This window comes from Nonomuraea sp. NPDC049419, assembly GCF_040676995.1.
Taxonomy (GTDB): domain Bacteria; phylum Actinomycetota; class Actinomycetes; order Streptosporangiales; family Streptosporangiaceae; genus Nonomuraea; species Nonomuraea salmonea.
Map to the genome: position 1 here is coordinate 53,906 of NZ_JBFAQB010000023.1, position 90,240 is coordinate 144,145.

The following is a 90,240-nucleotide window of genomic DNA, read 5'->3' on the forward strand; positions in this document are numbered from 1 at the left end:
ACAGCGAGAGGATCTCGCGCGGGTTGCCGTCGGTCATCTGCACCAGCGCCTCGGCGACCGGCCCGCCCACCTCGTCGCCGCGCTTGCCGACGAGCTCGATCGCCTCCTCGCGGTCGAACGGCGAGGGCGTGATGACCCGGGTGCGCTGCAGCGTGCCCCGGCTGACCAGCGGCAGGCTGTCGGTGGGCCCGCAGTAGACCAGCAGCCCCCTGGCGTCGATGAACACCTTGACCAGCTCTTCGAGTGAGTTGACCGCGTCCTCCCTGGCCTGGCCCTCGCCCCCGAGCAGCTTCTCGAACTCGTCGATCACCAGGACCATGCGGCGGCGCATCCGGCCGCCGAGATAGACCAGCACCGACAGCGTGTGGTAGGCGTCGGCGGAGGTGACGAGCTGGCGGTGTACGCCCCTGGCCCGCAGCTCGGGGCTCGGCGGCGCGCCGCCGAGCCACTCCCACACCGCGTCGGTCAGCTCGTCCATCACCATGAGCGCCAGCGCCGTCGCCCACACCGAGTGCTCGGTCAGGTGCCGCAGCATGCGGCGCAGCTCCTCCTGCAGCGCCCGCTTGGCCAGATGGAAGTGCTCGACCACCTTGCGCGGGTCGAGCGTGCCGTCGCGCAGCCGCGACCTGATCTCACCGGCCAGCTCAGGGCCCGCCTGCTCCTCGCCGATCTGCTCGGCGGTCACCCGGCCGTAGTAGTCGATGACCAGGTCGTGCAGCCGCTCGCGGCCGAACTGCTCCAGCAGGATGTTGCGGAACAGGTAGCCGAACTCGGAGTGGGGCGTGTCGAGCTTGAGTATGACGGCGTCCTCGTGGCTGCGCGCGATGCGGTGCAGCACCGACGTGGCCAGATGGGTCTTGCCCGACCCCAGGTCGCCGATCAGGGCCAGGGCCCGGCCCGACTCGCCGAGCTCGCCGGCGCCCGTCGACAGGTAGCCGTCGACGAACCGGTGGGCGCTGTCGAAGGCCGGGGTGACCACGGTGATCGCGGTGGGGTCGGCGTCGTCGCCAAGGCGCAGCGTGTAGGTGACGGGGACCTCGGGCTCGTGCGGTCCTTGGCTGCCCTTCATGACTTCTTGTCTTTCTCCAGCCGGGTGAGAAGGCGCATCACGATCTTCTCGCCGAACGCCTTGAGCTTCGCGGGAGTTATGTCCCTATGGCCATAATCCTCGAAGAAAAGGGCCAGCTGTTCGAGCGCCTGACTGGGTGTCTTGAAGGGGCGTACCGCTTCGGAGAGCTCGTGCATTTCCGCGTCCCCCAGGGAGACTCGACGTTTGACCAGAATTTCGCGGATGTCGCATCCCCCGCCGTCCAAAAGGCCGACCGGCAGGAAAATTGTATGGCAGGTGGGGTGCCTGCCGAACTGACCGGCGAGCTTGCCGGGGTCGTCCGTCAAGGACTCGGCGAAGAAGACCATCCGCCTGCGCGCCAGCTCCTGGAAGTTGCGCACCCACTTGAGCTGCAAGTGCTGCGGGAGGAGGACGACGGCCACGCCGCCGCGTTCGTTCAGGACGTCCCTGATTCGGCCGAACGCCACATACGGATCATCGGTCGCCTGCCGCAGCGATTCCACATCCTCGTGGAGGGTCCATTCCTCCTCCTCCAGGAGTACGGTCATCTGCCGGGCCAGCCACAGCGCCATCTCGGAGAATTCGGTGCAGTCCTCGTGGCCGGTCGACTGGCTGTAGTCGGCGACGCAGACCCGCTCGATCTCGCGCTCGCGGGCCAGCAGGTGGGCGCAGCGCTGGATGAACGTGCTCTTGCCGACCCCGCGCGGGCCGTGCACCAGGATCAGGTGGCCGCGGGCGGCGACCCGGTCCTTGGTGACGGCGGTGTCGAAGCGCTCGTACAGCAGGTCGTGCATGCCGTCGATGAACGCGAACAGCGGCAGGTGGTCCACCCGCTCGTCGAAGAAGAGCAGCGGCCCCGTGTAGGGGGAGCCGTCGGGGCTCGGCGGGTGGATGGGGTTGGTCATGCGCGCCGCACCCCCGGATGGGGCCGCCACGGCCGGCGCAGCGCCCTGTCGAAGCCCGCCAGCCGCTCCGACAGGGTGGTCAGGGCCGGCTCGATGTCGCCGTCGTGGGCCTGCTCGCGGGTGAGCCGCTCGGTGAGCAGGCGCCGGGCCTCGGGCACCTGGCGCCAGCCGGGACGGAACCTGCTCACCCTCGCGAGCTGGGCGGCGAGCTTGTCGTACGCCTCCTCGTACGGCCCGGCCTGCGGCGTCCTGCCCGCCTGCCGGGAGGCCCGGTATTCGCGCGCCGCCACGAGGAAGGCGTCGGCGGCGTCGCCCAGGTCGTCGGCGTGCTTGACGGCCACCGTCGAGGCGTTGCGCCACTCCGTGGAGACGAGCGCCACCAGCCCGCCGGCCAGCACCGGCAGCAGGATGGACACCACGGTCGGTAACGGGCCGTCGGCCGGTTTGGGCGGGGCGACGTACGTCATCGCCTGGCAGGCCCGGGTGAACGCGGCGCGGTTCTCCTTCGCCCACCGGCCCGGGTCGAGGGTGGCGGTGGGGGTGACGATGCGGCCCTGGGCGGCGCTCAGCCGGTCGTCGAGCGCCGCCGCCGCGGCGGCCAGCTCGGGCTGCCGGGAGGGGGAAAGGCACTGGACGATCTGGTCGTCACGCAACGGCGGGGCGGAATGCGAACATGCGGCCAGTGCTAGGGGTGCGCCGAGGAGGAGTAACCAGCCGAACACCCACAAACGTCGCATATCAGGATTCCTCGCCTCGCCGGTAATTGCCACGATAACCGGCCCCTCCAGCGTTAGTGCGCGATGGTCACAAGCTCGTCATTTGACATCCTCCCCCTAGCAAACGAGGGGGATTCCCACGGTCGCCCGTAAGGGTTCCTGCTTCACCGCCGGTCGCCCGTCCGAGAGGACCCTCGTTGAGGTCTTACACCCGCTCCACAGGCGTTTCAGCTCTCCGCCAGCTCGGCGGCGAGCACGTTCCTGGCCGCGTTGGCTTCGCGGTCGTGGACCGCGCCGCAGGCACACATCCACTCCCGGACGTTCAGTGGCATCTTCTTTTGCAGGGCCCCGCACTGCGAGCACAGCTGTTGGCCAGCCTGCGCCGGTCGGCGCGCTCATGCTTGGGGTTGACGATCTTCTCGCCGGTCGAGAGTGCCGCCAGCGCGGAGATGCCCGCATCCACGCCGACGCTCCGCCCGGCAGGCGAAAGCGGGCTGATCTTCTCCTCGACCAGGAGGGACACGAACCAGCGTCCCGCGCCGTCGCGGGAGACGGTGACCGTGGACGGCTGCGCCCCTTCCGGCGGGGGACGCGACCACACGATGTCGAGCGGCCTGTCCATCTTGGCCAGCGTCAAGGTTCCCTGGCGCCGGCGGAACGCCGAGCGGGTGTACTCCGTCGGCGCCCGGGACTTCTTCTTGCTCTTGAACGTGGGGTACTGGGCGCGCTTGGCGAAGAGGTTCGCGAATGCCGCCTGGAGATGCCGCAGCGCCTGCTGCAGAGGGACCGACGACACTTCGAACAGGAAGTCGTAGTCTTCGCTGCGCTTCCACTCCGTCAGGCGCGCGGAGGACTCCACGTAGGAGACGCGGCGGCCTTGCAGGGTGTAGGCGCGGGTGCGTTCTTCGAGTGCCTTGTTGTAGACGAGGCGGACGCAGCCGAAGGTCCGGGCCAGCTCGCAGGCTTGCTCGGGGGTCGGGTGGAAGCGGTACTTGTAGGCCCGCTTCACGATCTGCGCCACGCCGCACATGTTCCCACGATCGGCTAAGGGCCGCGTGTGTGTTCGGTACGCCGGTTCGCCTGACGGCGCATCGGCTGCCCCTGTCCTGCTCCGCAGGGGTTCGATTCCTCCCCCGCCTGAAGGCGGGGGTTTCCACGGAGGTATCTGATGACAGCACAGGAAACCCGCCCGCCGGAAGGCGGAATACGGACGAGGGGCCGGTGACCGCGACTTTTCGTACGCGGCGGAAGGCGTGAGCGGGAAATGGCGCCTTTCCCGGCGGTCAGGACGCGGTGGCGCGGGCCGGTTCCCTGTCGTCCTCGGTGGCCTCGGGCCGCTGGGGGCCGCGCGCGAGCACGTACACGAACAGCACGGCCATCACCGCGACGCCCGCCCACATCGCCTGCTGCCAGCCCGCCACGAACGACTCCCTGGCCGCCAGGACCACTGTGTCCGCGTACGGCCCCGCCGTGTCGATCGCGGTCGCGACGCCCTCGCGCGCCCGCCCGGCCACCCCCTCGGGGACACCGGACAGCCGCGCGCCGACCGCGTCGCGGTAGCCGGCCGACAGCAGCGCGCCGAGCAGCGCGATCCCGAGCGCGGTGCCGAACTCGCGGGTCACGTCGTTGAGCGCGGACGCGACACCCTGCCGCTCCCGTGGCAGCGCGGCGGTGATGGCCTCGGTGGCGGGCGTCATCGACAGCCCCATGCCGGCGCCCATGGCCACCATGCCGGGCAGCACGGACAGGTAGCCGCCGGACACGGAGACGATCGCGGCCATCAGCGCCAGGCCGGCCCCGGCCAGCAGGATCCCGGTCGCCATGGTCGCCCGCGGCCCCACCCGCGCGGCCAGGCGCGCCGCCAGCCCCGAGCTGAGCATCATCAGCACCGCCATGGGCATCAGCGCCATCGTGGACAGCAGCGCCGTCCAGCCGAGCACCGCCTGCAGGAACGGGAAGAGCACCACGAAGATCCCCGCCTGGACGCCGAACACCGCCAGCAGCGTGACCGATCCTCCCGCCAGGCCGCGCTCCCTGAACAGCCGCACGTCCAGCAGCGCCGCCTCCCGCCGGCGCAGCTCCCACGCGACGAACCCGCCCGCCGCCACGAGACCGGTGGCGAGCGCGGCCAGGATCTCGGGCGCCGCCCAGCCGCGTACGGGACCCTCCTGGAGCGCGAAGATCAGCCCCGCCACGGCCACGACGGAGGCCACCGCGCCCACCCCGTCGAAGCGGTGCCCGTGGCGCTCGCGCGAGTCGGGCACCGACCGCACGGTCAAGACCAGCGCCACCACGACCAGGGCCAGCGGCAGGACGAACGACCACCGCCAGGTCGCGACGTCCACCAGGGCGGCCGACAGGAACATGCCGAGGATGCCGCCGCCGCCCGCGACGCCCGTCCACACGCCGATCGCCCGGCCGCGCTCCTCGGCGGGGAAGGTGGAGGTGATGACGGCGAGCGTGATCGGCATGATCATCGCGGCGCCGACGCCGCTCGCCAGCCGGGCGGCCAGCAGCAGCCCCGCAGTCGGGGCCAGCGCCGCCGCCGCGCTCGCCACTCCGAAGACGGCCAGCCCGGCGATCAGCATGCGCCTGCGGCCCCAGCGGTCGCCGATCGCGCCGAGCGGCAGCAGCAGCGCGGCCAGGGTGAGGGTGTAGACGTTGATGATCCACAGGATCGTGCTCTGTGCGGCGTCCAGCTCGACGGCCAGCTCGGGCTGGGCGACGTTCAGGCCGGACACCGAGGCGATCACCGCCATCAGCGCGACGCAGACGGCCACGAGGATCGCGCGCAACCGGCGCGGCTCGTACGTGCTCATGAAAGATCCTTTCGCAGGTGGTCCTGCGAACGTAGCCGCGGCTTGCCGCTCACGCATAAGCTGTTGCTCATGACGCAAGACGATGACGACCTCGACAGCCTCGTACGCAAGAGGATCCGCGCCCTGCGCGTGGCCCAGGGCTGGTCGCTGGAGGAGCTGGCCGCCCGCGCCAAGCTCAGCCAGTCCACCCTCAGCCGCATCGAGAACGGTCAGCGCCGCCTCGCGCTCGACAGCCTCGTCACCCTCGCCCGTGCCCTCGACACCTCGCTCGACCAGCTCGTCGAGACCGCCGGCGACGACGTCATCAGCCACCCCATGATCGACACTCACCACCAGCTGATGCGCTGGCCGGTCAAGGCCGACCCCGGCCTGAGCGTCGTACGCCAGCGCATCACCGAGCCGCCCCCCGCCAACCCGGCGCGCATGCGCGCCCACCCGGGCCGCGAATGGCTGGTCGTCCTGTCCGGCACCGCCGTGCTCCTGCTCGGCAACCGGCGGCTGCGCGTCGAGACGAACCAGGCGGCCGAGTTCCCCACGATGCTCCCGCACGCCATCGGCGCCGAGGGGCGGCCCTGCGAGATCCTCGGCATCTTCGACCGCGACGCGCGCCGCGGCCACCGCCCAGGCCAGGAGGCCTGAGCCCTACGAGGCGGGCGCGAGGCGGTAGCGGATCGGCAGGCGCTTCAGGCCGCCGACGAACGTCGTCGCCGTCCACGCCGGCTCGCCGTCCAGCTCGACGCTCTCCAGCCGGGGCAGCAGCTCGGCGAACAGCGCCGCCACCTCCATCCTGGCCAGCGCCGCACCCAGGCAGTAGTGCACGCCGGTGCCGAAGGCCAGGTGCCGGTTAGGGTCGCGGGCGACGTCGAAGCGGAACGGCTCGTCGAAGACGTCCTCGTCCCTGTTGGCCGACGGGTACGACAGCAGCACCGACTCGCCCGCCGCGATCGGGACGCCGCGTACGCGGGTGTCGGCGCGGGCCGTGCGCATGAACGACGTGACCGGGCTCACCCAGCGGATCATCTCCTCCACGGCCGTGGGCAGCAGGCCGGGGTCGCGGCGCAGCAGGCCGAGCTGATCGGGGTGGCGGACGAGCGCCTCCAGCCCGCCCACGACGGTGGAGCTGGTGGTGTCGTGGCCGGCGGTGGCGATGAGGATGTAGTAGGAGGCGATCGTGGTGTCGTCGAGCAGGCGGCCGTCGATGCGCGCGCCCGCGATGCAGGAGGCCAGGTCGCCGGTCGGCCGGGCGCGGCGGGCCGCGGTCAGGTCGTGGAAGTACGCGAACAGCTCCTCCAGGGCGCCCGTGTGCGCGCTCGGCGTGCCCGCCGCCGTGCTCCCCTTGTCGCGGTCGTCGTGGCCGAACAGCTGCTGGGTGAGCCGCAGCATCAGCGGATAGTCGGACTCGGGCAGGCCGAGCAGCGCGAGGATCGCGTACAGGGGGTAGGGCGCGGCGATCTGCCGGGCGAAGTCGCAGGTGGAGCCGTGCTCGGCCATGAGATCGACGTGCCTGCGGGCCAGCTCCCGCACCCGGTCCCGCAACGCCCGCATGGCCTTCGGGCGGAACCAGTCGGCGGCGATCGCCCGCAGCGGCCGGTGCTCGGGCTCGTCGAGGTGCACGAGACTGGCCAGCGCCTTGCCCTGCGCCCGCCGCTCCTGCAGGGCCGCGTCGAGCGCGGCACTGCGCAGCACGGGACGCGGCGCGTTGAGCCAGAGCGTGTGGTCACGCTCGACGGCATGCACGTCGTCATGCCTGGTGACCGCCCAGAACGGGTTATAACCGTCAGCCCGCACATGGTGGACGGGCGCCTCCCGCCGCAGCAGCGCGAGCGCCGCGTGCAGCAGCCCCTCATCGGCGTACGCGGCGGGCGTCGCCAGCACCCGCCCCGCCTCGGCGACGGTCAAACCGTGGACGCGTTCGTGCGTGAGCGGGTCGGTGGGTGATGGCGATGGTGATGGCATGGTGGCGGGCTCCTGGTCGGCGGGTGTGCGGACGGTGGTGCGCCGCCTGCTGGGGAGGACGCTCCCGAGCCGCGGTGGAGCCCGTCCTCCCGGCGGACCGGCCCCCGCCTGCATTATGACCCCCAAGAGCGCCGGCGCGCCGGAGCCGGAAGGCCCCGGGAGCGCCGGAGCCCGAGGGCCCCGGCGCGCGCTTTCCCGCTGCCGACTCAGCGGTTGGAGACCTCGGCCACCAGGCGGGCCAGCTCCAGGCGGTCCACGTTCGGGCCCGGGGCGGTGGCGTTGCCGATGGTCAGTGCTCCGTCACCCGTCTTGAGGGTGAGCGGGGTGGCCTGGGGCCAGAACTCGTCCCAGGCGTAGTTGTGGCGGAACACGCCGCGCGCCGTCGTGCCTCCTGCTTCCGTGATGTCGAGGTGCCGGCTGATCACATCCGTGTTGTAGGGGTGTCCGGTGTTCCTGTCGGCGTTGGCGTAGCGGACGACCAGCACGTACTCGCCGGGGCCGAAGCCGTCGGGGCGGGCCAGGGTGAGGGTGCCGGCGGAGGTGCCGCCCAGGTCGGTGACGTACGCGCCGCCCGAGGCGTTGGACGCGCTCGTGCCGGGGACGGTCACCGCCTTCGCGGCCCCGCCGAGCGGCGCCCGCTCGGCCTCCACCCGGTGCACGGTCCCGTCCGACGCGGTGGCCCTGACCGTGGTCAGCGCGCGCAGCTCCAGCCCGGCCGGGCCGCCCACCTCGACCTTGGAGATCCCGGCAGGCAGGTAGACCCGCGCCCGCGACGCGCCCTCACCGGGCCGCGTCGCGCGCAGGCCGGGGATCTCCCGCCCGTCCACGGAGACCCGCAGGTCACCACGCCCGCCGGCGTGGTAGGAGAAGGTCAGGTCGTGGTAGCCGTCGTCACGCGCGGCCACGAAGTACGTCGCCCGCGCCTTGCCGCCCAGCACCACGGCCGGCCCCTTGCCGCCCCTGGTGATCCGCGCGCCGCCGGACAGCCGCGCCTCGTCGGCCCCGTGGACCGCCCGATGCGGCCCGCGCACCTCGGTCAGGTCGAACTTGTCGAGCGTCACGTCGCTGCCCGGCAGCCGCGTCCCGTCATCGGTGCTCGTGCGCAGCGACAGCTCGTGCGTGCCCGCCTTCAGCTCGATCTCGACGTCGGTCCTGCCCCGGTAGGTCCACCCGAGGTCCGCCGAATACTGGACGATCCGGTCGAGCTTGCCGTCCACGAAGAGCGCGTGCCGTCCGGGCGCCTTGTTCGTGCCCTGGTAGACGCCCAGCCGGTAGCGCCCGTCGCGAGGCACGGTGACCGGGAACGTCACCGCGGAATCGTCCTGGTTCATGCCGCCGACGTCGCGCTTGCCGGACGTGGCGTACAGCTGCGGGTCGGCCGTCGTGTCCTGGTCGAAGACGCGGGCGGCGGTGAGGGTGGCCGACTCGGCCTCGATCGACACCGACCATGGCGCGTCCGCGGCGGGCGCGGGGCCGCTCGACGGCACGACCGTCACCCGGTACGCCGCCATCACGTCACCGCCCGGCACGTCCACCGTGATCGCGCCGCCCGACACCTTGGCCCGCGCCGCGGCGACGACCGGCGGCTCGGCCGCGTCGCCCTCGTACCCGGTCCAGGCCGTCTTCGACACCACGACGTCCACCCGGTCGCCGAAGACGCGGCGGTCGAGCCCGGACACGTCCAGCCTGACGGGCGCGGCGCCGCCGCCGACCAGGATCGTGCCGCGCCGCGCGGACTCGTCGAGCGCCGCGACCGCCTGCACGGTGTCGGCGGCGTTCAGGCGCGGCGGGGTCACCTTGACGGTCTGGCCGGTCAGGTCCGCGTACCACTTGAGCAGCCACCAGCCGCCGTTCGCCTGCCGGGTGCGCACCGCGTGGTCGCCGAGGTTGCCGGCGTACGTCCAGTACGCCATGTCGGCGTCCACCTTGGTGTCCTCGAACAGGGAGATCCACTGGATCATCTGGCCGGGCACCGACATGTCGCGGCGGTTGCCGTACTCGTCGATGTTGATGGGCAGCGGGCCGATGCCGAGCTCGCGCTCCATCGCGCGGTAGTGCTCGTAGTGCGAGCGGTAGTCGGCGAGCCGCTCGCGCTGCAGCTCGTGCCAGGCCATGATGTCCGGCAGGCAGTCGTCCTGCCCGGCGCAGGGCGTCTCCTTGGCCCAGGTGAGGAAGTCGCGCAGCCGTTCCGGACGGTAGAACGCCTCGTTGGGGCCGACGATGCGGGCATCCGGGTCGATCGAGCGGATGCGCTCGAACACCGCCTTCCAGTCGGAGAAGAAGCGCTCCTTCTGACTGGCCCAGTCCTCGTACCAGATCCAGTCGGGCTCGTTGAACGGCACCCAGACGAACCTGTCCTTGTCGCGGGGCCGCTCGCGGACGACCTTGCGCACCATCGTCTCGACCTTGGCCAGGTAGTCCTCGATGCCGAGGTCCTGGTACGGCCAGCGGCTGTAGACGTCCTGCATGTAGATGACGACCTCGTCGCCGCCGGCGGCGAAGAAACCGTCGGCTACGGCCAGCGCGTCGCCGTTGGGGTGCTGCTCGCCGTCCGGGGCCTTCTGCGCGACCGTACGCGGACGCGCGCCGGCCACCAGGCTGTCGCCCGGCACGCCGGGGTCGGACAGCGCGTAGAGACCGCCGGTCGCGCCGCCGTGCACGGGGCCGGTGCGCTGCGCGAAGTCCACGGCGACCACGTCAGGTGCTGCTGCGGTGGCCGGCGCCGACGTCAATGCGGCGAGTGTCACGACCGCGACGGCGGAGGCGAGGGCGTGCCGTCCTAACCGGTGTCTGGGCATGGAACAACCTCCTGATGAGCGGGGGGCTACTTGACGGCACCGCCGGTGATGCCGGAGATGATCCTGCGCTGGGCGACGGCGAACACGACCAGCAGCGGCAGGCTCATGAGGATGATGTAGGCGAAGATCAGGTGCCAGTTGCTGAGGTACAGCCCGGCGTTGGCCACCTGGAACAGGTTGAGCGGCAGCGTGTCCAGCCGGCCGCCGATGACGAAGAAGGCGTAGAAGACGTCGTTCCAGACGTACAGGCAGATGAGGATGGTCGCGGTGGCGAGCACCGGGCGCAGCAGCGGCAGGATGACGGAGAAGAACACCCGCAGCGGGCCCGCGCCGTCCATGCGGGCGGCCTCCTCCAGCGACAGCGGCACCGTACGCACGAAGCCCGTCACGAAGAAGATCACCGTGGACAGGTAGATGCCGACGTAGACCCCGACCATCCCGACCAGGCTGCCCGCCAGGCCGAGCTGGCGCAGCAGCAGCACGATCGTCACCACCGCGGGCGGCAGCACGATGCCGCTGATGGCCAGCGCGTACAGCACGGCGACGAGCCGCGAGGCGCGGCGGGCGAGGATCCACGACGCCATCGACCCCAGCGCCAGCACCAGCGCCACCGACGGCGCCACCACCAGCACGCTGCCGAGGAACGCCTTCGGCACCTCGCCCTGCTCCCAGACCTGGGTAAGGTTCTCCCACAGGTGCCAGCTCGACGGCAGGGACAGGTCCGGCGAGAGCGCCTCGGCCTGCGACTTGCCCGCCGTCACCACGACCAGCCACAGCGGCACGCCCATCACGAGCAGGACGAGCACGACGACCGCGACGGGACGCAGCCGGGCGGCCAGGCCCCGCGAGTGCGGCGGGCGGGCGGCACGCGCGCGGCCGGGACCGCCGAAGACAGGCGCCGTCACAGGATCTCCTCCCTCTTGCGCAGAATGCGGATCACCGGGAAGGCCAGCAGCGTCACCATCAGGAACAACACCAGGCTCATGGTCGTGGCCTGCGCGAACAGGCCCTGACCGAAGGTGCGGTAGATGAAGATGTTGAGGATCTCGGTGCTGCGGGCCGGGCCGCCGCCGGTGAGCGCCTGCACGATGTCGAAGCCGTTCATCGAGCCGAGGAGCGAGGTGGCCACGTTGAACGTGATCGCCGGCGCCAGCAGCGGGAAGCGCACCGCCCAGAACGCCTGCCACGGCGAGGCCCCGTCCATGCGGGCCGCCTCCGCGACGTCCTCGGGCACCGACTTCAGCCCGGCCAGGTAGATGAGCATCGACAGGCCCATCCACTTCCACGCGTGGATGACGGCGGCCAGCGCCAGCGTCCACGTGGTGCTGCCCAGCCAGGCGACCTCCACCTGCTGCCCGGTCAGCGCCGACAGCAGCCCGTTGAGGCTGCCGTCGGGCTTGAGCAGGGCCTGGAAGAGGTAGCCGACCGCCAGCGCCGACATCAGCACCGGGATGACGAACACCACCCTGGCCGCCCTGTTGAGCCAGGTGTCCCGCTCCAGCAGCACCGCCAGGCCGAAGCCGAACAGGTTCTGGAACACCGCCACCAGCACCGCGTAGATCAGGGTGACGCGCAGCGCGCCGAACAGCGTGCCGTCCGACAGCAGCGCGGCGAAGTTGTCCAGGCCCACGGGACGGATCTCGCTCTTGAAGCTCGACCAGTCGGTGAACGCGTAGATGAAGTTGAACAGGGTCGGCAGGAAGAAGAAGACGAACAGGATCGCGAAGGCCGGGACGAGGAACCACATCGGGTGCGTGCGGTTCCTGCCCGCCCCGGCGGGCGGGCGGCGCGTCTCCTGGGCGGACCGCTCTCTGGTCATGAGCACTGCTGCTCCCCGGTCAGAAACCGGGCGCGCCGGCGGCCTTGGCGAGCTGCGCGAACTGCTTCTGGGTGGCGGCGGCCACCTGCTCGGGCGTCAGGCTGCCGGTGATCATGTCGGCCAGGTTGAGATACAGGTCGGGGTTCGCGACCGCGAGCGACTGCATCGACCCGACCGACGCGCCGAGCGAGGCGTGCACGTCCTTCAGCGCCTGCGGCACCCCGTCGGGCGTCGGCACGTCAGGACGCAGCGACACGGTCTTGCGGTCGGCGACGAACGTGCCGTAGCCCGGCCCCATCCAGTACGCCAGCAGCTGCCGCGCCGCCGCCTCCCGCTTCTCGTCACCGGTGCGGAAGGCCACCAGCGCGTTCGACTGGTCGGGGATCGACGTGCCCACGTTGCCGGACGGCGAGATCGGGAAGAAGCCGATCTTCTCGTCCAGCTCGGCCGTGTCGGCCTTGGCCTGGAGCTGCCCGAAGAACGAGTTGACCTGCACCGCCATCGCCGCCTTGCCCGACAGCAGCGCCTCGCCCTGGTCCTCGAACGTCGCCGTCTTGATGTCGGCGTTGAACAGCCCCTCGTCGATCAGCCCCTTGTAGGTCTTGATCGCGTCCAGGACCGTCTTGTCCTCGAACGTCTCCTTGCCGGTGTTGATCCGCTCCCACAGGCCGTCCCTGGCGGCGTCGGCGAGCTGGACCTGCACCCACCACTGGGTGGCCCACTTGTCGCCGGCCATCTCGAAGAACGGGGTGACGCCCTTGCCCTTGAGCGTGCGGGCCAGCTCCACCATCTCGTCGAACGTCTTCGGCGGCTCCTTCACGCCGTTGGCCGCGAAGACCTCCTTGTTGTAGTAGACGCCCTCGACGGCGGGGCTGGTGATGAGCGCCGCGTACCGCGTGCTGTCCAGGATCCCGGTGATGTCGCGCAGCTCGGGCGAGAGCTTCTCGATCCACGGGGCGCCGTCCAGCGGCTGCAGGTTGGCGCGGGCGTTCAGCGCGGTCAGCATCGACGCCGTCGGCTGCCAGAACGCCAGGTCCGGCTTGTCGCCCGTGGCGACCTTGGTCTGCACGCCCTGCTCGTACGGGTCGGGGACGGTGACGACCTCCACCTTGGCCCCGGTGGCCTGGGAGAAGGCGTCGGTGACCGCCTTGGGGACGGTGGTGCTGTTCTGGGCCGCCCAGATGGTGAGCGTCACCCCGTCCAGGCGGGCACTCGGGTCGGGCCAGGTGGCCGGGGCGGCCCCGGCGGTGGCCGCCGGTCCGGCGGCGGGATCGCTGCAGGCGGTCAGCGCCAGGAGGGCGCCTGCCGCGACCATGATCGCGGTACGGGGGGCGGTTCGCACGATAACGTCCTTCGGTCTCGTCACGCTGTCGGCCGGTTCTGGGGGACTAGCGGGGGCGGAGGTGCAGGATGCGGGCGGTGGGCGGCGGTACGTCCGCCGTGACGGTCAGCTCGGCGGCCCCCGGATCCCAGGCGAGCCGCCAGCCCTCGGCCGCCTCCGGGTAGGCGACCGTGGTCTCCAGGTCGCGTCCGCGCAGGTGGGGGAGGGAGAGCACGGTGCCGTCCGGCGCCCCTGGCCGCCGCCAGACGGTCAGGTAAAGGTCGTCAACCGAGGAGCCGGCGGTCGGGGCGGCGTCGGTCCGGTTGGCGCCAGTCGGGGTGGCGCCGGTCGGGGTAGTGGCGCTTGAGGCGGCGCCGGTCGAGCGGGCGTTGTCTGGATGGGCCGTGTCGCGGAGGCCGAAGGCGAGCCAGGGATCGTCCCAGCCGGGCAGGCCGAGCGGCCAGCACGCGGTGGCGCGCGGCAGCACAGGGCGCAGCCGGCCGTGCACCGCCACGCCCTCCCTGACCAGGGCGAGCCGGCGCTCGTCCATGAGGTGCAGGTTGCCCGACAGGTAGAGGCGGCCGAGAATCCCGGTGCACATCGCGAACACCACCTCCTCCTCGGTCATGTCCGGCTGCGGGTACGCCCAGTTGGCGGCCTGCTCGGGCAGCACCGACAGGGGAGCGGCGGCCGCGATCGGCGGATAGCGCAGGAAGTCCTGCTGGTCGCTGGTCGACTGCAGCTGCAGGCGCGAGAGCATCGCGTAGTCCATCCGCATCGCGCCGGACGCGCAGTTCTCCAGCACCAGGTGCGGATGGCGGTCGAGGACCGACTCCAGCCAGGCCAGGTGGGCCCGGTTGTGCGCGAGCAGCCCGGCACCGGCGCTGGGCGCGTCCACGTCGGTGCCCGCGCCCGGGTTGATGTTGTAGTCGAGCTTGAAGTAGCCCACTCCCAGCTCCGTGACCAGCCGGTCCACCACCTGGTCCAGGTGCGCGACGGCGGCGGGATGGCGCAGGTCGAGGTGGTAGCGGCCGTGCTCGGCCACCCGTACGCCGCCGCGCCGCAGGAACGCCTCGTCCGGCAGCTTCCCGGCCATCGGGCTGCGCACTCCGATCACCTCGGGCTCCAGCCACAACCCGGCCGTCATGCCGCGCTCGCCGATGCGGGCCAGCACCTCCTCGATGCCGCCGGGGAACCGGGTGCTCGACGGACGCCACTCGCCGACGCTGTCCCACCAGTCGCCGCCGTCGTCGTACCAGCCGGCGTCCACGCAGAACACCTCGGCGCCCGCCGCGGCGGCGGCGTCCACGAGCGGGAGCAGCTTGTCCGTCGTCGGGTCGCCCATCAGCGTGTTCATGTAGTCGTTGAACACGACCGGCAGCCGCTCCCGGTCCGGGTGGGGCCGCCGCGACGCGCGCCGGTGCGCGGTCAGCGCCGCCGCCGCGCCCGTCAGGCCGTCGGCCGACACCGCCACCGAGACCGGCACCGTGGTGAACGACTCGCCGGGCGCGAGCGGGTGACTCCACTGGTGGTCGAGGTCGGTGGGGCCGGACAGGGCGGCGTAGACGCCGTCCAGCCGGTCGCCGACCTCCCAGCGCCAGGGGCCGTTGTGCTCGATCTGCCACAGCCACGTACGTCCTGAGCCGCGCTCGGACAGGCCGCCCATCGGGACGTACCGGCCGCTCGACCACGTGCCCGAACTGGTCAGCGCGAACGCGCCCCGGCCGTGGCCGTGCCCCTCCAGGCCCAGGTCGGGCAGGTGGCCGGCGAGCGGGCGCCGGGTCCAGCGGCTCTCGCCCAGCCAGGCGCTGTCGGCGTACAGGACGTCGAGGTCGCTCGCCGGACCGTCGTGGAAGCCGGCCGCGAACGAGGTCACCGCCAGCAGCGGCACCGGGGTCGTGCCCAGGTTCGTCACCCGGACCGACGCCCGCATCGCGGGCACGCCGTCGTAGGACTCCAGCAGCAGCTCGGCGCCCAGCTCCGACGCCTCGTCCCGCAGCCGCACCCGCAGCTCGTGTCGGCCGTCGTGCGACGAGCGGTCCGCGCCCGCGTACCGCAACCTGAGGCCCACCGCCGTCTCCGACAGCCGCTGCGAGGCGCGCGCCCGGCCCTCGGCCGGCACCAGCACCTCCACGACGGGCTGGGACGTCCGCGTGGGCGCCGCCGCCTGGCCAGGCGACAGCTCGCGCAGCGTCACCGGGCGATCCGGATGGATTTCCAGCGCGAGCGCGAGCCCCGAATGGCCCCAGCGCAGGGTCTCCACGACGTCAGCAGGCATGCAAGCTCTCTCTTTCGGGCATTCCACGGATCCGGCCGGCATGTGACCGGTCACATGCTCGCCAGTGTGAACGGTCACATGCCTCCGGCGAAAGCCTTCTTCGCCGGATCGTTACATGGGTGTTTCGAGCAAGCCCCGCCTCAGACGGCCGGGGGGCGGGCGTGTTTCGGGGGAGGCCGCGTCAGGCGGGCGGGGGTGGGGCGGTGGACTCGCGGATCATCAGGGCCGGAGGGACCAGGCGAGGGGCCGGCTGGGGGTGGCCGGAGAGCTCGGCCATGGCGGCGTCGAAGCAGGCGCGGCCCAGCCCTGGGAAGTCCATGCGTACGGTGGTCAGCGCGGGCGTCCAGTAGGCGGCGCCGGGGATGTCGTCGAAGCCGACGACGCTGACGTGGCCTGGCACGTCCTTGCCCGCGTCGTACAGCGCCCGCCGCACCCCCTGCGCGATGTCGTCGTTGCCGCACAGGATGGCCGTGACCCGCGGGTCGGCGGCGAGCTCGCGCCCGGCCGCGTACGCGGAGGCGATGTCCCACCCGCAGCCCAGCACCTCGGGGACGGCGGCCCCCGCCGCGTGCAGCGCGTCGCGCCAACCGGCCAGGCGGCCGCCCTGCCCGCCCTCGGACGGGATCGCCACGTGGTGCACCGTGCGGTGGCCCAGGTCGAGCAGGTGCCGGGTGGCGTCGGCCGCGGCGCCCCGCTCGTCCAGCGCGATCGCGACCCTGCCACGGTCGGGCGCGGCCGGCTCGGCCACCGCCACCGCCGGTACGTGGGCCGGCAGCGCCTCCAGCACCGCGACGCCGGTCGTGTCGAAGGCGATCACCACCACGGCTCCGGCGCTGGCGTCACTGACGTATTCGACGGCCTGCCGCACCTCGGCCGGCTCCGCCGACTCCACGACCCGCACGCCCACGGACATCCCGGCCGCGCGGGCCGCCTCCTCGATGCCCTGGAGGGTGGCGGCGTAGCCGTAGAGGACGGTGTCGGAGGTGACCACGGTGATGCCGCGCGCCCGGCCGAGGCTCAGCGCGCGCGCCGTGCGGCTGGGACGGAAGCCGAGCTGCTCGATGGCGGCGAGGACGGTGGCGCGGGTCTCGGGGCGCACCCTGGGCGAGTCGTTGAGCACCCGTGAGACCGTCTGGTACGACACTCCCGCCGCTGCGGCGACGTCCCTGATGCTGGGTACGGCCGCGTCACGGGACGCGCGCGGGGAAGTCGGAGCCACCTCCCCATCGTATGACCCGATCATCCGCCCCCGGCCCGGCCCGGTCCCGCACAAAAGCCTTTTCCGCACGGCAGACGTCTCGACGGAGAACGCGCTCTCCCGCAACGCGAGAGGGAATTGGTTGCGGCCGGTGAGGACCAACGCCCGTCGGGACGGTGTTTCGGCGGGCGGAAGGAATGGCAGGCGGCGGCTCGGGTGGGCGTGCGGCGGCTGGTCGATGCGGGAGCCCGCACGGGGGTACGCGTGCGGGCTCCCGCGGGTCAGGGTGAGAGGTCAGGGTGAAGGGCCAGGGTGAAGGTCAGGTGCGGGTCCAGCGTTGGTTGGTGCCGCCGGAGCAGTCCCAGATCTGCAGGCGGGTGCCGTTCGCGGAGCTGACGTCGGTGGCGTCGAGGCACCTGCCCGACTGCGGGTTGACGATCTGGCCGGTGCCGGAGTTGTAGGTCCAGCGTTGCGCGCCGGTGCCGTTGCAGTCGTAGAGCTGCACCTTCGCGCCGTTCGCGGTGGAGCCGGCGGTCACGTCCATGCACTTGCCGAGCGCGCGGACCGAGCCGTCGCTGTTCCAGCTCCAGCTCTGGGCGCCGGTGCCGTTGCAGTCCCAGAGCTGGACAGGGGTGCCGTTGGCGGTGGCGGCGCCGGCCACGTCGACGCACTTGCCGCCGATGCCGCTGATCTGGCCGCCGCCTGTGGCCGGCGGGGCGTAGACGCGGACGTAGTCCACGGTCAGGGTCTGCGGGAACGTGGTGCTGCCGTCGGGGTAGCCGGGCCAGTTGCCGCCGACCGCCACGTTCATGATCATGAAGAACGGGTGGTCGAAGACCCAGCGGTTGCCGCCCAGGTCGGCGGGGGTGCGGCGCTGGTATTCGACGCCGTCTACATACCAGACGATGAGGTTCGGCGACCAGTCGACGGCGAAGGTGTGGAAGGCGTCGGCGAACGGGGCGCCGATCGTGTAGCCGGCGCCGATGCCGCCGCCCCCGCTGTAGCCGGGGCCGTGGATGGTGCCGTGGACGGTGTTCGGCTCGCGGCCGATGTTCTCCATGATGTCGATCTCGCCGTTGTCCGGCCAGCCCGACGTGCCGCCGAGCATCCAGAAGGCCGGCCAGATGCCCTGCCCGCGCGGCAGTTTCATGCGCGCCTCGAACCGCCCGTACGTGCGGGTGAAGGTGGCGGCGGTGAGCAGGCGGGCGGAGGTGTACTGGCAGGTGCCGTAGTGGCACTGGTAGTTGGCCGGGTTCTCGCGGCGGGCGGTGATCACCAGGTTGCCGTTGCCGTCCTTGGCGGCGTTGCGGGTGCTGTCGGTGTAGTACTGGTGCTCGTTGTTGCCCCAGCCGCCACCGCCGATGTCGAAGCGCCACTTCGAGGAGTCGACGGCGCTGCCGGCGGGGCCGTCGAACTCGTCGGACCAGACGAGCGGGCCTGGGGCGGGTGCGGCGCTCGCGGTGCCGGTCATGGGAGCGACCAGAGCGGCGATCGCGGCGAGGGCGGTACCGATGGCGAGCAGCATTCTGGAACGGGGGGTGCGTGCCATCAGACTCTCCTGAGGGGGTCGTCGCCTTTAGGCGAGGGGGGTATCGGGAGCGGGAGGGCCGTTAAGGCCTGGGCGTGCAGTGACCTGCCCGGTCTGCACATGAGAGTTCTCCGTTTCGTCGCGCGTGTACGTGGCCGGCCGGATCAAAAGCTTCACCTTCCACCAGCTGCGTGCCGAGTTCGGCCATGTGCGTTCCCGTTGCCCATGCTGTGGTCGCGGTCCTGCTTCGTGGCCCCGGCCGGCGCGGTGTCGGCCGGGACGGTGCAGCAGGGCGTGCGGGCATGCCGCGCACGCCCGACGTGAACGCGGCGGGCAACATTCTGAGGGCAGGGCTTGCCCTTCGCCAGGCTGCGGAAGCGGCTTAGCGAGAAGCCGCTCCCTTCAGGGGGGCGGAGGAGTCACGTGGGTTACCTCATCGGATCCACGGGGGTGGGTTTACGGAAACCTTCCGGCAAGGTGAGTGCTCCTGTCAAGAGAGCGCTCTCTCACTTTTCCCCGGTGGATTTCTGCCGCTGGTAATGGCGGGCGACGCGCACCCGGTTGCCGCAGCGGGCGGCGGCGCACCAGCGCCGGCGGGGGTGTGCGGGCAGGAACAGCGTCACGCAGTCGTCCGCCTCGCACGCGCGGACGGTGGTGACCGCCGGGTCGGTCAGCAACTCGGCCGCCGCCTCGGCGAGCCAGGCCGCCAGCCGGTCGGCCGCCGAGCCGTCTCGCCGCCGGGCGGCGGTCACCGCGCCGCCGTCCCAGGCCAGCTCGGTGATGGCGGGCGCGGCGCGCTGGGCGCGGTTGAGCGCGTCGAGGGCCTCCTGGGGCGGTTGCTCGCCCCGCCGTGCACACTCCAGCGCCCGAGCCGTGTGCTCGCGCACCTCGCGAACGGCGGCGAGGTCGGCGTCGGAGACCGCGAGGTTCCGGACGCCGGGGAATCGGGCGGCCTCCAGGTCCAGCCACCTGCGCAGGTCCTGCGGCGTGGTCAGGTGGTCGCCGTCGGCGTTGCGGGTGTTGACGAGGTCGAGCGCGAGGGGCTCGCCGACCAGGGGACCGGGATCGCTCATGCCCCTAATGCTACTCGACGGATTTGACACATTAGGAAGCGCCCAGGTTGTATCTAATGCATCGAGCACGAAGGAAGGCATTAGAAATGACTGCACCAGCCCGCACCGCCCACCGCCACGTCGACGTCGACGGAGTCCGCGTCTTCTACCGCGAGTCCCTGCCGGACCGCGCCGACGCGCCCGTCCTGCTGCTGTTGCACGGCTTCCCGTCGGCCTCGCACCAGTACCGCGGCCTGTTCGACCGGCTCGCCTCCCGCTACCGGCTCATCGCCCCCGACCACCCGGGCTCCGGCCACACCGAGGCCCCGGCCGGCTACACGTACACCTTCGACCGGCTCGCCGACCTCACCGAGGGCTTCGTCCGCGCGCTCGGCCTGACCCGCTTCGCCCTGTACGTCTTCGACTTCGGCGCCCCGGTCGGTTTCCGCGTCGCCGAGCGCAATCCCGAGTGGATCGCCGGCCTGATCGTCCAGAACGGCAACGCCTACGTGGACGGCCTGTCGGCCGCCGCGATCGAGCTGCTCTCACAGCGCCCGGACACGCCGGGCGGCGAGCAGCGCGTGCGCGCCGAGCTGACCCTGGACGCCGTCCGCGCCCAGTACGTCACCGGCGTCCCCGACCAGGCCCTGGTGGCTCCGGACGGCTGGACGCTCGACCACCACTTCCTGGAGCGGCCGGGCCGCGGGGACGCCCAGGCGGCGCTGCTGTTCGACTACCACACCAACGTCGAGAGCTACGACCGCTGGCAAACGTGGCTGCGCAGGCACACGCCGCCCGCCCTCATCGTGTGGGGCGAGCACGACCCGTTCTTCACCGAGGCGGGCGCCCGCGCGTACCTGCGCGACCTGCCCGATGCCGAGCTGCACCTGTTCGACACCGGGCACTTCGCGCTGGAGACACACGTCGCGGAGATCGCCCCGCTCGTGGCGGCCTTCCTGGACCGCACTCAGTGAAGGGTGGCGGTGAACGTCCGGCCGTAGGCGTGCCGGGTCGTCGCCCGGACGAGGGTGCCGCCCGGCACGCGGCGTACGGTGACGCCCTCGCCGGCCTCCGACACCCGCAGCGGCCGGCCGGGCACGAGCACCGAGACGTGGTCGCGCTGCATCGTCGGGTCGGACAGGGCGACCTCGGTGCGCTTGCCCGACTCCCGCACGATGAGCGCGGCCGGGCCGTCCACGAGCAGGCGGCCGGCCAGGCGCGGCCCCTTCGCGAAGACGGTGCAGGCGGTGATGCCGAGCCCCTCGTGCCGGACGGCCTGCACGTCGCGGGTGTTGGCCACGACGCTGACCGGGCCGCGGGCGTAGCGGCGCAGCGCGGCCTCGGTGGCGTGGGGGACCAGCGCGTACGCCAGCGCGTCGTCGCCCGCGACGGTGGCGGTGAACACGTTCTTGGTGACGGCCGTGTCGGGGTTGCCGGTCCTGACGACCCTGCGGCTGCGGGTGACCGTCTCCAGCCCCGCCGCGACCGGCCGCCTGGCGAGGAAGGCGTAGCCGACGGCGGTGCCCCGGGTGCCGTTGGCGTACCGCAGCCACCGCAGGGGCGTGGCCGCGCCGCCGGCCTGCCAGGCGCGCCCGTCCCAGCGTTCGCCGGTGAGCGCGACCGCGTCGCCCGGCGCGGCGATGCGGCTGTCGACGGTGGTCACCACGTCGCGCCCGTCCTGCCCTGAGATGCCGGCCGCCAGCACCACGATCTCGTCGTCGAACATGAACCACGACTTGGTGGCGCGCGCGTTGCGGTAGGCCACGAAGTCGTCGGGCAGCAGGCCCTCCTGCTTGGCGGTGTAGGCCACGTCGTCGGACTGCACCATGCCCGCCACGCCGTACGCGCCGAGCGTGGCCCCGCCGGAGAAGGCGTTCTCGCCGCGCGGGAAGTACACGTAGGTGTTCTGCGACTCCGACGAGGACGTGAAGTTCAGCGGGTGGCCGGGGTTCTCGTACCACAGGCGCCCGTACAGCTCGGGGATCGTCCGCCGCTCCTCCGCCGGCGCGGTGATCCCGGCCAGCCGGTACGGCGACACGGTCGTGTAGTAGTCGACCCCGTAGACCTCCCGCTGGTCCTCGCCCGACAGGTAGAGGTAGTAGGCGCCGTCGCCCTGGAACCAGGGCATGAGGTTCTCGCCGCTCATGTACTCGTACTTGCTGATCCGCTCCGAGCTGCGCGCCAGCGCGAACGCGTAGCCGGGGCGGCGGTGCACGGTGCGGTCCATCGCGTTGAACGCCACCGACCGCGCGGCCGGGTTGAGGTCGGCGGCGGGGACGGACGCGTCGGCGCGGACGGCGGCGTAGCGGGCGATGCCGCCCGGCGAGACGAACGCCGAGGTGTCGGCGGCCGGCAGGAACCGCAGGTACTTCTTCAGCGGCAGCGGGTCATCGACGTGCTCGGCCAGGTCGGCGATGGCCTCCACGATCACGTTGAGGTCGGTGTAGCCGCTGGTGGTGCGCGAGACCGCGCGCCCCTTGACGATCTCCATCATCCAGCCCTCGAAGATCAGCGGGGCGAAGCCGTCGCTGATCCACCGGTACACCACGGCCGGCAGGTCGGCGAACCCGGTCGTGGCGCCCTGGAGCATGTTGAGCGTCTGGACCACGCGGGTCAGCAGGGCGCGGCCGTACGAGCCGGTGTAGGCGACCGAGTGGTGCTGGATGAAGGAGCCGTCGGCGTAGTAGCCGTCGGTGTTCCCGTGCCGCAGGTCGTACGGGTCGATCGTGGCGAAGACCGTCGACTGGTCGCTGATCGCCTTGGCGACCCGGGCGTCGTCGCCGGTGAGCGCGCCCTGCAGGATGCGGTTGGCGGTGATGTCGGCCAGGTTCGCGCCGGTGTGGAAGCGGGAGTCGAGATCGACGTCGCCGTCCTTGCCGTTGCGCAGGTAGGCGTCCATCGAGGCGAGGTAGGGCGGGGTGAGGTCGCCGCGCAGCTCGTCGGGCAGCAGGGCGAGGGTCCTGCTGACGTGGGTGGGGATGGCGATCTCCCAGTTGTGCCAGTTGCCGTAGTAGCCGGCCGACTGGTCGCCGAAGTACCGCTCGTGCAGCCAGGCCAGGCCGTCGGCGGCGCGCCGCGCGGCGGTGGCGTCGCCCTCCAGCGCGCTGCCGGGGGTGCGGGTGGCCAGGGTGATCTCGTACAGGTACTGGTAGGCCAGGCGGAGGTTGACGTCGTCGGCGCCGAGCGCCAGACCGGCGAACAGCTCGCCGTCGCCCGCCTGGTCCATGGCGGTCAGCCGTTGCCTGGCGGCGTTGACGATGGCGGTGAGCTTGCCCGCCACCTCCGGCCGGGCGTTGACCTCGGGGGTGCCGGCGAGGATGGCGACGGTGTTGGCGAGCAGGCGTCCGTGATCGACGGCCTGCACGGCTCCTGACGCGGCTTCTGCCACGGCTCCTGACACGGCGGCTGGACCGGCTGCGGCGGCGCGGGCCGGGGCGGCCACGGCCAGCAGGCCGGCGGCGGGGACGAGGGAGAGCACCTGACGGCGGGACATGTGCGGCACTGCTGACTCCAGGCCGTTTGGGGGGATACGGCTGGGGCTCACCGTACATGATCGCCGATCGGCTTCACAGGAAGAGCCTCGCCCGTCACCACCAGTGCTGGAGGCCGAAGGCCGTCACGACGATCGCGAGCACCGCCATGAAGGTGATCACGATCGCGGCCGCCACGACCGACGCCCGGCGCAGCGCCCTGTTCACCCGCCGCTTGTGCCGGAGGGCGCGATGGACCGCTCGCTCAGCTCTCATCCGGGAGATGTCCGTACGATCCACAACGCCACTCTCTCGCCGGGCACCGGTCGTGGGCAAGCCTAGGCCGAGGGGCTCATGGCCTGGCGGAAGAACTCCTCCGCGCCGGTCGGGCGGACGCCCGGGTAGCGGTGGTTGTCGAGCGGGTCGAGCTTGCCCTTCCCGCTCACCATGGCCCAGGTGTACTGCAGCAGCAGCCACGCGAACGGGTCGGCCCCGTCGGCCTGGAGGCGGTCGATCTCGGCCTTCAGCTCGCCGACCCCGCCGAGCCTGCGGGCCTGGAGCCGCCGGCCCGAGCCGCGCTCCATCGCCTGGTGCAGCTCCTTCAGCGTCAGCACGTCTCCCGCGACCCGCACCGTGCGGCCGGCGGCGGCCGGGTCGAGCGCCGCCTCGGCCGTCCACTCGGCGGTGTCGGTCATGGTGGAGAAGTCGACCGGCTGGTCGCCGTCGCCCCAGTAGCTGAAAGTGCCGGAGCGCCAGTCCACCCAGTTGTAGAAGGGCTGGTTGAGCACCTCCAGGAAGGCGCCGCAGAGCACCGACGTGGTCGCCACGGGGCTGCCCGCGAACGACTCGGCGGCCTTCTTGCGCAGGTCGGCGAAGTCGTTGTCGCCGTGGTCGAGCCGGTCGATGGCCAGCGAGAAGTCGGACGGGATCAGCCGGGGGACCCCGGCCCGCTCGGCCGCGCTCAGGAGGTTGGCCTGGCCGTCGATGATGACGTCGGCGCCGCCCTGGACGGCGGAGACGATCACGTCGGAGCCCTCCAGCGCGCGGGCGAGCCGGTCGGCGGGGTCGCGGATGTCGCCTTCGACGACCTCGACGTCCTGGCCGAGCGCCCTGCGGCCCTCGGTGTTGCCCGGCCTGACGAGGGCGCGGACCCTGGCGCCGCGCCGCTGGAGGCTGCCGATGACGAGGCGGCCGAGCGTGCCGGTCGCGCCTGCCACGAAAACGGTGGACATGAGTGTCTCTCCTTCCCGGCCGGCGGCTCGGTCGCCACCGGCCGTGTACGTCGCCGAACAACATGGTTGCGCAGGCAACTATTCCACGTAATTGCTTGCGCAGCTAAATTTATGGGATTGATACGAGCCCGCGCGGCGACTGATACACGATGGAGGGGCGGGCCGCCCAGGATGTCCCGTGTGCGCCGCACGGCGTGCCCCGCGTGCCGGGCGGCGCGCGGGCGGCACCACGGAAAGACACGACGATGCCCAGCACCAGAAACCTCGCCCACGCCGCGCTGGCGGGGGCGGCGGTCGCCTGCCTCACCGCCCCACCGGCGGCCGCCGCGGCCGATCAGGCCGTGGAGACGGTCACCTGGCGGCCGTGTGCCACGACGGCCAAGGACTGGCCGGCGCCGGAGGACACCAAGTCGGAATGTGCGCTGGTGACCGTTCCGATGGACTACGCGAAGCCGGACGGGCGGAAGATCAGGATCGCGGTGAGCCGGCTGAAGGCCGCAGACCCCGCGAAGCGGCGGGGCGTGCTCGTCATCAGCCCCGGCGGCCCCGGCATCTCCAACATCACCGCCCCGTCGAGCTACGCCGCCAACGGCCTCGCCCCGCTGGCCACCGACCACGACCTGATCGGGTTCGACCCGCGCGGCGTCGGCTACAGCGACAGGATCGACTGCGACGAGGGCACGTTCGAGCCGCCGGCCAAGGCGTCGGCCAAGGCGCGGGCGAAGGCGCTCTTCGACCACATGGCCGCCGCCAACAAGCGGTGCACCGCCCTCGACCCGGCCTTCGCCAGGCAGCTCACCACCAGGAACATCGCCCGGGACGTCGACGCGATCAGGGCGGCGCTCGGCGTACCGAAGATCAGCTTCTACGGCGTCTCGTACGGCACCGCGGTGGGGCTCAACTACCGCTCGCTGTTCGACACCCGCGTCGAGCGGATGTGGCTGGACTCGGTGATGCCGCCGGTCATGGACCTCGCCGCGATGGACGCCGCCGTGGACGCGGTCGCCGAGCGCAACTTCGACGGCTTCGTCACCTGGCTGGCCGGGCACGACCCCGAATACCACTTCGGCGCCACTCCGCAGCAGGCCCGCGAAGCCGTCTTCGCCCTGCGCGACAAGCTGGCCAGGAAGCCGCGCCCGGCGGGCAAGGGCGCCAGGCTGGACGGCGAGTGGGTCAGGAGCCTGCTCGGCCTCGACGCGACCGGCTGGGCCACCGCCGCCAGGGACCTGGCGACCGCTCGCGACGGCGGCGTCCCCCGCTCGGCACGCCCTAGCTCCGGCACCGCCCCGGTGTACGGCTTCGATGACGCGCCGCTCGGCCTGAACTCCACCCAGTACAACGGGGTCTTCTGCAACGAGGGCGCCGGCGGGCGCGACTTCGACCGGCTGTGGGCCGACGCGGAGGCCAGGCGGCGCACGTACCCGGCGACCGGGGGCGGCATCCAGTTCGGCAGCTGGTGCGCCGGCTGGCCGTGGCCCGCGCAGCCGTGGCGGCCGGTCAGGGGCGCGAGCCCGCTGCAGGTGTCGGGCCACGTCGACGAGGCCACCACGCCGTACGCGTGGGCGGTGGACACGGTCAAGGTGGCCGGCGGCGCCCTGCTCACCGTCCAGGACGACGCGCACGCCTCGCTGGCCAAGCTGCCGTGCGCGGACAAGGCCGTCGAGTTCTTCCGCACCGGCCACACCGCCACGGGCACCTGCCCCGGCATGCAGTGACCCCTCTCAAAGAACGGACTCCCAGATGCGCATCCTCATGCTCCTCGCCGCCCTCCTCTCGCCGGTGTCGGGCCTGGCCGGCACCGCCGAGGTGAACGGCTGCTCGGGCGCCCTCGTACGCACCCAGGCCAGCACCCCCGACGACCCCGCACTCGTCCTGACGAACGGGCACTGCTACGAAGGCGCCTGGCCGGTGCCCGGCGAAGTGCTGGTGGACCGGCCATCCCACCGCCTCATCCGGCTGCTCGACGACGCCGGGCGACCGGCCGCCGCCGTGCACGCGGAAAGGGCCGCGTACGTCACGATGACCGGCACCGACGTCGCCCTCTACCGGCTCGGCACCACGTACCGGCGGCTGGAGCGCGACCACCAGGTCCGCCCGCTCACCCTCGCGGCCGCCCGCCCCGCGCCGGGCACCCGGATCAAGGTGCTCTCCGGCGGCCTGAAGAAGGTCTTCACCTGCGCGATCGACCGGCTCGCCTACCGGGTGCTGGAGTCGGGCTACGTCACCGAGGACGTGCTGCGCTACACCAAGGCGTGCCAGACCGGGCCGGGCAGCTCCGGCTCGCCGGTCGTGGACGTCAAGAGCGGCCAGGTCGTCGGCATCAACAACACCAGCAACCGCGACGGTGGCGCCTGCACCCAGGACAACCCGTGCGAGATGGACCGCGACGGCGTCATCACCAAGCACAAGTCCATCGCGTACGGCACGCAGACGTACTGGCTGACCACCTGCCTCGCCACCGGCAACCGGCTCGACCTCGACCGGCCGGGCTGCCTGCTGCCGAGGCCCGATCCGCGGCGCGCCTGAGGCGGTCAGGCGATGGAGCAGGCGTCGCCGTCGGGCGGCCCGAGGCTGGCCAGCAGCAGGAGGGCGGTGTCCTTGCCGAAGGCGGCGATCGCCGCCTCGCCCACCCGCTCAAGGCCGGGGGTGGGCGGGCTGCCCGGCTCGAACGTCGACGCGTCACGGATCAGCGCCTCGGCCTCGTCCAGCACGCCGCGCTGCTCCGCCGTCAGCTCGGCGTTGTCGGCGCGGAAACGGAGCAGCTGCTCGAGCCAGAGGTCGCTGCGCTCCTGCGCGGACAGGCCCTGGTAGAGCCGCCGCCTCTCGGCCACAGGGCGGGCGATGAACGCGTCGTACGTCTCGTCCATGGGGCTCCTGCCGCTGCGGGACGGGTGGACTCTCCCCCCGGGGGAGACCTCATGCTACTCCTCAGCCCCACCACGCTCTGAGGAGATTCGAGGATGACCATCGTGACCGGCGTCGAGCCCCGCGGCCTGCACCACTGCGAGACCACCGCGCTCGGGGTGCTGCTCCGCCACGAAGGGCTCGACCTGCCGGAGCCGCTGCTGTTCGGGCTCGGCGCCGGCCTGTCGTTCGTCTACTGGGACGGCAGGGCGATGCCGGTGCCGTTCGTCGGGGGCCGGGTCAAACCGTTCGAGCTGACCAGGAACCTGGCCGCCAGGCTGGACCTGACGCTGACCGTCCAGGAGACCGCCTCACCGCGCCGGGCCTGGGCGAACGTGGCCGCGGCCCTTGACGCGGGCCGTCCCGTCGGCCTGCAGCTCGACTGCTACCACCTCGACTACTTCCGCTCGAAGGTGCACTTCGGCGGGCACGTCGTCGCCGTGTACGGCTACGACGACCACGACGCCTACCTGGTGGACACCGCGCAGCAGGGCGGCGACGTGCGTACCGGGCTCGCCGGCCTCGCCCGCGCCCGCGCGGAACGCGGCCCCATGACCGCCAGGAACCGCTCCTTCACCCTCGCCCTGCCCGCGCACCCGGTCCGCTGGCAGGAGCACCTGGTTCCCGCGGTCAGGGACTGCGCCGCCGCCTTCCTCGCCGCGCCCATCGCGAACCTCGGCCACCGCGGCATCGCCAAGGCCGCCGCGAAGGTGCCTGCCTGGTGGGACCGCGCCGAGGACCCGCGCCGCGACCTGCCGCAGGCCGCTCACCTCATGGAGCGGGGCGGTACCGGCGGCGGCCTGTTCCGCGCGCTCTACCGGGACTTCCTCGCCGCCTGCGCCGAGCTGGTGGGGGGTGCGGAGCTGCGTACAGGTCACCGGCTGTACGCCGAGGCCGCCGGCCTGTGGACCGACGTGTCGGCGCTGATCGCCAAGGCGGGGGAGAGCGCTGACCCCGGCCACCTCGCCCAGGCCGCGGCGCTCCTGCGCGACCTGTCCCGCATCGAACGCGAGGCCATGGAGGCCCTGGTCACCCTTTCCTAGGGGCGTTAGGTATAACCTAGTGCAGTAAGGTTTTGCCTAGGAAGGGTCGGTGACCTATGGCGCGTGCCGGGCTGACCGTGGAACGCGTGACGCTCACCGCCGCGGACCTGGCCGACGAGGTCGGGCTCGACCACGTCACCATGTCGGCGGTGGCGCGCCGGCTCGGCGTCAAGGACGCCAGCCTCTACGCGCACGTACGCAACTTGGAGGACCTGCGGGGGCGGATCGCGCTGCTGGGCGCGGACGAGAAGACCATCCGCATCGCCGAGGCCACCGCGGGGCGGGCCGGCAAGGACGCGCTCGTCGCGTACGCCGACGCCTGGCGGGCCTACGCCCACGACCATCCGGGCCGCTACACCGCGACCCAGGTCCCGATCCCCATCGACCCCGAGCTGGCCGCCAAGGCGGCGGGGCCGCGGCGGGCGGTCGAGCTGACGTACAGCATGCTGCGGGCGTACCGGCTGGAGGAGCCGGACCTGACCGACGCCGTCCGCCTGATCCGCAGCGCCCTGCACGGCTTCGTCAGCATCGAGGCGGCCGGCGGCTTCGCCCACAGCCGCCCAGCCACCGACTCATGGCCCCGCTGTATCGAAGCCCTGCACAACGCCCTCGAACACTGGCCAACCCGCGAAGAGGAAACCCCCACATGACCACCCCACCCACCGGCCGACCGCGGGGAGAAGGCGCAACCCCGCCCCCATCACGACACCGCGCGGACAGTGCCACGCCGACGACCGGACGGCTGCCCGTGGACAGCACCACGCCGACGACCGGACGGCCGGCCGTGAACGGCCTCGCACCGACGTCGGGGCGGTTGCGCGTGGACGGCGCCACCCTGCACTACGAGGTGCGCGGCAGCGGGCCGCTCGTGTTGCTGATCCCCGGCGGGACGGGCGGCGCCGCCTCCTTCGACGCCGTCGCCGACCGGCTCGCCGCCGACTACACGGTCGCCTCCTACGACCCGCGCGGCCTGACCCGCAGCCCGCTCGACGACCCCGACGCGCCCCAGCGGGTCGAGCAGCACGCCGAGGACGCATACCGGCTACTGGAGCTGCTCTCGCCGGACGCCCCCGCCCGCGTGGCAGGCTGCAGCTCCGGCGCGATCACCGCCCTCCACCTGCTCGCCGCCCACCCCGACCGCGTGCAAAAGGTGGTGGCCCACGAACCCCCGCTGGTAGAGGTCCTCTCAGACGCCCCCGAGCACCGAGCCCTCCTCATCAGGGTCCAGGACACCCTGCAAAGGGAGGGCCTGATGCCCGCGGCAGCCATCTTCGCCGCCGGCCTCCAAGCGGAGCCCACCTCACCCGAGCCACCCGCCGGCCTCCAAGCGAAGCCCACCTCACCCGAGCCACTCGCCGACACCAACGCGAGCCGCACCACACCTACGCCGGCGCCTGCCGAAGGTCCGCGGGCGGGCTCTGCCTCGCCTGCGCCGGAGCCCGGCGCCGGTGCCCGGGCCGGCCGTCCCGCCCCTTCCACTCCCTCCGCCGCACCGGTGGAGGCGGGTGGGTTGCCGGCGGAGGCCGCCGCGAGGGTGGAGCGGACGATGGGGGATATGCCGTACTTTCTCGGGCGAATCGTGCCGAGTTTCATGGGCTATGTGCCCGACCTCGACCGGCTTCAGGCCCTGTCCGAGCGGCTGGTGCTTGCAGGTGGCGTCGAGTCGCGGGGAGAGGTGCCCTACCGGCCGGCGGCGGTCATGGCGGAGCGGTTCGGCACGGAGCTGGTGCACTTTCCCGGTGGCCATACCGGGCTCAGCACGCACCCCGACGAGTTCGGTGCGCTGCTGGCCGAATTACTGCGGTGACCGACGCTAGCTCGCGCTGAGCAGGTCGGTGAAGCGTTGTGCGTCGACGTTGCCGCCTGAGGCGATGAGGCCCACGCGGCCAGGTGCGGCGTCGAGGCGGCCGGAGAGCAGGGCGGCGAGCGGGGTGGCGCCGCTGGGCTCGATGACGACCTTCAGGTACTCGAACGCGAACCGCATCGCCTCCACGATCTCCGCGTCGCTCACCAGCACGACCCCGTCGGCCAGCCGCCGGTTGATCGCGAACGTCAGCTCGCCCGGCGTGGGCAACGCCTGCCCGTCGGCGATCGTCCTGGGCACGGGGATGGTGACGCGCTCCCCGGCCTCCAGCGAGCGCTTGGTGTCGTCGCCGCTCTCCGGCTCGACGCCGATGACCCGGATGGCCGGGTGCACTGAAGTGGCGGCGATCGCGGTGCCGGCCAGCAGCCCGCCGCCGCCGACGGGCACGAGCAGGGCGTCCAGCTCGCCGGTCTCGGCCAGCAGCTCAAGGGCGGCGGTGCCCTGACCGGCGATGACGTCGGGATGGTCGTAGGGAGGGATGAGGGCGAGGCCGCGCTCGTCGGCCAGGGCGCGCGCGAGCGCGGTGCGGTCGTCGGTGTAGCGGTCGTAGGTGACGACCTCGGCGCCGTAACCGGCGGCGGCCGCGCGCTTGGAGCGGGGCGCGTCCTCGGGCATGAGGATGACGGCCGAGGTGCCGAGCTCGCGCGCGGCCAGCGCGACGGCCTGGGCGTGGTTCCCCGAGGAGTAGGCGGCGACGCCCCGCGCCCGCTGCTCAGGGGAGAGCAGCGCGATGGCGTTGTACGCGCCGCGGAACTTGAACGCCCCGACGCGCTGGAGGTTCTCGCACTTGACGAACACCTCGGCGCCGGCGCGCTCGTTGAGCATGCGGGAGGTGAGCACGGGCGTGCGGTGCGCGATGCCGTCGAGCCGGGCGGCGGCGGCACGGACGTCGTCGATCGTGACGGACGTGGCGGTGTCCATGATTTCCCTCGGGCGCGTAGGGATCAGCTGATCTCCGATCTTAGGCGGCGGGCGCGATCGCGGCGCTGTGCCGGACGAAGGCGGTGATCTGGAGCGCCCAGATGAGCGCGGCGGTCGCGATCATGGCGCCCCATAGCCCGGCCAGCCCCCAGGCCGTGGCCGCCGGGACCATGGCGAGCGCGAGCAGGCCGTAACCGGTGCCGACCGCGGCCAGCTGCCAGGTCGAGCGCTTGAGCCCGACCAGCCCGTACGCGGTGACGATCGCGCAGTTGCTCACCAGCGAGAACGCCACGAGCAGCGGCACCAGCCCAAGAGCGAGGGAGTGCACGGCGGCGTCCTGCGTGAACAGCCGCAGCACCACGTCACCGGCGACGAGCACCACCACCCCGCCTGCGAGAACCCCGCCCGCCGCGACCGTGACGGCGGCGAGGATCAGCCGCCTGGCCTCGCGAGGGGACGACGCCCGCGCGACCTCCGGCGTCACCGCCTGTGCGGCGGCGAAGGCGGCGAGCCCCAGGAGTCCGTCCAGGGACAGCAGGATCGCGTGCGCGGCGGCCTGGTGCACGCCGGTGCGCGCGGCGGCGTACGCGACCCCGCCCATCACCGTGAACTTGACGATCAGCGTGGCGGACAGGGGCAGGCCGACCCTGGCCATGCGCAGAATCCGCCGCCCGCGCGGCCGTCCCGGCCACCACGATTGCCCGGCCAGCTCGGGCAGCCGCAGCAGCAGCACGTTCGAGACCACGACTTGGACAGCAGTGGCGGTGACCATCGCGACGCCTGTGCCCTGGACGCCGTACGCGGGCACGAGCGTGAGCAGCAGGACGACCTGTGCCGCCGTACCGGAGAGGCCGGACCACAGCACCTTTCTGCTGTGCCGCAGCGCGATCAGCATGCCGCCCGCGCCGCTGCCCGCCGCCGACAGCAGCACCTGCCCGGCGAGGAGCGCGGGCAAGGCGCCCAGCTCGGCGATCGCCGCCTCGGGCGCCCCGCCGGCCCGCGCGATGAGAGGCACGGCCAGCACCACGCCGGCGCCCGCCGTCCCGAGCGCGAGCGTGAGCCAGCGGGCGTCCTTCAGGACGGCGAGCGCCTCGGCGGGACGGTCACGGCAGGCGGCGACGAACGGCGACATCCCGCGCAGACCGCCCGCCACGGCGGCCGTCACCGGGCTGAGCACGGCGCTCGCCAGCGTGAACGCGGCCAGCTCGGCGGTCGCCTGGCGGCCGAGCAGGGAGGTGCCGAGAAGCTGCGCGACGACGCCGGCGCTCATGGACAGCAGCAACGGCAGCGCCGCGCTCAGGACGACGCGAAGAGAAGAGGACATGAAAAGCAAAATCCCGGGCGGACGACCGCTCGGGACCTGATCATTCTATCGCATCCGCGCCTCACACCACGTGGTTGCGCAGGCGGAGGTCCTCTGGGTAGGGCTGGAAGTACGTCTGTTCCGCCACGTACGTGGCCGCCGCCCCTCGTGCGTGGTGGAGCAGGAGGGCGAGCGGCACGCTCAGCGCCACCCGGCGTGCCTGGTAGGAGGCGATGACCTCGGCCACGTCGGCGCGGCGCACCGGGTCGAGCGCGTCGCCGATCATGCCGAGGCAGTGCTGCAGCACGTTGACGTGCCGCCCGACCGTCGTCGGCGCCGCCATCGCGGTGCGGAACGCGATGCTGTAGGCGGCGGCCACCTCGTCGCGCGACCGGGTGCCCGCCTGGGCGGCCAGGCGGCCGGTCTCGCGGTAGCCCTCGGTGGTGTGGGCGAGCAGCTGCATCTTGTGCCGGGCCTGGAAGGCCATCAGGTCGCGGGGCTTCCATGGGCTCTCCAGCAGCTCGCGCAGCCGGGCGTGGGCGAAGATCCGCTCGGTGAACGCCTCCCGACGTACGGCGTCGTTGAGCCGGCCGTCGTCCTCCACGGGCAGCAGCGGGTGCGCCTCGATCACCGCGTCGGCGAACATGCCGCGCTGCTGCCTGGTCACCGCGTTCTCGCCGGCGTAGAGCGGGATGCCGTGGATGCCGCAGCTCGGGCTCTTGGCCTTGAACACGTACCCGTCGGCGGCCAGCTCCGCGGTGCGCTCGGCGGCCAGCACCGCCATGGCGGGGGTGAGGTCGCGGCGGCTGCGGCGGGTCATCAGCCGGGGGCCTTCGGGGGAGCGTTCGAGGCGCAGCGCCTCGCGGGGCGCGCCGAGGCCGATCGCCATCTCGGGGCAGAGCGGCAGCCAGTCCACGAACGGCGCGAGCTCGTCGGTGAGGTAGCGGCTGCGGCTGTGGCCACCGTTGTGCCGTACCGGCTCGCCCAGCAGGCAGCTCGACACCGCCACCCGGGGTCTGCCGCATCCCTGACCTTCCTCCATGCTGGTCAGCTGCCCAGGAGCGCAGGCCGCACGCCTGCCCTTCGTAACCTGAAGGTCGGCCTTTCGGGGTTACACTGGAGGAATGCCCGCCGTTCCCGTCCTCGACGTGAGACACGTGGTCGCGTTCGTCAACGAGTACGCCGACCCGCCGCGTGAGACCGCGGGAGAGCAGGAGACACCGTATCCCGACGCGCACGATCTCCTGGCCTGGCCCCCCGGGCTCGCGCTGCCCACGACCGGCGGCCTCGTCGCGGCGGCGAACGCCGTCTTCCCCGTCTTCGCCGCGGCGCGCGACGGCCGGGCCCTGGAGGAGCTGAACGCCCTGCTCCGCGCCGTCCGCCCGCTGCCCGTGGCCGCCCCCGGCGGCCTGCACTGGACGGTCGGCGACGCCGCCGACCTGCTGCCCGCCGCGCTGGCCACCTGCCTGCTGGCCTGGCTCATGACGCACGAGCAGGCCCGGCTGGGCACCTGCCACGCCTCCCGGTGCGTCGACGTCTACACCGACGCGTCCCCGGCGGGCCAGCGCCGTTTCTGCTCCGCCACCTGCCTCAACCGGCACAAGGTGGCCGCCTACAGGCAGCGCGCGTCCGCCCGCAAGGTCACCTGACCTTGAGCGCCGAGCGGCCGGCGTAGCGGGCTTCCGCGCCGAGCTCCTCCTCGATGCGGATGAGCTGGTTGTACTTGGCGGTCCGCTCGGAGCGCGACAGGGAGCCGGTCTTGATCTGGCCGCAGCCGGTGGAGACGGCGAGGTCGGCGATCGTGGTGTCCTCGGTCTCGCCGGAGCGGTGCGACATGACGACGCCGTAGCCGGCCTCCTCGGCGGTCCGTACGGTGGTCAGCATCTCGGTCAGCGTGCCGATCTGGTTGACCTTGACCAGGATGGAGTTCGCGACGCCGGCGTCGATGCCCGCCCGCAGGAGGGCGGCGTTGGTGCAGAAGACGTCGTCGCCGACGAGCTGGCAGGTCGCGCCCAGGCGCTCGGTGACGAGCCGCCAGCCCGCGGCGTCGTCCTGGGCCATGGGGTCCTCGATGGACACGATGGGGTAGGCGGCGACGAGCCCGGCCAGGTAGGCGGCGTGCTCCTCGACGTCGCGCCGGACGCCCTCGCCGGCGTAGTGGTAGGCGCCGTCGCGGTAGAACTCCGAGGCGGCGGGGTCGAGCAGGACGGCGATGTGCGTGCCGGGGGAGTAGCCGGCGTCGGAGATCGCGGTGCCGATCAGGTCGAGCGCCTCTTCCGCGGTGCGCAGGTCGGGGGCGAAGCCGCCCTCGTCGCCGACGCCGGTGTGGTGGCCGGCCTTCTTGAGCGTGGCGCGCAGGGTGTGGAAGACCTCCGAGCCCATCCGTACGGCGTCCGCGAAGGTCGTCGCCCCGATCGGCGCGATCATGAACTCCTGGAAGTCGAGCGGGTTGTCGGCGTGCGCGCCGCCGTTGATGACGTTCATCATCGGTAGCGGCAGGAACGCGGCGTCCGGGCCGAGATAGCGGTAGAGCGGCAGCCGGTGCGAGGCGGCGGCGGCCTTCGCCGTGGCCAGCGAGACGCCGAGCACCGCGTTCGCCCCCAACCTGGCCTTGCCCGGCGTGCCGTCGAGCGCGATCATCGCCTCGTCCACGGCCGCCTGGTCCTCGGCGTCCATCCCGGTGACGGCCGCGGCGATCTCGCCGGTGACGGCCTCGATCGCCTGGCGCACGCCCTTGCCGTGGAAGCGGCGCGGGTCGCCGTCGCGCCGCTCCACCGCCTCGTTGGTGCCCGTCGACGCGCCCGACGGTACGGCCGCGCGGCCCAGGGAGCCGTCCTCCAGGACGACGTCCACCTCCACGGTCGGATTGCCGCGGCTGTCGAGGATCTCCCTGCCCGCCACCCGGACGATTGCTGTCATGTCTGCCTTCCCCGTACGAATTCCACATCGGAACTCACTAAGTTCCAGGATGGAACTTACACTGGTCCGGGACGCGGGCGCCATCCCGCGAGCGAGGAGAAGCGTGGTGACCCGAGAGCTGCGGGAGCAGGACGCCGGTTGCGCGATCGCGCAGGCCGCCGCGGTGGTGGGGGAGTGGTGGAGCCTGCTGATCGTGCGCGAGGTGACCCGCGGCCGCTACCGCTTCGACGACCTGCACGCCGAGCTGGGCATCTCGCGCCGGGTGCTGGCCGAACGGCTCAAGCACCTGCTCGACCACGGCGTCCTGGAACGGCGCCCGTACCAGCAGCGGCCCACCCGCTACGAATACCGGCTGACCGCCGCAGGGCACGCCCTGGCCCCGCTGCTGGCCGGCCTCCAGGACTGGGGCGAACGCTTCCTCCTCGGCGACGGCACCCCGACCACCGCCCCCACCGGGACGGAGACCGCCCGCCTCCACGCGCTGCCCGGCACTCCCATCCCGCATCCCCTGCTCCTCCGGGCGGCGAACGGCGACGAGGTGGACGTCGTCGCCCCCGACGCGCGCGTCACCGTCATCCTCGCCGGCGACGCCTTCGCCGGCGGTGACCTGGGCGCGCTCGCCGAAGCCGGGGTGGCGTTGCGGGGCGTCACCACGCGGGAGCCGGGCGAGCTGGCGTTGCGGGGCGTCACCACGCGGGAGCCGGGCGAGCTGGCGTTCCCGGTGCTGTCGGACGCCGAGCTGACGCTGTGCGCCGCCCTCGGGTTGCCGACCTTCCGCACCGGGCACACGCTGCACCTCAAGCCCGTCGTCATCGTCGCCGACGCCCACCGGACGATCCGCCACGTGCTCTACCCGGTCACCGACGCCACCGCCGCGCTCAAGGAGGCGCTCCGGCTGGCGGCCGGCGTGACCAGCCGCTTCGTCCGCTGAGCCGTTCGCCGGAATGCGATCAGGATGCGGCGTGTTGCGCGATGCGTCCCCGAAGGACGCACCGGATGAGAGGTCACCGATGAGCCGTCAGCAGCGCCAGGACCTGGACGACATGCTGCGCAACGCCCCCAAGGCGGCGGGCGACACCGTCGAGCAGGCCCGTACGGACTTCGCCACGCTGTTCGACCTGCCTGCCCCCGACGGCGTCACCGTCCGCGACACCACGCTCGGCGGCCGCCCCGCCCTGGAGCTCACGCCCGACGGCGCGGACGGGGACACGGTGGTGCTGTTCCTGCACGGCGGCGGATACATCGTCGGCTCCCCGCGTACGCACGCCGCCCTGGCCGGCGAACTCGCCCGCCGCGCCCGGACCAGAATCGTCTCGCTCGACTACCGGCTCGCCCCCGAGCACCGGTTCCCCGCGGCGGTCGACGACGGCCTGGCCGCCTACCGCGAGCTGCTGGAACGAGGCACGAGCCCGGCCGCGATCGCGCTGGCCGGCGACTCGGCGGGCGGCGGGCTGTCGGTCGCCACGCTGCTCGCGGCCCGCGAGGCGGGGTTGCCGATGCCGGCGGGCGCCGTGCTGTTCTCGCCGTGGGCCGACCTGACGCTCACCGGGGCCAGCATGGAGGGCAAGCTGGGCGCCGACCCGATCTTCGTCCGGGCCGACATCGAGGGCTACCGCACGCACTACCTCGGCGGCGGCGACCCGGCCGCGCCGCTGGCCAGCCCCGCGCTCGCCGACCTCACCGGCCTGCCGCCGCTGCTCGTCCAGGCCGGGTCGAACGAGCTGCTGCTGGACGACTCGGTACGCCTGGCCGCCGGGGCGGGCGCGGCCGGCGTGGACGTCACGCTGCGCGTCTGGGGCGGACTCCCGCACGTCTTCCAGCACCACACGGCGCTGGTGGAGGAGGCGGGACAGGCGCTCGACGACGCGGCGCTCTTCCTCGCCCACGCCTACCGCACGGCCGGCGCGGAACCGGCGACCGCCTGAGCCGGGCGGGTGCGTCAGCGGCAGCCGACGCCGATGACGTCGCGGCGGCCGCCAGCCGCAGGCCGAACACCATCGAGGTCTGCTGCAACCGGAACAACACGCTCTCGGGCTCGCTGCCGAGCCGGCGCAGACACCAGGCCGGCAACCAGTCCGGCAGATCGTCCATGAACACGGGGAAGGCTCTGCCGACAGCGCTGTCCCCCATGCGAGCTACCCCCGAATGTCCTCCGTACGGTGACGATCGCCGCCCCCTCGATCTCTAGCGTTTTCCTCGTGGCCACAGCGGCCGCTCGGATCTCGTCAGGGAGTCATCATGCGACTGGTCAAGCAGCTCGTGGCCGTGGCGGCCGTGGCCTTCGCGGGCAACGCGCTCGTGGGAGCGGTGTCGGGGAACGCGTTCTTCACGCTGCTCTTCGGGCTGGGCACGGCGGTGCTCGCCGTGTACGTGTACGGCCGGGTGGTGCGCTGGACCGAGATGCGGGAGCCGGTCGAGGTCGCGCCGGAGGGCGCCGGAGCCGGGCTCGGCCGGGGGCTGCTGATCGGCGTCGCGATGTTCGTGGCCGTCATCCTCAACCTCGCCTTCCTCGGCGCCTACCGCCTCGACGGGTTCGGCTCGGTGCCGGGCGCCCTGACGATCTTCGGGTTCATGGCCGCGGCGGCGGTGACCGAGGAGCTGCTGTTCAGGGGAGTGCTGTTCAGAATCGTTGAGCAACGCACCGGTACGGTGACCGCGCTCGTCGTCACCGGGCTGCTGTTCGGGCTGACCCACCTGTTCAACGAGCACGCCAGCCTCTGGGGCGCGATCGCCATCGCCATCGAGGCGGGCGGCATGCTGGCCGCCGCGTACGCCGCCACCCGCACCCTGTGGCTGCCCATCGGGCTGCACTTCGGCTGGAACTTCGCCGCCGCCGGCATCTTCAGCACCGAGGTCTCCGGCAACGGCGCCTCCGAGGGGCTGCTGCAAGGTGTGACGTCCGGCTCGGCCCTGCTCACCGGCGGCGAGTTCGGTCCCGAGGGGAGCCCGTACGCGGTGGTGTTCGGGCTGCTGCTGACCGGCGTGTTCCTGCACGTGGCGCGCAAGCGCGGCAACCTGGTCCCGCGCCGCCGGCGTACCGACGCGACCCTGGTGCGGACCCCGTGAACGAGGTCCGGCGCAGTCGCTCACCGTGGCGCGAGAAGGAGATCGTGGTGCTCTGCCTGATGCTGGCCGGCGCGTGGGGGCTCAGGGGCTGGCTCCGCCCCCACCGGCCCACCAACGACAGGCCCTCCAATGACAAGCCCGCCAACGACAGGCCCGCCAACGACAGACCCACCGGCGACCGCCCCACCGTCCCCGCCCAGCACCGCCCTGACACCGAGCAGCACACCGGGAACGTTCGGCGCGCCGGCTCCGACGCACTCCGGCCCGCCGAAGGGGCCGCATCCGTCGGCGAGGGGGACCCCGAGGCCGTTCCCGCTGCCGAGCTGGCCCGCATCGTCCGCGACCTGCACGACGTCGTGACCCACAACGTGGCGGCGATGATCGTGCAGGCGGAGGCGGCCCGCTACCTGACCGGCGCCCCCGACCGCCTCGACGCCACCCTGACCACCGTCACCGACACCGGCAGGCGCGCCATCGCCGACCTCCGCCACCTGCTCCACCTCCTCACCCCCGTCCCCGGCGACCCCCTGGACGCCGCCAGGCCCGCCGCCACGGAGACGCCCTGCTCCGGTGACCTGCACGCGCTGGTCGAGGAGATGCGGCGGGCGGGGCAGCCGGTGGAGTTCGCCGAGGCGGGACAGGCGGAGCCGGCGTCCAGGGCCGCCGAGATCGTCGCGTACCGGGTCGTCCAGGCGGCTTTGACCGACGCACTGCGCCATGCGCCGGGCAGCCGGACCGTGGTCGAGGTGCGGCACGCCGAGAGCGGGGTCACCGTGCAGGTGCGCACCGACGGCGCGGTCTTCCACGCCGCCACCGGCCGCGACCTCGCGGAGGTGCGGGCGCGGGTGGAGGCGCTGGGCGGCGAGTTCCACCAGGAACGCCACCAGGACGGCACCTTCCTCATCCGCACCCTCATCCCGGCCGGCGCCCTTCGCGCCCTTCGCGACCGGAGCGACCCGGCCGGCGAGTGACGCGAATGCGGCGGTGCGGGAGTGCGGCCCGCACCGCGTGGCGGTTCATCGGACGGTCACGCGATGGTGCCCGTCTGATACCGCACGTAAACGAAGTCGACATTGAGCGGGTTGGGCCCGCGCTTGTCGAGAATGACGAAACGGTAGTCGCCCCTCGGCAGCCTGCCGTGCCAGAAGTCGTCGGTCGTATTGAGGCACCACATGATTTCCTCGACCACGATCCGGCCCGTGCTCACGTTCTGGATGCCGACGCGCGGATTGCTGGTGCAGCCCCTGAACTGGATGAGGCCGTCGGTGTTGTCGTCGTTCAGATCGGTCCAGGTACGGGACGCGAACCCGTTGTTGGCGCCCGTGATGTAGCTGGTGAAACCGCCGGCCCGGGCGCCTGCTGCGGTGCTCGCGGCCGCCGCGCCCGTACCGCCGCCCAGGCCGAGCGCGAGCAGCAGCGCCCCCAGGACGGCCGCCGTCAATCGTCGTGTCATGCCGGATCTCCTTTTTCCGTTCAAGGCTGGTTTCCGGTGCTTATTCCTGCGCACCGGAGTGGACATTTCGCAGCGTAAAGAAGATCGCCTTCGCAAATCTTTCGCGTTTCTTGAAGGCGGTGCGACGGCTGTGGTTCGATGGCTTTTACCGCTGGACTTACCGGGCGTTGCGCCCCGACGGGGGACGGACAGTGGAATTTCTGTTGCTGGGTGCGTTCGAGTTGGTGAGCGGGGGACGCAGCCTCGATCCCGGGCCGGCCAAACAGCGGATCCTGTTCGCGTCCCTGGCCGTCGACGCCGGGCGGCCGGTGGCCACCGAGACGCTCATCGACCGGATCTGGGACGCCGACCCGCCCCGCGAGCCCCGCAAGGTGCTGCACACCTACGTCGCGCGCTCCCGCCGCGTGCTGGAGCGGTCACGGCACCTCGGCGGCGGGCCCATCGTGCTGGAACGCCGCGCGGACGGCTACCAGCTGTCCGTGGACCCCGACCGCATCGACCTGCACCGGTTCCGCCGGCTGGTCGAGCTGGCCCGAGCCCGGCGCAGAGGCTGCCAGGAGCGGGCCGCCCTGCTGGGTGAGGCCGTCGGCCTGTGGCGGGCGTCCCCGCTGGACGGGATGGCCGGCGGGTGGGCGGCGCGGGTCCGCGAGGGGCTCGGGCAGCAGCGGCTGAGCGCGCTGACCGACTGGGCCGAGGCCGAGCTCGATCTGGGCAGGCCCGCGCCGGTGATCGAACGCCTCCAGGAGCTGATCGTCCACTACCCGCTCGCGGAGCCCCTGGCGGCCCGCCTCATCCACGCGCTCACCCTGGCCGGCCGCGCCGCCGAGGCTCTGGACGTCTACGCCAAGGTGTGCCGCAGGCTGGACGCGGAACTGGGCGCCCAGCCCGGCCCCGACCTCCGAGCCGGCCACGCCGCCGCCCTCCGCGGCACACCACCGCCCCCCGGCACACCACGTCACCCAGAGCAGATCACGCTCGCCGCCGACGCACCGGAGCCGTCCAAGCCGCCGGAGGGGGCAGGGGCGCGGCGGCCCCGGCCGGCGCAGTTGCCTGGGGAGGCGCCGGGGTTCGCCGGGCGGGGCGGTGCGGTCAAGCGGCTGGATGAGCTGCTGGACTGCGACGCGGGGAGGATCGCCGTGGTCACCGGGATCGCCGGCGTCGGGAAGACGGCGCTGGCCCTGCACTGGGCACATCGGGTGCGGCACCGGTTCGACGACGGTCAGCTGTATGTGAACCTGCGCGGCTTCGATCCGGCCGGGTCACGGATGAGCCCCGGGGAGGCGCTGACCGGGTTCCTCGACGCGCTGGGCGTACCGCCGGAGCGCGTGCCGCCCGACCAGGACGGGCAGGCCGCCCTCTACCGCAGCCTGCTGGCGGACCGGCGGACACTGGTGGTGCTGGACAACGCCCGCGACGCCGCCCAGGTCAGACCTCTGCTGCCCGGCGCGCCCGGCTGCCGGGTCGTGGTGACCAGCCGTGACCAGCTCTCCGGCCTGGTCGCCGCCGAGGCCGCCCGCCCGCTGCGGCTGGACCCGCTGCCCGACGCCGAGGCGCGTGAGCTGCTGGCTCACCGGCTCGGGCCAGAGCGGCCGGCCGCCGAGCCGCGTACGGTGGCGGAGATCGTCGCCCGGTGCGCGGGCCTGCCGCTGGCGCTGGTCATCGTGGCCGCCCGCGCCGCCACCCACCCCGGCTTCCCGCTGAGCGCGCTGGCCGGTGAGCTGCGCGACGCGGGCGACCGGCTCGACGCCCTGGCGGTGCGGGACCCGGCGACGGATCCGCGTGCGGTGTTCTCCTGGTCGTACGACGCGCTGAGCGCCCCTGCCGCCCGGCTGTTCCGGCTGCTGGGGCTGGTCGCGGGCCCCGATCTCGCCGCTCCCGCCGCCGCGAGTCTGGCCGGGACGGCCGGGCACGAGGTACGCCCGCTGCTGGCCGAGCTGGCCACCGCGCACCTGGTCATCGAGCACGTGCCCGGCCGCTACACGCTCCACGACCTGCTCCGCGCGTACGCGGCCGAGCTGGCCCGCACCCACGACGGCGAGCACGACCGGCGGGCGGCGGTGCGCCGCTCGCTCGACCACCACCGGCACACCGCGCACACCGCGACCCTGCTGCTGGCCCCGCGCCGCTGCCCGATCCCCCGCACCGAGGCCGCGCAGGGGGTGTCGCCCGAGCCGATCACCGCAGCCGGGCAGGCGCTGGCCTGGTTCACCGCCGAGCACCCCGTGCTGCTCGCCCACGTGGCGCAGGCCGCCGAGCACGGGGACGACGAGGAGGTCAGGCACCTGGCGTGGGCGATGAGCGCGTACCTGCGATGGCGGGGCCTGCTGCTCGACTGGGCCACCGTCGAGCGGGCCGCGCTCGACGCCTCGGGCCGGCTGGGCGACGTCCGCGGCCAGGCGCACGCCCACCGCCACCTCAGCCGCGCCTGCACCCTGCTCGCCCGCTTCGACCAGGCGTCCGCGCACGCCGTACGGGCCCTCGACCTGGCCGCCGAGCAGGGCGACGGGCCGGGGCAGGCGCACGCGCACCACGAGCTGACCTGGGCGCTGTCGCGGCAGGGCCGTTACCAGGAGGCGCTCGGCCACGCCGAGCAGGCGCTCGACCTGTTCAGCGCCGCCGGCCACCGGCCCGGCCAGGCCAAGGCGCTCAACGGGGTCGGCAACTGCCACGCCCTGCTGGGGCGGCACGACCGGGCGCTCGGGTACTGCCGCCGCGCCCTCACCCTGTTCCGCGAGCTGGGCGACCGCAACGGGCAGGCCGCGTCCTTCGACGGGCTCGGCTACGCCTTCCACCACCTCGGCCGGTACGCCTCCGCCCGCCGCTGCCACCTCCAGGCGCTCGGGCTGTACGTGGGGCTGGGCGACCGCATCGGCGAGGTGGAGGCGCTGATCCGGCTGGGCAACGCCCATCACGCCGGTGGCGAGCCCGCCTCCGCGCGCGACCGCTGGCGGCAGGCCCTCGTCATCCTGGACGACCTCGCCCACCCGGACGCCGGCCACGTCCGAGCCCAGCTGGCCGCCACCGCGCCGGGCGGGTTGTACTGGCCGCACCGGTGACCGGGGCCGCCCTGGAGTGACGGCCCCGGTCATCGGGTCAGCAGGGGCTCTCGTAGAAGTCGATGTAGCCGCTGCGGACGCCCCACATGTCCACGGCTCCGTTGCAGTCCTCGTACTTCTCCCCGACCACGGTGGTGCGGGTGGAGTCGCTGTAGTAGATGGTGGCGCACGCGTGGTTGATCTTGCAGGCGCGGGCTTCGGCGGGGCTCACGGTGACGACGGTGACGGCGGCCACGGCGAGCACGGTGGCGGGCAGCAGACGGCGGATCATGATGCCTCCGGAGGGGTGGGGGGGAACGCTGCTTCGATGGTCGGCTCCCACAGCCGCTCGATCAAGAGCCCCCGCCCCCGACAAGCCCCGCCCCGACAAGCCCCGCCCCGCTCGACCCCGGCCCGGCGAGGTGGCGGGGTGGGTGAGCCGCCCGGCCCGCTAAGACCGGGCGGCTTCTCCGGTCACGTAATCGGTTGGATCCAGATGTTGCGGAAGCGGGGGTTTTCGCCCGGGTCGCCGTGGTCCTGGAGGCGGATGCCGGCGGTGGCCGCGTTCTCCGGGATGCTGTCGCCGGTGCCGCCGTCGACGGCGACGTCGTCGTGCACCACCGTGCCGTTCCAGACGACCGTCACCCGCGCGTCGTCCACCTTGACGCCCGCGCTGGTGAACCGGGCCGCGCGGAACGTGATGTCGTACGTCTGCCACGTCCCTGGCGCGGTCGCCATGTTGCGGTCGGGCGCCCGCTTGGAGTAAATCGAGCCGGCTCCGTCGGCGGCCGGCGTGGTGTCGCCGTACGACTCCAGCACCTGCACCTCGTACCGCTCCTGGAGGTAGACGCCGCTGTTGCCGCGCTGCTGCCCGGTCACCTCGGGCGGATAGTCCGGCTCGTACCACTCGACGTGCAGCGTGAAGTCGCCGAACGCGCGCCGGGTGCGGATGTCGCCTCCGTACGACTCCATCGACCCGCCGGCGACCGGCCACGTCGCAGCGCCACCTGACCGGCGCTCCCACGCCGCCAGGCTCGACCCGTCGAACAGCGTGATCCGCTCGGCCTTCGCGACCGTGACGTGGTCAAGACCGAAACCGCCGCCGTCGCCGGCGTCGTAGCGGTAGGTGACCGTGTTCGCGCCGCGCCGCAGGGGCAGCGCGTCGGTCTGCACCTCCCAGGCGTCCCGTCCGCCGGTGGCCGCCAGCCGTACCTGACGGATCTTCTTGCCGTTGACGTGCACGCTCACCGACGTGCCCGACTCGGCCGCATAGCGCAGCCCGACGTTGTACGTGCCCGCCGCCTCGGCCCGCACGGAGAACGACGTGCTCGCGCCGGGTGCGGTGTACCCGTCGACGTAGCCGGTGCCGGTGAAGCCCTGGTGGGCGGTGCCGACGGTGGCGCCGCCGCGCAGGGTGGCCCCCTCCGCCTCCAGCACCGGCCGGGCGGCCACGGTGATCGCGTCCAGGTTGACGTTGCCGAGGTCGCCGGAGTCGTACCGGTAGGCGATGGTGTTGACGCCCGCCTTGAGCGCCAGCGGCTCCACCCGGGTCGCCCACAGGTCCCACGTGCCCGTGGACGGCAGCGGCACCTGCCTGACCCTGGTCCCGTTGACGTACACGCTGAGCGACTTGGCGCCGGGCGCGGGATCGGGGCCGTTGGAGTAGCGCAGCCCCACGTGGTACGTGCCCGCCGCGCCCACCTGCACCGCGAAGCGCGTCGTGGCGCCCTGGGTCCAGTAGCCGTCCACGAACCCGGCCCCCGAGGAGGAGGGGTGGTCGGTGTTCAGCTTCGCGCCGCCGCTCTGGGCCGCGCTCTCCGCCTCGTACACCGTCTCGGAGGAGGCGCCGCCGGGCAGCGAGTTGAGCGTGTACCAGGCTTCGGTGCTCCACAAAGGCTCTCCTGACGCCGAGGCGAACGGGCGTGGCGAGCGCAGGTGCACCACCCGTCCCGGCTTCAGCCCCGCGACCTTCAGCGTGACCTTCCTGCCCTTCACCGTGGCCGAGGTGACACTCAGCGGCTCCTCGTCCACCTTGGGCCCGCCGTAGGTGACGGCAGGGACGTAACGCCACTGGGTGAGCTGGTAGCGGCCCTCAAGGGAGCCGGCCGGCAGCGGCTGGGTGTACTCCAGCTCGAAGCCGCCCTCGATCGCCTTCATCTTGAGGAGGTCGAACGTCTTCTCCGCGCCCGGCGTCAGCTTCTGCAGCCCGTACGTGAGCTTGCCCGGCTGCCCCCAGTTACCGCCCGCGCCCAGACCGCCGGCGTAGATGGCCCCGTCAGGCCCGAGGCTGATCCGGTTGACCCCCGCCTCAAGCCCCTGCGTGAACCGGAACACCGCGCCCTGGTAGGCCCCGTTCACCTTCTCCAGGTACGCCCGCTGGATCCCGCCGTACGTGACGTCGCCGAACAGCAGCTGCCCCGCGTACCTGCCGCGCTTCATCAGCAGCGGCGTGCTGGGAGAGTTGGCGATCTCGTTGTGCGGCAGCCACAGCACCGGCGGGCTCACCACGCCCGCGTCGAACGGCCCCTCCGGCGTCGTGTAGTGGTTGAAGAAGCGGCCCTTCTCGACGTGCACCAGCTTCGAGGCGGGCAGCCAGCCGCCCTGGTTGTCCAGCACGAACAGGTCGTCGCCCGGCCCCCACCCGATGCCGTTCGGGGTGCGCAGGCCGCCCGCGAGATATTCGAGTTTCCCCGTCCTCTTGTCGATCTTGACGGTGACGCCACGGCCGGGGGCCGGCTGCGGCACGGTGGTGGCGCCGCCGTAGTCGATGGCCACCGACAGGTTGAGGTAGAAGTGGCCGCCCCGGTAGAGCAGGCCGAAGGCGAACTCGTGGAAGTTCCCGCCGAACGGCCAGGTCGCCACCGTCCTGAGACTGTCGGCGACGTCGTCCCCGTTCGTGTCGTTCAGCTCCACCAGGCGGGACTTCTCCGACACGTACAGCTTGCCGTCCGCGTACGCGATGCCCATGGGCTCCTGCAGCCCCTCGGCGATCTTCTTGTAGGTCACCCGCGCCGGCGAGGTCGCGCCGGTCACGCCGCTCAGCAGGTACACCTCGCCGAGCCTGGTCTCCGAGCCGCCCCACGTGGTGATCGCCAGCCGGTCATCGGGCAGCCACGCCATCGCGGTCACCTGCGGCTCGAACCCGGCGGGGCGCAGGTCGGTGAGCGTGTGGTCGGGGTGCACGTCCTGCAGCGGCAGCCCGTCGCCGGGCGAGTCGGCGCCGCTCTCGCACTCCTTGCGGCCGGGCGAGGTGACCCGGACGACGTCGGCGTCCGTGCTCAGCGCCTCGGCCGGCACCAGCGTGAACGCCTGCGCGCCCGGCGGCTTCCACTCCAGCCTGAGCTGCTGGCCGTACAGGTGCTCGAAGTGGTCGATGCGCAGCGGGTGGTGCCCGGCGGTCAGCGTGATCGTGCCGTCCACCGACGTGGGCGCGTGCCGGCCGTCGTTGACGATCACGACGGTGTCGCCGATGCGCAGCCGGGAGCCGTCGTCGCTGGTCAGCCGGAACTCGTACGTGCCCGCGGCGGGGGCCGACAGGTTGCCGGTGACCTCGGTGACGAACATGTCGGTGAGCCCGAAGTCGGCGTCGGACGTCCAGTCGACGGTCGGCATCAGCTTGTCCACGTTGGGCGTCTGGCCGGGCTTGAGCGTGCACAGCTTCGACAGCTCGATCTGGACGTCGTACGTGCGCAGCGTGACGCCGGGCACCTGCGGCGGCAGGTCGGCCCGCGCGCCCGCGGGGACGGCCAGGAAGGAGAGCGCGATGATCAGGACAGCGGATAAGAGGGGTAACCTCCGCATGACTCATCCCATCTCGAGAGGGCGCGCCCTGGTGCGGCGCTGGTGGGGGTGCGGCACCGCCGGGCCGGCCGTCGGCGGATGCCGGGTCTCGTGAGCTGGTAAGTGCAGGGGGATAACGCTGTTCTGCGCCGTAATATAAGGCGAGATTTTCGACTTGCCCATACTCTTTCGCCGAAAATCGATAGAAGTCGGCACACGGGTCGTTCGAACGGCTAGACCCCCGCCTCGCTCGGCCGTCGCGCCCGCGCCCCCAGGCCCGGGGTGATCAGGGCCAGGCCGGCGGCGAGCAGGCAGGCGCCCGCCGCCCCCGCGAAGGACAGCGCGCCGAGCCCGGCCCCGATGAGCGCGAGCCCCGCCACCCCGGCCAGCGACTCCGACACCCCCCACACGAAGGTGAGCACCCCCATGGCGTGCGCGGGCCGGCCGGCCAGGCGGACCGCGATGCTCTGGTAGAGCGGCCCGTACACCATCTCGCCCAGCGTCACCAGGAACACCGCCGTCACCGCGGCCACCGGCCCGGTCACGGCGAGCGGCAGCAGCGCGGTCCCCGCGGCGGTGACCAGGTTGGCGGCGCTCACCAGCGTGCGCTCGCCGAACCTGGCGCAGACCCAGGTGAGCGGCAGCTGGCAGACGACGATGACGAGGCTGCTCAGCGCGAGCAGCCGCCCCACGCCCGTCGTGCCGATCTCCGGCTCGGCGTGCGCGGGGAACACGCCGTGCAGCTGGGCGTAGGCGAGCAGGGTGAGGAAGTTCAGCACGAGGAAGACCGGCCAGGTACGCGAACCGGCCCCGGCCTCCTTCTCCTCCTCGCCGGCGGCGGAGGCCGGCCGGTCGCGGGGCAGCAGCGCGGCCAGCGCGGCCGTCAGCACGGCGAACGGGACGGGCGCGAGCGCGTACCAGGAGGGCGAGGCCGCGATCACCATCGACGACAGCAGCGGCGCGATGCCCGCCCCGATGTTGAGCGCCACGTTCTCCCAGGAGAACGCCCGCGTGGTGGCGCTCGGCGGCACCTGGTTGGCGATGAAGCTGACCTGCGCCAGCGTGGCCACCGAGTTGGCCAGCCCGAACAGCGCGCCGGCGGCGGCCCAGAGCACGACGTTCGCCGGCCCGGCGCCGCCGAGCAGGTGCAGCACGCCCGCCATGGCGATCACCGCGGCCTGGCTGACGATGATCACGTCGCGCTTGTGGTGGCGGTGCACCAGGGGAGCCCACAGCAGCGCGCCCACCCGGTTGGCGATCACCGCGGCGCCGGCCACCACGCCGACGCCGGCCTCGTCGAGCGCGCCGAGCCGCAGCAGCCAGACCGCGAGGAACGGATACAGCACGCCCCAGGAGCACCAGCTCGTGAGCCGGATCGCGTAGATCAGCACGGCCGGCAAAAGGCGGGACGATCGCCCTCGTCGGTGTGGACGACGACCTGCTCGATGGCCCGCTCGGCGTCGGCGGTCAGGCCGGTGAGCATGCCGACCCAGGCGTAGTCCGACTCCCCGACGGGCGGCACCCGCTGCCCGGCCACGGCGAACTGGGTGTGCAGGGCGTCCGGGGGAGCGGTGACCGCGCGGACCACGCCGCCGTCGCGCAGGCCGTACCAGAAGCTGGTGGTCTCCCGCGTCTCGCCGGCCGGCCGGTATGGCGGCGCCTCATCGGCGGCGCCGAGCGACAGCAGCAGCGCGTGCGCCGCCACCGCGCCGGGCTCGACCTGGTGGGCGAGCGCGATCTGCTCGACGACGGCCGCACCCCCGAGGCGGCCTGCGTTGGCGTCGATCAGATGCGCTCGCCCTGCTCCGGCCAGGAACTCGGCGTGCACGTAGCCGTCCCGCAGCCCGCCGCGCTCCGCCAGCTCGCGCACGGCCCGCACGCACTGCTCGCGTACGGCGGGCTCAAGGGTGTGCGCGGCCGGGAACAAGTTGCTCACCTCGGTCGCCCCGATCCGCGTGCGCCGGGAGAACCCGATCACGGTCAGCCCGCCCGCGCGCAGGAACCCCTCCAGGCTGATCAGGTCGCCCTCGACGATCTGCTGCAGCAGCCACGGCTGGTCGAGCGCGCCGGGCACGCCCGAGCCTGCGACGGCGGCGGCCACCTCCTCGGTCGAGGCCGCCGCGCGCACCCCGAGCGCGCCCGTGCACAGGGACGGCTTGACCAGCACCGGCCCAGGAGCGCGCTCGGCCAGGCCGGGCGGCAGCTCGCGGGGCCGGAACACCGCCGTCCACGGGCTGTGCTCCGGCACCAGGGCCGCCACCCGCGACTTGTCGGCCAGTGCGGCGAAGGTCGGCGGCGGGCAGGCCAGGCCCAGCTTGCCCGCCACCCGCCGCACGACGGGGAACGTCTCGTCGAACGGGCTGGTGATCGCCTCGGCCCCGTCGAGCACCCCGGGCTGATCGGTCAGGGCGCGCAGCACGTCCTCGGCGTCGGCGATGTCGGCGGGCAGGCAGACGCACGTCTCCAGCGCCCGCCGCGACGGGCCGGTGTAGGCGGCCGGGTCGGCCACGAACACCGGCTCGTGCCCCGCCGCGCGCAGCGCGCCGGGCAGGTACTTGGCCGCGACGCATCCGACGCCGACCACGATGATCTTCATGTCAGGACCTTTCCCGGGTTCATGATCCCGGCCGGGTCCAGCGCCTGCTTGATCGCGCGCATCACGCCGAGCGCGTCGCCGTGCTCGACCGGCATCATGGCGGCCTTGCCCTGGCCGATGCCGTGCTCGCCGGTGCAGGTGCCGCCCATGCCGATGGCGCGCAGGTGCAGCCGCTCGGTCAGCGCCGCGGCCCGTGCGGTCATGTCCGCGTCGTCGGGATCCACCATGATCAGCAGGTGGAAGTTGCCGTCGCCGACGTGCCCGACGATGGGGGCGTCCACGCCGCTGTCCGCGATGTCGCGCTCGGTCGCGGTGACGCACTCGGCCAGCCGCGAGATGGGCACGCACACGTCCGTCGGGATGCCGCGCCTGCCGGGGTGGAGGGCGTGGATGGCCCACCAGGCGTCGTGCCTGGCCCGCCACAGCCTGGCCCGCTCGCCGGCGTCGGTGCTCCAGGCGTAGCCGGTGCCGCCGTGCTCCTTGACCAGGTCGCCGAACGCCCGCGCCCGGCCGCTCACCTCGTCCTCGCCGCCGTGCAGCTCGACGAACAGGTGCACGGTCTCCGGCAGGCCGAGCCCCGAGTAGGCGTTGCAGGCGCGCACCGTGACCGGGTTGAGCAGCTCGATGCGGGCCGGCTCCAGCCCCAGCCGGATCGCCGCCGTCACCGTGTGCACCGCGCCGGCCAGGTCGTCGAACGCGCACACCCCGCTCGCCACGCGCTCCGGCACGGGATGCAGCCGCACGGTCAGCTCGGTGATCACGCCCAGCGTGCCCTCCGCGCCGACGAACAGCCGGGCCAGGTCGTAGCCCGCCGCCGACTTCGCCGCGCGGGCGCCCGCCCTGATCACCCGGCCGTCGGCCAGCACGACCTCCAGGTTCCGTACGTTCTCCCGCATCGTGCCGTAGCGCACGGTGGTGGTGCCTGAGGCCCGGGTGGAGGCCATGCCGCCGAGGCTGGCGTCCGCGCCCGGGTCCACGCTGAAGAACACGCCGTGCTCGCGCAGCCGCCTGTTGAGCGCCTCCCTGGTCACGCCCGGCTGCACGGTCGCGGTCAGGTCGTCCGCGTCGATGGCCACGATCTCGTTCATGCCGGACAGGTCCAGGCAGACGCCGCCGTACGGGGCGTTGACCTGGCCTTCGAGCGAGGTGCCCGCGCCGTACGGGATGAGCGGCGTCCCGTGCTCGGCGCACAGGCGCACCGCCGCGACCACGTCGTCGCGGGAGCGCGCGAAGACCACCGCGTCGGGCGGCTGGGCCGGCAACCAGGTCAGCGAGCCGCAGTGCTGCTCCCGTACGCTCGCGGCGGTGCCCACCCGGTCACCGAACAGCTCGCGCAGCCCGTCGATGACCGGGCTCACCGGCCGGCCACGAGGACCTGCGGGCCGATCAGGTCGGCGGCCAGCGCCTCGATGTAGTCGGTGATCGTCTCGTCCCTGTCGAGGAACGGCACGATCTGCCTGACCCGCTCGTACAGCGGGCGGGTGGCCGAGGCCAGCCCGCCGGCGCCCCTGATGTCGGCCGCCTGGCAGGCGCACAGCAGCTCGAAGGCCACCACGTACGCGGCGTTCGTCAGCACCTCGCGGGCCCGGCGCGCGGCCACGAAGCCGAAGGAGACGATGTCCTGGAAGTCGGCGGTGCTCGACAGCGACTGCACCGACATCGGCACCGACAGCGTCCTGGTCTCGGCCGTGAGGGAGGCCGTCATGAACTGGCCGCCCATCAGGCCGAGCCGCAGCCCCGGGTCGCGGTCGCAGAGGAACGCGGGCAGGCCGTTGCTGTTGCTCTTGTCCAGGAACCGGTCCACGCGGCGATTGGCCAGGTTCGTCAGCGTGGTGAGCGCGATGATCAGCTGGTCCATGGCCATGGCGACGTACTGGCCGTGGAAGTGGCCGTTGTGGAAGACCTCGTGCTCGTCGGGCAGCACGATCGGGTTGTCGTTGGAGGAGTTCAGCTCGTTCTCCAGCGTCTTCCCGACGGTGTCCAGGCAGTCGACGACCGGGCCGAGGATCTGCGGGGTGCAGCGGATGGAGTAGGCGTCCTCGATCGGCATCGAGCCGGCCTTGGCGGTGCCGTCCATCTCGCCGGCCAGCGTCAGCTCGGTGTCGCGCTCGTTGACCGCGAGCCGCGAGTCGGCCAGCGCCTCCCACAGCCGGGCCGCCACCGCCGCCTGGCCCCGGTGCGGCTTGACGCCGTGCACGCGCGGGTCGAACGGCTTGGTCATGCCCGCGAGCCCCTCGACCGACAGCGCCGACGCCAGCTGGTACGTCTCCACCAGCCGCCTGGCCCGCTCGTACACCAGGGCGCCCAGGCCCACCATGCCGGAGGTGCCGTTGACCAGCGCCAGCCCCTCCTTGAAGCTGAGCGCCATCGGCTCGATCCCGGCCCGCGCCAGCGCCTCGGCGCCCGGCAGCCGCTCGCCGCCGTAGAACGCCTTCCACTGCCCGGCGCAGACCAGCGCGATGGCCGCCAGCGGCCCGAGATCGCCGCTGGTGCCCAGCGAGCCCTTCTCCGGCACGCACGGCACGATGCCGGCGTTGCAGACCTGGATGAGCTTGTCGAGGTTGGCGGGGGAGATGGCCGAGTTGCCGCGCGCCAGCGAGACGATCCGGGCCAGCATGATGGCACGGACGGTCGTCGCGTCGAGGTAGGAGCCGACGTTGGTGGCGACGGCGTTGAGCAGGTTCTCCTGGAGCCTGCGGGCCATCGAGACCGGCACGAGGTGGTCGACGAAGCCGCCCACGCTGGTGTTGACGCCGTAGATGACGCGCTCGTCGGCGACGAACTTCTCCAGCACGCTCCTGGAGGCGTGCACGCGGGCGCGGACCGCCTGGGACAGCTCGACGGGCTCGCCGCCGGCCGCGACGCGGGCGAGCTGGTCGAGCCGGACGGGTACGTCCTGCTGCAGCACGAAGGTCACTGTGCCTCCCCGTGGCCGTTCTGGGCGGCCTGCTCGGGCCGATCGGCGAGGGCGACGAGGATGCGGCGCTCGCCCTGGAACGCGGTGCGCCCGTGGGCCACCAGCAGGTTGTCGATCAGCAGCAGGTCGGTGGCCTGCAGCGCGACGCCGCGTTCGAGCTCGCGCAGCACCCGGTAGACGTGCAGCGCGTCGTCGTCGCCGACGGGGTCGCCGTTGCCGAGGTACATGCGGTCGAGCAGCTCGGGGTTCTCGCGCGCGGCGCGTTCCTGCTCGGCCCGCTCGGGCTCCCTGCCGTCCTCGGCGGCCCAGCGCATCATGCAGGACGGGTTGAAGAAGTGGGCCTGGTTGCACCACACGGAGACCCCGGTGACCGGGTGCTCGCGCACGGCGGGCACGACCTCCTGGTAGAGCCGGACCGCGTCGTCGCGGATCCACTCCGTCTCCCAGCCGCGCTCGGCCGCGACGCGGTCCACCTCGGCGCGGTCGGTGGTGCCGAACACCTCCGTCCACGGCTTCTTCACGCCCGGCTTGAGATGCACGGTCTCGGGCGCCAGCAGCGTGCGGCCGAGCCGCAGGCCGTGCCGGTCGAGGCGTTCGCGCACGCCGCGATCGACGCGGTCGAGCGCGGCGCGCATGTCGCCCCAGGTGGACAGCCCGCCGTGGTCGGCCGGACGCTCGCAGTAGAAGGCGAGGTAGGCGGGCAGCGTCCGGGTGTAGGCCATCTCCTGGTGCAGGATGATCGACCAGTCGGGCGGCACGTACGTCGCCGTCATGATCTTGCCGTGCACCTGTTCGCGCGGCGAGGTGCCGCCCACGTAGTCGCGCAACGCGGGCAGCACCTCCGCGACCACGGCGTTGAAGTCCTTCGCGGCGCGCACGGACCTCAGCCCGCGCACGCGCAGCGCGCCGTCACGGTGCAGGTGGTCGAGGACGGCGCCGGCGTTCTCCTTGACCAGCTCCCGCGCCTGCTCGGTCGTGGCGGCCGCGGCTGGGTCGACGGTCCAGGTGGCTAAGCCGTCTTCGACGGTGATGGGCAGGTCGGACACACGAGTGGTCATGCGTGATCCCCTCTTGGCGATTGGCCCCCTCCGAGGGAATGTAAAACCGCCAGAAGAAAAAATCAACGCCCAGAAGAATCGCGCCCGTCGTACTCCTGCCTGCCCGAGAACGTCACCGAGAAGAAGTAGGGGGTGGCGCTGGGGTTGTCGAGCTGCCCGCCCGCCCTGGAGGCCACCTCGACCTCGGTGAGCAGATCGGTCAGCCGCCGCTGCACGCGGTCGAGCGCCTCCTCGGGCAGCGCCACCATGGCCGAGTAGCAGAACGTGCCGCCCGGCGGGAACATCTCGCCCGACCCCTGCCGCTCCACCGACCGCGCCACCTCGTGCAGCTGGAAGCGGTTCTTCAGCGCGATGCCGTTCTCGTCGCGCGGCATGCGCAGCACGGGGGCGCGGCGGCGGTAGCAGAGCTTGCCGTCGCTCTCGTGAACGTCGGAGATGCGGGCCAGGAACTCCTTCACGCGCGGGCCATAGCCCACGCCGAGCCGCTCGCAGACCCGCGTGACCTGCGCCTCGCTGGCCTCGCTCACCATGTAGACGAAGGTCATCACCGGCAGCAGGTCGAAGTCGCGCTGGAAGGAGTCGGTGACGGCCGAGTCGGCGACGAACTCCCGCTCGAACCGCGCCAGCGCCAGCGCGCGCCGGCCCATCTCGGCCTGGTCGGCGTTGCGCCGGTTGATCTCCGCGAGGCTGCCCTCGGCCACCCGGGTGCGCCGCCCGAAGAGCAGCTCGTGGATCTCGGCCGGCAGCACGTCGCGGAAGTAGTGCCAGAAGTAGTCGGCCGTCTCGACCGGGCCGAGGCCGAGCGCGGCGTGCAGGGTGATCGCGGCCTCCATGCTGAGCAGCTTGCGGCCGGCCTCGACGTCCCTGTAGTAGTTCGCGGTGAAGGGGATCACCAGGTCGCGCAGGAAGTCCGCGACCGTGTCGCTGCCTCGTTCGATCCGCAGCCGGTAGAGGTACGAGCCGAACGTCGTGCCGTTGTCAGCCATGGGCGAGCCCGAACGAGACCAGGGTCTTGCCGCGCTTGATCCGCATGCTCGCCGTGATGTCGCCGACCTCGGAGGAGTCGCGCGGGTGCAGCCCGCCGCAGGCCACGGTGTCGCCGGCGCAGTGCCACGAGCGCATGCCGGGGCCGCGCTCCTCGTCGGCCCTGGTGACGATCGGGTGGCCCTGCGCGGTGTGCGCGTTGGCCGCCTTGACCGCGCGCTCCAGATGGTCGGGGCCGAAGCGGTCGGCGAAGGCGTAGTGGCACTCGCCGCCGCTCTCCGACAGCGGGGCCCGCACGGGGTAGGGCAGGCTCGCACCCAGCTCGCGCTCCAGCGCCACGTGCAGGAAGTGCGCCGCCGAGTGCAGCCGCATCTGGTGGTAGCGGAACGGCCAGTCGAGCTCCTGGCGCACCGGGCCCGGCTCCGGCGGCTCGTGGCCGGCGGCGAGGTAGTGGCGGATCTCGTCGTCGGCCTTACGCGTGTCGACGACGGTGAGCACGTGGCCGCCGGCGAGGCGCAGCAGGCCGCGGTCGCCCTTCTGGCCGCCGCCCTGGGGGTAGAAGAGCGGGCCGGTGAGCACGACGTAGACCCCACGGTCGTCCACGCCGGACCGCACCGCGGAGGTGTCGGCCTCCGTGCGGTACGGATCTTCGAAATACAACATCACCCGAGTATAGGGGTCTGGCAGTGTTATTTCTCTTTCACGGGAAGAATCGGCGTCACTCAGCGTCCGGATTCGGCAGGTCGTGCTGGGTGAACATGTCGATGAGCAGGCGCACCGGCAGGCCGGCCTCCGTCGGGTAGCGGAAGTGCGCGTCGAGGTTGAGCTTGTACTGGTTGCGCCGGCCCACGCGCTCGATGGTGACGTATCCGGCCTGGTGCAGGTCGGAGACGATGCCCTGCACGGCGCGCTCGGTGATGCCGATCCCGGACGCGATGTCGCGTACCCGGGCCTGGGGGTCGCGGGCGATCTCCAGCAGCACGCGGGCATGATGGGTCAGGAAGGTCCACTGGCGGTTGGACGTGGTCAAGAAAGCTTCCCTTCTGCCGGCGCGAGCCGCTCGCGGCGCGGTGTGGCCGAGAGTCTCCATACATGATCACACGAAAGATGCTTCCGGTATTCAATTTCGGGCAATATACTTCAGAGAAGAGGATGCGAACCAGCCCCCATCCATGTCCCTGAGGAAGCCATGCGCGTACACATCGCTTGCCAGCCTGGCGGCGGCCGGGAGTCCGCCGCATCACCCCTGACCTTGGGATACCACACATTGGATGACGGCGTGCTGATCACCGCGAGTGGCGAGGTGGACATCACCAATGCCGCCCGCCTCGAGACCTATGTGCGCCGCCGGATGCTCTCGGGCCGGCCGGTGGTGCTCGACCTGACCCTGCTGACGTTCATGGACAGCAACGGCGTGCGCGTCATCGAGCGCCTGCACGCCGCCTGCGCCGCGACGGGCTCCACCTTCCACCTCGCGGGCGTGCGCGGCATCCCGGCCCGGTTGCTGCAGATCACCGGCCTGTGGGACGTGCTCGACATCCACGCCGGCGCCGCTGACGCCGTCTCCGCCGCGCAGGCAGGCCCGCTGGTCGCGCAGCCCTGGGCCTCCGGGGCGGCCAACTGATCTTCGTCGCACTCTTCCCGGCCGCTCCATGGTCGTCCGCCTAACGCGGATGCGCCGGTGACGCTTACACCGTTACGGTGAAGGCCGCGGTATCGAGGGACCCGCGCGCACACGGGCACCGCGGAAGAGGAGACGACGATGACGAGCACGACCAGACCGGCCACCCTGGCCACCGTCGCCGCCGCGGCAGGTGTGTCCGTGGCGACGGTGTCGAAGGTGCTCAACGACCGCGGCGACGTCGCCCCGGCCACCCGCGCCATGGTGCGGCGGCTGCTGGCCGAGCACGGCTACGTGCCGCGCCAGACCCGCGCCCGGCGGGGCGCCACGGTGGAGCTGCAGCTCGAAGGCGCGTTGTGCGCGTACTCCGCCGAGATCGTCATGGGGGCCATGCAGGAGGCCGCCGCGTCCGGCGTGGCGCTCGTCGTGACCAGCACCGACCACATGGCCGACGGCCTGTCCTGGGCCCGCGGCCTGGTCGACGCCGGCCGGCACGCCGTCATCACCCTCGTCGCCGAGCCCAGCCCCGCCCAGCTCGACGTGCTGCTGCGAGCCGGGCTGCCGGTCATCGTGATCGACCCGATGAACGTGCCCGCCAGCCCCGTCACCAGCATCGGCCCGACCAACTTCGCCGGCGGCATGTCCGCCACCCAGCACCTGCTCTCCCTCGGTCACCGCCGCATCGCCTACCTCGGCGGGCCCGCGGGCGCCGCGTCCAACCAGGCCCGCATGCACGGCTACCGTGCCGCCATGGAGGCCGCCGGCGTGCCCGTGCCGCCCGACTACGTGCGCACGGCCGGCTTCTGCTACGCCGACGGGCTGCGCGAGGGCGCCGCGCTGCTCGACCTGCCCGAGCCGCCCACCGCCGTGTTCGCCGCCAGCGACGAGAGCGCGCTCGGCGCCATCCAGGTCGCCAGGGGCAGGGGGCTGCGCATCCCCGAAGACCTGAGCGTGGTCGGCTTCGACGACACGCAGATCGCCGCCATGCACGCGCCGGCGCTGACCACCGTACGCCAGCCGCTGCGCGAGATGGGCGCCGTCGCGCTGCGCACGGCCCTGCGCCTGGCGGCCGGCGAGCGCATCGAGTCCCGCCACCTCGAACTCGCCACCGAACTGGTCATCCGCGACTCCAGCCGCGCCGCCTGACCCGTCGCGTTCAGCCGCCCTTGACCGAGCAGGCCGCGGCGCCGATCACCGTGGCGACCGCCTCCGGGTGGGAGATGAGGGTCAGGTGCGAGCCGCCGGAGAACGTGGTCACCTTCGACTTGGCCCGCTCGGCCATGGCCTGCTGCGACTGCGGGGTGATGATCTTGTCGCCGGTGCTGACGAAGTACCAGGACGGGATCTTCTTCCACGCCGCCGCCTTCGACGGGCTCTGGAAGGCGTTCGTCGAGGCGGCCCGCTGGGTGGCCCACAGCCGCGTCGCGATGTCCTGGGGCAGGTCGGAGGCGAACGAGCGGACGAACACGTCCTGCTTCAGATACAGGTCATGCGCTCCCTGGGGCGCACCCGGGTAGGCCGCCATGTCGTAGAGCGACCCGGGAGCGGCGCCGAGCGCGGAACCCGCCCCGCTGAGCTGCGCGGTCGTCTCGCCGACGTCGGGCATGGCGGCGTCCACGTACACGAGGGCCTTGACGTTCGGCGCCGACGCGGCGGCGTTCGTGATGACCGAGCCGCCGTAGGAGTGGCCCACCAGCACGACCGGGCCGCGCACGGTCTTCAGGAAGTCCGCGACGGTGGCGGCGTCCCCGTCGAGGCCGCGCAGCGGGTTGGCGATCGCGCGGGCGACATGTCCGGCCTCGCGCAGCGCGTCCACCTCGCCGCTCCAGCTTGAGGTGTCGGCCCACGCGCCGTGCACGAGGACGACGGTCGGCTTGGGTCCTGCCTGGGACGGGCAGGGCGCGGGAGAGCCTGCCCGCGCCTCGACCGGCTGGAGCACGGTCGCGGCCAGCGCCGCCAGGACCGCGGCCCGGATGGTCGTAGCGTTCATCGTCCGTCCCCCCTGACCTCGTCGTACGCAGTGTCGTACGCAGTGCCGTACGCAGCGGGGGAGTCCTCCACAGCTACCTCCGACGCGCCGCCGCTAACCTCGGGACCATGACACGTTCGGTGTACGTCGCGGCGGGCGAGGCGGAGAGCAACAAGGGGACCGTCGCCCTGGGCCTGGTCGAGCTGCTGTCGCGGCAGGTGGGCACCGTGGGGGTGTTCAGGCCGGTGGTGCGGGCGGGCCGCGAGGACGGCCTGATCGCGACCGTGCGCAGCAGGTTCCAGCTCGCGATCCCGTACGAGGCGTGCGCCGGCGTCACCTACGACGAGGTGCACGCCGACGCCGAGCGCGCGGCCGGCGACATCGTGGCCCGCTACCGCGCGCTCGCCGGGCAGTGCGACGCGATCGTGGTGATCGGCACCGACTACACCGACGTGGGGGCGCCGACGGAGTTCGGGTTCAACGCCCGGCTGGCCGCCGACCTCGGCACGCCGGTGATCAACGTGGTGAGCGGCAGAGGCCGTACGGCCGCGCAGCTCTCGGCCGCCGTCGAGCTGTCGTCCAGGGAGCTCGCCCACCACCACGCGGGCGAGCTGGCCGTCGTGGTCACCCGCGCCGAGCCGGGAGCGCTCGCACCGGCGCACCCGACACCGCTGGGAGCGCCCGCCCCGCCGACGGCGGCGGAGGGGCTCGTGCCGGCCCACCCCACGCCGGTGTTCGTGCTGCCCGAAGAGCCGTCGCTGCGCGCGCCGACCGTGGCCGACCTGATGGACGCCTGCGACGGCCGGTTCTTCCTCGGCGAGCGCGACGGCCTGGGCCGCGAGGCCAGCGCGCTCATGGTGGGCGCCATGTCGCTGCCCAACATCCTGCTGCGCTGCACCGAGGGCGTCGCCGTGATCATCCCGTCCGACCGGGCCGCCGCGCTGCTGCCCGGCCTCGTCGCCGCGCACACCGCCCCCAGCTTCCCCGCGCTGTCGGCGGTGGTGCTCACCGGCGGCACCGACCTGCCCGCGCCGGTCGACCGGCTGCTGCACGACATGGCGGTCCCGCTGCCGGTGATCGCCACCGACCACGACACCTTCGACACCGCGACCCGGCTGTCGGCGGTGGAGGGCCGCTTCACGCCCGAGGCCACCGGGAAGATCGACACCGCGCTGCGGCTGTTCGCCGCGCACGTGGACGGCCGGCTGCTGCTGGAGCGGCTCGACATCGCCAAGACCGACGTCGTCACGCCGCTCATGTTCGAGTACGAGCTGCTCGACCGCGCCCGCGCCCGCCGCCGGCACATCGTGCTGCCGGAAGGGGAGGAGCCGCGCATCCTGCGCGCCGCCGACATCCTGCTGCGGCGCGGCGTGGCCGACCTGACCCTGCTCGGCGACGCGGAACGCATCCGTACGCAGGCCGCCCAGCTCGGGCTCGACCTCGACGCGGCCCGCGTGCTCAGCCCGTTCGACGCGGAGCTGCGCGAGCGCTTCGCCCGCGAGTACGCCGCCGTGCGCGCCCACCGCGGCATGACCGTCGAGCTGGCCCGCGACACCGTCACCGACGTGTCCTACTTCGGCACGCTGATGGTGCACACCGGCATGGCCGACGGCATGGTGTCGGGCGCCGCGCACACCACCGCCCACACCATCAGGCCGGCGTTCGAGATCCTCCGCCTCGGGCTGGTGTCGAGCGTGTTCTTCATGTGCCTGGCCGACCGGGTGCTGGTCTACGGCGACTGCGCGGTCAACCCCGACCCGACCGCAGAGCAGCTCGCCGACATCGCGATCTCCTCGGCGGGCACGGCGGCGATGTTCGGGGTCGATCCGCAGATCGCCATGCTGTCGTACTCGACCGGCGTCTCCGGCGCCGGCGCCGACGTGGACAAGGTGCGCGCCGCCACCGAGCTGGTCCGCGAGCAGCGCCCCGACCTGGAGGTGGAGGGCCCGATCCAGTACGACGCCGCCGTGGACCCCGCGGTGGCGCTGGCCAAGATGCCCGGCAGCACGGTCGCCGGTCGCGCCACCGTCTTCGTCGTGCCCGACCTCAACACCGGCAACAACCTCTACAAGGCGGTGCAGCGCAGCGCGGGCGCGGTCGCGGTGGGCCCGGTGCTGCAGGGGCTGCGCAAGCCGGTCAACGACCTGTCACGCGGCGCCACGGTCGCCGACATCGTCACGACGGTCGCGGTCACGGCAGCCCAGGCCGAGGACGACCCCACTCCCCAGAACCAGGCACCACAGAAGGCAGCGGCCCGCTCATGAGTCGCCGGCCACGCCGACCTCGGCTCCTGGGCCTTCGCATCATGAGGCGGTCACCAGGGCCAGGGTCTGGTGGGCGATCTCGCCTTCCTCGTCCGTCGGGATGACCAGTACCGCGACCTCGGCTCCGTCGGGTGAGACGGCGCGTTCCTCGTGGGAGGCGGCCTCGTTGCGGGCCGGGTCCAGGGTGATGCCGAGGCGGGTGAGGCCGGTCAGGGACTCGGCGCGGGTGGCGGGGTCGTTCTCGCCGACGCCGCCGGTGAAGACGACGGCGTCCACCCGGCCGAGGAGCGCGTAGTAGGCGCCGACGTACTTGCGGATGCGGCGGGTGTAGACGGCGAGGGCCAGGCGGGCGTCCTCGTCGCCGGACCTGGCGCGTACCTCGCGCATGTCGCTGGACCCGGCGAGGGCGAGCAGGCCGCCGCGGTGGCTGAGTGCGTGCTCCACCTGCTCGGCGTCCAGCCCCTCCGCGCGGGCGAGGTAGCCCGCCAGTGCGGGGTCCACGTCGCCGGAGCGGGTGCCCATGACCAGGCCCTCCAGCGGGGTCAATCCCATGGAGGTGTCGACGCTGCGCCCGCCCTCGACGGCCGTGGCGCCGGCGCCGTTGCCGAGGTGCAGCACGATGAGGTTCGGATCGTCGCGGCCGAGCAGGGCGGCGGCGCGGCGGGACACGTACGCGCAGGAAGTGCCGTGGAAGCCGAAGCGCCGCACGCCCCACTCCCGCGGCACCGCGTACGTGTACGCCTCAGGCGGCAACGTCCGGTGGAACGCCGTGTCGAAGACCGCCACCTGCGGTACCTCGGGGAACACCTTCTGGGCGAGCCGGATCCCGGTGAGGTTGACCGGATTGTGCAGCGGCGCGAGCGGCGCCAGCTCCTCGATGGCCGCGATCACCTCGTCATCGACCAGCACGGCATCGCCGAACCGGGTGCCGCCGTGCACGACCCGATGCCCCACCGCGACGGGGTCCAGCTCAGGCCCGGCCGAGGAGAACGCGGCCAGCACCGCCGCCAGCCCCTCGCCGTGGTCGGGAAAGGGCTGCTCACGCACATGAGCAGGCCCGTCGCCCGCGCGGTGCGTCAGCCGCCCCCGCTCCTGCCCGATGCGCTCGACCAGCCCCCGCGCCGAGCGGGCACGGGTGCGCGGGTCGATCAGCTCGTACTTGATGGAGGATGAGCCGGTGTTGAGGACGAGAACGGGTTCGGACATGCCCCCGAGCCTCTCACCCCTTCAGCCCCGACCGCGAGATGCCCTCGATCACCCACCGCTGCGCCACGAAGTACAGCACCAGCACCGGCACGCTGGCGATCACCGCGCCGGTCATCAGCAGGTCGTACCTGATGCTGTTGGCGCCCTGGAAGTTGCCCAGCCCGGCGGGCAGCGTCAGCGACTCGGGGCTGAGCAGCACGTAGATCGGCCACAGGAAGTCGTTCCAGTTGGTCAGGAACGACAGCAGGAACAGCGTGGCCAGGGCGGGCCGCGACAGCGGCAGCGCGATCGAGGTGAAGATCTGCCACCGGTTGCAGCCGTCCAGCTCGGCCGCCTCCTCCAGCTCGCCCGGCAGCGTGAGGAAGAACTGCCGCAGGAAGAACACCCCGAACGCGCCGGCCGCACCCGGCACGATGACGGCGGGCAGGCTGTCCACCCAGGCCAGCTCGTTCACGATGAGGAAGTTGGGGATCAGCAGCACCACGGGCGGCACGAACAGCGTGGCCACCACCACGGAGAAGATCGGCGTGCGCAGGCGGAAGCGCAGCCGAGCCAGCGCGTACGCCGCAGGAGCCGCCGTCACCAGCACCAGCGCGGCGTGCCCGGTGGCGGCGAGCAGGCTGTTCAGGAACCAGATCAGCACGGGGCTGTCGGTGCTGGTCAGCACCTCGCGGTAGGCGTCGAGGGTGAACGGGTCGGGGATCCACTGCGGCGTGGTGGACTGCGCGGCCTCCCGCGTCTTGAACGAGGTGACCAGCATGTGGAGCAGCGGGCTGAGATAGAGCGCGGCGATCACCGCCAGCACCAGGTGCAGCAGCGTCCGCCTGAGCTTGCGCAGGTCCCTGGTCATCGCGCCCGCCTGTGCCTGAACGCGCCGAACACCAGCCCGCTGGCCACCATGAGGAAGGCCGCGAGGATGAAACTCATCGCGGAGGCCGTCCCCATGTCGAACTGGCGCAGACCGGTCTCGGCGATGAGGTAGATGGCGGTCTTGGTCTGGTCGGCCGGCGCGCCCGAGGTGATGAGGTACGCCTGCCCGAACATGTTCGCCGAGGCCAGGATCGTCGCGTTCACCACGAACACCATGACGGGCCGCAGCCCCGGCAGCGTCACCGCGAGCAATCGCCGCCAGGGGCCGGCCCCGTCCACCATGGCGGCCTCGTGCAGCTCGCGCGGGATGTCCTGCAGCCCGGCCAGGAAGATGACCGCGTTGAGCCCCAACGTCCACCACACGGTCACGCCGACCAGCGCGATCCACGCCGGCGGCACGTCCGTGGTCCACTGCACCTCGAGGCCCAGGTAGCGGTTGACCAGGCCGATGTTGCCGTCCAGCAGGAAGCGCCAGAGCAGGCCGACCACGGCGACGCCGAGCACGTACGGGGCGAAGTAGACGGCCCGGTAGACCGTGCGGCCCTTGAAGCGGCCGTTCATCAGCAGCGCCACCAGCAGCGGCAGCACGATGAGGAGCGGCACCGAGGCCACCGTGAAGATGCCGGTGGCCCGCATCGCCGTCCAGAACCGGCCGCCGTCCACGCTCGCCGGGTCGAACAGCTCGGCGTAGTGCGCCAGGCCGACGAACGGCTTGGCCGGCAGGTTGATGTCCCACTCGTGCAGCGACGTCCACAGGCCGAACCCGATGGGCAGCACCATGAACACCGCGAACAGCACCAGGTACGGCGCCAGGAACGCGTACGGCGTCCACCATCGCATCCGCCGGGCGTGGCTCACTGGGCGTACTTCCGCTTGTTGTCGGCCAGCAGCTTGTCGGCCGTCGCCACGCCCTCCTTCAGCGCCTCGGCCGGGCCGCTCTGCTTCAGCACGGCCTTGGCCACGGCCAGCTCCAGCGCCTTGCTCTGCACGTCGCCGACGCCCGGCAGGGCGGGCAGGAAGTGGAAGGCGGTGAGGTCGCGCGCCAGCCCCACCTGCGGCAGCCCGGCGACCTCGGGGGCCTGCCTGGCGGAGTTGCGGGCGGGGATCATGCCGGCCTTGGCCCACTCGGTGGACTGGCGGCTCAGCGTGTCGATGAAGACCTTGGCGGCCTGCACCTTGTTCGGGTCGCGGCCGGCCTGGGAGGTGAGCACGAAGTTGTGCGAGGCGCTCCAGACGGCCGGGGTGCCGCCGACGTTCGGGATGGGCGCGAGGCCCCACTTCAGCGAAGGCGCGTTGGTCTTGAGGTCGTTGATCTGCCAGATGCCGTCCCAGGTGAGGCTCACCTTGTCGTTCTTGAAGGCGGCGTATTGGCTGTCGAGGGCGACCTTGGCCGGGCTGAAGCCCTTGTCGATCTGCTCCACCATCCAGCTCAGGGCCTGCACGCCCGGCTCGGAGCCCCACAGCGCCTTCGTGCCGTCCGCGTCGTAGAGCTCGCCGCCGAACTGCCACAGCAAGCTCATGAACATCAGGTGCGCCGGCCACTTGCTGGGCATCCAGAACGGGGTGCTCGTCCCGGCCTTCTTCAGCTCGGCGAGCGCGTCCTCGTACGCGGCCCGCTCGGCCGGCGCCTCCTTGAGCCCGATCCTCTCCAGGTGCGCGGTGTTGTAGTAGTCGCCCAGGCAGTGCACGTCGAGGGGGACGCTGTAGCGCTTGCCGCCGTACAGGCCCGCCTGCCACACGGCCGGGATGAAGTCGCCCTCGGTGAGCCCCAGCGCGCCCACGACGTCGTCGATCGGGATGAGCACCTTCCTGACGGCGAACGTGCCGATCCAGTCGTTGTGGATCACCGCCACGTCGGGGCCCTTGCCCGCGGTGATGGCGGTGGGCATGGCGGGATAGAGGTCCTCCCAGCGGCGGGTGACGTTGCGCACCTCGATGCGGCCGGCGAACTGCTGGTTGAACGCGTCGAGCATGGCCCGCATATGGGGGCCGTCGCCGCCGGTGAAGCCGTTCCAGTACTCCAGGGTGACCTTGGGGCCGGTGTAGTCGCCGCCGGTGAACGCCGGTGCGGCGGTGGCCGGGGTGTCCGAGCCCGCGCCCAGCCGGGTGCCGCCGCCACAGGCGGTGAGCGCGGTCAGTCCGGCCGCTCCGGCGAGGCCGAGGAACGTCCGGCGGGACGGTGGATGGCTCATGGCATACTCCTTTGCCGCGAATCGGACGACTCTCCGGCGGTTGTACAACGCTGTTCCAACGTTGTAAACCAGGAGAAAGCGCCGGTAGGGGGCCGAGACCGGGGCGTTACCATCGTGTCCGGCGAGGGAGAGGGGCACGGCCATGGGCGTGCGGCTGCGTGATGTGGCGCAACTGGCCGGGGTGTCGGTCAAGACCGTCTCCAACGTCGTCAACGGCTACGCCCACGTCTCCGCGGCCACCCGGGCCAAGGTGGAGCAGGCGCTGGCGCAGCTCGGCTACCAGCCCAACCTGTCGGCCCGCAATCTGCGCCAGGGCCGTACGGGGGTGATCGCGCTCGCGCTGCCCGAGCTCGACGCGCCCTACTTCGCCGAGCTGTCCAGGTTCGTCATCAGGGCCGCCGCCGAGCACCGCTGGCTGGTCGTCATCGAGCAGACCGACGGCAGCCTCGACCGCGAGCGCGCGATCCTCGACGGCGTCAGGGACCACCGGGTGGACGGTCTGCTGCTCAGCCCCATCTCCATCGGCGCCGACGAGCTGGCCGCCCGCACCGACGCCACCTCGCTCGTCCTGCTCGGCGAGCGCATCTACGACGGGCCCGCCGACCACGTGGCCATCGACAACGTACGCGCGGCCCGCGACGTCACCGAGCACCTCATCGGGCTCGGCCGCCGCCGGGTCGCCGCTTTGGGCGTGCAGCAATACTCGATCAGCGGCACCTCGCCGCTGCGGCTGGCCGGCTACCGCCAGGCGCTCGCCGCGCACGGGCTGCCCGAGCTGACCGCCGAGGTCGAGCGCTACCACCGCGCCGAGGGCGCCGCCGCCATGGTCCGGCTGCTCGACTCGCCTGCCCCGCCTGACGCCGTCTTCTGCTTCAACGACCTGCTGGCCCTCGGCGCCATCCGCACGATCCTGTCCTCGGGGCTGCGCGTCCCCGAGGACATCGCGGTCGCCGGCCTCGACGACATCGAGGACGGCCGCTTCAGCACCCCCACCCTGACCACGGTCGCCCCCGACAAAGCCCAACTGGCCCGCGTGGCAGTGGACCTTCTGCGGCTCCGCATGGACAGCCCCGGTCGCCCACCCCGCGAGGTGAAAGCCGACTACAACCTCATGCCCCGCGAAAGCACCCTCGGCCGCACGACCTGACGAAACCCGTGCCCCGAGCCCGTTCGCGTCCCGGGCACCGCGACCCCGCCTTCGACGGGCGGGGGCGGCGTCGCCGCCCCCTCCTCCTTGGGACGCCCGCCCTCGCGCTCCGGAACCCGCAGCTCTGGGGGTTTTCTGGGATTTGGGCCTTGTGTGAGGGAGGGTGTCAACTTATGCTGCGCCGCAAGTTAAGAAACTTTCCTAACCTGAACGGAGACGTTCGTGAGGAGAAGCGCACGTGCGGGCATCGTCGCGGTCCTGGCCGCGCTGACGCTGCCGCTCTCAGCGCCGTCGGGCGCGGCGACGGCGGCCGACCCCCTGGTGTCGCAGGGCAAGACCGCGACGGCCTCCTCCGTCGAGGCCACCGGCCTGGAGCCGGCCAAGGCGGTGGACGGCAGCACCGCCACACGGTGGGCCAGCGCCGAGGGCGCGGACCCGCAGTGGATCCGGGTCGACCTCGGTCAGGCGCACACGATCTCCCGGGTACGCCTGGTCTGGGAGACCGCCCACGCCACCGCGTACCGGATCCAGACCTCGCCCGACGGATCCAGCTGGAGCGACGTCTACGCCACCACGACGGGCGACGGCGGGACCGACGACCTCACGGTCAGCGGCACCGGCCGCTACGTCCGCGTCTACGGCACGCAACGCGGCACCCCCTGGGGCTACTCGCTGTGGGAGCTGGAGGTGTACGGCGCTCCCACCGGTGGCGGAGGCGGCGGCACCCCGGTCCAGGCCAACGGCCGGCTGCACGTGTGCGGCATCAAGCTCTGCAACGAGCACGGCAAGCAGATCCAGCTGCGCGGCATGAGCAGCCATGGCATCCAGTGGTACCCGCAGTGCCTCAACGACGCCTCGCTCGACGCGCTGGCCGGCGACTGGAAGGCCGACGTGCTGCGCATCTCGATGTACATCCAGGAGGACGGGTACGAGACCAACCCCCGCCTGTTCACCGACCGGGTGCATGCACTGATCGAGTCGGCCACGGCCCGCGGCATGTACGCGATCGTCGACTGGCACATGCTCGACCCCGGCGACCCCATGTACAACCTGGGCCGCGCGAAGACGTTCTTCACGGAGGTCGCCCAGCGCCACAACGGCAAGAAGAACGTGCTCTACGAGATCGCGAACGAGCCGAACGGCGACGCCGTCACCTGGAACGTCATCCGTGACTACGCCCACCAGCTCATCCCGGTGATCAGGCAGCAGGACCCGGACGCGCCGATCCTCGTCGGCACCCGCGCGTGGTCGTCGCTCGGCGTCTCGGCCGGCGCGAACGAGAGCGAGATCGTCAACAACCCGGTGAACGCGTCCAACATCATGTACACGTTCCACTTCTACGCGGCCACGCACGGCACCGACTACCTGAACACCCTCTCCCGCGCCGCCGACCGCCTGCCCATCTTCGTGACGGAGTTCGGCACGCAGAGCGCCTCCGGCGACGGGGCGAACAACTTCTCCAGGTCCCAGCAGTACCTCGACCTGCTGGCCCAGAAGAAGATCAGCTGGGTGAACTGGAACTTCTCCGACGACTTCCGTACGGGCGCGGTCTTCACCACCGGCACCTGCCCGAACGGCCCGTTCGCCGGGACGAGCAGGCTCAAGGAGGCCGGCGTCTGGATCCGTGACCGCATCCGCACCCCCGACGACTTCTGATCGGTCCTTGACCGCGGGCCGTTGGGCCCTGTCATCCCGGGCGTGATTGAGGTGCGATGGGAGGTGACCGAAGGAGGACGAATGATCATCGTTGGTGTGGACGGCTCGGTCGCCTCCCGCGCGGCCGTCGAATGGGCCGCGGACGACGCCTACCGCAGGGGTACACCGCTGCGGCTCGTACACGCGGCCGACACCTCGTGGTACCTCGTCGGCGCCCGCCCCGGCAAGGCGCTGTCCGAGACGGTGCTGCGCGAGGGACGGCGGGCGCTGGAGGAGGCGGCGGCCCTGGCCCGCGAGCGCCGGCCGTCCGTCGAGGTGGACGCGCGGGAGGCGGAGGGCAGGCCTGCCGCCGTCCTGCGCGACCAGGCCGAGGACGCGGCCGCGCTGGTCGTCGGCAGCCGGGGCCTCGGCGGGTTCTCCGGCGCGCTGCTCGGCTCGGTCAGCGACGGCCTCGCCGGGCACGTCCGCTGCCCCGTCGTCGTGGTGCGCGACCACGAACAGCGGCAGGAGCGCGGCGAGGTCGTCGCAGGAGTGGACGACTCGCCGGAGTGCGAGCCCGCCCTGGCCTACGCCTTCGAGCAGGCCGCCCTGCGCGGCGCCACGCTCAGAGCCGTCCACGCCTGGCAGCTGCCCGGGCACCTTCTCGCCCCCGAGGCCGCGTACGACCTGGACGAGGTGCGTACCGCGCAGCACCAGGTCGTGCGTGACCGGGTGAAGCGGCTCAAGGACGCCCACCCGCAGGTGACGGTCGTCGAGGACATGCGCAGCGCGCATCCGGTGGACGCGCTCGTCGCCGCGTCCCGGCAGGCGGACCTGCTGGCCGTCGGCTCACAGGGCCGCGGCGCGCTCGGCTCGGCGCTGCTCGGCTCGGTCAGCAGGAGCGTGCTGCACCACGCGTCCTGCCCGGTCGCCGTCGTCCGCTCCTGACCCCGGCGTTCAGCCGGTCGAGGGGCCGTCCTCGTCGAGCGGCGTGCCGCGCCGGGGTGAGATGGTTCGCGGCTTTTCTCACTGATGTGAAGAAGTGTCGAGCACGCCGCGCAGGGGGCGCAGGCCGTCCTCGACGTACGCGGCGATGGGGCGCTTGCCGCCGTCGAGGTGCCACTGCTCCAGCGCGGCGAAGTAGCCGAACGCGAGGGCGTTGGCGATCACCCGGGCCTGTGTCTCGTTGACCCCGCCCCGCTCGGCGATGATCGGCGTGAGGCGCTGCCCGGCCCGGTCGAGGGTGGCGCAGACGGCCATGCGGACGGACGGCTCGGCGAAGAAGTAGCGGACCCGCCGCCACGGGCCCTTGCCGGCCGGCGGGCCGTCGCCCGGCGGGGCCTCGTACGCGCGCACGGCCTGCACCAGGCTGCCGACGGGATCGGCCGGGTCGAAGATCCCGGCGAGCGCCTCGGGGCTCATGGCGTCGAACTCGATGTCGGTGACCACGATGCCCTCCTTCGTGCCGAAGATCCGGTAGACCGACGACGGCGAGACCTCGGCGGCCGCGGCGATCTCCTCGATGGTGACGGCGGCGAAACCACGCTCGTCGAACAGGTCGAGGGCACGTTCCTGGATGGCGCGCATGGCCTTGAGCCGCCAGCGCTCGCGAAGCCCGCTCATGGCGGCCACCGTATCAGCAAGTCACTGTCTCAAGGAATTGACTGTCTGGATGAACGCTGCTTACAGTCACTCTCTCCAGACAGTCACTTTCTGAAAGGGGTCACGTCATGACCACGTCACGCGGCCGGGCCGTCACGGCGCTGCTGTACACCGGCGCGGCGCTCACCGCCGGCGCCGCCCTGTTCCCGTTCGTGGACAGGGCCGTGCTCGCCGGCCACGTCAGCGCCGGCTACCCCTCCTACGCGCCCGGCGAGATAGACGCCGCCGTCAGCGCGTACCTGATCATCCTCGGCGCCGTCGGCCTGCTGGGGCTGGCGGGCTGGCTGGGCACGGTCTGGGCGGTCCGCGCCGGCAAGCGATGGGTGCCCTGGCTGGCCGGCGGGCTGCTGGTGAGCGCGATCCTCGTCGCGGTCGCCGCGCTGACCATCAAGGACACCTCGGGCGACGTCGGCCTGGCGCCGCTGCTCGGCTGGCTGCTGGTGCTGCCGTGCGTACCGGGGGCCGCGGCGGTCGCGTTGTGGAGAAAGGCGCGATGACCGGTACGCGTCTGGCGCGGGCGGCCGGGGCGCTCAAGCGGGCGATGTACCGGGGCGGCCGGCCCAACGCGTTCATGCGGCTCGTGAACAGGCTCGACGCCCTCGCGTACGGGGCCGGGTGGTGGCCGCCGCGCCAGGCCGCCGTGCTGAAGGTGGCGGGGCGGCGCAGCGGGGCCGTCACGTCCGTCCCCGTCGCGGTCGCCCGCCACGGCGGCGGGGAGTTCCTCGTCTCGATGCTCGGGCCCGAGGCGAGCTGGGTGCGCAACGTGCGCGCCGCCGGCGGCGTGGCCGTGCTGCGCCGCAGGGGCCGCGAGCAACCGGTCGTCCTGCGCGAGGTGCCGGTCGGGCGGCGCGCCGAGATCCTGCGCCGGTACGTCGCCGTCGCCCCCGGCGCCCGCCCCCACGTCGGCCTGGGTCCGAGGGCGCCGATCGCGGCCTTCCGCCGCATCGAGGAGCGCCACCCCGTCTTCCGCATCTGTCCCCTCAGGGGCGGGGTCTGCCCCCGCCCCTGAGAGGGCGGGGGCCGGGGATCACATGGGGGCGGGTGCGAGGTCGCGACCGCCGCCGAACGCCTTCACGCGGCAGTCGTTCTGGATCTTCTCGATGTCCACGTCGTCGCCGGGGACGCTGCCGTACCGCCAGCCGATCGCGTTCGGGTCAGAGCCGGGGGCAGGGGTCAGGTGCACGTCGAAGCCGTGCGCCTTCAGGCAGGCGACCTCCTTCCTGACGCTCTTGGCGTAGTGCGGGTTCGTCTTGGGGCTGAGCTCGGGCGGCAGCAGCGGCTCCTTGCTCTTGCACGCCTGGCGCGCGGCCCGCTCCGCCCGGTCGTTCCACGGGCCCTTGCTCGGCATGCCGTGCTCCTTGAGGCAGGCGGCGTAGGCGAGGCGATATTTGCGGATCTCGGCGGCGGTGCTGTCCAGGCGGAGCTGCGGCCGCCGCTCCTTCGGGGAGGCCGCAGGGGCGGGGGCGGCACTCGCCTTGGCGGTCGCGGGAGCCGGAGCGGGGGAGGGGGCGTTCGCCGGGCCGGTGGCGGCCGAGGCGGCGCCGCAGGCGGTCAGGAGGCCGCAGGAGAGCGCGGCGACGGCGAGCGCCGCCGCGTCGCGGCGATCACGGAAGGTTCTCATGCCGCAGCAGGATGGTTCCCCGATGTCAGGAACTTGTCAGGAACCTTTAGTGCTCGCATGAGGAACCGGGATCCGGTGGGGAGGCAGCCCGCCGGCCCGCCTACGATCGCCCACTATGGGTGCATACGTCCTGGTGGCCGAGGATGACGTGAAGCAGGCGGAGCTGATCCGCCGCTATCTCGAACGGGAGGGCCACGCCGTCGCCACCGTGCACGACGGCCGCGCCGCGCTGGACGAAGCCCGTACGCGGACCCCCGACCTGCTCGTGCTCGACGTGATGATGCCCAAGGTGGACGGCCTGGACGTGTGCCGCATCCTGCGCGCCGAGTCGGACGTCCCGGTCCTCATGCTGACCGCCCGCGCCACCGAGGACGACCTGCTGCTCGGCCTCGACCTCGGCGCCGACGACTACATGACCAAGCCCTACAGCCCGCGCGAGCTGGTCGCCCGCGTCCGCACGCTGCTGCGGCGAGCGGCCCGCACCGGGCAGGACCGCACCCCCGTGCTGCGCGCCGGGACGCTCGTCGTGGACCCCGCCAGGCACGAGGTCACCGTGGACGGCGCCCGCGTCGACTGCACCCCCGGCGAGTTCCAGGTGCTGGAACTGCTGGCCGCCCACCCGGGCCAGGTGTTCACCCGCGAGCAGATCCTCAGCCACCTGCACGGCTTCGACCGTTACATCACCTCCAGGACCGTGGACGTCCACGTGATGAACCTGCGCAGGAAGATCGAGCCCGCCCCGCGCCGCCCCGTACGCCTGCTCACCGTCTACGGCGTCGGCTACAAGCTGGCCGCGGAACCCACCATGGACCCGTGCGATGCGTCGTGAGGTGCCGCTGCGCCGCAGCCTGCTGGTACGGCTGCTCGCCGTGTCCGTCCTGGTGTCGATCGGCTCGATCGCGGCGACCGCCTGGCTGACCGCGCGCAGCACCACCGTGGCGATCCGGCAGGAGCAGGGACGGGCGCTCGCCGACGACGCCCGCGTCTACGACACCCTGCTCGGCTACGCCGCCACGCACCACGACTGGGACGCCGCCGGCGACCTCGTGCGCCGGCTGGCCGCCGACACCGGCCGCCGCATCACGCTCACCACCGAGCAGCGCACCCCGCTCCTGGACTCGGACGCCGAGCCGCGCACCGCCGCCCTGCCCAGCCGCCCTTCCGCGGTCGTCGACCCGCTGTCGGCGGACGCGACGCCGGGCCACATCGACCCGCGCGCCGTGGGGCCGTACCGGCTGACCCGCAAGGAGCGGGACGACCTGCGCGCGACGGCCCAGCGGCGCGCGCTGTGCCTGCGGCGTACGTTCGGCGTGGACGCCCAGGTCACCGAGACCCCCAACGGACGCCCGGCGCTCACCACCGGCGGCGCGCAGCCGTACCCCGAGACCCGGTGCCCCAGCCCCGTCCTGGAGCAGCCGACGACCACCGAACGCCGGGCACTCGCGGCGCTGGAGAAACTCACCGGCACCTGCCTGAAACGCAAGGGCGAGCCCGCCGTGCGCGTCAACCCGGACTTCACCTGGACCCGCGAGCCCGCCCCCGTCGCGCCCGGCGCGCCGCGCACGACGGCGAGCACCAGCGGCACCGTCTCCACCTGCCTCGCCGCCGCCCGACGCGAGCAACTCGGCCCGTACGTCGCCCCGCCCGCCCTGCTGTTCATCAGCAGCCGCGGCGGCGGCGTGTCCACCGGGTTCGACCTGTCGCCCGCCAACCAGGCCCGCATCGCCGGCGTGGCCGCGCTGGTGCTGCTGTTCACGGTGACCGCCACCGTGATCGCCGGCACCAGGCTGAGCCGGCCGCTGCGCGAGCTGACCGAGGCCGTCCGCCGTACGGAGCAGGGCGGGGCGCCGCGCGTCGAGGTCAAGGGACGGGACGAGATCGCCCACCTCGCGGCCGCGTTCAACGCCATGGCCGAGCGCCGCGAGCAGCTCGAACACCTGCGCAAGGCCATGGTCAGCGACGTCGCCCACGAGCTGCGCACCCCGCTCAGCACGATCAGGGGCTGGCTGGAGGCGACGGAGGACGGCGTCGTCGCCCCCGACAGGGAGCTGATCTCCTCGCTGCTGGAGGAGGCCCTGCTGCTCCAGCACATCATCGACGACCTGCAGGACCTCGCCATGGCCGAGGCGGGCGAGCTGCGGCTGCGTCGCGAGCCGGTCGAGGTGGCCGACCTGCTGGCCCAGGTCGCGACCGCGCACCGGGCCGGCGCGGAGCAGGCGGGCGTCACGCTGCGCACCCGCGCGGACGGTGACCTCCGGGCTTTCGCCGACCCCGTACGGCTCCGCCAGGCGGCGGGCAACCTGGTGTCCAACGCCGTCCGCCACACCCCGCACGGCGGCGCCGTCACCCTGCACGCCCGCCGCGACGGCGACCACCTCCTCATCGACGTCGCCGACACCGGCACCGGCATCGCGCCCGACGACCTGCCCCTGGTCTTCGAGCGCTTCTGGCGGGTCGAGAAGTCGCGCAACCGCCGCACCGGCGGCAGCGGCCTCGGCCTGCCCATCGCCCGCAAGCTCGTCGAGGCCCACGGCGGCACGCTCACCGCCACCAGCACGCCGGGCCGGGGCTCGATCTTCACGATCCGCCTGCCCGCCGGGGTTTGCGGCGAAGATCAGGGGTAGGGGCGCCCTCCGTACAGTCTGCCGTCCTGGCGAAACCCCCGGCGCGACGGCTGACCACGCGGGGCGGGCCGCAGGTGCCGCCCGTGTCCCAGCTGGAAAACCTCTTGGATGAACACGTACAGTAGTCTTACTCTTACTTTCGGTAATCGAAAGGAAGGGTCTCCATGAGGAAGTTCATCGTCACCTCCGCGTTCACCGCCGCCATCGTCGTGGGCGGCGCGGGCGCCGCCTACGCCTCCCAGTACGTCGCCTACGAGGGCCCCGGCTTCACCGGCAGGAGCGTCGTCATCGACCGGTGCGGCGTGTCCAACATCCCCTACCACGGCTCGTACAAGTGGTACGGCGACGGCCAGAGCGGACGCATGTACAACCAGCCCAACGCCCAGGGCGTCGCCCACTTCACGCTCGCCTCCAACAGGAACGCCGAGCAGCGCACCCCGGTGGGCTGGAAGAGCATCTTCATCGTCTGCTGACGTCCTGCTCCCCGCGATGAGCCCGGCCTGCCCCTGCCTGTGCCGGCCGGGCTCATCGGCGTTCCGTACGGACGTCGGCCCCGGCGTGCGTGTGCCGGGTCTGGTCGTCAGGGCCGTGCCAGTCCAGGCATATGACGCTCGCGTCGTCCTGCAGATGCCCGCCGCAGAGCTCGGACACCGTGGCGGCCAGCGTCCGCACCACCTCGCGCGGATGGTCGTCGCCCGTGGCGCGGATGAGCGCGGGCAGGTCGAGCTTCTCCGCCGCGCGTTCCTGCATGCCGTCGGTGTGCAGGACCAGGCGGTCGCCGGGACGCAGCGCGAGGTCCTGAACGCGATGCTCGACGGGAAAGGGGAAGCCGAACGGCGGGTCGATCTCCAGCGTCACCTCCTCCACCTCGCCGTCGCGCAGCAGCAGCGGCCACGGGTGGCCGGCGTTGACGAGCCGCAGCCGGCCGTCCCCCAGAGACAGGCGCAGCAACTGGCCGGTGGTGAGGGCGCCCGGCATGTGCTCCAGCAGGGCCTCGTGCGTGTGGCGGGCCTGCTCGGCCAGGCTGAGGGAGGCGCGGCGCGCCTTGCGGGAGGCGCTGACGATCAGCGTGGCCATGAGCGCGGAGTCCACCTCATGGCCCATCGCGTCGGTGATCGACAGGTGGAGCGTGTCGTGGTCGAGCGTGTAGTCGTAGCTGTCGCCGCCCACGCTGTCGGCCGGCACCAGCACGGCCGCCAGCACGAACTGCGCCGCCTCGCAGGTGGGGGAGGACGGCAGGAGCTGCTGCTGGATCTCCGCGGCCAGGTTGACCGCCCTGGTGCGCTGGCCCCAGAGGTAGAGGTCGGTGAAGCGGCGGTCGGTGACGACGATGTAGGCCAGCGCGTGGGCGGCCTGGCTGACCTGCTCCAGGACCTCGAGCCCGGCCTCGGGCAGGGTCAGCTCCAGCAGGCCGATGGCGTCGCCGCGGTTGGTGACGGGCGCGATCACCCGGTACGCGTCGTCCTCAGGCATCAGCGTCAGCCGCTGAGTGCGCAGCGCCTCCTCGTACGGGCTGCCCGCGAGAGGGATGTGCTCGGCGTCGCGGCCCCGGCGCGCGGCGGTGGTCTCGGTGACGCGCACCACCTGCCGGCCCACCAGATCGAGGAAGAGGAACGACACGCTCGACGTCTTGAACCGCTCCCGCAGGTCCGCGGCCACAACGGCGATCGACTCGACGGGAGCGGCGTTCTCCGCCGCCGTGAGGACCTCCGCCAGGGGGAGCGGTACCTGCGCCATGAATGCCTCCTTGATCTGTACACCGTCCTTCCCTTCCACGGGATGGGCACCCACGAGGGATCGGCTTGCTTACCGGAAAAATCCGCTAATACGGATTATTACTGGGATATCACCTCTTGACGTGGTGATCAGTGAGGTCCCAGACTCGGCGCTCATGGGCATGACCCGAGGAGTACGACCGTGGCCCGCCGCCTGACCCAGCAGGACATCGCCCGCATGGCGGGCGTGAGCCAGACCACCGTGTCACTGGTGCTCAACAACCGCGCGGGCAACGGAGTGCGCATCTCGCTCGAGACCCGCGAGCGGGTGCTGCGGGTGATCAGGGAGACCGGCTACATCGCCGACCCCGCCGCCCGCCGGCTCGCCGAAGGGCGCAACCGCATCCTCGGCGTCTTCACCTACGAGGCGGTCTTCCCCGCCACCAGCGCCGACTTCTACCATCCGTTCCTCGTCGGCATCGAGGAGTGCGCCGAGGAGGCCGGCTGCGACCTGCTGCTCTTCACCAGCGCCCGGGTCTCCGGCCGGCGGCGCATCTTCCATGAGGACAGCCGGGTCCGGCTCGCCGACGGGTGCGTGCTGCTCGGCCGTACGGTCGACCGCGACGACCTGGCCAGGCTCATCGCCGACCAGATCCCGTTCGTGTCCGTCGGCCGCCGCGACGACGCGGGCGGGCCGGTGCCGTACGTGGGCGCCGACTACCCGGCCGCGACCTGCGCGCTGGTGGAGCGGGCGGCGCGGCTGGGCCACCGCAGGCTCGTCTACGTCGGCACGGGGGAGGGCGCCGAGTCCACGGCCGACCGCTTCACCGGCTTCCTGGCCGCGGTCACCGGCCTCGGCGTGGAGTCCGTCCGGGTGCGCCCTGACCGGCCCGGGCTCCTCGACGCCGTACGCGCCACCGAGGCCACCGCCGCCTTCTTCGAGGAGCAGGCCGACGCGGTCGTCTTCATGCGGGCGGCGGCCGAACGCGGACTCGCGGTCCCCGAAGACCTGTCCGTGGTCACGCTCGGCTCGGCCACCCGCCCCGTCCACACCGACATCGACTTCGCCGGCTTCCTCATTCCCCGCCGCGAGATGGGCCGCAGGGCCGTCGAGCTGCTGACCAAGGTGCTCGAGACCGGCGGCGCCCCCCAGGAGCTCCTGCCCTGCGAGCTGATCGAGGGCTCCACGCTGATCGGAAGGTAACCCCTCACGTGGTCGAGTTGAAGGCAGACGCGGTCGTGGTCGGCTGCGGGCTGGGCGGCGTGGCCGCCGCGCTGGCCCCGCTGCGGGCGGGCCGCACGGTGCTCCTGCCGGAGGAGTACGCCTGGCTCGGGCGTTGCGTCTTCCCTCGACAGCGCCGAACGGGTGCGCATGTCGCAGCCCCTGGCCGAATGGGGCTACCGCCGCGGCGACACGCGGGCCGGGCTGCTCCGACGGCACCGTGTCGTCCAGCGCGAACCCGGCCGCGATGCGCCGGCTCTCCTCGCGGGCGGCACGTGCCGCTCACGGTGTCCCTTCGCCGGACGGGAAGAAGATGGGGCTGAACAGGTACGGCCTTCGCCCTCCGCCCGGGCCGTTGCCTGCGCGTGCCACGAGTGACCGCCGTACCTCGTCCGCCAAGTCGGTCATCTCGTCCGGGGTGAGCCACAGCGTCGCATGGCGGTAGCCGACCCCGTCCCTGGCCGGGTCGGCTCCGTGGCTGGAGAGGTAGGCGCCGAACTCGGCTATGAGCGCGGCCGTCGCCGCCGCGAACCCGTGGCGGTGATCCTCCAGGGACATCGCGTCCGCGTCGATGCGGGTGGCGTCCTGGCGCAGGCGGTAGTGGCGTTCGACGGTGCCGCGTACGCGGTGCTCGCCGGCGACCTCCAGCAGGCCGGCGTCGGCGAGCAGGGCGATGTGCCGGTAGAGGGTGGTCTTGGGCACGTCAGGCAACCTTTCGCACAGGTCGGACGTGGTGCGGGTGCGCCCGCCCGACAGGGCCCACATGACGCGCAGTCGGACGGGATGCAGGATCAACTCGAGCGTGTCCACCGGCCAATGTTCCCACATTTGATAATGTTCCCAAAAATGGGAATGAAAGGTGCTTTGGCTGTGATCCCCCTCCGCACGCTGGACCCCCGCGCGCCGCTCGACGACCTGACCTGGGTGAACGACGCCATCGGCGACGCCCGCGTCATCGCCGTCGGCGAGAGCTCCCACTACACCCGCGAGTTCGCCCAGTTGCGCCACCGCCTCGTCCGCTGTCTGGTCGAGCGGCACGGGTTCACCGCGTACGCCATGGAGACCGGGTTCACCGAGAGCCGGCGAGCCGACGCGTGGGTGCGCGGCGCCGAGGACCGGCCGGCCGAGGTCATGGCGTACGGCCTCACCTCGCTCATGGGCCTGTGGCGGGAGACGCGCGCCCACCTGGAGTGGCTGCGCCGCCACAACGCCACCGCCGCCCGCCCCGCCGGCTTCTACGGCATCGATCTAGGCGGCCACAACGCCTCCCTGCTGCCCGCGCTCGACGCGGTGCTCGCCTACCTCGCCCTGGCCGATCCCGGCTTCCGTCCCGATCCGGCGCTCAGGGAGACGGCCGCGGGCTGCGCGGCGACGTCCGCGTTCAGCGCTCCCGCCGCCATGGCCGCCTACGCGCGGCTCGCACCCGAGAGAAAGGACGCGCTGACCGCCGGCCTGGCCGCACTCGCCTCCCGCGTGGGGAGCCGGCGCCTGGAGCATGTGCGCCGCACCACCGCCGAGGCGTACGCGTGCGCCCGCAGGTCCGTGCACCACCTGCTCGCCCTGGACCAGGTCTTCCGCGGCATGACCGTGGGTGACCAGCAGAGCGTGGTGGACGTACGTGACGCCGCCATCGCCGGGACTGTCGAGTGGATCCTGCGCCGGGAGGACCGGATCGTGCTGGCCGCCCACAACTCCCACGTCCAGCGCGGCCCGGTCGTCCTGCCCGGCATGGAGCCGGCCACCCCGCTCGGCCTGCACCTGGCCGACCGGCTGGGCGCCGGCTACCTGGTCATCGGCACCACTTCGGGCACCGGGCAGACGCTCAACCCCGACGGCGCGGCGTTCCTGGCCGGCGACCTGTTCGCGCCGCTGGAGGCGCCGGAGCCGGGCAGCCTGGACGCCGTCATGCACGCCGCCCACGACGGCCCCCACGTCATCGACCTGCGCCGCCTCCCGCCGACGGACGCGGTCCTGGCCGCGCGGACCCAGCGCATGGGCACCGCCTACGTCCCCGTGAACCCCCTCACCGCGTACGACCTCCTCGTTCACCTGCCCCAGGCCACCGCCGCCACCCTCGACGGGGAGGCCGTGGCCTGCTCACCGCGGGAGGTGCGCGACGCCGTCAGTCCCAGGTGAGCCGCTGTTCCAGCAGGGCCTGCTGGGCGGGGTTGGTGGTCAGGCGCAGGGCTTGCTCGTCGGCGTCCCTGGCCTCGGTGCGGTGGCCGGTGGCGCGTAGGAGCTCCGCCCGCGTCGCGTGGAAGAGCGGGTAGCGGTCCAGGGGGCCGGCCAGGTTCTTCAGCTCCTCAAGCGCTGCTCGCGGGCCGTGGACGTGGCGTACGGCGACTGCCCGGTGCAGGCGGGTGACGGGGGAGGGGGACAGGTGCAGGAGCAGGTCGTAGAGGACGAGGATCTGGGGCCAGTCGGTGTCGGCGAAGGTCGCGGCCTCGGCGTGGCAGGCCACGATCGCGGCCTGCACCTGGTACGGGCCCGGCCGCCGGTGTGCGCGGGCCGCCCGCGTCAGGAGGGTGGTGGCCTCGGCGATGGCGGTGTGGTCCCAGAGCGAGCGGTCCTGGTCGGGGAGCAGGACCAGGTTGTCCCGGTCGTCGAACCTGGCCGCGCCGCGCGCCCGGTGCAGGCGGATCAGCGCCAGCAGGCCGGCCGCCTCCGGCTCCTTCGGCATCAGGCCCACCAGCAGCGCCGCCAGCCACTCGGCCTCCGCCACCAGGTCGGCCGCCTGCGCCCGGTCGGCGGTGCTGGCCAGGTAGCCCTCGTTGAACAGCAGATAGATCACTGCCAGCACGTCGTCGAGGCGCTGGGGCAGCTCTTCTGCCGAGGGCATCCGGTACGGGATGCCGGCCTCGCCGATCTTGCGCTTGGCGCGGGTGACGCGCTGCGCGACCGTGGGCTCCGGCACCAGGAACGCCGCCGCGATCTGCGCCATCGACAGCCCGCACACCACCCGCAGCGTCAGCGCGATCTGCGCGGCCCGCGAAAGGGCCGGGTGGCAGCAGGTGAAGATCAGCCGCAGCCGGTCGTCACCCGGGGCGGGGCCGGGCCAGGTGAGGCGGGCCAGCTTGGACCGCAGGTTCGACTCGCGGCGCAGCACGTCCAGGCCGCGTCGCCGGGCGACCGTGAACAGCCACGCCTCGGGCCGTTCCGGTACGCCCTCCTCGGGCCAGCGGCGCAGCGCGGTCTCCACCGCGTCCTGGACCAGGTCCTCGGCGGCGGAGAAGTCGCCGAGCAGCGACACCAGCGAGGCGGCCAGCCGGCCGGCATGCTCACGCACGACCCCGGCCAGCACCTCCCCACTCGCGTCCGTGCCCGTCACCTGCCGTCCCCGCTCCGCGGCCGACCCCTGCCGGTGCTGCTGGGCGACCGGCTTCTGCCGGTTCGGGCCCGCGGCCGGCACTTGCCGCGCGGCCGGCTCCTGGTGGTGCGGGTTCATGTGAGGGGGCGGATCTCCACGATCGGGCAGGCGGGCCACGCGCGGGCCAGCGCCAGCGCCTCGTCCAAGTCCGCCACCTCGACCTCCGCGAACCCGCTCACGACCTCCTTGCCCTCCACGAACGGCCCGTCCGTGATCACGGGCTCGGGGCGGTCCACCCGTACGGTGGTCGCGGTGTGGGCGGGCGCCAGGTGCGCGTGGTGGGTGATCTTGTCAGCGTGATCGGCGAACCACCGCCCCACCGCCTCGTACGCGGCTCGCTGCTCCACCTCGTCCATGGCCTCCAGCTCCTTGGCGAACTCCTCGGTCTCCACGAACATCAGTACATACTTCACGATCGACCCTCCTGTCGCGCGTTCACTCACCAACAAGACGATCGGGACGACGCCGCATACGACAGAGCGGCGGTTCCGATACTTTGATCCTCATGTCCCCTGCTTTATCCGTCACCTCTCGCACCGCGTCAGCGGCCCCCGCCCGGCTCGCCTGGCTGGACGCCCTGCGGGGGCTCGGCGCTCTCGCGGTGGTGGGGGAGCACCTGTGCACCTGGGCCATGCCGTGGCTGCGGCCCACCGCATTCAATCTCGGCGTCTACGGCGTGCTGGTGTTCTTCCTGGTCAGCGGCTACATCATCCCCGCCTCGCTGGAGCGGCACGGTGACGTGCGGGCCTTCTGGATCGGCCGGTTCTTCCGGCTCTATCCGCTCTATCTGGCCATGATCGCGCTGGTGCTCGTGCTCGCCTGGTGGATCCCCGTTCGGGCCGAGGTGCCGCGCGACCTGTCCTCCGTGGCCGCGCACGCCACCATGCTCATGGACGCCGTGGGCACCGCGGGCGTGCTGAACACCATGTGGACGCTGTCGTACGAGATGGTGTTCTACCTGCTGGCCGCCGCGCTGTTCACGGCGGGCGTGCGGGACAGGTGGGGGCTGCTGCCCGGCCTGTTCGCGGTGCTCGGGCTGGTCGCGGGGCTCGCCATGATCGTGCCGCCGCTGTCGGGCGGGTGGCTGTCCTGGGTGACGTTCGGGCTGTTCGCCGTCGGGCTCGCGTGCGTGGTGTCGGGGTGGGGCCGTACGGTGGCGGCCTGCGCGCTGGGCGTGATGGCGCTCGCGCTGGTGCTGCTGAGCAGCCGCGTCCCCTGGTTCGGTGCGGCGATCCTGGCGGTGATGTTCGCCGGCACGGCCGTGCACCGGTGGGAACGCGGCGCGGGCCCGCTCTGGCCGGTCGCCGCCACCGGCCTGCTGGTCGCCGCGCTGCCGCTGTGGGCGCGCAACGCCGGCTGGTGGTGGGTGCAGCCGAAGGTGTGGGGCCTGACGATCCTGCTGGCCGTGCTCACGTTCGCCGCCGCCATGGCCTGCCGGTCCCGTACGCTGCCCGCCGCGCTCACCTGGCTCGGCACGATCAGCTACTCCCTCTACCTCGTGCACCTGCCGCTGCTGCTGATCCTCATGCGGGTGGTGGGGGAGCTGCGCGGTGCGCCGGCGGCGGCCCAGCTCGGCGCGGGCGTGCTCTTCCTGGCGCTGCTCCTGCCGCTCAGCTGGCTCAGCCACCGCTGCATCGAGCTCCCCATGCAGCTCGTCGGCCGCCGCCTGGTCAAGGGGCGAGACCGTCCATCAGCAGGTCGAGCAGGCGCTCCGCCTGCTCCCGCTGACGGGGGTCGCCGGCCGCGAGAGTGACGCCGGCCAGCGCCATGAGGATGTCGCCCGCCGGTACGTCCTCCCGCAGCACCCCCTGATCGGTCCCGGCGCGGCGCAACTCCTCGACCGCGGCCGTGAGCTGCTCGCGGGTCTGCGAGCCGAGCTCCGCGTCGCCGCGCAGCAGCATCTTGAGCGTGTCGGCCATGCCCTGCTTGGTGACCAGGTAGTCGAGGACCTCCGACATCCACGCCCGCAGGGCACGGTCGGCCGGCAGCTCGGCGAGCAGGGCGGCGGGGCGGTCGGCCAGCCTGGCCGTCTCATAGCGGTAGGTGGCGTCGACCAGCAGTTCGCGGGTGGGGAAGCGCCGGTAGAGGGTGGCGATCCCGACGCCGGCGTCCCTCGCGATCTGCTTCAGGGTGGCGGCGGCGCCGTCGCGCGCGAAGGCCGAGGCCGCCGCGGCGAGCAGCTTGTCCTCGTTGGCCCGCGCGTCGGCCCGCATCGGCCGGCCGGACTCAGGCATGGAGTCGTCCTTCTTCCGAGTTGCTATGTGGAGCCGGGTCCGCTTAGTCTCCGGATAAGCGGACCCGACTCCGCTTATCCGCGACGGTAGCAGACGCCCCGCCGTGCCATCACTCGACCAAGAAAGGCGGTCCCGCCATGCGCTACCGCACCCTCGGAAGCACAGGAGTGCAGGTCAGTACGCTGTGCCTGGGCGCGATGATGTTCGGCCGGTGGGGCAATCCCGACCACGACGCCTCGATCGGCGTCATCCGTACGGCACTCGACGCCGGCGTCAACCTCATCGACACCGCCGACGTCTACTCGGACGGCGAGTCCGAGGTCATCGTCGGCAAGGCGATCGCCGGGCGGCGCGACGACGTCGTCCTGGCGACCAAGGTGTCCAGCCCCATGGGGCCGGGACGCAACGAGCGCGGCGCGTCCCGGCGCTGGATCATCCGGGCCTGCGAGGAGAGCCTGCGCCGTCTCGGCACCGACCACATCGACCTCTACCAGGTGCACCGGCCCGACCCGGCCACCGACATCGACGAGACGCTCGGCGCGCTCACCAACCTCGTCCGGGCCGGCAAGATCCGCTACGCCGGATCGTCGACGTTCACGCCGTCGGCCGTCGTCCAGGCGCAGTGGACGGCCGAGCGGCGGGGCCGTGAGCGGTTCGTCTGCGAGCAGCCGCCGTACTCGCTGCTCGTCCGGGGCGTCGAGGCCGACGTGCTGCCGACCTGCGAGACGTACCGGATGGGAGTGCTCGCCTGGAGTCCGCTGGCCGGAGGCTGGCTGACCGGGCGGTGGCGGCGGGACGCGGCGCAGGCGTCCAGCCACCGCACCCGGACGATGCCGTTCGGTCACACCCTCGCGCACTACGACCTGTCCGTCCCCGCCAACCAGGCCAAGCTCGACGCCGCCACAGCGCTGGCCGGCGTCGCCGACGAGGCCGGCCTGACGCTGATCCAGCTCGCCCTGGCGTTCGTCACCACGCACCCGGCGGTCACCGCGGCGATCATCGGCCCGCGTACCGCGGAGCATCTGCACGACCAGCTCCAGGCCGCGGACGTCGTGCTGACGTCCGACGTGCTCGACCGGATCGACCAGGTCGTGGCGCCCGGCACCGACGTCAACCCGCACGACGCGAGCTACGGCGCGGCCGTCCTCGCCGATCCCCGGCGTCGCCGCCGCGCCGCCTGACCAAGGGGCGGCGCGGCGGCTCCCGGTCAGGAGGCGTAGGTCTCGTACTCGGCGACCCTGGGGGTGCCGTTCGAGCCGGTGATCCGGAACGTCACCTTCTTCAGCGACGTCGGCGTGAAGCTGATCGTGCCCGCCCCGGTGCCGGACTTCAGCACGGCCCCGTTGTCGGCGTTGAGCAGCTGCCACGACCCGATCGCGCCCGTCGCGCCGGACGCCTCGCGGATCACGACCCGGCCGACCGTCGTCGCCGAGCCCCACTTGATCGAGATGTCGCCGGTCGAGCCGGACGGCGACCAGTACGTGCTCATGTTCCCGTCACGCACGTTGCCGTAGCTCGTGCCACCGGCCTTGCTGGAGCCGTCGGAGCCCGCGCCGAGGCTGAGGTTCGTGCCGCTGGGCGGGTCAGTGGGCGGGTCAGTGGGCGGGTCCGTGGGGTCGGTGGGCGGGTCGGTCGGGTCCGTCGGCGGGTTGGTCGGGGTGCAGTCGCCGTTCGACACCTGCAGGCCCTTGTTGGCGCCCGCCGTCCTGTTCACGATGTCGGGCACGCAGCTCGCGCCGTCGAGGGGGTAGGGGTAGGGGACGCTCACGCTGGTGTTGGACTGCGGGTTGGGGCCGGCCGGGTTGTGCTCGTCGTCGCGGCCGCCCCAGGTCACGTTGTCGAAGATGTTGCCGCTGACCTGCCAGTAACCGGCCTCGTCGGTGTAGAAGGTGCCGAGGACGTCCTTGGAGTCCTCGAAGTAGTTGTTGTCCACCTTCGCCCGGCCGCCGGCCCGGGAGTTGATGCCGGACTCGTGCAGGCTCCGGTAGTGGTTGTTGTACATGTGGGCGATGCCGCCGCGCAGCAGGGGCGTACGCGAGTCGATGTTGTCGTACAGGTTGTGGTGGAAGGTGACGTTCCCGTTGGAGCGGTCGCTCTCGCTGGAGCCGATCAGCCCGCCGCGGCCAGAGTTGCGCAGGATGCTGTACGACAGCGTCACGTACTGCGTGTTGTCCTTCATGTCGAACAGGCCGTCGAAGCCCTCCGACTCGCCGCCCGACGCCTCCAGCGTGACGTGGTCGACCCACACGTTGCGGACGTCGCTCTCCATGCCGATCGCGTCGCCGCCGTTGGAGGTGGGCGAGCCCGACTTCTTGACGTTCCTGACCGTGACGTTCTGGATGATGATGTTGCTCGCCTCGCGGATGTGGATGCCGAGCTGGTCGAAGACGGCGCCGTTGCCGACCCCGATGATCGTGACGTTGCTGATCTGCTTGAGCTCGATCACGCCGGCCGCGGTGTTGCAGCTGTTGCCGGACACCTTGCTGGTGTTGCCGTGGTTGATCGTGCCCTCGACCTGGATGGTGATCGGGGTGCTGCTGCTGGTCCGGTTGCAGAGGGCCTGGTGGATCGCGGTGCCCGTGGTGGCGCGTACGGTCTGGCCGCCCGCGCCGCCGGTGGTCCCGCCGTTGGCGGAGGCGAAGCCGGTGGCGTTGCCGGCCGCGGCGGCTGCGGCGGCTGCGGCGGCCGGTGCGGCCGACGCCTGCGACATCGCCCCGGCCGCCCCGGCCGCCGCGGCCGTGACCGCCGCGGCGAGTGCCGCGCCGACGCGTAACACGACTGCTCGTCTCATGCTCGTCCCATCTTCGTCGTCGATGCCGGGCTGCTGTCGGCAGCCGGATCCTTGCTGGTCCGGCGCGTACGGGATGACCCGCACGCCGGATTCCCCCCAGCGAGTGCGCGCCGCTCACATGAGTGACCACGTCCGTGTCCGTGAGTAGCGCCACCGTAGGAAAGCGCTTTCCCCCTGTCAATGCGCCGTGAAACTTTCATCCAGCCGCCACGGGCGGCGTCACACCCGTTCAGGCCAGCCCTTTCGTCAAATTTCCTGCAGCCCTCCGCCTGGATTCCTTGGCTGGAACGGCATCGGGAAAGCAGCGGGATACATTGGGATGACCGAGGACTTTCGGGCGCCGGCGCCTCCCGCCGGCGTCGCCCCAGTCCGACTCACCGGTGGCGCTGACCAGGAGCGACGCCCATGTCCTGGCTGGCCGAGGGGGGAGTTCTCATGAAGGTCATCGACACCGCCCCGCTCGGCGTGGCGGGCCCCGGGCAGCCGACCATCCTGCGCCTCTATGGCGAGATCGACCTGTTCACCAGCGCGGACCTGCGCGAGCAGCTGCTGAGCGCGCTGCACTACAGCACCAGCCTGCTCGTGCTCGACCTGTCCGAGGTGTCGTTCTGCGACGCCGCCGGGCTGGCCGTCCTGGTCGACGTGCAGCAGCGCGCCCGCCCGATGGGCATCACCCTGGCCCTGGCCTCGCCCCGGCCGTTCATGTCGCGGCTGCTGCGCATCACCGGCCTCGACCGGGCCCTGCCCATGGTGGCCGGCACCCCGCCCAACGCCGCCTGAGCCTTGGGGCGCGCGGTCAGGCCGTCGAGCGGGCTCCCACCGTGACCACGCCCGCCGCGTGCAAGCTGGTGAGCAGCGTCCAGTCGTCGGCCGGGTCGAGCCAGATCTGCAGCTCCTCGGGGCCCGACGGCCGCGGCAACGTTCCCTCGGGCCGGTAGCAGGACGTGATCAGCACGAGCGGCACCGGCGCCGTCCACTCCGCGGGCGCGGGCGGCTCGTGCCGGCCGGCCAGCAGCACCGCGCGTTCCTCAGGCCCGCACTCGCCCAGCCGTCCTGCCGCCAGCTCCGCCTGCAACCGCACCTGCACGTCCAGCGCGAGACGGATCCGCGCCACCGCCCGCTCGCTGTCATCGCCCAGCTCGCCGTAGCCGGGGATGAGCATCGCGACCAGCTCGGCCGGCTCGTCGGCGTAACCGCGCAGGGCGCCGGCGGCATGGATCATCTCGTAGAGGTACGGCGTGCCGTCGGCGTGGCGCGGCGCGGCCGGCAGCTGCCGCGCGCTGGAGACGTTCCGCACGATCACGCTCATACCCGGACCTCCGGGAGCGGCGGCGGCTTCCAGCGCTCGGGCCAGCGCGTCGCCGCGAACAAGGCGGTGAGCTGCTCCTTGTCAGCGGTGCGCCAGAAGATCTCGTCCATCAGCATGCGGAAGGACAGGCTGCCCGCCTCGGTGAGGTCGGGTGCGGAGCCCAAGGAGCGCAGCCCGGCGTGAGTCCCGGGCTCCTCGTGGACGCCCGCGTTCGGCGGCAGGTCCAGCGCCGCCGTGCGGAACGCGGCCTCCACTACGGCCAGCGACACCTTGACCTGCGCCTGGATGACGGCCGGGTCGAGCGAGCCGTCCCACATGCGGAACTCGACATGGCCCTTCGTGTCCTCGGTCATCCCGCTCATGTTCACGGCCGAGTGGTGGGCGTGATCCTGGCGCACCGCGCCGATCGAGGTGTAGCCGCGGGCAGGCAGTGCGTCGAACCGGCACCACGCCTGGCCCCGGTGGCTCTCCGACACCGGGTTGTGTCCGAGCCGGTAGAGCGTGTCGCCATGGTGCTTGACGTATTCGGCCACGCTGACGTAGTTCGCCAGGTGGTGATCGTAATCACGGGTGCTCACGTGCACGTGCCCGCCGGTGTTGACCGTGGCGCTGCCGCCCCAGCCGCGGATGATCTCGCAGGCCAGGAGGATGTTCATCCACGTCGCGGGCTCGTCGTACAGGATCGGTGAGACCAACTCGCCGGATACCGACCTGTCGAGCTCCAGCCGCCACAGACCGCGCCCGCCCCTCTCACCCGAGTGGTATCCGGCCCGGGAGGACGCGTGATACGCGTGCACATCGCCGTCAACGGTCAGACCGGCGGCGTGCAGGTCCCGGGCGATGTTCTCCAGATCGGCCCGGCCGCTGAAGCCGGGCAGCACGAACTCGATCTCCAAACCGAACCCGCGCCCGCCGCCGCGGGCACCCAGCCCTGCGGTGGCGTCGTCGTACATGAAAGGGATCACCGGTTCGTCGCTGCCCGCGCGCCGCACCGCCGCCTCGTACGCCCGCAGGTAAGCGGAAAAGTCCTGCGTGAACGACACCTCCGGTGCATCCGGCCAGCGCCGCCACGCCTCGACCCGGGCCTGCAACGAGTCGATGTACTCCCGGACCGTCGGAGTGAGCGCCCGATCCAGGTCGGAGCCCGGCTCTATGTGGCCGCGCATTCCCTGATCGCCGAGGTGATCCTCATATGCCCGAGCGTGCTGGGCCGCCGCGGCGTTCCTGGCCTCCCGTACGTCCGCGGGTGACATGCCGTGCAGGCCGGGCGCGTCCGCACGGGGGCCGGGCGGCATGAGCGGGTCCGGCCGGCTCAGCGCGTCGACCACGTCATGGCGGTCGACCGGGCCGAACAGGTCGAACCCGTTCCGCGCGGCCTCGGTCGCGCGTGCCGCCAGGTCCGCCACGTCGTATCCGGAACCGGTCTCGTCGGCCAGCCGGCGCAGCGGATCGAAGCGCCAGATCGGCGTCGTCGGGTGCGGGCCCGCGAGCTCCGCGAGCCTGGCCACGGCACGTACCTCGCCGTCCCGCGTGAGCGGCAGGCCGTGCTCGGTCACGAGCCGCAGGCCGTCCCAAAGGTAGGGATCACGCTGCCGATGGGCTGTCAGCATCTCGGTCAGGTCGGTGACGTCCGACGTGCCGGCCACGTCAGCGCCGTGCTCCTGGGCGTCCAGAGCCAGGCGGAGCAGATGCTCGACCGAGCCCGCCTGGCCGGTCTGGCGGGCCAGCTCCTGCAACGGCATCGTCTCGGCTCGCGGTCCCTGGGGCGCGTGCGGGACGAGACCGATCAGGGCGCCGAGCATGCGGCTCGCGGGGCCGTCCAGGTGCGGCAGGTCATACCTCACCTGGCCCTGCAGGCCGTACCACCGCGCGGGGTCCTCCTGGTGGAACCGGCGTAGAGCGTCGTGGAAGCCCCCGGGCCCGGGCGTCGCCGGCGGCAGGAGGCCCTCGGCCTGTGCGGCCCGCACGATCGGATACAGCTCCTCGAGATCGCTCATGCTGTATCTCTGGCGCACGGGGTCGATGAACGCCCTGTTGACGGCTCCGCTCTCCGGCGTTCCCATCATCTCGGCCAGGAGTCCGGCCGCGCGTGCCTGCTCCAGCGTCGCGGACGGCATCAGGTAGTCGTACTGGTGCCCGAGCCAGCGGTGACGGTCGGCGGGGTAGGCGCGGTCGAGCACGTCGGCCAGCTCGGCCTCGTCGCGGGCCGTTTCGGGCGCCATGCCCTGCCGCTGGGCGTCCCGGTAGAGCGCGACCAGCGGATCGACGGCCAGGATGCTGTCGAAGAATTGTTCAGCCAGGCCCTGGATGGCCCGGTTCGGCTCGTCCGTTCCGAGAATCCTCCCCATCGCGCCTATGGTCGCCGCCGTCGCGTCGTCCCGGTTCTCCACGTACATACGCCGCATGAGCTCCCGGCCACTTGCGACCAGGGCGGGATCCAGATGGGCGGGGGTGTCATCGGCCTGGCCGTTGAGCAGCCGCTCGACGCGCGAAGGGACGTCGAGCAGGTCGCCGGCGGTGTTGCCGGAGCCGGTCCTGTCGGTGCCGGGCGGGGCGTCGGGGACGCCGCGCGTGCCGTCCGGGTTCCAGCGGTGGACGATGGCCGCCGCCTCGGCGAAGTTGCGCGGACGCGGGTCGGCGATCGGTGAGAACCCGTCGCTGAGCTCCGGGCCCCAGGCACCGTGCGGCGGCGCGGGCGCGGGCCCCGGGTGCGGCCTGCTCGCCGCCGGTGCGGCGGCCGTGGAGACCGGGGCGTCCTCGGCGACGACGCGTTCCAGCGCCGTACGGACCTCCGGCCAGGACGCGGCGAAGTCAGGGTGCAGGTTCAGCTGCGCCACCTCGCGCAACGGCACCCATCTCACGTCGAGGGACACGGGGGAGGCCGGCCACGCCTCGGCCCTGTGGGGCAGCTCGGCGATCACCGTGTCGTACGCCCAGCCGCCGTGGTCGTCGTGGTGGACCGAGCGCACCCGGACGTCGTCCAGGTTCAGCCGCACCTCCTCGCCCGCCCCGCGCAACGCCGCGGCGACGGGCGTCTCGCCGCGGTCGCGCGTCTCGCCGACCGGCCCCCACAGCCCGCCGTGGTGCGTCTCCAGCGAGCGCAGCTGCATGAGCACGTGCACCTCGCCGCCTGGCCCGCGGTGGTACGGCAGCAGCCCGGCCGCCCCCTCCTCGGTGCCCCAGTGCTGGTGCCCCTGGGCGCACTCCGTGTACGCGTCGCCCGCCCCCCTCGTACCCAGGCCGCGCGGCAGGCCGGCGAGCTCCGGGTCGGCCGGGACGACGTGCGTCGGCCGCAGCACCGTGACGTCGCCCGGCCCCGCCATCACCACGACCTCGTGCAGCGGCAGCTGGCCCAGCCCCGTCCACGGGGTCGCCAGCACCCGGGACGCCGGGACCACGGCCGCCATGACGGCACCGTCGCCCAGGCCCGTGTACCGCTTGGCCACGCCCGGCAGCGCCGTCCACGACTGCAGCGGCAGGCCGGGCGGGACCGGCACCACGTCCCCGGTCGAGGCCGCCGCCAAGGTCGGCATGCGGCGCACCTCGTCGAAGACCACGCCGCGGTAGAGCACGAGCTCCTCGATGCCGTGCCGGCTCAGCTCCGCCTGCGTCTGCTCGTACTGGGTGCGCAGGAAGTCGCGCAGCGCCTCGCCGTGGCGGGCGTAGTCCCTGGCGCCCGTCTGGCTCCTGGAGGGCCCGCCGTACGCCTCGAGGTCGAGGACCCCTTGCAGGCCGAACGCGTCCACCGCGGCCAGGTTCATCGCCAGCCGCGCAGGGAGCAGCTGGCCGGCGCCGCGGCCCCAGGACCTCATCAGCTCCTCGACGCCCAGCCCGCGTACGACGGTGACCGCCTCAGGCGACGCGGCCGGCACCTCGCGCAGGATCCGGCGCCCGGTCACCACGCCCGAGCTCCGCGTGAACGCCGGCAGGTCGTCGCCGGGGAGGACGTCCCAGTTCCGTCCCTTGTTGCCGGGAATCTGGAACTCGTAGTGCACCAGGACCATCTGAGGGTCGCCGAGCGCCTCCGCCAGGTGCTGCTTGCGGGCCGCGGCCAGCAGGTCCTTCGTCGGCGTGGTCATCGTGTCCGCCAGCCGGCGCACGACCGCCTCGTCGGCGCTCGACCAGGCGTGGAGGCTGATCGGCTCGTACGCGCCGTCCTGGCTGAGCAGGTTCGCCACCCGCTCGGACGGCCCCGCCACACCCAGCTCAGGCCCGGCCGGCACCGGCCGCACCCGCGCGGCCGTGTCCTGCCGGGGTGCGTGCCCGTTCTGGGCGGGGACGCGCTCGGGTTGCGCGGGCGGGCGGGCGTCCGGGGTCTGCGTGCGGGGACTCTCGGTCCTCGGCGCGGGCACGTGGTCCTGGGCGGGGAGGCCCGGCAGGTCGTGCGGCCGGGCAGGCGGGACGATCACGTCGGCCGGCCGGTCGCCGTTGACCTGGCGGGCGGGGGGTGGCGCGGTCGTGTCCGTACGGGGCGGGGCGGCGACCGTCTGCTCGGTGGTCGTGGGGGCGTTCGGGTCCTGCTGGACCCTCGGCGCCCTGTGCGAGGTGTCGGGGGCGGTGTTCGGCCGGGTGTTCGGCGCGGAGCCGGCTGTGGTGTCGCGGACGGTGCCGTCCGGCGCGGTGTCGCGTCCGGTGGGGCGCTGGGCAGGGGCCGCGTCGGCCTGGTCGGTGCGGGTCTCGGCCGTGCGCTGCTCGGTGGTGACCTGTTCGGCCGGTTCCACGGGGTGGAGGGCCGCGGCGACGGCCGGGACGGTCGCGGGCAGCGCCGAACTGGCGGGCAGGGCGCC

The 90,240-nt window shown here is 72.6% G+C and carries 77 protein-coding genes and 1 pseudogene (1 of these 78 running past the window's edge); 30 read left to right on the forward strand and 48 right to left on the reverse strand.

Translation table 11 applies throughout. The features are described 5' to 3' along the window. The 5 genes and pseudogenes from AB0K12_RS41275 to AB0K12_RS41295 form a co-directional block, all read right to left on the reverse strand. Nucleotides 1-1,069 carry the start of a hypothetical protein gene (locus tag AB0K12_RS41275; protein WP_364573458.1) on the reverse strand. The gene continues 1,085 nt to the left of window position 1, outside the view, so only the first 1,069 of its 2,154 coding nucleotides appear in the window; its start codon is at nt 1,067-1,069; the stop codon falls past the left edge of the window. Then, the gene (locus AB0K12_RS41280; protein ID WP_364573460.1) at nt 1,066-1,974 is read right to left on the reverse strand and encodes a hypothetical protein; all 909 of its coding nucleotides are present in this window, start codon (nt 1,972-1,974) and stop codon (nt 1,066-1,068) included. Before AB0K12_RS41280 ends, AB0K12_RS41275 begins: the two co-directional genes overlap by 4 nt. Then, nucleotides 1,971-2,711, reverse strand: coding sequence for a hypothetical protein (locus AB0K12_RS41285; protein ID WP_364573462.1), 741 nt, complete (start codon nt 2,709-2,711; stop codon nt 1,971-1,973). The genes AB0K12_RS41280 and AB0K12_RS41285 overlap by 4 nt, the downstream gene beginning before the upstream one ends. Before the next feature lie 206 nt (nt 2,712-2,917). Beyond that, nucleotides 2,918-3,720, reverse strand: a pseudogene (locus AB0K12_RS41290) (transposase). A 253-nt stretch (nt 3,721-3,973) separates the two neighbouring features. Beyond that, nucleotides 3,974-5,509, reverse strand: a complete 1,536-nt coding sequence (locus AB0K12_RS41295) for an MFS transporter (RefSeq protein WP_364573464.1) — start codon at nt 5,507-5,509, stop codon at nt 3,974-3,976. Between the two features lie 69 nt (nt 5,510-5,578). On the opposite strand from AB0K12_RS41295, the gene AB0K12_RS41300 reads away from it, so the two are divergent. Beyond that, nucleotides 5,579-6,148, forward strand: coding sequence for a helix-turn-helix domain-containing protein (locus AB0K12_RS41300; protein ID WP_364573466.1), 570 nt, complete (start codon nt 5,579-5,581; stop codon nt 6,146-6,148). 3 nt (nt 6,149-6,151) lie between these two features. On the opposite strand, the gene AB0K12_RS41305 is transcribed toward AB0K12_RS41300, so the two are convergent. The 9 genes from AB0K12_RS41305 to AB0K12_RS41345 all read right to left on the reverse strand — a co-directional run bounded on the left by AB0K12_RS41305 (nt 6,152) and on the right by AB0K12_RS41345 (nt 19,480). After that, on the reverse strand, nt 6,152-7,465 hold the full coding sequence (locus AB0K12_RS41305; protein WP_364573468.1) for a cytochrome P450: 1,314 nt from the start codon (nt 7,463-7,465) through the stop codon (nt 6,152-6,154). A 206-nt stretch (nt 7,466-7,671) separates the two neighbouring features. Beyond that, entirely contained in the window at nt 7,672-10,263 is a 2,592-nt protein-coding gene (locus tag AB0K12_RS41310; protein ID WP_364573470.1) for a hypothetical protein, read from the reverse strand. Between the two features lie 26 nt (nt 10,264-10,289). Beyond that, nucleotides 10,290-11,168, reverse strand: a complete 879-nt coding sequence (locus AB0K12_RS41315) for a carbohydrate ABC transporter permease (RefSeq protein ID WP_364573472.1) — start codon at nt 11,166-11,168, stop codon at nt 10,290-10,292. Beyond that, nucleotides 11,165-12,082, reverse strand: a complete 918-nt coding sequence (locus AB0K12_RS41320; protein WP_364573474.1) for a sugar ABC transporter permease — start codon at nt 12,080-12,082, stop codon at nt 11,165-11,167. The genes AB0K12_RS41315 and AB0K12_RS41320 overlap by 4 nt, the downstream gene beginning before the upstream one ends. Nucleotides 12,083-12,101: 19 nt before the next feature. Beyond that, entirely contained in the window at nt 12,102-13,424 is a 1,323-nt protein-coding gene (locus tag AB0K12_RS41325) for an ABC transporter substrate-binding protein (protein WP_364573476.1), read from the reverse strand. A gap of 46 nt (nt 13,425-13,470) precedes the next feature. Beyond that, complete coding sequence (locus tag AB0K12_RS41330; RefSeq protein WP_364573478.1) at nt 13,471-15,681, reverse strand: alpha-galactosidase; 2,211 nt, start codon at nt 15,679-15,681, stop codon at nt 13,471-13,473. A gap of 181 nt (nt 15,682-15,862) precedes the next feature. After that, nucleotides 15,863-16,900 (reverse strand): LacI family DNA-binding transcriptional regulator, encoded by a 1,038-nt coding sequence (locus tag AB0K12_RS41335; protein ID WP_364573480.1) that lies wholly within the window; start codon nt 16,898-16,900, stop codon nt 15,863-15,865. Nucleotides 16,901-17,198: 298 nt separating this feature from the next. Further along, the gene (locus tag AB0K12_RS41340; RefSeq protein ID WP_364573482.1) at nt 17,199-18,428 is read right to left on the reverse strand and encodes a lectin; all 1,230 of its coding nucleotides are present in this window, start codon (nt 18,426-18,428) and stop codon (nt 17,199-17,201) included. Nucleotides 18,429-18,913: 485 nt separating this feature from the next. Next, a complete protein-coding gene (locus AB0K12_RS41345; RefSeq protein WP_364573484.1) occupies nt 18,914-19,480 on the reverse strand; it encodes an ABATE domain-containing protein in 567 nt (188 codons plus the stop codon). Nucleotides 19,481-19,566: 86 nt separating this feature from the next. Between AB0K12_RS41345 and AB0K12_RS41350 the strand changes: the two genes are divergently transcribed. Continuing rightward, nucleotides 19,567-20,433: an alpha/beta hydrolase gene (locus AB0K12_RS41350; protein ID WP_364573486.1), complete on the forward strand. Its 867-nt coding sequence runs from the start codon at nt 19,567-19,569 to the stop codon at nt 20,431-20,433. On the opposite strand, the gene AB0K12_RS41355 is transcribed toward AB0K12_RS41350, so the two are convergent. The 3 genes from AB0K12_RS41355 to AB0K12_RS41365 form a co-directional block, all read right to left on the reverse strand. Then, nucleotides 20,427-22,952, reverse strand: a complete 2,526-nt coding sequence (locus AB0K12_RS41355) for a polysaccharide lyase family 8 super-sandwich domain-containing protein (RefSeq protein WP_364573488.1) — start codon at nt 22,950-22,952, stop codon at nt 20,427-20,429. The two genes, AB0K12_RS41350 and AB0K12_RS41355, sit on opposite strands and share 7 nt — an antisense overlap. 94 nt (nt 22,953-23,046) lie before the next feature. Further along, entirely contained in the window at nt 23,047-23,205 is a 159-nt protein-coding gene (locus tag AB0K12_RS41360; RefSeq protein WP_345385290.1) for a hypothetical protein, read from the reverse strand. A 62-nt stretch (nt 23,206-23,267) separates the two neighbouring features. Next, nucleotides 23,268-24,161, reverse strand: coding sequence for an NmrA family NAD(P)-binding protein (locus tag AB0K12_RS41365; RefSeq protein ID WP_364573490.1), 894 nt, complete (start codon nt 24,159-24,161; stop codon nt 23,268-23,270). A 245-nt stretch (nt 24,162-24,406) separates the two neighbouring features. Between AB0K12_RS41365 and AB0K12_RS41370 the strand changes: the two genes are divergently transcribed. Both AB0K12_RS41370 and AB0K12_RS41375 read left to right on the forward strand, forming a co-directional pair. Then, entirely contained in the window at nt 24,407-25,876 is a 1,470-nt protein-coding gene (locus AB0K12_RS41370; RefSeq protein ID WP_364573492.1) for an alpha/beta fold hydrolase, read from the forward strand. Nucleotides 25,877-25,901: 25 nt separating this feature from the next. Further along, a complete protein-coding gene (locus AB0K12_RS41375) occupies nt 25,902-26,687 on the forward strand; it encodes a serine protease (RefSeq protein WP_364573494.1) in 786 nt (261 codons plus the stop codon). 5 nt (nt 26,688-26,692) lie between these two features. Here AB0K12_RS41375 and AB0K12_RS41380 read toward each other — a convergent pair whose 3' ends face one another. Next, a complete protein-coding gene (locus AB0K12_RS41380) occupies nt 26,693-27,028 on the reverse strand; it encodes a bacteriocin fulvocin C-related protein (RefSeq protein ID WP_364573496.1) in 336 nt (111 codons plus the stop codon). Between the two features lie 93 nt (nt 27,029-27,121). On the opposite strand from AB0K12_RS41380, the gene AB0K12_RS41385 reads away from it, so the two are divergent. The 3 genes from AB0K12_RS41385 (at nt 27,122) to AB0K12_RS41395 (ending at nt 29,915) form a co-directional block, all read left to right on the forward strand. Next, the gene (locus tag AB0K12_RS41385; protein WP_364573498.1) at nt 27,122-28,108 is read left to right on the forward strand and encodes a BtrH N-terminal domain-containing protein; all 987 of its coding nucleotides are present in this window, start codon (nt 27,122-27,124) and stop codon (nt 28,106-28,108) included. Between the two features lie 56 nt (nt 28,109-28,164). Continuing rightward, nucleotides 28,165-28,758 (forward strand): WHG domain-containing protein, encoded by a 594-nt coding sequence (locus AB0K12_RS41390; RefSeq protein WP_364573500.1) that lies wholly within the window; start codon nt 28,165-28,167, stop codon nt 28,756-28,758. A gap of 98 nt (nt 28,759-28,856) precedes the next feature. Further along, nucleotides 28,857-29,915, forward strand: coding sequence for an alpha/beta fold hydrolase (locus AB0K12_RS41395; RefSeq protein ID WP_364573502.1), 1,059 nt, complete (start codon nt 28,857-28,859; stop codon nt 29,913-29,915). A gap of 6 nt (nt 29,916-29,921) precedes the next feature. On the opposite strand, the gene AB0K12_RS41400 is transcribed toward AB0K12_RS41395, so the two are convergent. The 3 genes from AB0K12_RS41400 to AB0K12_RS41410 all read right to left on the reverse strand — a co-directional run bounded on the left by AB0K12_RS41400 (nt 29,922) and on the right by AB0K12_RS41410 (nt 33,238). Then, entirely contained in the window at nt 29,922-30,893 is a 972-nt protein-coding gene (locus tag AB0K12_RS41400) for a threo-3-hydroxy-L-aspartate ammonia-lyase (protein WP_364573504.1), read from the reverse strand. Between the two features lie 40 nt (nt 30,894-30,933). After that, on the reverse strand, nt 30,934-32,217 hold the full coding sequence (locus AB0K12_RS41405) for an MATE family efflux transporter (RefSeq protein ID WP_364573506.1): 1,284 nt from the start codon (nt 32,215-32,217) through the stop codon (nt 30,934-30,936). 61 nt (nt 32,218-32,278) lie between these two features. Next, nucleotides 32,279-33,238: a DUF523 and DUF1722 domain-containing protein gene (locus AB0K12_RS41410; RefSeq protein ID WP_364573508.1), complete on the reverse strand. Its 960-nt coding sequence runs from the start codon at nt 33,236-33,238 to the stop codon at nt 32,279-32,281. 82 nt (nt 33,239-33,320) lie between these two features. On the opposite strand from AB0K12_RS41410, the gene AB0K12_RS41415 reads away from it, so the two are divergent. Then, nucleotides 33,321-33,845 carry a CGNR zinc finger domain-containing protein gene (locus AB0K12_RS41415; protein WP_364573510.1) on the forward strand — a complete coding sequence of 175 codons (525 nt, stop codon included), beginning with the start codon at nt 33,321-33,323 and terminating at the stop codon, nt 33,843-33,845. Here the strand turns inward: AB0K12_RS41415 and eno are convergent. Continuing rightward, the gene (gene eno, locus AB0K12_RS41420) at nt 33,838-35,115 is read right to left on the reverse strand and encodes a phosphopyruvate hydratase (RefSeq protein WP_364573512.1); all 1,278 of its coding nucleotides are present in this window, start codon (nt 35,113-35,115) and stop codon (nt 33,838-33,840) included. The two genes, AB0K12_RS41415 and eno, sit on opposite strands and share 8 nt — an antisense overlap. 106 nt (nt 35,116-35,221) lie before the next feature. Here eno and AB0K12_RS41425 point away from each other — a divergent pair, with 106 nt between their 5' ends. The 4 genes from AB0K12_RS41425 to AB0K12_RS41440 all read left to right on the forward strand — a co-directional run bounded on the left by AB0K12_RS41425 (nt 35,222) and on the right by AB0K12_RS41440 (nt 39,152). After that, complete coding sequence (locus AB0K12_RS41425; protein ID WP_364573514.1) at nt 35,222-36,046, forward strand: winged helix-turn-helix transcriptional regulator; 825 nt, start codon at nt 35,222-35,224, stop codon at nt 36,044-36,046. A 79-nt stretch (nt 36,047-36,125) separates the two neighbouring features. After that, the gene (locus AB0K12_RS41430; protein WP_364573516.1) at nt 36,126-37,040 is read left to right on the forward strand and encodes an alpha/beta hydrolase; all 915 of its coding nucleotides are present in this window, start codon (nt 36,126-36,128) and stop codon (nt 37,038-37,040) included. 313 nt (nt 37,041-37,353) lie between these two features. Continuing rightward, entirely contained in the window at nt 37,354-38,181 is an 828-nt protein-coding gene (locus tag AB0K12_RS41435; protein ID WP_364573518.1) for a CPBP family intramembrane glutamic endopeptidase, read from the forward strand. Further along, a complete protein-coding gene (locus AB0K12_RS41440; RefSeq protein ID WP_364573520.1) occupies nt 38,178-39,152 on the forward strand; it encodes a histidine kinase in 975 nt (324 codons plus the stop codon). Before AB0K12_RS41435 ends, AB0K12_RS41440 begins: the two co-directional genes overlap by 4 nt. A 56-nt stretch (nt 39,153-39,208) precedes the next feature. Here the strand turns inward: AB0K12_RS41440 and AB0K12_RS41445 are convergent, their stop codons facing one another. Continuing rightward, the gene (locus AB0K12_RS41445; RefSeq protein ID WP_364573522.1) at nt 39,209-39,634 is read right to left on the reverse strand and encodes a hypothetical protein; all 426 of its coding nucleotides are present in this window, start codon (nt 39,632-39,634) and stop codon (nt 39,209-39,211) included. Between the two features lie 191 nt (nt 39,635-39,825). Here AB0K12_RS41445 and AB0K12_RS41450 point away from each other — a divergent pair, with 191 nt between their 5' ends. Then, nucleotides 39,826-42,690: a BTAD domain-containing putative transcriptional regulator gene (locus AB0K12_RS41450; RefSeq protein ID WP_364573524.1), complete on the forward strand. Its 2,865-nt coding sequence runs from the start codon at nt 39,826-39,828 to the stop codon at nt 42,688-42,690. Between the two features lie 37 nt (nt 42,691-42,727). Here the strand turns inward: AB0K12_RS41450 and AB0K12_RS41455 are convergent, their stop codons facing one another. The 10 genes from AB0K12_RS41455 to AB0K12_RS41500 form a co-directional block, all read right to left on the reverse strand. Continuing rightward, a complete protein-coding gene (locus tag AB0K12_RS41455; protein WP_364573526.1) occupies nt 42,728-42,961 on the reverse strand; it encodes a DUF6289 family protein in 234 nt (77 codons plus the stop codon). A 182-nt stretch (nt 42,962-43,143) separates the two neighbouring features. Then, nucleotides 43,144-46,470 carry a family 16 glycoside hydrolase gene (locus tag AB0K12_RS41460; RefSeq protein WP_364573528.1) on the reverse strand — a complete coding sequence of 1,109 codons (3,327 nt, stop codon included), beginning with the start codon at nt 46,468-46,470 and terminating at the stop codon, nt 43,144-43,146. A 212-nt stretch (nt 46,471-46,682) separates the two neighbouring features. Next, nucleotides 46,683-47,840: an MFS transporter gene (locus AB0K12_RS41465; RefSeq protein ID WP_364573606.1), complete on the reverse strand. Its 1,158-nt coding sequence runs from the start codon at nt 47,838-47,840 to the stop codon at nt 46,683-46,685. Continuing rightward, nucleotides 47,834-49,045: an ATP-grasp domain-containing protein gene (locus AB0K12_RS41470; RefSeq protein ID WP_364573530.1), complete on the reverse strand. Its 1,212-nt coding sequence runs from the start codon at nt 49,043-49,045 to the stop codon at nt 47,834-47,836. The genes AB0K12_RS41465 and AB0K12_RS41470 overlap by 7 nt, the downstream gene beginning before the upstream one ends. Beyond that, nucleotides 49,042-50,403, reverse strand: coding sequence for an FAD-linked oxidase C-terminal domain-containing protein (locus AB0K12_RS41475; RefSeq protein WP_364573532.1), 1,362 nt, complete (start codon nt 50,401-50,403; stop codon nt 49,042-49,044). The genes AB0K12_RS41470 and AB0K12_RS41475 overlap by 4 nt, the downstream gene beginning before the upstream one ends. Next, complete coding sequence (locus tag AB0K12_RS41480; RefSeq protein ID WP_364573534.1) at nt 50,400-51,962, reverse strand: phenylalanine aminomutase (D-beta-phenylalanine forming); 1,563 nt, start codon at nt 51,960-51,962, stop codon at nt 50,400-50,402. Before AB0K12_RS41480 ends, AB0K12_RS41475 begins: the two co-directional genes overlap by 4 nt. Continuing rightward, nucleotides 51,959-53,020: a TauD/TfdA family dioxygenase gene (locus AB0K12_RS41485; protein ID WP_364573536.1), complete on the reverse strand. Its 1,062-nt coding sequence runs from the start codon at nt 53,018-53,020 to the stop codon at nt 51,959-51,961. The genes AB0K12_RS41480 and AB0K12_RS41485 overlap by 4 nt, the downstream gene beginning before the upstream one ends. A gap of 62 nt (nt 53,021-53,082) precedes the next feature. Next, on the reverse strand, nt 53,083-54,006 hold the full coding sequence (locus tag AB0K12_RS41490) for a hypothetical protein (protein WP_364573538.1): 924 nt from the start codon (nt 54,004-54,006) through the stop codon (nt 53,083-53,085). Then, nucleotides 53,999-54,667 carry an alanyl-tRNA editing protein gene (locus tag AB0K12_RS41495; protein ID WP_364573540.1) on the reverse strand — a complete coding sequence of 223 codons (669 nt, stop codon included), beginning with the start codon at nt 54,665-54,667 and terminating at the stop codon, nt 53,999-54,001. The genes AB0K12_RS41490 and AB0K12_RS41495 overlap by 8 nt, the downstream gene beginning before the upstream one ends. Before the next feature lie 55 nt (nt 54,668-54,722). After that, the gene (locus tag AB0K12_RS41500; RefSeq protein ID WP_364573542.1) at nt 54,723-55,034 is read right to left on the reverse strand and encodes a helix-turn-helix domain-containing protein; all 312 of its coding nucleotides are present in this window, start codon (nt 55,032-55,034) and stop codon (nt 54,723-54,725) included. A 159-nt stretch (nt 55,035-55,193) separates the two neighbouring features. Between AB0K12_RS41500 and AB0K12_RS41505 the strand changes: the two genes are divergently transcribed. Both AB0K12_RS41505 and AB0K12_RS41510 read left to right on the forward strand, forming a co-directional pair. Next, nucleotides 55,194-55,628 carry an STAS domain-containing protein gene (locus tag AB0K12_RS41505; protein WP_364573544.1) on the forward strand — a complete coding sequence of 145 codons (435 nt, stop codon included), beginning with the start codon at nt 55,194-55,196 and terminating at the stop codon, nt 55,626-55,628. 138 nt (nt 55,629-55,766) lie between these two features. Beyond that, entirely contained in the window at nt 55,767-56,771 is a 1,005-nt protein-coding gene (locus AB0K12_RS41510; RefSeq protein WP_364573546.1) for a substrate-binding domain-containing protein, read from the forward strand. 10 nt (nt 56,772-56,781) lie between these two features. Here the strand turns inward: AB0K12_RS41510 and AB0K12_RS41515 are convergent, their stop codons facing one another. Further along, nucleotides 56,782-57,615 (reverse strand): alpha/beta hydrolase, encoded by an 834-nt coding sequence (locus tag AB0K12_RS41515; protein ID WP_364573548.1) that lies wholly within the window; start codon nt 57,613-57,615, stop codon nt 56,782-56,784. Nucleotides 57,616-57,722: 107 nt separating this feature from the next. Between AB0K12_RS41515 and pta the strand changes: the two genes are divergently transcribed. Next, entirely contained in the window at nt 57,723-59,858 is a 2,136-nt protein-coding gene (pta, locus tag AB0K12_RS41520) for a phosphate acetyltransferase (RefSeq protein WP_364573550.1), read from the forward strand. A 39-nt stretch (nt 59,859-59,897) separates the two neighbouring features. On the opposite strand, the gene AB0K12_RS41525 is transcribed toward pta, so the two are convergent. The 4 genes from AB0K12_RS41525 to AB0K12_RS41540 are packed head-to-tail and all read right to left on the reverse strand — an operon-like array spanning nt 59,898 to nt 64,126. Further along, nucleotides 59,898-61,064 carry an acetate kinase gene (locus AB0K12_RS41525; RefSeq protein WP_364573552.1) on the reverse strand — a complete coding sequence of 389 codons (1,167 nt, stop codon included), beginning with the start codon at nt 61,062-61,064 and terminating at the stop codon, nt 59,898-59,900. Between the two features lie 13 nt (nt 61,065-61,077). Continuing rightward, complete coding sequence (locus AB0K12_RS41530) at nt 61,078-61,914, reverse strand: carbohydrate ABC transporter permease (protein ID WP_364573554.1); 837 nt, start codon at nt 61,912-61,914, stop codon at nt 61,078-61,080. Next, on the reverse strand, nt 61,911-62,774 hold the full coding sequence (locus AB0K12_RS41535; RefSeq protein ID WP_364573556.1) for a sugar ABC transporter permease: 864 nt from the start codon (nt 62,772-62,774) through the stop codon (nt 61,911-61,913). Before AB0K12_RS41535 ends, AB0K12_RS41530 begins: the two co-directional genes overlap by 4 nt. 14 nt (nt 62,775-62,788) lie before the next feature. After that, entirely contained in the window at nt 62,789-64,126 is a 1,338-nt protein-coding gene (locus AB0K12_RS41540) for an extracellular solute-binding protein (protein ID WP_364573558.1), read from the reverse strand. A gap of 142 nt (nt 64,127-64,268) precedes the next feature. Here AB0K12_RS41540 and AB0K12_RS41545 point away from each other — a divergent pair, with 142 nt between their 5' ends. The 3 genes from AB0K12_RS41545 to AB0K12_RS41555 all read left to right on the forward strand — a co-directional run bounded on the left by AB0K12_RS41545 (nt 64,269) and on the right by AB0K12_RS41555 (nt 67,856). Next, nucleotides 64,269-65,273, forward strand: a complete 1,005-nt coding sequence (locus AB0K12_RS41545; protein ID WP_364573560.1) for a LacI family DNA-binding transcriptional regulator — start codon at nt 64,269-64,271, stop codon at nt 65,271-65,273. 222 nt (nt 65,274-65,495) lie between these two features. Then, a complete protein-coding gene (locus AB0K12_RS41550) occupies nt 65,496-66,929 on the forward strand; it encodes a cellulase family glycosylhydrolase (RefSeq protein ID WP_364573562.1) in 1,434 nt (477 codons plus the stop codon). An 81-nt stretch (nt 66,930-67,010) separates the two neighbouring features. Beyond that, nucleotides 67,011-67,856: a universal stress protein gene (locus tag AB0K12_RS41555; RefSeq protein WP_364573564.1), complete on the forward strand. Its 846-nt coding sequence runs from the start codon at nt 67,011-67,013 to the stop codon at nt 67,854-67,856. A gap of 78 nt (nt 67,857-67,934) precedes the next feature. On the opposite strand, the gene AB0K12_RS41560 is transcribed toward AB0K12_RS41555, so the two are convergent. Then, complete coding sequence (locus AB0K12_RS41560) at nt 67,935-68,531, reverse strand: helix-turn-helix domain-containing protein (protein WP_364573566.1); 597 nt, start codon at nt 68,529-68,531, stop codon at nt 67,935-67,937. Nucleotides 68,532-68,638: 107 nt separating this feature from the next. Between AB0K12_RS41560 and AB0K12_RS41565 the strand changes: the two genes are divergently transcribed. Both AB0K12_RS41565 and AB0K12_RS41570 read left to right on the forward strand, forming a co-directional pair. Then, nucleotides 68,639-69,067: a hypothetical protein gene (locus AB0K12_RS41565; protein WP_364573568.1), complete on the forward strand. Its 429-nt coding sequence runs from the start codon at nt 68,639-68,641 to the stop codon at nt 69,065-69,067. Next, nucleotides 69,064-69,579, forward strand: a complete 516-nt coding sequence (locus AB0K12_RS41570; protein ID WP_364573570.1) for a nitroreductase family deazaflavin-dependent oxidoreductase — start codon at nt 69,064-69,066, stop codon at nt 69,577-69,579. Before AB0K12_RS41565 ends, AB0K12_RS41570 begins: the two co-directional genes overlap by 4 nt. An 18-nt stretch (nt 69,580-69,597) precedes the next feature. Here the strand turns inward: AB0K12_RS41570 and AB0K12_RS41575 are convergent, their stop codons facing one another. Continuing rightward, nucleotides 69,598-70,191 carry a hypothetical protein gene (locus tag AB0K12_RS41575; protein WP_364573572.1) on the reverse strand — a complete coding sequence of 198 codons (594 nt, stop codon included), beginning with the start codon at nt 70,189-70,191 and terminating at the stop codon, nt 69,598-69,600. Nucleotides 70,192-70,306: 115 nt separating this feature from the next. Here AB0K12_RS41575 and AB0K12_RS41580 point away from each other — a divergent pair, with 115 nt between their 5' ends. From AB0K12_RS41580 to AB0K12_RS41590, 3 genes are all read left to right on the forward strand, one after another. Further along, entirely contained in the window at nt 70,307-71,020 is a 714-nt protein-coding gene (locus tag AB0K12_RS41580) for a response regulator transcription factor (RefSeq protein ID WP_364573574.1), read from the forward strand. After that, a complete protein-coding gene (locus AB0K12_RS41585; protein WP_364573576.1) occupies nt 71,010-72,815 on the forward strand; it encodes an ATP-binding protein in 1,806 nt (601 codons plus the stop codon). Before AB0K12_RS41580 ends, AB0K12_RS41585 begins: the two co-directional genes overlap by 11 nt. 164 nt (nt 72,816-72,979) lie before the next feature. After that, complete coding sequence (locus AB0K12_RS41590) at nt 72,980-73,288, forward strand: MiAMP1 family antimicrobial peptide (protein WP_355426191.1); 309 nt, start codon at nt 72,980-72,982, stop codon at nt 73,286-73,288. A gap of 52 nt (nt 73,289-73,340) precedes the next feature. On the opposite strand, the gene AB0K12_RS41595 is transcribed toward AB0K12_RS41590, so the two are convergent. Then, nucleotides 73,341-74,552 (reverse strand): PP2C family protein-serine/threonine phosphatase, encoded by a 1,212-nt coding sequence (locus tag AB0K12_RS41595; protein ID WP_364573579.1) that lies wholly within the window; start codon nt 74,550-74,552, stop codon nt 73,341-73,343. Nucleotides 74,553-74,732: 180 nt separating this feature from the next. Here AB0K12_RS41595 and AB0K12_RS41600 point away from each other — a divergent pair, with 180 nt between their 5' ends. Together AB0K12_RS41600 and AB0K12_RS41605 are read left to right on the forward strand one after the other, a co-directional pair. Next, the gene (locus AB0K12_RS41600; protein ID WP_364573581.1) at nt 74,733-75,734 is read left to right on the forward strand and encodes a LacI family DNA-binding transcriptional regulator; all 1,002 of its coding nucleotides are present in this window, start codon (nt 74,733-74,735) and stop codon (nt 75,732-75,734) included. Nucleotides 75,735-75,769: 35 nt separating this feature from the next. Continuing rightward, a complete protein-coding gene (locus AB0K12_RS41605) occupies nt 75,770-76,075 on the forward strand; it encodes a hypothetical protein (protein WP_364573608.1) in 306 nt (101 codons plus the stop codon). Here the strand turns inward: AB0K12_RS41605 and AB0K12_RS41610 are convergent. Then, nucleotides 76,035-76,562 (reverse strand): helix-turn-helix domain-containing protein, encoded by a 528-nt coding sequence (locus tag AB0K12_RS41610; RefSeq protein ID WP_364573583.1) that lies wholly within the window; start codon nt 76,560-76,562, stop codon nt 76,035-76,037. The two genes, AB0K12_RS41605 and AB0K12_RS41610, sit on opposite strands and share 41 nt — an antisense overlap. 60 nt (nt 76,563-76,622) lie before the next feature. Here AB0K12_RS41610 and AB0K12_RS41615 point away from each other — a divergent pair, with 60 nt between their 5' ends. Next, nucleotides 76,623-77,888, forward strand: coding sequence for an erythromycin esterase family protein (locus tag AB0K12_RS41615; protein WP_364573585.1), 1,266 nt, complete (start codon nt 76,623-76,625; stop codon nt 77,886-77,888). Here AB0K12_RS41615 and AB0K12_RS41620 read toward each other — a convergent pair. Together AB0K12_RS41620 and AB0K12_RS41625 are read right to left on the reverse strand one after the other, a co-directional pair. Further along, nucleotides 77,875-79,197: a DUF6596 domain-containing protein gene (locus tag AB0K12_RS41620; protein ID WP_364573587.1), complete on the reverse strand. Its 1,323-nt coding sequence runs from the start codon at nt 79,195-79,197 to the stop codon at nt 77,875-77,877. The genes AB0K12_RS41615 and AB0K12_RS41620 overlap by 14 nt on opposite strands. After that, nucleotides 79,194-79,532: a YciI family protein gene (locus AB0K12_RS41625; RefSeq protein ID WP_364573588.1), complete on the reverse strand. Its 339-nt coding sequence runs from the start codon at nt 79,530-79,532 to the stop codon at nt 79,194-79,196. The genes AB0K12_RS41620 and AB0K12_RS41625 overlap by 4 nt, the downstream gene beginning before the upstream one ends. 92 nt (nt 79,533-79,624) lie before the next feature. On the opposite strand from AB0K12_RS41625, the gene AB0K12_RS41630 reads away from it, so the two are divergent. Further along, a complete protein-coding gene (locus AB0K12_RS41630) occupies nt 79,625-80,872 on the forward strand; it encodes an acyltransferase (RefSeq protein ID WP_364573590.1) in 1,248 nt (415 codons plus the stop codon). On the opposite strand, the gene AB0K12_RS41635 is transcribed toward AB0K12_RS41630, so the two are convergent. Then, on the reverse strand, nt 80,790-81,353 hold the full coding sequence (locus tag AB0K12_RS41635; protein WP_364573592.1) for a TetR family transcriptional regulator: 564 nt from the start codon (nt 81,351-81,353) through the stop codon (nt 80,790-80,792). The two genes, AB0K12_RS41630 and AB0K12_RS41635, sit on opposite strands and share 83 nt — an antisense overlap. A gap of 137 nt (nt 81,354-81,490) precedes the next feature. Between AB0K12_RS41635 and AB0K12_RS41640 the strand changes: the two genes are divergently transcribed. Next, entirely contained in the window at nt 81,491-82,534 is a 1,044-nt protein-coding gene (locus tag AB0K12_RS41640; RefSeq protein WP_364573594.1) for an aldo/keto reductase, read from the forward strand. 26 nt (nt 82,535-82,560) lie between these two features. Here AB0K12_RS41640 and AB0K12_RS41645 read toward each other — a convergent pair whose 3' ends face one another. After that, nucleotides 82,561-84,144: a pectate lyase gene (locus AB0K12_RS41645; protein WP_364573596.1), complete on the reverse strand. Its 1,584-nt coding sequence runs from the start codon at nt 84,142-84,144 to the stop codon at nt 82,561-82,563. A 435-nt stretch (nt 84,145-84,579) separates the two neighbouring features. Here AB0K12_RS41645 and AB0K12_RS41650 point away from each other — a divergent pair, with 435 nt between their 5' ends. Beyond that, nucleotides 84,580-84,924: an STAS domain-containing protein gene (locus AB0K12_RS41650; protein WP_364573598.1), complete on the forward strand. Its 345-nt coding sequence runs from the start codon at nt 84,580-84,582 to the stop codon at nt 84,922-84,924. Nucleotides 84,925-84,940: 16 nt separating this feature from the next. Here AB0K12_RS41650 and AB0K12_RS41655 read toward each other — a convergent pair whose 3' ends face one another. Beyond that, on the reverse strand, nt 84,941-85,453 hold the full coding sequence (locus AB0K12_RS41655; protein ID WP_364573600.1) for a hypothetical protein: 513 nt from the start codon (nt 85,451-85,453) through the stop codon (nt 84,941-84,943). Further along, entirely contained in the window at nt 85,450-90,174 is a 4,725-nt protein-coding gene (locus AB0K12_RS41660; RefSeq protein WP_364573602.1) for an NUDIX domain-containing protein, read from the reverse strand. Before AB0K12_RS41660 ends, AB0K12_RS41655 begins: the two co-directional genes overlap by 4 nt. Nucleotides 90,175-90,240 lie beyond the last annotated feature (66 nt).

Coding starts and splice junctions, on each gene's coding strand:
- AB0K12_RS41655 (WP_364573600.1), bottom strand. CDS start 85,453: ATGAGCGTGATCGTGCGGAACGTCTCCAGCGCGCGGCAGCTGCCGGCC.
- AB0K12_RS41380 (WP_364573496.1), bottom strand. CDS start 27,028: ATGGACGAGACGTACGACGCGTTCATCGCCCGCCCTGTGGCCGAGAGG.
- AB0K12_RS41595 (WP_364573579.1), bottom strand. CDS start 74,552: ATGGCGCAGGTACCGCTCCCCCTGGCGGAGGTCCTCACGGCGGCGGAG.
- AB0K12_RS41285 (WP_364573462.1), bottom strand. CDS start 2,711: ATGCGACGTTTGTGGGTGTTCGGCTGGTTACTCCTCCTCGGCGCACCC.
- AB0K12_RS41445 (WP_364573522.1), bottom strand. CDS start 39,634: ATGACACGACGATTGACGGCGGCCGTCCTGGGGGCGCTGCTGCTCGCG.
- AB0K12_RS41415 (WP_364573510.1), top strand. CDS start 33,321: ATGCCCGCCGTTCCCGTCCTCGACGTGAGACACGTGGTCGCGTTCGTC.
- AB0K12_RS41535 (WP_364573556.1), bottom strand. CDS start 62,774: ATGCGATGGTGGACGCCGTACGCGTTCCTGGCGCCGTACCTGGTGCTG.
- AB0K12_RS41340 (WP_364573482.1), bottom strand. CDS start 18,428: ATGGCACGCACCCCCCGTTCCAGAATGCTGCTCGCCATCGGTACCGCC.
- AB0K12_RS41585 (WP_364573576.1), top strand. CDS start 71,010: ATGCGTCGTGAGGTGCCGCTGCGCCGCAGCCTGCTGGTACGGCTGCTC.
- AB0K12_RS41310 (WP_364573470.1), bottom strand. CDS start 10,263: ATGCCCAGACACCGGTTAGGACGGCACGCCCTCGCCTCCGCCGTCGCG.
- AB0K12_RS41320 (WP_364573474.1), bottom strand. CDS start 12,082: ATGACCAGAGAGCGGTCCGCCCAGGAGACGCGCCGCCCGCCCGCCGGG.
- AB0K12_RS41460 (WP_364573528.1), bottom strand. CDS start 46,470: ATGCGGAGGTTACCCCTCTTATCCGCTGTCCTGATCATCGCGCTCTCC.
- AB0K12_RS41390 (WP_364573500.1), top strand. CDS start 28,165: ATGGCGCGTGCCGGGCTGACCGTGGAACGCGTGACGCTCACCGCCGCG.
- AB0K12_RS41505 (WP_364573544.1), top strand. CDS start 55,194: ATGCGCGTACACATCGCTTGCCAGCCTGGCGGCGGCCGGGAGTCCGCC.
- AB0K12_RS41545 (WP_364573560.1), top strand. CDS start 64,269: ATGGGCGTGCGGCTGCGTGATGTGGCGCAACTGGCCGGGGTGTCGGTC.
- AB0K12_RS41645 (WP_364573596.1), bottom strand. CDS start 84,144: ATGAGACGAGCAGTCGTGTTACGCGTCGGCGCGGCACTCGCCGCGGCG.
- AB0K12_RS41385 (WP_364573498.1), top strand. CDS start 27,122: ATGACCATCGTGACCGGCGTCGAGCCCCGCGGCCTGCACCACTGCGAG.
- AB0K12_RS41470 (WP_364573530.1), bottom strand. CDS start 49,045: ATGAAGATCATCGTGGTCGGCGTCGGATGCGTCGCGGCCAAGTACCTG.
- AB0K12_RS41355 (WP_364573488.1), bottom strand. CDS start 22,952: ATGTCCCGCCGTCAGGTGCTCTCCCTCGTCCCCGCCGCCGGCCTGCTG.
- AB0K12_RS41560 (WP_364573566.1), bottom strand. CDS start 68,531: ATGAGCGGGCTTCGCGAGCGCTGGCGGCTCAAGGCCATGCGCGCCATC.
- AB0K12_RS41580 (WP_364573574.1), top strand. CDS start 70,307: ATGGGTGCATACGTCCTGGTGGCCGAGGATGACGTGAAGCAGGCGGAG.
- AB0K12_RS41485 (WP_364573536.1), bottom strand. CDS start 53,020: ATGACCACTCGTGTGTCCGACCTGCCCATCACCGTCGAAGACGGCTTA.
- AB0K12_RS41280 (WP_364573460.1), bottom strand. CDS start 1,974: ATGACCAACCCCATCCACCCGCCGAGCCCCGACGGCTCCCCCTACACG.
- pta (WP_364573550.1), top strand. CDS start 57,723: ATGACACGTTCGGTGTACGTCGCGGCGGGCGAGGCGGAGAGCAACAAG.
- AB0K12_RS41350 (WP_364573486.1), top strand. CDS start 19,567: ATGACTGCACCAGCCCGCACCGCCCACCGCCACGTCGACGTCGACGGA.
- AB0K12_RS41370 (WP_364573492.1), top strand. CDS start 24,407: ATGCCCAGCACCAGAAACCTCGCCCACGCCGCGCTGGCGGGGGCGGCG.
- AB0K12_RS41375 (WP_364573494.1), top strand. CDS start 25,902: ATGCGCATCCTCATGCTCCTCGCCGCCCTCCTCTCGCCGGTGTCGGGC.
- AB0K12_RS41330 (WP_364573478.1), bottom strand. CDS start 15,681: ATGCCTGCTGACGTCGTGGAGACCCTGCGCTGGGGCCATTCGGGGCTC.
- AB0K12_RS41540 (WP_364573558.1), bottom strand. CDS start 64,126: ATGAGCCATCCACCGTCCCGCCGGACGTTCCTCGGCCTCGCCGGAGCG.
- AB0K12_RS41410 (WP_364573508.1), bottom strand. CDS start 33,238: ATGGAGGAAGGTCAGGGATGCGGCAGACCCCGGGTGGCGGTGTCGAGC.
- AB0K12_RS41630 (WP_364573590.1), top strand. CDS start 79,625: ATGTCCCCTGCTTTATCCGTCACCTCTCGCACCGCGTCAGCGGCCCCC.
- AB0K12_RS41405 (WP_364573506.1), bottom strand. CDS start 32,217: ATGTCCTCTTCTCTTCGCGTCGTCCTGAGCGCGGCGCTGCCGTTGCTG.
- AB0K12_RS41570 (WP_364573570.1), top strand. CDS start 69,064: ATGACCGGTACGCGTCTGGCGCGGGCGGCCGGGGCGCTCAAGCGGGCG.
- AB0K12_RS41455 (WP_364573526.1), bottom strand. CDS start 42,961: ATGATCCGCCGTCTGCTGCCCGCCACCGTGCTCGCCGTGGCCGCCGTC.
- AB0K12_RS41345 (WP_364573484.1), bottom strand. CDS start 19,480: ATGAGCGATCCCGGTCCCCTGGTCGGCGAGCCCCTCGCGCTCGACCTC.
- AB0K12_RS41640 (WP_364573594.1), top strand. CDS start 81,491: ATGCGCTACCGCACCCTCGGAAGCACAGGAGTGCAGGTCAGTACGCTG.
- AB0K12_RS41360 (WP_345385290.1), bottom strand. CDS start 23,205: ATGAGAGCTGAGCGAGCGGTCCATCGCGCCCTCCGGCACAAGCGGCGG.
- AB0K12_RS41555 (WP_364573564.1), top strand. CDS start 67,011: ATGATCATCGTTGGTGTGGACGGCTCGGTCGCCTCCCGCGCGGCCGTC.
- AB0K12_RS41430 (WP_364573516.1), top strand. CDS start 36,126: ATGAGCCGTCAGCAGCGCCAGGACCTGGACGACATGCTGCGCAACGCC.
- AB0K12_RS41435 (WP_364573518.1), top strand. CDS start 37,354: ATGCGACTGGTCAAGCAGCTCGTGGCCGTGGCGGCCGTGGCCTTCGCG.
- AB0K12_RS41530 (WP_364573554.1), bottom strand. CDS start 61,914: ATGACCAGGGACCTGCGCAAGCTCAGGCGGACGCTGCTGCACCTGGTG.
- AB0K12_RS41515 (WP_364573548.1), bottom strand. CDS start 57,615: ATGAACGCTACGACCATCCGGGCCGCGGTCCTGGCGGCGCTGGCCGCG.
- AB0K12_RS41620 (WP_364573587.1), bottom strand. CDS start 79,197: ATGAACCCGCACCACCAGGAGCCGGCCGCGCGGCAAGTGCCGGCCGCG.
- AB0K12_RS41650 (WP_364573598.1), top strand. CDS start 84,580: ATGAAGGTCATCGACACCGCCCCGCTCGGCGTGGCGGGCCCCGGGCAG.
- AB0K12_RS41635 (WP_364573592.1), bottom strand. CDS start 81,353: ATGCCTGAGTCCGGCCGGCCGATGCGGGCCGACGCGCGGGCCAACGAG.
- AB0K12_RS41525 (WP_364573552.1), bottom strand. CDS start 61,064: ATGTCCGAACCCGTTCTCGTCCTCAACACCGGCTCATCCTCCATCAAG.
- AB0K12_RS41400 (WP_364573504.1), bottom strand. CDS start 30,893: ATGGACACCGCCACGTCCGTCACGATCGACGACGTCCGTGCCGCCGCC.
- AB0K12_RS41295 (WP_364573464.1), bottom strand. CDS start 5,509: ATGAGCACGTACGAGCCGCGCCGGTTGCGCGCGATCCTCGTGGCCGTC.
- AB0K12_RS41490 (WP_364573538.1), bottom strand. CDS start 54,006: ATGGCTGACAACGGCACGACGTTCGGCTCGTACCTCTACCGGCTGCGG.
- AB0K12_RS41575 (WP_364573572.1), bottom strand. CDS start 70,191: ATGAGAACCTTCCGTGATCGCCGCGACGCGGCGGCGCTCGCCGTCGCC.
- AB0K12_RS41495 (WP_364573540.1), bottom strand. CDS start 54,667: ATGTTGTATTTCGAAGATCCGTACCGCACGGAGGCCGACACCTCCGCG.
- AB0K12_RS41365 (WP_364573490.1), bottom strand. CDS start 24,161: ATGTCCACCGTTTTCGTGGCAGGCGCGACCGGCACGCTCGGCCGCCTC.
- AB0K12_RS41590 (WP_355426191.1), top strand. CDS start 72,980: ATGAGGAAGTTCATCGTCACCTCCGCGTTCACCGCCGCCATCGTCGTG.
- AB0K12_RS41300 (WP_364573466.1), top strand. CDS start 5,579: ATGACGCAAGACGATGACGACCTCGACAGCCTCGTACGCAAGAGGATC.
- AB0K12_RS41510 (WP_364573546.1), top strand. CDS start 55,767: ATGACGAGCACGACCAGACCGGCCACCCTGGCCACCGTCGCCGCCGCG.
- AB0K12_RS41565 (WP_364573568.1), top strand. CDS start 68,639: ATGACCACGTCACGCGGCCGGGCCGTCACGGCGCTGCTGTACACCGGC.
- AB0K12_RS41305 (WP_364573468.1), bottom strand. CDS start 7,465: ATGCCATCACCATCGCCATCACCCACCGACCCGCTCACGCACGAACGC.
- eno (WP_364573512.1), bottom strand. CDS start 35,115: ATGACAGCAATCGTCCGGGTGGCGGGCAGGGAGATCCTCGACAGCCGC.